Below are 98,077 nucleotides of genomic sequence, written 5' to 3'. Positions count from 1 at the left end.
CCCTCCCCGCACACACCTCCCGGCAACTCCAGACCCACCCCCCCCCCCCCGCCCCCTACCACCTCCCCCCCCCCGCCACTTGCTCCTCCCTTTTCCCCCCTTGCCCCACCCCCCCCCGGAGCCGGGCGTCCGAGAACCACGGGGGTCGGCCGCGGGCGGCGCGGCGTGAGCTCCGTCGTCTTCGAACATGTGTTCGACTCTAGCGAGGATCGACCGACACCACAAGAGGTTCATCGCGCGTCCGACGACCGGCCGGGCAGCAACCACGCCCCCGTCGGTCCGAGGGACGAGCCATGGTCACCCGCCGCCCGCCGCGAGCCTTCGCAGGCCGTCTACTGCCGGCGATCACGGCCGTCGGCCGCCCGCCGGTTCCCGTGCGCGGGGGACGCGCTTCCCCCGCACGGGGGAGGCCACCCGCCACCCCCGGCGCGAGCGTGGGAGCACACCCACCGACCGACCGGAGGCAGCACGATGACCAGCACGTCCGTCCCCAGAGAAGTCCCCCGGCGCGACGCCGGCCCCGGCAGCGCCCCGCACGCCGTCGAGGCACCGCCGCCGGACCGCCGGCTCGCCGCCGCCGCGCTCGTCGCGTCCGCCGCCACGGCGGCCATGCTCGGGTGGTTCGTCGCCCGGCCGGACGTCGACCCCCTGCTCGAGGACGGGCGCATGCTCGCCGCCGGGCTGGTGCCCGCGGCGTCGCTCGTCCTGGTCCTGCTCGCGGCCGCGCTGCTCGGCGTCGTGACCGCCGCGGCCGCGCTCGCCCGCCCCACCGCCCGCGCCGCCGGGCGCCTCGTCGCGCCGGTCGGCGCCGGTGAGGTCGTCCTGTTCGGCCTGCTGGCCCAGGGGTCGGGCACGCTCCCCGCCGCCGGCTACCTCGTGTCGTTCGCGGTCCCCGTCCTCGCCGTCTGGGCGGGCGTCCAGGTGTTCCGCAACCGCCCCGCGTGGCGGTTGCCCCTCGCCGCCGTCGCGGTGCTCGCCGTCGTCGGCGTCGTCGTCGGCCGCGACGCGTTCGCCACCTGGGTCGGCGCGGTCTCGACAGGGCTCGCGCGCGAGCCGTGGGCCCTGCCCGCGGTGCTGCTGCCCCTCGCCACGGCGGCCGCCTGGGGCGGCCTCGTCGCCGTGCGCGCCTGGCGGCGCGGGTCGCTGCGGACCGCCACCGCCTGGGTCACCCGGCACCGGAAGCTGTTCACGATCCTCGCGGCGCTCGGGCCGCTGCCCTACGCGCTCGCCCGCGCCAGCTGGCTGACCCCGTGGCCGCAGCTCGGCAACGGCGAGGAGCTGACGCTGGCGGTGAAGATCCAGGGCCTGTCGCTCTCGTCCGGCGCCTGGCTCGGCATCGTGCTCACGCTCGGCCTGATCCTGCCGTGGGGCGAGCGGCTGCCGCGCTGGTTCGGCCGCCGCGCAGGACGCCCGGTGCCGCCGGCCGCCGCCATCGTGCCCGGCGGGATCGTCGCCGTCATGCTCTGCGGCGCCGCCGTCCCGATGCTCCTCCTGATGGGCGCCACGGGCGCCCTGTACTTCCCCGCGTGGTTCTGGGGGCCCACGCTCGCCCTCGCGGTCTGGGGCTACGCGGGCCACCGGTACGGGGTCGGCGACGCCGTCGAGGGCGCCCCCGGGATCAGCGACCCAGGGACTTCTCGGCCCGCTCCCGCAGCTCGTCGCTGAGGCGCAGCTCGCCGCCGTCGTGGGCCACGACCAGGGCCTTCGCGACGTCGGCGAGCACGGGCGCGCCGTCGAGCCGGTTGAACGCCCCGAACCAGTCCGCGAGCGTCACGCCGTGCGACGGCCGGTGCACCACCTCGACCTCGTCGCCCGCGCCCAGGTCGCCGTTCTCCACGACCCGCAGGTACGCGCCGGTCCGGTTCGCCTGCGTGAACCGGCGCACCCAGCGCGGCGGCGAGTCGAGGCGGCGGGCGAACGTCTGGCACGGGGTGCGCGGCACCGTCGCCTCGAGGAGCGCCGTGCCCACGCGCCACCGCTCGCCGACGACGGCCCCGCTCACCTCGAGCCCGCGGGTGCGCAGGTTCTCCCCGAACAGCCCCGGAGTGACCTCGTAGCCCAGCTGCGCGCCCCACCAGTCGGCGTCCTCCTGGGCGTACGCGTACACCGCCTGGTCCAGGCCGCCGTGGTTGGCGCGGTCCGCCTGCACGTCCGCGTACAGCCCGTACGGGCGGGCCTTGACCCGCCCCTCCACGGGGCGCTTGTCGATGGCGGTGACGCCCACCGTCCCGGCGTCGGGCAGGAGGGCGAACACGCGGCAGACGGCGAGGAGCTCGGGCACGGCAGCATTCTCTCAGGTCACCTACCGTGGTCCCCGTGAGCGAACGCACCGAGAACCTCCCCCATGTCGTGGTCGTCGGCGGAGGGTTCGGCGGTCTCGCGGTGGTGAAGGCGCTCGCGAAGGCGCCGGTGCGGGTCACGCTCGTCGAGCGACGCGTCTACAACACGTTCCAGCCCTTGCTGTACCAGGTCGCCACCGGGGGGCTGAACCCGGGCGACGTCACCTACTGGCTCCGCGGGCTGCGGCTGAAGCAGAAGAACCTGCGGGTGCTGCACGAGCACCTGGTCGGCGTCGACCACGACGCGCGCACCATCCGGCTCGCCAACGACGAGACGATCTCCTTCGACCACCTGGTGCTCGCCAACGGCGTCACCGTGAACTTCTTCGACACCCCGGGTGCCAAGGAGAACGCGTTCGGCATGTACTCGCGCTCGCAGGCCCTGCGGATCCGCGACCAGCTCTTCATCCGGCTGGAGCGCTCCGCGTTCACCCCGGAGTCCGACGACGGCCTGCGCGTCGTCGTGGTGGGCGGCGGCGCCACGGGGGTCGAGGTCGCGGGGGCGCTCGCGGAGCTGCGCACCGCCGGGCTGGCGCCCGCGTACCCGGAGATCCACGGCGACGCGTTCGAGATCACGGTCGTGCAGCGGGGTGGCGAGCTGCTCAAGGCGTTCCACCCGAGCCTGCGCGAGTACGCCGCGCAGGAGCTGGGCCACCGCGGGGTGAAGCTGCACCTGGGGGCGGGCGTCGCGGAGGTGCTGCCCGACGCCGTCGTGCTCACCGACGGCACCCGCATCCGCGCCGACCTCACGGTGTGGTCGGCCGGCGTGGGACCGCACCCCGAGGTGGACGACTGGGACCTGCCCCGCCGGAAGGGCGGGCGCATCGCCGTCGGCCCGGACCTGCAGGTCGAGGGGCGGCCCGGCGTGTTCGCGATCGGCGACATCGCCGAGACGCCCGACTGGCTGCCGCAGCTGGCGCAACCGGCCATCCAGGGCGGGCAGCAGGTGGCGCGCAACATCCTCGCGCTCCTCGAGGGCCGGGCCACCGAGCCGCTGAGCTACCACGACAAGGGCACGATGGCGGTCATCGGCCGCCGCGCCGCGATCGCCGAGATCACCCTGCCCGTCACGTCGAAGATGCTGCGGCTCACGGGCGGTCTCGCGTGGCTGGTCTGGCTGTTCGTGCACATCATGTCGCTCGTCGGCCCGCGCAACCGCGTCACGACGCTCGCCGGCCTGGTCACCCGGTACGGATTCCCGTTCCACCGGCGCCCGATCCCGATCGTCGGCGACGTGCCCACGATCCGGCCGGCGAAGCCGGACGCCGCCCCCGACGGTGCTAGCGAGCGGCGCGCACCCGGCGCGTGACGGCGTAGACCGCGAGGATCACGACGACCAGGCCGCCGGTGGCGACGAGCTGGGCGCGCGCCGCCGGGTCGGAGAGCATGAGCCCGGCGAGCGCGACGAGACCCGCGAGCGTCACCCACGTGAGGTACGGGTAGCCCCACATGCGCAGCCGCATGGGCTCGCCCGACCGCGCGGCGTCGGCCTCGAGGCGCGGACGCAGGCGCAGCTGCGACACGGTGATGAGCAGCCACACCACGAACAGCGCGGAGCCGACGGCGTTGAGCAGGATCGTGAGGATCTGCGCGGGCAGCAGCCAGTTGAGCCCCACGGCGACGACGCCGAAGAACACGGACACGAGCACGGCCACCCACGGCACCTCGCGGCGCGAGATCCGGGTGGTGGCGGGGGGCGCGTCGTCGCGCTGCCCGAGGGAGAAGAGCATCCGCGACGTGCCGTAGACGTTCGCGTTGAACGCGCTGAGCAGCGCCAGCACCACCACGACCTCCATGAGCCGCGCGCCGCCCTCGAACCCGGCCATCTGCAGCACGGAGACGAACGGCGAGGCCAGCCGCGCGGCGTCGTCCCAGGCGATGAGCGCGACGATGATCGCCACCGAGCCCACGTAGAACAGCAGGATGCGCCACACGATGGTGCGGGTGGCGCGGGCCACCGCGGTGCGCGGGTCGCGCGCCTCGGCCGCCGCGATCGCGACGATCTCGATGCCGCCGAACGCGAAGACGACGGTGAGCAGGCCCGCCGCGATGCCCGCCCAACCGGCGGGGGCGAACCCGCCGTGCGCGGCCCAGTCGCCCAGCACGCTGCCGGACACCGGGATGACGCCGACCACGATCAGCACGCCCACCACGAGGAAGGCGAGGATGGCGGCCACCTTGATCGCCGCGAACCAGAACTCCGACTCGCCGAACTGCCGCACGCCCACGAGGTTGATGCCACCCAGCACCAGCACGACCACGGCGGCCACGACCCACTGCGGCACGTCCGGCCACCAGCCGCTGACGATGCCCGCGACGCCCGTCACCTCGACGCCGAGCACCATGATCAGCGTGAACCAGTACAGCCAGCCCAGCAGGAAGCCGGCCCAGCGGCCCAACGCCGCCTCCGCGTAGACGGAGAACGAGCCGGAGGCGGGCAGCGCGGACGCCATCTCCGCGAGCATGCGCATCACGAGGACGACGAGCGCCCCCGCGATGGCGTAGCTGACGAGGACGGCGGGGCCCGCGGTCGCGACGCCGACGCCGGCGCCGAGGAACAGGCCCGCCCCGATCGCGGACCCGAGCCCCATCATCGTCAGGTGGCGGGTGCGCAGGCCGTGCGCGAGCTGGGTGTCGTGGCCGGCGCCGGGCTGCTCGCTCGCCGTCGTGCCGGGATCCGTGGGGGTGCTCACGGCCGACCACGCTAACCCGCCCCCGCGAGTTGTCAGGACCAGCGCCCGGTATACGGCGCGCAGAGCCTGACGACTCGCGGGGCGGGGCGCTACTTCGTGGCGACGTCCCGACGGCGGAAGCCGGCGAACGCCAGCACGAACAGCACGAGCGCGACGGCGCAGAGCCCGGCCACGTGCATCCCGTCGACGTCGCCGGTGAGCGGGTCGGGCACCCACCAGAACGGCGAGATCCGCCGCGCCCAGTCGGGCAGGTGGAGCAGGTCGGCGAACAGGGAGACGACGATCGTGTACTCCAGCAGCAGCCAGACCAGGGACGTCGCCCGGGGGACCCAGGCGAAAAGCGCCGCCGCGAGCCCGACGAAGACGGCGAGCGCCGGCAGGTACAGCAGCCCCGCCTCGGCGACCTGGCCGAACGTCACCTCGTCGGTGCCCGCCACGGCCGCGCCGCCGGCCAGCGCGAGGACGCCCGTCACCAGCACCACCAGGGTGCCGAGGGACGTCACGGCGAGGTTCGCCCCGAGCCACCGGCCCCGGGAGACCGGCGTCGCGAGCGCGTACTCCGCGCGTCCGGCGTCCTCCTCCGACCTGACCCGCAGGGCGGCGACGATGCCGTACGCGGCCGCGCCGAGCGCGGCGTACAGCGTGACGATGCCGACAAAGGCCTGGGTCACCTCGCCGCTGCCGAGGACGCTCGCGTACACCGGGTTGTCGGCGAGCGACTCGGTCATCGACCCGACCTGGTTGACGATCGTGCCGGTGGCGAACCACATGAACGCCAGCCCGAGCGTCGTCCACAGGAGGGCCATGCGCTGCTGCACCCGCACGAGCGCCGACGGCGTCCGCAGGCTCGGCAGGGCGTCGGCGCGGCCGGGGCGGTCGGGCACCAGCCCGGCGCCGAAGTCCCGGCGCGAGGCGAGCGACGCCGCCACGACCAGCAGCAGCACGATGGCGACGGCGCCGAGGGCGGCGGGCCACCAGCGCAGGTCCACGTAGGCGCGCATCTGCTGCGCCCACGCGATCGGGGACAGCCACGAGACCCAGCTGCCGTGCTGCTCCTGCATGTCGCCGATGGTGCGCAGCGTGAACGCCGCGCCGAGCGCCGCCATCGACAGCCCCGTGGCGCCGCGGGAGTGCTCCGTCACCTGCGCCGCGACCAGCGCGATCGCGCCGAACGTCATGGCGCTCATCGCGACGCCGAGCGACATCGCCACCGAGTCCGTGGCCTCCAGCCCGCTGCCGACCAGCACCGCGGACGACAGCGCTGCGACCACCAGGTTGACCAGCAGCACCACGATCAGCGCCGACGCGACCGACGCGTGCCGCCCGACGGCGGCCGCGCGCACCAGCTCCGACCGGCTCGACTCCTCCTCGGCGCGCGTGTGGCGCACCACCTGCATGATGCTCATGACCGCGAGCGCCAGCACCATCCACAGCACGAGCTCGTTCGAGACCGCCGCGCCGACGGTGTAGTCGTCGGTGCCGTACCCCGGCCCGGTCATCGACACCATGGCGGGCGTCTGCACCAGCGCGGCCCGCGCCTGCATGCCGGCCGGGTCGTCCGCCATCGACGTGTACTCGCCGAGGGAGGCGAGGTACAGCGCCGGGATCGCGAGGGACCACACGAGCAGGCGCACGCGGTCGCGGCGCAGGATGAACCGCACCAGGCTCCACGTGCCCGTCAGCGTGGTGCCGCCGGAGCGCGCGGACCCTGCGCGGAGCCGCGGCGCGGCGGTGACGGCACTCATCGTGCGCCCGCCTTGCTGGTGGCGCCCGCGACCTGCACGCCGTCGGCGGCGAGCTCGTCGCCGTAGTGCCGCATGAACAGCTCTTCGAGCGACGGCGGCTGCGCGGTGAAGGAGTGCACGCCGAGGGCGGAGACGGCGGGCAGGACACGCCCCATCTCCGAGTTGTCGACGTCGAACGTCACGCGCGTGCCGACACCGTTCTCGCTGGTGGCGAGGTCGTGCACCCCGGCCATCGCCCCGATCGGGGCCGGGTCGCCGTCGACGACGGCGGTGACGGCCGAGCGCGTGAGGTGGCGCAGGTCGTCGAGGGTGCCGGACTCCACGGAGCGGCCGCCGCGAATGATCGTCACGGTGTCGCAGACCTTCTCGACCTCGCTGAGGATGTGGCTCGACAGCAGCACGGAGGTGCCGGCGGCCTTGGCCTCGCGGACGTGCTCGGTGAACACGGCCTCCATGAGCGGGTCGAGGCCGGAGGTGGGCTCGTCGAGCACGAGCAGGTCGACCTGGGAGACGAACGCCGCGACGAGCGCGACCTTCTGCCGGTTGCCCTTGGAGTAGGTGCGGGCCTTCTTGGTGGGGTCGAGCTCGAACCGCTCCAGCAGCTCGGCCTTGCGCTTCTTGTCGGGCTTCCCGCGCAGGCGGGCGAGGTAGTCGATGGCCTCGCCTCCGGTGAGGTTCGGCCACAGCGACACGTCGCCCGGCACGTACGCCAGACGGCGGTGCAGCGCGACGGCGTCGCGCCAGGGGTCGCCGCCGAGCAGCCGGGCGCTGCCGGAGTCGGCGCGCAGCAGGCCGAGCAGCACGCGGATGGTGGTGGACTTCCCGGCGCCGTTCGGGCCGAGGAAGCCGGCCACCTGGCCGGCCTCGACGGTCAGGTCCAGCCCGTCGAGGGCCTGGACGGAGCCGAAGGACTTGCGCAGGTCGTGGATCTCGACCGCGCTCGCGGCCCGCGGGCCGGTGGTGGTTGCAGCCGTGGTGGTCATGGTTCCTCTTCGTCGTGGTGGGGGGTTCCGTCGGTGGGGGCCTGCGCCCCGGGCGGCGGGTCCGGCACGTACAGGAGGTAGTCGTCGAGCATGCGACGGGTGGTGAGGAAGCCCTCGGTGAAGAGCTCGAGCATCGGCAGGTACAGCTCGTCCATGAAGCGGCGCATGGCCGCGGTGACGTCGGAGGCGTCCTGCGGCGGGTCGAGCGTGACGGACAGCAGCATCGCGCCGAGGGAGGAGTAGACGAGGTAGCGCACCCGCGCCGCCTCGTCCCGGCTGGGCCGCACGACGCCGTCGCGCACCGCCTCGGACGTGTACACCTCGGCGTCGGCGATCATGTGCTCGGTGAACTCGCGGCCCACCGCGCCGCCCACCTGCAGCGAGCGCAGCACGTAGCCCACGAGCGGCGCGTACTGGTCCGCCGCGGCGAGCACCTGCAGCAGGCTGCCGCCCGCGGCACGGCCGATCGAGTCGCGCTTGACGTCGCGGATCCACGCGAGCACGTACTCGTCGCACGCGGCGTGCAGCTTGTCCTTGGAGCCGAAGTGGTGGATGACGAGCGCCGCGCTGACCCCGGCGTCGGACGCGATGGTCCGGACGGACGCGCCGAACCCGGACCGGGCGAAGCGGCGCATCGCGACGTCGAGGATCCGGCCGCGCGTGCTGCCGTCGGGTTCCGGCACGAGCGGCCCGCGGTCCTCGGCAGGGACCTCGGGCGCGACATCGACTGAACGCATGTTCAACAGACTAAACACGTGTTCAGCCACCCCGCAAGACCCTGATTTCCGTCGCCCCCGTGACGGGCGGGCGGCTAGCGTGGCCGGATCCGCCCTCCCGTCCCGCAGGAGCCCCGTGCCCGACCTGTTCGGCCAGCTGTCGGCCGTCACCACCCGCCCCGCCCTCTACGCGACGCTCACGACCCCCGACCTGTGGACCGACCCCCACATCTCCGCGCGCATGCTCGCCGCGCACCTCGACCCCGACGTCGACCTCTCGACCTACCGGACCGAGCTCCGGGAGCGCGTGCTGGCGTGGCTGGTCGACCGCTTCGACGTCGGCGAGGGCACGTCGGTGGCCGACCTCGGCTGCGGCCCCGGCCTCTACACGACGCCGCTCGCCCGCACCGGCGCGGCGGTCACGGGCCTCGACCTGTCGACGCGGTCGCTCGACCACGCCCGCGCGCTCGCCCGCGCCGAGGGGCTCCCGGTCCGCTACCTACACCAGGACTACCTCGCCTACCGGGAGGACGTCCGCTACGACCTCGTCCTGCTGATCATGCGCGACTACGGCGCCCTGCCGCCGGAACAGCGGCGGGCGCTGCTGGGCACGGTGCGCGACCACCTCGCCCCCGGCGGGTCCTTCGTGCTCGACGTCGACCACCTGCCGGCGTTCGCCGCGGTCCGGGAGGAGACGGTCTTCGCGCCCGACCTCATGGACGGCTTCTGGTCGGCGGACCCGTACTTCGGGTTCCGCACCACGCACCGGTACGACGAGGAGCGCGTCTCCCTGGACCGGTACGACGTCGTCGAGGCCGAGCGGACGCGCACCTTCTGCAACTGGGTCCGGTACTTCGACCCCGAGGAGCTGACCAGCGAGCTGGACGCTGCCGGGCTCCGCACCGTCGACGTGCTGGGCGACCTGTCCGGCGCCCCGTTCGACCCCGACGGCCCGCAGTTCGCCGTCGTCGCGACCGCCGGCTGACCGGCGGGGCGACGGAGGCGCCGGGTGCTCGGCGTCGGGCTGCTCGTGCGGTGGGTGCGCGTGTCACGATGACCCGGTGCGCCTCTGGTCCCTCGCCCCCGACTACCTCGACCGGCAGGGGCTGACGGCCTGCTGGCGCGAGGCCCTGCTCGCCCAGGCGGTGCTCGCCGGGCGCACGAAGGGCTACCGCGACCATCCGCAGCTCGCCCGGTTCCGCGCCACCCCCGACCCGCTCGCCGCCGTCGGGGACTACCTCGAGGGGATCGCGGCCGAGGCGTCCGCCCGCACGTACTCCTTCGACCGCGGCCGGATCCTCGACGCACCCCACGCCGGTCGCCCGCCGGTGCCGCGGATCCCGGTGACGGACGGGCAGCTGGAGTTCGAACGCGCGCACCTGGCCGCCAAGCTCCGCGTCCGCACCCCCGGCCTCGCGCCGGCGCTCGAGGAGGCCGAGCGCGTCCGTGCGCACCCGCTCTTCACCGTCGTCCCCGGCGCACGCGAGGACTGGGAGCGGGGCTGACCCCGAGCCCGATCCCGAGCCCCGACAGCCTCCGGGCCGGGGTCAGAGCCAGCCCAGGCTGACGGCGATGAGCAGCTGCGTCACCAGGAACCCGGTGACGAGGTTGAGCCACAGGAACCGCCGCCACCCGGCGTGCGCCTCCTCGCAGCGGTCGTCGGGCAGGTTCCGGTACGGCGCGACGCTCACCACGTAGGGCACGACGAGGACGGCGGCGAGCGCCGCGGGCCAGCCCGCCAGGACCAGCACGACGCCGGCCGCGGCGTAAGCCACCATCGCCCCGCGCACGGTGCGCGCCGCGCCGAGCCACGTGGCCACCGAGCCGATCCCGGCGGCGCGGTCCGCCTCGACGTCCTGCACCGCGCCGAACGCCTGGGACGCCATGCCCCACAGGAAGAACGCCGCGAGCACCCCGACCACCGGCCCGGTGAGGGTGCCGCCCGCCAGCGCCAGGCCGAAGACGGCGGGGCTGACGAAATGGGTGCTCGACGTCGCCGAGTCCAGCACCGGCCGTTCCTTGAACCGCAGCCCCGGCGCGGAGTACGCGACCACGGCGAAGACGCTCACGGCGAGCACCGCGGTGGAGGCGGCCGACCCGACCACGACCAGGTAGACGAGGAACGGGACGTTGCTCAGGACGGCGGAGCGCACCGTGAGGCGGTGCCACCGCCGCGACAGCACGACGCCCTCGATCCCGCCCTTGCGCGGGTTGCGCAGGTCCGACTCGTAGTCCCAGACGTCGTTGAGCCCGTACATCAGCAGGTTGTACGGGACGAGGAAGTAGAGCGTGCCGACGACGAGCTCCGCGACGCCCACCCGGCCGGCCCCGCCCGCCAGCAGGTACGCCGCGGCGAACGGGTACGCCGTGTTGATCCAGCTCACGGGGCGGGACGACCCGACGACCTGGCGCAGCGCGGCCGCCGGCCCCGTCGTCTGTCCCCCTCTCGCGGGCGCCGTCATGCGTCGACCTCCCCGCGCCCGTCGTCGCCCACCAGCGCCCACAGGGCGGGCAGCAGCAGCGCGGCCACGACGGGCCACGCGAGGTCCTCCACCGGCGTGAGCCACAGCCGCACGCCCACGAGCGCCGCGTCGTCGTACCGGAACAGGTCGGCGGCGATCATGAGGCTGTCGAAGACGACGGTGAGCGCCACGAGCACGACGGCGGCGAGCGCCGTCGCCGCCCACCACCGGCGCCCGAGGCGGCGCACCCGCGCGACGACCAGCGCGACCACCAGCGCGCCGGCGACGGCACCGACCGCGAGCCCCGCGTACGTCATCGCGCGCCCCGGGCGAGGCGTCCGGCGAGCGTGCGCCGCAGGAGCCCGTGCAGCACCAGCGTGAAATAGCAGAGGAACAGGATGAAGAAGAGCTCCTCGAGCGGCAGGTGCGGCGCGAGCTCGACGCCGGTCATGGCGGCGCCTCCGCGGGAGTAGAAGCCCGCCGCGATCGCCACGAGGTCCCACCCGAGGAACACCAGGGTGCCGACGGCGAGGACGGCGGCGCCGCGGCCGGGGTGCGCGGACCAGAGGACGAGCCGCGCGCGCCGGTCCACGAGGGCCATCGAGGCCAGCGCCCCGAGCAGCAGCGCGAGGTAGACGAAGGAGGTCCAGTGCAGGGCGATCACTCCTGGGACGCGAGGGCCGGGCGGGGCTCGGGGAGCGGGCGGGCGGTCGTGTCGCCGCGCACCCGCTTCACGGCGAGCTCCGCGCTGATGAGGCACATCGGCAGCCCGACGCCGGGGATCGTCGACCCGCCGGCGTGGAGCAGCCCCGCGACCCGCCGCGAGCGGTTGCCCGCCCGGAACATCGCGCTCTGGCGCAGGGTGTGCGCCGGGCCGAGCATGCCGCCGGACCACGACGACAGGTCGGCCGCGAAGTCGCCCGGCCCCACGGTCCGGCGCACCACGACGCGCTCGCGCAGGTCGGGCACGCCCGCCCACGCGGCGACGCGGTCGATCGCGGCGTCCGCGACCGCCTCGACGGCGGCGTCGCCCGCGCCGTCCTCGCCGCCGCGGCCGAGGCCCGGGTCGGCCGGCACGGGCACGAGCAGGAAGAGGTTCTCGTGCCCGGGCGGGGCCACGGTCGGGTCCGTGCGGGACGGCGCGCACACGTACAGCGACGCCGGGTCGGGCACGCGCCCCTCGGTGATGGCGCCGAAGTTCTCCCGCCAGTCCGCGGTGAAGAACAGCGAGTGGTGCGCGAGCTGCGGCACGCGGCCGCGCACGCCCAGCATCACCAGGACGCCGCCCGGCCCCGGGTCGCGCCGGGCCCACCACGACGGCGACCGGTCGCGCAGGTCGGGCGGCAGCAGGTCCTGCTCCACGTGGTGCAGGTCGGCCGCGGTGACGACGACGTCGGCGGGCGCGTGGTGCTCGTCCCCGGCGGCGTCCACCCAGCGCACCCCGGTGACCGCAGCCCGGGGACGGCGGGACCCGGGGACGGGGATCCGGGTCCGTGCCGCCCCCGGGCCGTTCCCGACGGCCGTGGTCGTGATCGCGGTCGCCCGCGCGCGGGTGCGCAAGGTGACCCCCGCGCCCACCGCGAGCCCGGCGACCGCGTCGACCACGCGCGCGAATCCCCCCTGCGGGTATCGCACGCCGCCGTCGAGGTCCAGGGCGCTCATCAGGTGGTACAGGCTCGGCGCCCGGTCGGGCGACGAGCCGAGGAAGACCGCGGGGTACCCCAGCACCTGGCGCAGCCGCACGTCCTGGAACGACGCGGCCACCCGGGAGCCGAGGGATGCGCCCAGCAGCGGGGCGAGCCGGTGCCACCGCTTCGCGACGTCGGGATGGGCGAACGGCCGCCAGGAGGCGAACGTCGTGTACAGGAAGTGCCGCAGCGCCAGGTCGTACGTGTCGTGCGCGGAGTCCAGGTACCGCTCCAGGCGCTCCCCCGCGCCGGGCTCGACCGCCTCGAACGTCGCGGCGTTGGCGGCCCGGTCGGGCGAGACGTCGAGCGCGTCGTCGTGACCCTCGAAGAAGACGCGGTAGGCCGGGTCGAGCCCGACGAGGTCCAGCTCGCGGTCGGCGCTCGAGCCCATGAGCCGGAACCAGTGGTCGAAGACCTCGGGCATGAGGTACCAGGACGGGCCCGTGTCGAAGCGGAAGCCGGCGCGCTCCCAGGAGCCCGCGCGCCCGCCCGGTGCGGCGTGCCGCTCGAGCACCTCGACCTCGTGCCCGTCGCGCGCGAGCAGCCCGGCCGTCGCCAGCCCCGCGATCCCCGCACCGACCACGACCACCCTCACCGGAGCACCTCCCCCGCAAGGGCCCCGGCCACCAGCCGTGCCTTGACCGGACCCGGGACCCTCACCCGCTCCTGCCGGATCGTGGCGGCCGGGGTGGTCGCCAGCCGACGGGAGAGCTCCGCGAACAGGTCGTGCGCCACCCGCACCGCGAGGCGCGAGCCGCGCGGCAGGTCGTCGATCGCGACGCGCGCGGCGGCCAGGTCGGCGTCGATGTCGGCGATGAGCCGGTCGCGGTCGTCGTCGCCGAACGCGTCCACGTCCAGCCCCGGGAAGTAGGCCCGGCCGCGGAGGTCCACGTCCTCGGCCAGGTCGCGCAGGAAGTTGACCTTCTGGAACGCCGCGCCGAGCCGTGCCGCGCCCGGGGCCAGCCGGTCGTAGGCCGCGTCGTCCCCCGCGACGAACACGCGCAGGCACATGAGGCCGACCACCTCGGCCGAACCGTGCACGTACGCGGCGAAGCTGGCCTCGTCGTGCGCGGTCACCGAGAGGTCGGCCCGCATCGACGCGAAGAACGGCGCCACGAGGTCGTCCCCGATGCCGAACCGGCGCGCGGTGCGCGCGAAGGCGTGCACCACGAGGTTGCTGCTGCGCCCGCGTGCCCGCGCCCGCGCGACCTCGTGCTCGAGCTCGGCGAGCAGCTCGCCGCGCTCGGCGGCGGAGAGCCCGGGCCGGGGGTCGTCGACGATCTCGTCGGCCACCCGGACCAGCGCGTAGACCCCGCGCACGTGGTCTCGCACGTCGTCGCCGAGCAGGCGGCACGCCCAGCCGAACGACGTCGAGTAGGCACGGACGACCACCGCGGCGCTGCGCACGGCCGCGGCGTCGTACGTCGGGTCGTCCGCCGCGACGCCGGGGATGCCGGGGACGTCGGGTACGGCCCGGTCCGGCGCGGTCGCGGCGCTCATGCGGCGCTCGTCGCGTGCGGTCCGGTCCCGACGAGACGCTCCACCACCGCGTCCAGGCCGAGGTCGCGGCCCAGCGCCCGGGCGTCGCGCTCGAGGTCCGCCACGAGGGTCTCGACTGCCGCACGGGCCCCGCACGCCGCGAGCAGCTCGCGGGCCCGCGCCAGCTCCGGCTCCCCGGCGTCGGGGTCGCCGAGCACCGCGCTCAGCTCGCCCCAGGCCCACGTGCCGCGGGCGAGCGCCACCAGCGGGGTGCACTTGCCCTCCCTCAGGTCGGAGGCGTTGCTCTTGCCGGTCACCTCCGGGTCCCCGAACACGCCGTCGAGGTCGTCGCGGAGCTGGAACGCGAGGCCCAGGTCACGCCCCAGGCGCAGGACGTCGGGCTCGAGGTCGTCCCGGCCCGCGAGGACCGCCGCGGCCCACAGCGGGAGCTGGAACGAGTACGCGGCCGTCTTGCGCTCGGCCGTGCGGAGCGTCTCGTCGAGGTCGGCGCACGGCCCGAGGCTCAGCCGGACGTCCGCGAGCTCCCCGTCGGCGGTGACGTGCAGGGTCTCGTCGAGTGCGTCGAGCAGTCGCTCGGTGGTCGCCGGGGCGGCCCCGCACAGCGCGACCGCCCGCACCGCGCCTGCGAGCGCCAGGTCACCGGCCAGGATGCCCGCCGCGGCGCCGTAGCCCTCGGCCCGCCGGTCGTCGACGCCCGCCTCCCGCGCCCGGGCCGCGAACGCCCCGGCGACGTTCGGGCGCCCGCGTCGGGTGTCGGCCTCGTCGATGACGTCGTCGTGCACCAGGAAGGCGTGGTGCAGCAGCTCGAGGGCCGCGGCCACGGCGAGCGCGACCTCCCGAGGCTCGGGCGGCGCCGCCGGTGCGAGCGCGTCGTAGGCGGCGAGCAGGAGGCGCGGCCGCAACCGCTTGCCCCCGCGGCTCGTGCCGCGCACGGACTCCCACAGCCGGGCGTCCTCCGGACGGGGGCCGGTGACGAACAGCCGGTCGACGGCGTCCTCGATGTGCTCGGTGTCCGCGGTCGACGGTTCGCCGGCCCACGACGAGCGCTCCATCCGGCCCACCTCCTCGCCAAGCATGTATTTAGCCTAGCAAGATACTAGCCAGATGTGCAGTGGCTAGGATGAGCGCGTGACCCAGGCACCCACGGGGGGCTCCTACTGGTTCGGGGAGTCGGACGCGGAGGCCCGCAGCCTCCTCGAGGCGCTGCGGGCGTTCCGCCGTGCCGACGAGGCGATGCGGCGCCGCGCCGGCCGCGACATGAAGATGAACCTCACCGACCTCCGTGCCCTCCAGCACGTCATCGCGTGCGAGGGCCACGGCGAGCCGGCGACGCCGCGCGGGCTCGCCGCGTACCTGGCGATCTCCACCGCCTCGACCACGAAGCTGCTCGACCGCCTGGTCGCCTCGGGGCACCTGGAGCGGCGCCCGCACCCGTCGGACCGCCGCTCGGTCGTCGTCGTCGCCTCCGACGCCGCGCACGCCGAGGTGCGCGAGCGGCTCGCCCCGGTCCACGCCCGCATGCTCGAGATCGCGCGGGCCGTGCCGGCGCGCTCCCGCCCGGCCGTGCGGGACTTCCTGCTGGCCATGGCGGCCGAGGCCGAGCGGGAGTCCGACCACGCGGCCGGGACCGTGGCCGGCGACGCGCCCGCCTGACCCTCGCGGCGCCCGCTACGCGACGCCTGGCTGCGCGCCGCCCGGCGCGGTCCAGCCCGCCGCGCGCAGCTCGGGCACCTGCTCGACCATCCACGGGCTCACCGCCCAGGGCGCGAGGTCGACGAGCGCCTCGACGTCACCCGGCCGCACCCACCGCCAGTCCATGACCTCGTCCGGGTTCGGCGCGGGGTCGCGGTCCACCGACGCGAGCAGCACCGGGCAGATCTCGTTCTCGACGACGCCGCCCGCGTCCACCGCGCGGTAGCGGAACGACGGCAGCACGGGCTCGCCGTCGGTCGCCACGTCCAGCCCGAGCTCGTGCCGGCCGTGCCGCAGGACGGCCTGCGCCAGCGGCTCGCCCCGGCGCGGGTGCCCGCAGAACGAGTTGGTCCAGACGCCGGGCCACGTCCGCTTCGACAGCGCGCGCCGGGTGACCAGGAGCCGCCCGTCCGGGCGGAACAGGTAGCAGGAGAACCCGAGGTGCAGCGGGGTGTCGCGGGTGTGCACCGTCGCGCGGGGGGCGACCCCCAGCGGCGCGCCCGCGTCGTCGAGCAGGACCACGTGGTCCTCGGCGGCCCCGGGGCCGCCGTCGACCCCGCTCACGACGCACCCGCGACGACGCGGCCGCGAACGGCCCGCAGGCGCAGCACCACCGCCGCCCCGAGCACGACGACGGCCGCGGCGACGGCGCTGGCCGCGGCGGGTGCCGAGGCGGGCTCGCCCCCGGACCGCGCGACGGCCACCCACGCCAGGCCCCAGGCGATCGCCGCCGCCACGGCGATGCGTCCCTGCCCCCGCACCGCGAGCGCGACGCCGACGGCGGCGACCGCCGCGAGGATCCCCACGGCCCACCAGTCCGCCGCCACCGCCCCGCCGTCGAACCCCGCGGCCGCGAGGGCCGCCGCCACGTTGGCGACGGTGGCCACGCAGACCCAGCCCAGGTAGAGGCCGAGCGTCCCGTCCACGAGCACGCGCTCGACCACGCCGCTCGCCGGCGTCCGCACCAGGACCAGGAACGTCCGGGCGAGCACGGCGAGGAGCACCACGATGACGAGCACGCTCCACCACAGCGCGCCGGCCTGGACGACGAGGATCCAGGCCGCGTTGAGCAGCATGGTCGCCGCGACCGGGAGCCGCAGCCGCCGCTGCCGGTCGTCGGCCGCGTGCGCGGGGAGCCACTGGAACACCGTGTAGCCCGCGAGGCCGAGGTAGATGACGGTCCAGATCGAGAACGCGGGGGACGCCGGGGCCACCAGGGTCGCGTCGGCCGCGAGCGCGCCGCCCGCGGCCTCCGACACCCGGGTGCCGCCGAAGACCCCGACGCCGATCATCGACCCCACCACGCACACCAGCAGGCTCGCCGTCACCGCGACCTGCTGCAGCCGCGGAGCGGTCGTCGCGTCCGCCATCGGATCCTCCTCGCACGTCGGACGTCGCCGCGGCGAGGCGCCGCGGCACCTTCCACCCTGCCACCACGCGCACAGTATTGCTAGCCTGGCTAGCAACTTGAGACCCGAGAGGGGTCCGCCGAGAAGGAGGTACGCCCGTGCCGACCGACGCGCCGCTCGTGCTGGTCACCGGCGCCACCGGGTACATCGGCGGGCGGCTCGTGCCCGAGCTGCTCGCCGCCGGGTACCGGGTCCGCGTGCTCGCCCGCCATCCCGAGCGCCTCACCGCGCGCGCCTGGGCCGACGCCGTCGACGTCGTGACGGGCGACGCCGGCTCGCACCAGGACCTGCGCCGCGCCCTGGACGGGGTCGAGGTCGCCTACTACCTCATCCACGCCCTCGGCGCGGGGCACGGGTTCGCCGACACCGACCGCCGCACGGCCCGCGGGTTCGCGGAGGCGGCCGCCGAGGCCGGGCTGCGCCGCGTGGTCTACCTGGGCGGTCTCTACCCCGACACCGCGGACCTGTCGCCGCACCTCCGCTCCCGCCGGGAGGTGGAGAGGATCCTGCTCGCCGGCCGGGTCCCCACCGTCGTCCTGCGGGCCGCGGTCATCCTGGGCTCCGGGAGCGCGTCGTTCGAGATGATGCGCTACCTCACCGAGCGCCTGCCCGTCATGGTCGCCCCGCGGTGGATCGACAACCGCATCCAGCCGATCGCCGTCCGCGACGTGCTGCGCTACCTGGTCGGGGCGGCCGAGGTCCCCGACCACGTCAGCCGCGGCTTCGACATCGGCGGCCCGGACGTGCTGACCTACCGCGGGATGATGCAGCGCTACGCCGCCGTCGCCGGGCTGCGGCCCCGCGTGATCCGCGCCGTGCCCGTGCTGACGCCCCGGCTGGCCAGCCTGTGGGTCGGGCTGGTGACCCCGGTGCCGCCGGCGATCGCCCGCCCCCTGGTGGGCTCGCTGGTGCACGAGGTCGTGGCGCGCGACCACGACATCGCGCGGTACGTCCCCGATCCGCCCGAGGGGCTCGTCGGGTTCGACGACGCGGTCGCCCTGGCGCTGGCCCGGATCCGTGACCTCGACGTGCGGACCAGCTGGAGCTCGGCGTCCACGCGCGGCGCGCCGTCCGACCCGCTGCCCGACGACCCGGACTGGGCCGGAGGCAGCCTGCTCGTCGACGACCGGGCCCGAGCGGTGGACACCACGCCGGAGTCGCTGTGGTCGGTGATCGAGGGCATCGGCGGCGCCCACGGCTGGTACTCCTGGCGCCTCGGCTGGGTCGCCCGCGGCGTGCTCGACCGCCTCTTCGGCGGCCCCGGGCTGCGGCGCGGCCGGCGGCACCCGCACCGGCTGGAGCCCGGGGACGCGCTCGACTGGTGGCGCGTGGAGAAGGTGGTGCCCGGGCGGCTGCTCCGGCTGCGCGCCGAGATGCGCCTGCCGGGGCTCGCGTGGCTGGAGCTGGCGGTCGAGGAGGGTCCCGGCCCGAGCCCGGTGTTCCGGCAGCGCGCGATCTTCTCCCCGCGCGGCCTGCCGGGGCAGCTGTACTGGTGGGCGATCAGCCCGTTCCACGGGATCGTGTTCGGCGGGATGCAGCGCAACATCGCGCGCGCGGCCCACGAGCACGCGGTCGCCGAGGGGCGCGGCTGAACGACGTCAGTGGCGGGCCCGGCGGGCGCCGAGCGGGCCGCCGAAGACCAGCGAGATGCCGAGCACGTACCCGACGTCGTACCAGTTGCCGGTGTTGTGCACCTCGTACACCGACACGGAGTCGGTGAACAGGGAGACGATGAACGTGATCGGCAGGATCATGCCCTGCCACAGGCCCCACCAGAACCCGTAGGGCCCGACGCCGCTGATCGTCGACGTGTCGACGGCCGGGTTCGGGCCCGCGGCGCACGCGCCGAGCACCGCGAGCGCGGCGAGGGCGAGCGCCGCCGCCGTCACGCGGCGGGCCGTCCGGCCGCGGGACGCACCCGCCTGGCCATGCTCCCTCTGCGCACGTTCCATCTGCCCACGATGACACCGGCCGGCCTCCGACGCCCTGCGGACGGCGTCCGGCGCCCGGGTTCACCCCTCCCCGGGCCGCTGGCTCCCGACCGAGACGGGGATCCGGGCGGGCAGCGCCTCGAGCCGGTCCGCGGTCTCGTCCGCGCACGCGGCGAGCTCCCGCGCGATCTCCGTGCTCAGGCCGAGGTAGCCCGCCGGGTCGAGGAGGGTCCGCAGCTCGTCGTCGTCGAACGCCTCGCTGACCACGGGGTCGCCGTGCAGCAGCTCGAGGAACGGGCGCCCGTCGGACGCGGCCGCCTGCGCGACGGTGAACACGACATCGTGCGCCTTCTGCCGCCCGATCTTCTCGCCGAGGGCGAGCATGAGGGACTCCGAGCCGATCATGCCCTCGGACAGGCGGATGTTCGCCCGCATCCGGCCCGGGTCGAGCTCCAGGCCGTCCATCACCACCTCGAGCCGCGCGAGCATGTCGCCCGCCAGCACCGCGGCGGACGCCGAGACGTCCTCGAGCAGGGCCGTCATGGCGCCGTTCGCCTCCTGGTCGTGCAGCATCGACTCCAGCGCCGGGCCGGCGAGGGCGCGCAGCTCCGCCGACATCGTCTGCATGTCGAGGGCGAGCTGGGGGTTGCGCTTGTGCGGCATGGTCGAGCTGCCGACCGTGCCCTCCGGCACCGGCTCGAACGCCTCCGCGAACTCCGGCTGCATCAGCGTGTAGACGTCCCGGCCGATCTTCCCGATCGTGCCCGCGAGCTGCGCCAGCACCAGCACGAGCTCCACGATGCCGTCGTTGACCGACCGGGACGGCACGCGCATCGGGTGCAGCCCGAGCCGCCGCGCCACCCCCGCCTCGATCGCCCGGCCCGAGCCGCCGAACGACGCGAACGTGCCCGCGGCGCCGCCCATGAGCACGCAGAACAGCCGCTCGTCGAGGCGCTCCAACCGGTCGGCGTGCGCGGCGAGCTGGTCGATCCACACCGCCACCTTGAAGCCGAACGTCACCGGCACCGCGTGCTGGCTGTGCGTGCGGCCCGCCATCGGCAGCGCCGCGGACGACTCCGCGAGGCGGCCCGCCGATCGCAGCACGCGGCCCAGCTGGCGCAGCACCGCCCGGTGCGCGTCGCGCAGCACCAGCACGTCCGCCGTCTGGGTGATGTTCTGCGTCGTCGCGCCCCAGTGCACCCAGCCGCCGTGCTTGGAGCCGACGGCGCGCGCGAACTCCTCGATGAGCGGCACCAGCGGGTGGCTCGCCTCGGCGGTCGCGGCGAGCACCCGCCGCACGTCGAGCTTCTCGATGCGCGCCGTGAGCGCGATGGCGCGGGCCGACTCCGCCGGGATGAGCCCGGCGTCGGCCTCCGCGAGCGCGAGCGCCGCCTCGACGTCGAGCCGCGCCTGCCACCGGTTCTCCCGCGTGAACAGCCGAGCGATGCCGGGGTCGGGCACACGGCCCTCGGTGAAGCGTCCGAACGGTGCGACGATCATGCGGCCCCCAGGGCGTCCGACGGCGGTGAGCAGCATGATCGCCCCGCCCGGCGGCGCTGTACAGCCCCGGCGCGCTGCGGGTGTCGGAGGTCCGCGGCACGCTGGGCCCCATGAGCGACGAGACGACGACGTGGGTCGCAGCCCTGGACGCGGTGGTGTTCGACGTCCCCGAACCGCAGGTCGCGGCGGACTTCTGGCAACGGCTGACCGGCGCGGAGGTCGAGCAGCAGGGGTACGGCGAGGACTGGATCACGCTGAACACCCCCGACGGCTGGTCGCTCGCCTTCCAGCCCGCCCCCGACCTGGTGCCGCCGCAGTGGCCCGGGCAGGAGCACCCGCAGCAGCTGCACCTCGACCTGCGCGTGCCCGACGTCGCGGCCGCCGTGCAGCGCGCCGTCGGCCTCGGCGCCACGGTGCTGCGCGAGAACCCGGAGTGGACGACGCTCGCCGACCCCGCCGGGCACCCGTTCGACCTGTGCCACGCGCCCGACAACGACGGCCTGACGATCATGGGCCTCACCTTCGACGTGCCGGACGCCTCGGCCGCCGCCGCGTTCTGGTCCGGCGTCCTCGGCGACCCGGTGGTCTACGACGCCGAGGGGATGGCGATGCTCGGCGGGGAGAGGGCGCTGCTGTTCCAGCAGGTGGAGGGCTACGCCGCCCCGCGCTGGCCCGACCCGGCGTACCCGCAGCAGCTGCATCTCGACCTCCAGATCGGCCCGCAGACGCTGGACGAGGCGGAGGCCGCGGCCCTCGCCGTCGGCGCGCAGCGGCTGCCCGGCGGTGAGGACACCTTCCGCGTCTTCGCCGACCCCGCCGGCCACCCGTTCTGCCTCTGCCGGGGCTGACCCGACAGGCGCGACCGTAGGTCAGCCCGGGAGCACCAGCGCGGGCCGGTCGGGGTGGTCCACCCGCACGACGACATCGGCGCGGCGCTCGGGCTGCGCCTCGCGGCGGTAGCGCCCGTACGCCGCGAGGGTCCACGCGTCGTCGAGCGGCGTGTTCCGCGTCTCCGTCGCGGGCCGCAGCGCCAGGTGGACGGCCAGGTCGACGTCGAGCCCCCGGCCCAGCGCGAGCGACCCGTCCAGCACGACGACGGTGCCCGGCGGCGCGTCCTCGTACCCCGCGCGGGTCGAGCGGCCGGTGTCCGGGTCGCGCAGGCTCGGCAGCCAGCGGCCCCGCGTCACGACCGCGCCCAGCACCTCCCGGTTGAGCCCGTCGACGTCGATCCACTCGTCCAGGAGCGCGTCGGCGTCCCGGCGGCCGCGCTCGAGCCGCAGCGACCGGGCGCGCAGGAAGTCCCGGACCCGCACCCGTGCGACCGGGCGGCCCGCCGCGCGCAGCGGCTCGACCAGCGCGTCCGCGAGCGCCTCCGGGCGCGTGGACGGGTGCCCGTCGACGAGCACGCGCACCGGGACGTCGCCCGCCCCGCGACCCAGGACGCGCGCCACGACGTGATCCACCACGCCGTCCGGGGTCAGGGGTTCCACGCGCACGCCGTCATGCTGCCAGGTCGCGCGCCCTCCGACGCCCGGCCCACGCCTCAGCGCGCGTGCTCGACGCAGCGGGTGGCGGCGGGCCGCGCCTCCAGCCGGGCGGCGGGGATGGGCCGGCCGCACACCTCGCAGACGCCGTACGTCCCGGCGGCGACGCGGTCGAGCGCGGCGAGGAGCTGGTCGCGCTCGCGCTCCGCCTCGGCCGCGAGCGCCGCCGCCTGCTGCCGCTCCCACGCGAGCGTGGCGCCCTCGGGGTCGTGCTCGTCGTCGGCGTTGGAGTCGCGCGCCGACTCGACGATCCCGTCGACGGCGCGGCGCTGCGCCGCGAGACGCTCCTCCACCTCCGCGAGGCGCGCGCGCAGACGGCCCTCGGCGTCCTCCCGGTCGGTCATCCCGGCAGTCTCGCACCCCACCCGAAGTTCGTCCGACCGTCACCGGCGGGTCACCCCGTCGGCCCCGGTCCGGACATCCGCGCTGCCTAGCGTGCCCGCCATATCCGTCCGACGACGCCAGGAGGGTCCACCATGACCGCACGCCGCCGCACCCTGCTCGCCCCGCCCGGGACGCGCACCGTCCCCGCCACGCTCGCGTTCGCCGTCGCCGCGGGGGTGTCCGTCGCCTCGTTCGGCGCGACCCTCGTCGCGCCGCCCGTCGCGACCGCCGCGCCGCTCGCCGCCGAGCCCGGCGACGTCGTCTACGCCCAGGACTTCGACGACGTCGCGGACGGCGCGCTGCCCGACGGCTGGCGGGTCGGGGCGGGCGCGTGGGCCGTGCAGGACGGCCGCCTCGTGGGCGAGCCGTCGACGATCGGGCGCGTCACCTTCGGCCCGCACCTGGAGAACTACCGGCTCGAGGCCACGGTGCGCTTCGACGCCGTGAACAACGCGGCCCGCTGGCTCGCGCCGATCCTCGACATCGACCCCGCCGGCGGCGTGCCGTGGTGGCAGGCCGCCATGCGCTCCACCACGACGGCGGGCAACGGCCTCGAGCTGGCCGAGCGCACGTCGGGCAACGCCTGGAACGTGCCGTCCACGGCGGCCGCGCCGTCGGACGCCGGCGTCGGCAAGGACGTGCCGATCGCGATCGAGGTGCAGGGCAACCACGCCACCTGGGTCTTCGACGGCCAGGAGGTGCTGGAGGGGCGCATCGGCCGCACCGACGACGGCGTGCTCGGCTTCTCCGCCGACGGCGCGCGCGTGAGCATCGACGACGTCGTCGTCACGGAGCTCGAGCCGAAGCCCGTCGTGAACGAGCCAGGCGACCTTCCCGTCACCGCGGCGCACCGCGGCTACTCGTCGGTCACGCCGGAGAACACGCTCGCCGCGTACGCCGCGGCGATGAAGACCGGCGCCGAGTACGTCGAGATCGACGTGCACACCACCGCGGACGGCGTGCCGGTCGTCCTGCACGACCAGACCGTCGACCGCACCACGGACGGGACGGGCGACGTCGCGTTCCTGCGGTCGCCGTACCTCGGCTCCCTCGACGCGGGATCGTGGTTCAGTCCCGCGTTCACCGGGGAGAAGGTGCCCACGTTCGCGCAGGTGCTCGACCTCATGGACACCGGCAGCTCCGACCTGCTGCTCGAGATCAAGGGGCCGGAGACCCGCGCGGAGGTGGACCGGACGGTCGACATGATCCTCGAGGCCGGGCTGGAGGACCGCGTGGTGCTGCAGTCGTTCGACGAGAAGGCCCTGGAGTACGCGTACGACCGCGCTCCGCAGATCCCGCTCGGCCTGCTGCGCGGCGCCCTCGACGCGGACCCGGTCGCCACGGCGGAGCGCCTGCACGCCACGTACTACAACCCGTCCGGCTCGGCGCTGGCCACGCGGCCGTCCGTCGTCGAGGACCTCAACGCCGCCGGCGTCGGCGTCTTCGTGTGGACGGTCGACTCCGCCGCCGACTGGACCCGGTTCACCGACCTCGGTGTCGAGGGCATGATCACCAACCGGCCCGGCGCGTTCGTCGGGTGGAAGGCCGCGCAGGAGCAGGCCGACCCGGAGCCCGAGCCCGGCCCCGGCCTGCTCGCCCGGCTCGCCGACCTCGACCTCTCGACCGGGCAGGCGCAGCAGCTGTTCTCCGCCCTCGCCCGCGAGGACTGGGACCGGCTGGAGCGCGTGGTGACGAAGCACGTCGACGACGCCGAGCAGCGCGACGCCCTCCTCGCGGAGATCGCCGAGCTCCGCGCCTGACAGCCACCGTCGAGCACGGGATCCGTACCGCTACGGGCGCCGACGGCGGTACGGATCCCGTGCTCGAAGGACGCGCTGGTGGGCGTCAGAGGGCGTGGTGCGTCCACCGGCCCGCGACGAGCGTGCCGGCGACGGCGGTGCCGCGCAGCGCGTCGGCGAGCGCCACGGGGTCGTCGTGCGCCAGGGAGCCGCGGGCCGCGGGCAGCGCGAGCGGGTCGACGTCGAGCACGGCGAGGTCGGCGGGGCTGCCGACGGCGAGGTCGAGCGGGCGGCCGTCGACGGACGCCTCGAGCGCGGCGCGCACGTCGATCCGCTGCTCGGGGTGCCAGGGCGCGCGGCCGTCGCGGGAGCGGGTGACGGCGGCGGCGAGCGCCGTCCACGGGTCGAGGGGCGCGACGGGGGCGTCCGACCCGAGGGCCAGCGGCACCCCGGCGGCGCGCAGCTCCGCCAGCGGGAACGCGCGGGCCGTGCGGCCCGGCCACAGCTCCTCGGCGACGTCGCGGTCGTCCATCGCGTGCTCGGGCTGCACGCTCGCGGTGACGCCCAGCGCCGCGAACCGCGCCACGTCGTCGGCGCGCAGCAGCTGGGCGTGCTCCACGGATCCCCGCGCCCCGGAGGCCTCGAACGCGTCGAGGGCGAGCGAGTTCGCGCGGTCGCCGATGGCGTGGATCGCGCACCGCAGTCCCGCGGCGTGCGCGCGGGCCATGAGGGGCGCGAGCTGGTCGGTCGCGATGTTGAGGATGCCGTGCGCGTCCGGCCCGGCGACGCCCGCGTACTCCTCGAAGCAGAATGCCGTGAGCGTGTTGAGCGACCCGTCGCTGATCACCTTGAGCGGACCCTGCGTCACCAGGTCGGACCCCTGCGGGTGGCCGAGCGGGTCCCCGTGCCGCAGCCCGGCGTCGAGCACGGCGTCCAGGTGCTGCTCCCACACCCCCGCGCGCACGCGCAGGCCGTCCCAGCCGCCGGCCACCCGGCGTCGCCACGCGGTGAGGTTGTCCGCCACCTCGAAGTCGACGACGCCGACGACGCCGCGGGCGGCGGCCGCGCGGGCCGCGTCCACCACCAGGGCGTCCGCCACGGCGTCGTCCACCGTGACGATGCGCGGGCTGGCGGGCATCCACTCCTCCTCGCGCAGCAGCCCGGTGGGGTGCTCCGCGATGCCGAGGAAGCGCAGGCCCGCCGTCGACGCCCAGGCGCTGTGCAGGTCGCCGGACAGGAGGACGACGGGCACGTCCCCGGCGACGGCGTCGAGCACCGCGGCGGTCGGGTCGTCCGGCCACGTGGCCCACCGGAAGCCGTAGCCGACGAGCGGCGTGCCGCCGGTGGGCGGCGCGGCCAGGTCCAGCCGGTCGCGCACCAGGGCGGCGGCGTGCGCGGCGCTCGTCGCCGCGGACACGTCGAGGCGCTGGCGCACCATCGCCCACTGCGTGAGGTGCGTGTGCGCGTCCCACAGGCCGGGCACCACCGTGCGGCCGTCGACGTCGACCCGCTCGGGGAGGGTCGAGACGGGCACCGGGGCCGGGGAGCCCGCGGGCGTCACCGCGGCGACCCGGCCGTCGTCGAGCAGGACGTCGACGGGCCGGCCGGGCCGGCCGGCGAGGCGGGCGTTCGTCAGGAGCAGCGCGGGCACGGGGCCACCGTAGACGGCGGGCGTCGCGCCGTGCGCCGGTCAGGCGCCGCCGGCGGCCTGCACGCGCAGCGCCTCGACGACCAGCGCGTGGTCGTCGGCCTGCGCCAGCCCGGACACGGTGACGACGCCGACGATCCCCACGCCCTCGACCCGCACGGGGAACGCGCCGCCGTGCGCCGCGTACTCCTGCAGCGGCAGCTGGTGCTTGGCGTTGAAGTCCTCGCCCTTCGCCCGCGCGCGCAGGCCGGTGAGGTACGACGACGCGCCGAACCGCTCCACGACGCGCACCTTGCGCTGCACCCACGAGTCGTTGTCCGGCGTCGTGCCCTCGCGCGCCGCGTGGAACACCTGCTGGGGCCCCTTGCGGACGTCGACCGTCACGGCCAGGCCGCGCTCGGTGGCGAGCTCGACCAGCAGGCAGCCGAGCTGCCACGCGTCGTCGTGCGCGAACCGGGAGAGCACGAGCTCGCGCTCCTGCTGCTCGACCTCGGCGACCAGGGCTGCGACGTCCTCCGTGTTCCCCATGGGCCCAGCGTCCCACGCCCGCCGCCCCGCGCGCGGCGCGTCCGCGAGGGCCGGCCGACGCGGGTGGGTACCGTCGCCCGCGTGACCCGACTGGTGCTCGTCCACGGCCGTGACCTCGACGGACGCGACCCGGAGGTGCTGGAGACGCAGTGGCTCGGCGCGCTCGGCGCGGGGCTCGCCGCGGCGGGGTCGCCGCTGCGGCCCGCGGACGACGACGCGTCGTTCGTCTACTACGGCGACACCCTGGAGCGGCTGGTCGACGGCCGCACGCCGCCGCCCGTGACCGTGCACGCGCTGGCCGCGGACCCGGCGGCCCTCCCCTGGCTCGTGGGAAGGCTGCCGGACGGCGAGCTGCGGTTCCTGCTCGACGTCGCACGCGAGGTCCTGGCCGGCGCCGGCCACGGCCCCGGGGCCGCGCCGCCCGCCGTCGTGGAGGGCGCGCTCGGGGACGCGCTGGTCGAGGCCGTCGTCGCGGCGCTGGCGCTCGTGGACCGCGTCGTGCCAGGCGTCAGCGCCGCCGTCCTGCTCACGCTCACGCGCGACGTGTACGCCTATCTGCACGACGACGCCGTCCGGCGGGCCATCGACGCGGGCCTCGCCGACGCCTTGGCCGACGCGACGGCCGGCGACGAGCCCGCCGTCGTCGTCGCGCACTCCCTCGGCAGCGTGGTGGCGTACTCGGTGCTCGCCGCGCGGGCCGCGGTGCCGGAGGTGCCGCTGCTGCTCACCCCCGGCTCGCCGCTCGGCATCCGGGCGGTCCGGGAGGCGCTGGAGTCGCGCGCGCCGCTGGTGTTCCCCGCAGGGGTGGGGCGCTGGATGAGTCCGCGCGACCCGCGCGACCTGCTCGCGCTGCACGACCTCACGCCCGACGTCTTCCCGCTGCCGGGGATCGAGGCCCTGCGCGTCACCAACCGCGCGCCCGGGCATCACGCCGCCGCGTACCGGCTCGACGACGGCGTGTGGGCGGGGTACCTCGCCCTCCCGGAGGTCGCCGGGCCGGTCGGCGAGGCGCTGACGTAGCGCTCGGTCGCCGTCCCGGCACAGGACGACGACGAATCGCTACGTCGCGGCGTCCCGCCAGCCGGGCAGCACCCGCTCCAGCGCGTCGACGAGCTCGATCGAGCTGCCGTCCTTGCCGCCCGCACCGAGGATCATCGGCGGGCGCTGCGGCTCGACGCGCGCCCCGCGCACCCGGTCGACCAGCGTCAGCGGGGCGGTGAGCACGTAGAACGCGCCGTCGGCCGTGACGGCCGCCGTGCGGTCGTGCCGCAGGTACCAGCCGCGCAGCGACGTGCGCGCCGTCCCGCGTCCGCCGTAGCCCTTGACCTGCAGCGGCTCGGGCTCCAGCCCGGCGGCCGCCGCGGCCCGGACGAAGTCGCGCAGCAGCGCCTCCGCCTCCGTGTGCTCGGCGTCCTGCCGCGCGCGCAGCCGATCCGCCTGCACGCGGGCCGCCTCCGTGCGCTGCGCCGCCCAGTCGTCGCTCACCCGGGCATCCTCCCACCCGCCGGGTCGTCAGGGTGCGCGCGGGTATGGCGCGCACCCTGACAACGTCCGGGGCAGGTCAGAGCTCGCGCTCCGCGTACGCGACGAGGGCGTCGCGCACGAACGTCGCGCCCTCGGTGCCGCCGTAGTTCTTCGCGAACCGGGGGTCGGCCACGTACATCTCGGCCAGGCCGACGACGTAATCCTTCGTGGGCCGACCCCGCTCGGAGCCCGGCGTGCCGGGGATGCCGCCGAGCCAGGCCGCGTGCCGGGCGGCGAGGGCCTGCGCCTCGTCGGACGTCGGGGCGACGCCGCGGCGGGCGGCGTCGCCCCAGGCGTCGCCGAGCTCCTTCGTCCGCGCCTGCCACTCCTTCTGGCCGGCGGGACCCAGGCCGCGCCACCACGCGTCGCTCCTCGCGTACGCGTCGGCGCCCCAGCGCTCGGCCACCTCCTCCTGGTACTGCGTGTGGTCGAAGCCGTCGAGCATGTCCTCGGCCATGAGCTGTTCTCCCTTCTCGATCGCGGTCACGGTCCGTTCCACCGACGCGATCTGCCGCGTCAGCCGGTCCTGCTCGGCACGCAGCTGGCCGAGGTGGCGGCGCAGCGCGCCGGCCTCGTCCGCCTGCTCGTCGAGGACCCTGCCGACGTCGCTCAGCGGCAGCCCCAGGTCGCGCAGCAGCAGGATGCGCTGCAGACGGCGGACCGCCGCGTCGTCGTACCGGCGCAGCCCGCCGGAACCGGTGCCCGACGGCGGCAGCAGACCGATCTGGTCGTAGTGCCGCAGCGTGCGGCTGCTGACGCCGGCGAGCCGGGCGACGTCCTGGATGGAACGGGTCATGACACCGACGGTAGGGGTTGACGCAGCGTCAACCGCAAGGCAGCAGATGAGGGTCTTCTCCTCCGCATCTCATGCGGGGGCCACCGACCGCCCGGAGGATCGTCGTCATGAGCAACCGCACCGCACGCCGTCTCGCCGTCCCCGCCGCGCTCGCCCTGACGCTCGGCCTCACCCTCACCGCCTGCGCCGACGGCTCCGGTGACGACGGCGCGCCCGCCGGGGACGCCACGACGTCCGCCGGCGCGACCGACGACACCACGACCGACGACACCACGCCGGACGACGGCGGCGCGGCAGAGGACACGTCGCCGAGCGCGTCCGCGGAGCCGGAGCACCGCACGGCCGCCGGCCTGCTGGCGATCGCCACCGCGGAGAAGAAGGCGGGCGGCACCGCGTTCGCCATCGACGACCCGGACCGCGACAACACGTGGGAGGTCGACGTCGCGACCGGCACCATCAGCATCGAGGTGGAGGTCAGCGCCGACGGGACCGAGGTGGTCCGCACGCAGGAGGACGACCTCGACGCCGACGACCGCCGCGCGCTGGCCGACGCGACGCTCTCCCTGACCCAGGCGATCGAGCGGACCGTGGCGTCGTCCGGGGGCGACCTCGACGACGCCGAGCTCGACGAGGACGACGGCCGGTACCACTGGTCGGTCACGGTGCTGGTGGACGGCGCCGAGACCGACTACCGCGTCGGTACCCAGGACGGGAAGGTCGTCCAGGAGCGCGACGACGACTGACCGCCGCCGGTGTCGCCCGGGGCACGCTCAATCACCCCCGGCGCCCGTTGACCGACCCGTGAGGCCGGTGGGTCACTGGAGTCATGACCCGCTCGGTCGACACCGACTACCTGGTCGTCGGCGCCGGGGCGGCCGGGATGGCGTTCGTCGACGCGCTGGTCGACCACGACCCGACCGCGCACGCGACGCTCGTCGACCGGCGTGCCGCGCCGGGCGGGCACTGGCTGGACGCGTACCCGTTCGTCCGCCTGCACCAGGCGTCGCAGTTCTACGGGGTCGCGTCGACCCGCCTCGGCTCCGGGCGCGTCCAGGAGTCGGGCCCGGAGCAGGGGATGCACGAGCGCGCCGCCGGCCCCGAGATCTGCGCGTACTTCGCCCGGGTGCTCGCCGACCGGCTCCTGCCGACCGGGCGCGTGGAGCTGCTCGGCGGGCACGAGTACCGCGACGGTCTGCTCGTCGACCTCGCGTCGGGGGACGTCGTCGAGCCCCACGTCCGCCGGCGGGTGGTCGACGCCCGCTACCTCGCCCCGTCCATCCCCGCCGTGGGCCCGCCGCCGTTCGACGTGGACGACGGCGCCGACGTCGTCCCCGCGGGCGCGCTGCCCGACGTCGGGGAGGCCGCCGCCTACGTCGTCGTCGGGTCGGGGAAGACGGCCACCGACGCCGTGGTGTGGTTGCTCGGGCGCGGGGTGGACCCGGACGCGATCCTGTGGGTGCGGCCGCGGGACCCGTGGATGCTCGACCGTGCCGTCGTCCAGCCGGACCCGGCGGTCTTCCTGGGCATGGCGGGGACGCTGATGGCCTCGGCCTACGACGCCTCGTCGGCGGACGATCTCTTCCTGCGCCTCGAGGACGCGGGCGTCATGACGCGCATCGACCCGGCGGTCGTGCCGACCATGGCCCGCACGCCGACGCTCGGCCGGTGGGAGCTCGAGCTGTTGCGGTCGGTGACCCGCGTCGTCCGCGACGGGCACCTGCGCCGGGTCGAGCCCGGACGGCTCGTGCTCGACGACGGCGAGGTCGCGCTCCCGCACGGCGCCGTCGTCGTGCACTGCGCGTCGTACGGCCTGCACGTGCGCCCGGGGCTGCCGATCTGGGACGAGCGGATCACGCTCCAGTCGGTGCGGGCGGGGTTCCCGCCGTTCTGCGCCGCCCTGGTCGGCTACGTGGAGGGCACCCGCCACGACCGGCCCGACGCCGAGAAGAACGCCCTCTGCCCGCCGACGCCCTACTGGAGCACGCCCGCCGACTGGGCGGCCATGCAGGGCCGCGGCGCGCGGGCCGCCGCGACGTTCATGGCCGACCCGGACCTCGCCGCCTGGTCGCACTCCGTGCTGCTCAACCCCGCCCGTGTCCCGCCCGAGGAGACCGCGCGGCCCGAGGTGCGCGCCGCCGTCGAGCGGTACCTCGAGTACGCCCCCGCGGGCATCGCCGGGCTGGAACGGATCGGCCGGGACGCCGGGGTGCGGATCTGAGGGCAACTCGCCGTCAGCCGGCGAGCACCTCCCGCAGCCGGGCCGCGAACGCCGCCGGGTCGTTGCCCGGGGACCACTCGTTGGACGCGAAGCCGCCGTGGTCGCCGGGGAAGACGACGGTGTCGAGGCCGAGCGCCGCGGCCAGCGCCTCTCCCCCGCGGCGGGGCATCGAGCCCGGCGCCTTCTCGCCGACGGCGGGCACCAGCCGCACGGTGGTGCGGCGCAGCGCGTCGAGGTCGGGCTCGAACCAGGGCAGGGCCTTCATGTTCCCGTTCAGCAGCAGGTCGTCCCGGGAGCCGTCGTCCTCGGTGGGCAGGCCGAACGCGGCCGGGTCGGGCGCGGGCTGCGTCAGGTAGTCCTCGGTGAGCGGCGCGTCCTGCATGGAGACCTGGATGAACTTCGCCATCGCGGGGCCGAAACCGTCCCGCTCGTACGTCTCGACGATGTCGCGGGTGACCTGGCGCTGCACGTCGCGGTCCTCCAGGAGCGCCCACAGCGGGGGCTCGTGCGCCACGACGGTGCCCAGCTCGTCGGGGTGGTCCACGATCCACGGCAGCACGTTGACGGCGCCGCCGCTGGACGCGAACACGTCGACGGGACCGTCCCCGATCACCGGCCGAGCGGCGGCCACCACGCGGTGGAAGTCGTCGGCGTGGAGCTCGACCGACACCGCGCCGCCGGCGGCGAGCGTGCTCCGTTCCGTGCCGCGCGGGTCGTACGTGACGACGGCGCGGTCGTCGACGTGCCCGAGCAGCTGGGTGAAGCCCGACGCCGCCATCGGCGACCCGAGCAGGAACAGCGGCGGGTGCCCGCCGGGGGCGGCCGGGATGCGGACGTCGTAGGTGAGGACGGCGCCGGGCACGTCCACGGTGAAGGTCTGCTGGGTGCTCATGGGGTGCCTCCGTCGGCCTGATGGGGTTCTCATCCTGTGGTGGGGGAAAGACGGCGCGCCACCCCCGAACTCATCGGTCGTGACCAGGCACGACGTCGCCGCGGCGCTCCGGGAGTGGGAGCCTGCCCCCAGGTTCCGCGTGTCCACAGGCCGCGGGCCCGGGCGCCTCGACGACGGCCGCCGCCCGCGAGGCTCGGCCACGGACGCCCGCCCCGGACGCCCCGAACCCGAGGAGCCACCCATGCCCGTCGCGACGCCGCCCCCGCCCACCTCGCCGGCCCCCGGTCCCGCCCGCTTCGTCCCGCCCGACCTCGTCGACCTGCGCACCGCGTGGACCCGGGAGCGCGAGCTCGCGGCCGCCGCGGGCGGACCGCACCACGGCGGCCGGGGCGGCGGCTGCCCGGGCCGGCACGGCTGGTTGCTCGACGACGGGCTCGACGTCCTGCTGGAGCCCGTGCTCGCCGGCTCGACCACGCCCGGCTTCTACCCGTTCGCCGCCCTGGACGAACGGACCGCCGCCGGGCTGCTGGAGCGGCTGGACGAGGAGGAGCTGGCGACCGAGCGGCAGAACCTCGGCCCCACGCTCGGCACGGTGCTGCGGGCCGTCGTGCGGTACCCCGACCGCGTCCGCGCGCAGGGGTACGTCGTCGGGCCGCTGCGGTGCGACGAACGGATCACCGTGACCGGGGTGCTGCTCCGGCCGGGCCGGGGCGTGCGCCTCGAGGGACCGCACGAGCCCGGCGGTGAGAGGGCCGACGTCGTGCGCGCCCTCGCCGCGCTGGGTGTCGACGACATGCACGCGCCCCCGGACGAGGTCGCGCCCTGGCGGGGGCGACGGCTCGACGGCGGCACGGACGACGAGCCGTGGTTCCGCGTCTGGTGGGACTGACCTGATGGGCCTGACCTGATGGGACTCACCCACCCGACCGACCCTGTGGATAACCGCGACCCGCCCGGTCCCACCGTCGTTAGCGTCGTGCCCGCGCCCCGGCGCAGCCTCCGACGGACCCACGACGAACAGGGACGGGATGACCCAGCTCGACCTCGACACCACGACCCTCGCGGCGGTGGGCGCGGACCTGCGCGCGGGCGCCACCACGCTCGCCGGCGCCCGCGCCGGAGCGCTCACCGCGGCCGCGGCGCCGGGCGCGAGCGGCGACGTCGCCCTGTCGGCCGCGGTGGAGGACCTCGCCGCGGCCTGGCGGTCGGCCCACGAGTCGCTCGTCGGCGCACTCGAGTCGCTCGGCGCGGGGCTCTCGGAGGCTGCGGAGGTCTTCGCCGGTGCGGAGCGCGGGACCGTGCGCGACCTGGCCGCGCTGCTCGGCGCTGCCGGGACGGCGGACGGCGCATGAGGCCCGAGGTGCGGCACGGCGGGCAGCGCGGCGGCGGACAGGGCACCCTCGACGGCGAGCTCGACGCGCTGACGGGCAGCCCGCCCGCGCTGGTCGACGCCGCCGACGCCGCGGCACGCGCCGCGGCACGGCTCGCGGACGTGCACGCACAGCTGCTGCGGGTGCACGCGTCGCTCGACGGTCAGCGCAGCACCGCCGTCGAGCGGGCGCGCGGGCGGGTCGCCACCGTGGCCGACGACGCCCGCGCGAGCGCCGGCCTGCTCGAGGCGGCGGCCGGCGCCCTGCACCGGTACGCGGTCACGCTCGGCGACGCCCGGTCCGCCGCGGGACGGGCGCTCGCCGACCGGGCGGAGGCCCTGGGGCGGGAGGCGCGGTGGCGGTCCGAGGCCGACGAGGCCCGGCGTTCCACGTGGAACATCGCCGGGGCGGGCCTCCTCCCCGCGGCCCCCGACGTCGGCGTGCCGGGAGCGACGACGCCGCTCGGCGGCCCGGGGCAGGCGCACCAGCGGCTCGTCGTCGCGGAACGAGAGGTCGCCGCGGCGCGCGAGGACGTCGCGGCGGCGGAGGCGCGCTGGCGGTCCGCCCGCGACGCCAAGGCCGAAGCGTCGCGCCGCGCCGCCGCCACCCTGGCCGCGCTCGCCGACGTCCGTGCGGTCCGAGCCGTCACCGCCGTGGGGGCCGACCCGGCGGGTCTCGTGGCCTCCGGGGACGCCGCGCGGCGGGTCGTCGCGCTGCTGCCGCGCGCCGCGTCGGGCGGCGACGACACCGCACGCCGCGAGCTCCGGGACGACGTCCGTCGCGTGCTGACCGGCTACGCGGACGACCCCGCGTTCTGGGCCGTCTTCTGGGACACCACGACGCCGCAGGACCTCTACCTGGCGCTCGGACCGACCTCCCTCGACCCGACCCGGCCGGTCCCGACCGAGCTGCGCACCGCCCTGGCCCAGGGCGCGACCGCCTGGGCCGGCACGGCGTCGGACGCGGAGCTGCGCGAGTTCGGGCGGGACGTCGTCACCGGCGTCGGCGACTGGCCGCTCGGCCTGGGCGAGCGGTCCCGGATCGCCGCGACGCTCCTGCCCGCCGAGCTCCCCGCGGCGGCGCACTCCGCCGCCGGCGACGCGCTCGACGCGAGGTGGCAGGCCCGCGCGGACGAGCAGGCGGCCGCCACCGGTGCCCGCGGCGGCCTCGGCGGTGAGGCCCTCGTCGACGCCACGATCACCGCGCCGCTCGCCGCGGCCGTGCTGGCGGGCTACGCCCGGCACCCCCGGCTCGCGCTCGACCGCCTCGCCCCGGCGCAGGACGCCCAGGTCGCCGGCAGCGTGCGGCGCTGGTTCGGGTGGGTCCCGGACGGGGGCTGGCCCGACGGCGGCCGGGCCGTCGCGGGCGCGTTCGCCGCCGCGGTGGAGGAGGGGACGACGTCGCACCATCAGGCCGACCAGCGGAGGGCCGCCGTCCTCGTCTCGCACGCCACGCCGGTCCTGCCGTCCGGGCTGCTCGCGGGCCCCACGCTGGACGACCGCGCCGGCGCCGACGTCGCGCGCGCGTACGAGCCGTACCTGCCGTCGGTGGGCGACGCGACCCTGGACCAGACGCTCCACCGCGGATCCGAGGGCGGGCCTCCGGAGCCCGCCCCGGCACCCGGGATCGACGCGGACGACGGTCTCGCCGCGGGCACGGGACGGCGCGCCGACGTCCTCCAGCCGGAGCTCGACGCGTTCGCCCTGCGCGACGTCGTCGCCGCGACGTCGCGCAGCCCCGAGGCCGCGCAGGCCTGGCTGGGGGCCACCGAGCGCTATGCGGCGGCGATGGTCGAGGTCGCGACGTCCGGCGCCTACGACGTCGACACCGCGCCGCGCTACCACCTCGCGGAGCAGGTGCTCGGCGGGGTGGGTGCGGTCACGGGCGCCATGCAGGCCGAGACGCTCGCCACCGCCTACGACGAGGTCGAGACCCGCAAGGCGCTCATCTCGCTGGCCGGCGACACGCTGGGGCTCGGCACCCTCGGCCGCAGCAGCGCGGAGGCCCTGGCCGCCACGGCGACGACCAAGGGCCTGGAGTTCCTCGACACGAGCGGCCCGGTCGCCGAGGCACGGGCCGAGGTCGGCGACGTCGGCCACCAGACGTACACCCGGTACGCGACGACGATCCACGACCTCTACCTCGCCCACGACCTCGACCTCGGCATCCCGCTCGACGAGGCGATGCGGCGCGCCGAGAGCACGGACGTCGCCGCCGCCGACCACGAGAAGCTCTCCGTCGCCCGCCAGTTCTGGGGCGCGTTCAAGGACATGTCCCAGCCCGCCGGAGGAGGTCGATGAGCACCGTGCTGAAGCGTGTCTTCGCCAACCCGCAGGTCACGCCGGCGGTGGTGCTCGTGCTCCTCCTGGTGGCGCTCGTCACCGTCCCCCGGGCGCTCGACGCGGCGACGGACCGCCAGCGGCAGCGCGAGCTCGAGCAGGCGCAGACCTGGATCGCGGACCGCTGGGTGTTCACCACCGCCGACTTCCCCGCGCACGACACGGCCGAGCTCCCGGTGGAGCGGTGGTGGCTGGACCGGGGCCTCGCGGGGGCGGGCTGGCTCGTCGAGCCCGTCCGGGCCACGGGCATCGCCCCGCTGTTCCACGCCCCGTTCGCACTGACCGGTGGGTGGTCGCCGGAGTCGACGTCCGGAATCTCCGGCGTGCGGGTCGACGGCGTCGACGTGTACAGCTATGTCGCCACTCCCCCGGGCGCCGGTTTCGACACCGCACGAGGATCCGATGGTGTCTGGCGGCTGCAGGAGGAGGCGTCGAGGGTCGCGGACTATCTCCTGGACCCCGGCTCCGCGTGGGAGGAGTACCGCGGCACGGAGCTCCTGTCCGTCGCGTACGTCGGGACGCCCGCAGGCCCCCGGTGGTACGAGGATCACCTCGGCGAGCCGTTCGACGCCGGCGGGCCGGGCTATTTCGGCGTGGAGGTCCACGAGCGTGCCGAGGACGACCTGGCGTTCCGGACCACGACGATCGGCACGGTGGTCGAGGGCTCGCTCGCCGTGGTGGGCGTCGTCGTCCCCGACGGCGTGGTGCCGCCGGCCGAGCTGGAGCCGGCGCTGCTGCTCGAGCGCCTCTCCCAGGAGCTTCGCTCCCACCCGCCGGCACCGACGGACACGGTCGGCGGCGCCGTCAGCGGCACGGACCGCGGCGCTCAGGCCGACTCGCGCACCACCAGGGAGGTGGGCAGCGTGATGGCCGCGGGCTCCTGACCGTCGACGACCTCGAGCAGCAGCCGCACCATCTCGGCGCTGATGCGCTCGTAGGGCTGGCGCATCGTGGTCAGCGGCGGGTGGAGCTGCGCAGCGACGCCGGAGTCGTCGAAGCCGCCGACGGCGACGTCGCCGGGCACGCTGCGGCCGGCGGCCTGCAGCGCGACCAGGGCGCCGGCGGCCATGAGGTCGGAGTGCACGAACACGGCGTCGACGTCGGGCCGCCGCTCCAGCAGCTCGGCCATCGCGAGGCGGCCGCTCTCGCGGGAGTAGTCGCCGTGCGCGACCAGCTCCGGGTCGTAGGCGTCGCCCAGCACCTCGCGGTAGCCCTCGAGACGCAGCACGCCGCCCGGGGTGTCCATCGGGCCGGTGATGGTGGCGATGCGCCGCCGGCCGGAGTCCCACAGGTGCTGCGTCATGGTGCGCCCGCCGGACCGGTCGTCGGCGGCGACGTACCCGACCTTGCCTTCGTACCCGAGCGGGACGCCGCACGCGACGGTGGGGATCTCGTGCCGCAGCAGCTCCCTCATCATCGGGTTGCCGCGGTGGGAGCTGATGAGCAGCACCCCGTCCACGTGCCCGGCCTCGAGGTACTGCGCCACCCGGCGACGCTCCTGGTCCGTGCCCGCGACGAGCAGCACCATCGGCATCTCCCGCTCGGCGGCGGCGTGCGTGGCGCCCCGCAGGAGCAGGGAGAAGTTGGGGTCCTCGAACAGCAGGTGCTGCTCCTCCGTGAGGAGGAAGGCGACGGAGTTGGCGCGCCCCGTCACCAGGGAGCGGGCGTGCGGGTTCGCGCGGTACCCGGTGGTGCGGATGGCCTCCTCGACCGCGGTGCGCGCGTCGGGGGACACCCAGTGCCCGCCGTTGATGACCCGCGAGACGGTGCCCCGCGACACCCCCGCGACCGCCGCGACGTCGCGGATCGTGGGCCGCTTCGCCCGGCCGTCGTCGGCCCCGTGCCCACCCGTTCCTTCCACGCCCGCGAGTCTAGGGACCCGAGCGGCCCCGGCCTGACCGGCGCGAGGAGGCGTCACGACTTCACCGCGCCCGCGGCGAGGTCCACCTGCCAGAACCGCTGGAGCGCGAAGAACAGTGCGACGAGCGGCACGATCGACAGCAGCGCACCGGTGATCACGAGCGTGTACATGGCGGGCTGGCTGGCGCCCTGGTTGAGGAGGCCGGACAGGCCCACCGTGATCGGGAACAGCTTGTCGTCGCCGAGCATGATGTACGGCAGCATGAAGTTGTTCCAGATCGCGACGAACTGGAAGAGGAACACCGTCACGAGGCCGGGCACCAGCATCGGCACGGCCACCTGGAAGAAGGTGCGGGTCTCGCTCGCGCCGTCGGTCCGGGCGGCCTCGACCACCTCGTCGGGCACGGCGGCGGCCGCGTAGATGCGCGCCAGGTAGATGCCGTACGGGCTGATGATGCTGGGCAGCAGCACCGACCAGTACGTGTTGGTGAGGTCGAGCTCCGCCAGCAGCAGGTACTGCGGGATCGCGAGCACGATGGCGGGGACGAGCACGCCGGCGAGCAGCACGTTGAACACCGCGTTCTTGCCGGCGAACGTGTACTTCGCCAGGCCGTAGCCGGCCATCGCGGACACCAGCGTGGACGCCGCCGCGCCGACACCGGCGTACAGGGCCGTGTTGAGCATCCACCGCCAGAACAGACCGTCGCGGTAGGCCGAGAGGTCGGCGACGTTGTCGGCCAGGTGGGTGGAGGGCGCGAACGTGAAGCTCGAGAACAGCTCGGCGCCGGACTTGGTCGAGGCCATCACCACCCACACCACCGGCAGCAGGCAGTACAGGGCCCCCAGGAGGAGCACGGCCGTGGCCACCGGGGACGGCCGTTCGCCGGCGCCGCGCCAGTGGCGGCGTCCCTTCGCGGCCGGGCGGCGGACGTCGGAGCGCGCGGCCGGGGCGTCGGCGGGCAGCGGGCTGGTCAGCGTCGTCATGGTCACTTCTCCTGGCCGAAGGCGCGGCCCTGCACGAGGCGCAGGAAGCCGAACGAGAGCACGAACGTCGCCGCGGCGATGATCACCGAGGTCGCGGCGGCCGAGTAGAGGTCGCCGCGCGTGAACGCGTCGCGGTACACCTTCATCAGCGGGGTCCAGGTGGTCGAGATGGCGTTGCTCAGCGGGCGCAGCGTGGTGGGCTCGGCGAACACCTGGAGCGTCGCGATCATCGAGAACACCGCCGTCATGATGATCGACGGCGTGACGATCGGGATCTTGATCCGCAGGGCGACCGCCACCTGCGACGCGCCGTCCAGCTCGGCCGCCTCGTAGAGCTCCGACGGCACCGCCTTGAGCGCCGTGTAGATGACGATCATGTTGAACCCCGTGCCGCCCCAGACGGCGATGTTCGCGACCGCGAACATCACGAGGTCGCCCTCGAACAGCGACGGCACGTCCCAGCCGAACCGCTCGAACAGGTCGTAGAAGGGGCTGACCCCGGGCAGGTAGAGGAAGCCCCACAGCAGGGACGAGATCACGGCCGGCACCGCGTAGGGCAGGAAGATCGCCGTCCGCGAGAACGTGCGCGTCCGCGCCCGGCGCGAGTCGAGGAGCAGCGCGAACAGCAGCGCCAGGCCGAGCATCGTCGGCACGACGATCAGCCCGTACAGGGCCACGCGCCCCACGGACGCGAGGAACTCCGGGTCGCCCAGCGCGGCCGCATAGTTGGACAGCCCCGCCCACACCTCGGTGCGCGAGCCCGAACCGAGGCCCAGACCGCTCACCTTCTCCGTGCGGAAGGACAGGTAGACCGCGTACGCGATCGGCAGCGCCAGGAAGAGGACGAACAGCACGATCGCCGGCGCGAGGAAGCCCCACGGGGCGAGGCGGCGCCGGCCGGACGTGCTGGGCCCGGTCGCGCGGGCCGGCGGCGCGGCGGTGGTCGTGGTCATCTCAGGCTTCCCTCTCGGATCTTCGCCGATCGTGCTCGACGGCGATCGTGGTCGACGCGGGTCGGGCCGCCCGGGGGGATCTCCCCGCCCCGGGCGGCCCGCGTCGTCACTCGCTGACGCTGAACCCCTGGTTCTTCAGGTCGTCGAGCGTGATCTGCTGCATCGCGCCGACGGCGTCGAGGAACGCGCTCGCCGTCTTGGCCTTGGTGGCCTTGGCGAACTCGTCGTTGTACGCGGAGTAGGCGACGTTGATGTTCGGCCCGTAGGTGAACGGCTGCACGGTCTGCGCGGTCTGCGCCGCGACCTCGTAGAAGTCGGGCTGGTTGGAGAAGAACTCCGGCGGGTCGCTCAGCGCCTCCGTGCTCGCGGGGACGTCGGCCGGGTAGATGCCGGTCTCGTCCACGAGCGCCTGCACGGCCTCCGGGTCGGTGTTGAGCCAGGTGACGAACTCGGCGGCCTGCTCCGGGTGCTCCGACTGCGACGTCACCGCGGTGGCCGAGCCGCCCCACGCGCCGGTGGCGGGCGCGTCGGTGTCCCACTGCGGCATGGGCGCCATCTCCCACTTGCCCGCGGTGTCGGCGGCGTTGCCCGACAGGACGCCGGGCGCCCAGATCGCCGACAGCCAGCCCACCTGGGTGCCGTCGTTGAGGCCGGCGTTCCACTCGGGGGTGTACATCGGCCTGTTGTCGATGACGCCCTCCTCCACGAGGCCGCCCCAGTACTCGGCGACCTTCGTCGTGGCGTCGGAGTCGATGTCCACCGACCAGGCGTCGCCGTCGATCCCGTACCAGGACGCGCCGGCCTGCTGCGTGATGCCGGCGAACCAGCCCGCGTCGTTGGCGGAGAACGTGCCGAGGTACGCCTTCGGGTCTGCCTCGTGCACCTTCCGCGCCGCCTCCGCGTACTCGTCCCACGTGGTGGGGACGTCGATGCCGAGCTTCTCGAAGATGTCGGCCCGGTAGTAGAACTGCATCGGCCCGGAGTCCTGCGGCACCGCGTAGACGGCGTCCGACCCGAGGGTGACGGCGTCCCACACGCCGTCGGCGAAGTGCCCGGCGACGTCGTCGCCCAGCGAGCCCGAGAGGTCCGCGAGCGCGTCCGAGGACACCAGCTGCGGGATCTTCTGGTACTCGGCCTGCATGATGTCGGGCGCGCCCGAGCCGGCCTTGATCGCGGTGAGCAGCTTGGTGACGGCGGGGTCGCCGCCGTCCTGCTTGTTCACCGTGACCGTGATGTCGGGGTGCTCGGAGTTCCAGAGGTCGACGACCTTCTCCATGTTCGGCGTCCACGTCCAGAAGGTGAGCTCGACGGGGCCCGCGGCCGACCCGCCGTCGTCCGTGCCGGCGACGTCGCCACCGCCGGAGCAGGCGGACGCGAGCAGCGCGGTGGCGGCGGCGAGGGCCGCGATCCGGGTGCCTGTGGTCAGGCGCATGACTCCTCCTCGTCAAGGACCATCGCACCGCCGCGTCAGGCAGGGAGCGCTGGGCGACTCACGACAGTGTGGCTGTGCACGGTCACAGTAGCGACACGGCTCCCGGGATTGTCAACTTCAGGTTTCGTGGTGTTACCTAGTCGTTGCCCGACCACGACGACTGTGACCGAGCACAGACAGCCGAGCACAGCACCGACGCGAGGAGCCTCTCCCATGCCCGACGCCACGCCCCTCGAACTGCCGGGCGGCGCCCCCACCCGGACCGCGCCTCTCCGCCCCGGCCCGGACTTCGACGGCTGGCTGCCGGGCATCGACGAGATCTCCTACGGCGGCGACTACAACCCGGAGCAGTGGCCGGAGGAGGTGTGGGCGCAGGACGTCGCCCTCATGCAGGAGGCCGGCGTCACCCTGGTGAGCGTCGGGATCTGGAGCTGGGCGCTGCTGGAGCCGCGCGAGGGCGAGTACGACTTCGGCTGGCTCGACCGGCTGCTCGACCTGCTGCACTCCGGCGGCATCCGCGTCGACCTCGGCACCCCCACCGCGTCGCCGCCGGCATGGTTCTTCCGCACCTACCCGGACTCGCGGGTCGTGACGCGCGACGGCACCGTGCTGGAGTTCGGCTCGCGCGGCGCCGCCGCGCCGTCGTCGCCCGCCTACCGTCGCGCCGCCACCCGGATCGCCGGCGCGCTGGCGGAGCGCTACGCCTCCCACCCCGCCGTCGTGCTGTGGCACGTGCACAACGAGTACGGCGCACCCGTCTCCGACGACTACTCCGACCACGCGCAGCGCGCCTGGCGCCTGTGGCTGCGTGCCCGGTACGGCACGCTGGACGCGCTCAACACCGCCTGGGGCACGCGCTTCTGGGGTCAGGTGTACGGCGAGTGGGAGCACGTCGTCGCGCCGTCGGCCACGCCGACCGTCGCGAACCCGGCGATGCGCCTCGACTACGCACGGTTCACCGACGCGATGCTGCGCGAGTGCTTCGTGGCCGAGCGCGACGCGATCCGCGCGCACTCCGACGTCCCGATCACCACCAACTTCATGGCGACGGCGTGCCCCTCGACCGACCTGTGGGCCTGGGGCCGCGAGGTCGACGTCGTCTCCGACGACCACTACCTCACCGCCGCCGACCCGCGCGGCCACGTCGGCCTGGCGATGGCCGCCGACCTCACCCGGTCGGTCGCGGGCGGCAAGCCCTGGCTGCTCCTGGAGCACTCCAGCTCGGCCGTGAACTGGCAGCCCCGCAACGTGGCCAAGCGGCCCGGCGAGGAGCGGCGCAACGCCCTGTCGCACCTGGGCCGCGGCGCCGACGGCATCCTGTTCTTCCAGTGGCGGGCCTCGCGCAGCGGCGCGGAGAAGTTCCACTCGGCGATGCTCCCCCACGCCGGCACGGGCAGCCGCGTGTTCCGCGAGGTGTGCGCGCTCGGCGCCGAGCTCGGCCGCCTCGGCGAGGTGCGCGGGTCGCGCGTGCGCGCCGACGTCGCGCTGCTGTGGGACTACGAGTCGCACTGGGCGCAGGACCTCGAGTGGCGGCCCAGCGTCGACGCGTCGCACCGCGAGCGCACCGAGGCGTTCTACGACCGGCTGTGGCGCGACGGGCTCACCGTCGACATGGCGCACCCGGAGCAGGACCTGTCCGGCTACCGCCTCGTCGTCGCACCGGCGTCGTACCTGCTCACGGCGGCCGCGGCCGACAACCTCACCCGGTACGTCGAGGGCGGCGGCACGCTGCTGGTCAGCTACTTCAGCGCCGTCGTGGACGAGCACGACCGCGTGCACGAGGGTGGCTACGGCGCGCCGCTGCGCCGCGCGCTCGGCCTCACCGTCGAGGAGTTCCTGCCGCTGCGGGAGGGCGAGACGCTCGGCGTCGTCGGCCTGTCCGACGGCGCGCTGACCGGCGACGTGTGGGCCGACGACCTCGCGCTCGACGGCGCGGACGTCGTCGCCACGTACGACGGCGGCCCTCGGCCCGGCGCCGCGGCGGTCACGCGGAACTCCCTCGGCGCGGGAACCGGCTGGTACGTCTCGACGCGGTTGGACGTCGACGCCCTCGCGCCCCTCATGGCGCGGGTGTACGACGACGCGGGGCTCGCGCCCGCCGGCCTGCCCGCGGAGCTCGAGGTCGTGCGCAGGCACGGGGACGGCGCCGTGTTCACCGTCGCGCTCAACCACGCCGACGCCGACGCCAAGCTGCCCGACGTCGCGCCGGGCTCCACCGACCTGCTCACCGGGGAGGGCGTCGCAGGCTTCGTCGTCGTCCCCGCCGGCGGGGCGCGCGTGCTGCGCACGCCCGTCCCGCACTGACCCGCGAGCTGTCAGGACGAGCGCGGGGCATACCCCGCGCTCGTCCTGACGGATCGGGGCCCACAGGAGCTGTCAGGGCACGCGCCCGGCACACCGGGCGCTGACCCTGACGGCTCGCCCGACGCGAAAGGACGATGATGTCGCACCGCACCCGCACGATCGCCACGAGCCTGCTCGCCGCCGCCCTCTCCGCCACCCTCGCGGCCGCGCTCGCCGCGCCCGCGGGCGCCGCCCCCGGCGGCCGGTCCGCCGTCGAGCCCACGAACGCAGGGTTCTCCGGCCTGGACGGCTGGACCGTCACCGGCGACGCCTCCGCCGCGACGACGGAGGCCGGGGGCCGCACCGGCGACCGGCTGACGCACTGGTCGGACACGCCCTACGAGGTCACGACGTCCCAGCGCCTCGGCCGCCTGGGGACGGGCTGGTGGACGGCGAGCGCCTGGGTGAAGTCCGGCGGGCTGGACACCTCGACGCTGTCCCTGACCTGCGCGGGCGGCACGTCCGGCACGGTCACCCTGCCGCAGTCGCTGCAGGACGACGCGTGGGTGCGCGTCGCCGTCTCCGCGAAGAGCCGCGGCGGCGACTGCACGCTCGCCGTCGCGACGTCGGACGACGCGGGCGGCGCGTGGGCGGGCGTCGACGACGTCGCCGTCGAGCGCGGCCGGGTGACGCGCGACGTGCGCGGCGGCGACCTCTCCGGCCTGGCGAAGAACGAGGACCACGGCGCCGCGTACGCCGACGTCGACGGCACGCCCGGCGACCCGGTCGAGATCCTCGCCGACCACGGCATGAACCTCGGCCGCCTCAAGGTGTGGGTCGACCCGGCCGACGGCTACAACGAGGTGACGCACGTCGTCGAGACGGCGCGACGGATCCAGGCCGCCGGCATGGACGTCATGGTCGACTTCCACTACTCCGACCGGTGGACCGACCCGGGGGCGCAGGGCGTGCCGGCCGCGTGGGCGGGGTCGAGCGTCGCCGCGATGACCGACCGGCTCGCCGCGCACACCCGCGAGGTGATGGCCGCCCTCGTGGACGCGGGCGTCGACGTCGCGTACGCGCAGGTGGGCAACGAGATCAACCCCGGCATGCTGTGGCCGTACGGCCAGACGTGGGACGTCGACCCCGACGACGGCGTCGCCGACGCGCAGTGGGACGCCCTCGCCGGCTTCCTCACCGCCGGCCACGACGCGGTGAAGGCCGTCTCGTCGTCGACGCGGACGATCCTGCACCTGACGAACATCAACAACGGCGTCGACTCGCTCACCTGGTGGTTCGACGAGGTCACCGCGCGCGACGTGCCGTTCGACGTCGTCGGGCTGAGCTACTACGGCTACTGGCACGGGTCGCTCGCCGACCTGCAGGGGGCTGTCAGCACCCTGTCCGCGCGCTACGACCGCGACGTCATGGTGGTCGAGACGGCGTACCCGTTCACGCTCGAGGACGACGACCCGGCCTGGGAGAACGTCATCGCGTCCGAGGACCAGCTCGTCGACGGCTACCCCGCCACGCCCGAGGGCCAGGCGGCGGCGTTCCGCGCCGTGCAGGACACGGTCGCCGCCGCCCCCGGCGGTCGCGGCCTCGGCGCCGTCTACTGGGAGCCGGCCTGGACGGCCGTCGAGGGCAACGGCTGGGACCCGGAGGACCCGGCGTCCGGCAACGCGTGGGAGAACCAGGCGATGTTCGACCACGACGGGCGCCTGCTCGGGCCCGTCGCGGCCGAGCTCGCCGCCGACTGACCGACGTCGTACGGCGGGTCAGCAGGTCGCGAGCAGCGCGGGCACCAGGGCGGTGCCGAGGTCGGACTCCAGCGACGTCAGGTCGCGGCCGGTCAGGGCCACGGTGACCTGGCGCTCGGCGTCCGGCGAGGTCAGCGTGATGCTGAGCGTGCCGAACGACGCGCCGTCGTGCCCGTACAGCCATGCGCCCTCCTCGCACGGGTCGGGCAGGCGGTACACGCCGAGGCCGTAGTCCGGCAGCGTCTGGCTGTCGACGGTGCGCGGCGTGAGGACGTCCGTCACGGTCTCCGGCTCGAGCAGGTCGCCCGTCACCAGCGCCTCGGTGAACCGCTGCAGGTCCTCCGTGGTGCTGGTGACGGCGCCGGCCGAGCCGAACAGGCTGGGATCGAAGCCGTCGAGGCCGTACCAGCCGGCGCCGAGGTCGCCCGTGTACGCGGCCTCGCGCAGGAACGGGCCCCGGTAGCCCGGGTCGTCGGGGTACGCGGAGTGCCGCATCCCGGCGGGCTTGAAGACGCGCTTCTCGAGGAGCCGCTCGACGCTCTGCCCCGTCGCGTGCTCCAGGGCGAGGCCCAGCAGCACGTAGCCGGCGTTGGAGTACGAGGCGTCGGTGCCGGGCTCGAACAGCCACGGCTGGTCGTCCATCGCGGCGAGGTGGTCCGCCGTCGTGTACTCCTCGCCGAGGACGTCGAAGAACTCGTCGTAGTCCTCCGGGTCGGTCATCCGGCTCGCAGTGAGTGCGGCGAGGTGGTCGGGCAGACCCGAGCGGTGCGTGAGCAGCAGCTCCAGCGTCACGTCGTCCTCGTACGCGTCGGGGACGACGGCGGCCGCCTCGGGCACGACGTCGACCACCGGGGTGTCGAGCGACCACGTGCCCTGCTCGACCTCCTGGAGCACGAGCGTCGAGACCATCATCTTGGTGTTGCTCGCCGCGCGGAACCGGTCCTGCGACCGCGCCGGCCCGTGCCCGTCCAGGCGGCGCGTGCCGTCCGCGCCGCTCCAGTGCAGGCCCGGGGCGTCGACCCGGCCGACGACGCCGATCGGGACGCCCGCCGTCGTGTCCGCGAGCGCCTGGTCGAGAGCGTCGGTCACGGCGTCGGCCCGTCCCGACGCCTCGCTCGGCGCGCTGAACGTCCTCGCGCGAGCCTGGCGCTCCGCCTGCGCGACGGCGTCGGCCACCGCCTGCGCGACGGACGAGCGGTCCTCGTCGAGAGCCGCCGACGGCGAAGGGCCCGGCGGCTCGTCCGCCCCCGCGGGCAGCGCGCCGAGGCCCAGTGCGAGCGCGGCGACGGTCGTGACGGTCAGGGGCGTGCGCATGCGGCGGCGCATGGTGTCTCCTTCGTCCTCGGTGTCGGTGCACCCACCCTCGCAGGGCGGGCCGCCCGGGCGGATCCGTCGGGCGACGGAGATCCGCCGTCGTCGCCTCCGCCGTCCGCCGGACGCCGAGGTCGTACTACCTCGGCAGGGTCCGAACTACCTCGGCAGGGTCGGTACTACCTCGGCAGGTTCGGTCCTACCTCGGCGTCTGCGGGACTACCTCGGCGAGGCGGGCGGCGGCCTCGTCGCGGCGGCGGGTGGCATCGGCCAGGGTGCGCTCGGCGCGCTGGCGGGCGACGACGGCGCCGCGCAGCTCGGCGTCGACGGCCGCGGCCTCGTCGTCCAGCTCGGCGAGGCGACGGCGGGCGGCGTCGCGCTCGGCGTCGGTGCGGTGCGCGACACCCTCGATGCGGCCCACCTCCGCGGCCGCCGCGCTGCCGGCGTCGCGCGCGGCGGCGACGTCGTCCTCCGCGTCGGCGAGCTCCTGCTCCGCCTCCTGCCGGGCCGCCTCCTGCGCGGCCTGCTCCGCGGCCGCCGCGTCGTCGCCCTTCCTCGACGGGCCCCGTCGCCGGCGGCCGCCGCGCCCCCCGCCCGGCAGGTCGGGCACCGCGTGCAGGTGCCGCGACGGCGCGCCGTCGTCGTCGACGGGCGCGATGCCGAGCGCGTCGGGGACGGCGACGGCGGACGCGACGTCGGCCCGCCCGATGCCGGTGGCCTGCAGCGGCCCGACCAGCAGCCCGCCGCGGACGGCGCGGCCGGCGTCGGCGTCGATCATCGCGGCGGTGAGCGTGGCCTCCACCTGCGCCAGGACCGCGCCCGAGACGGTCGCGCCGGTCTCGACGGCGAGCGATCGCGCCCGCGCGGCGACCGCGGCGACGAGCAGCCGCCGCTGGCGCGTGAGCTCGCGCAGGCGCTTGCCGTCGAGGTCGTCCTGCGCCTCGCGGAACGCGGCGCCGAGCTCGACCACCTGCTCCACCTGCGCGGCGTCGGCGCGCGCGAGGAGGTTGACCACCCAGGCCGCCGTCGACGGCTTGCGCAGCCGCTTCACCCGGTCGGCCGCCTCGTCCTCGCCGTCGGCGCGCAGGGCGGCGGCGCGCGCGTCGCGCGCGGGGACGAACGCCGCCGGCTCGAGGGCGTAGAGCTCCCCGGCGACGTCGGTCAGCAGCTCCGCCAGCGTGGGCACCCTCCGAGAATCCGGAACGCCGCCGCCCACCGCAACCCCACCCGCGCGAGCTGTCAGGACCAGGTCACGGTATTCATGCTCCTGGTCCTGACGACTCGCGCCTACGATCGTCTCGATCCCCATGACCGAGAACCTTCCCCACGCGCCGGCGTCCGCCATCACGCCCCCTGTCGACGAGCGTCGCGCCACGATCATCCTGGTCGCGATGGCGCTGTCGACGTTCCTGTTCGTCACCGTCGAGTCGCTGCCGTCCGGACTGCTCACGCTCATGGCCCCCGACCTGGGCCGGTCGACGTCCGAGATCGGCCTGCTCGTCACGGCGTACGCGCTGGTGGTGCTGGTCACGACGGTGCCGCTGGCGCACTGGGCACGACGCGTGCCGCGCCGGTGGGTGCTGTCCGCGTGCGCGGGCGTGGCCGCCGTCGCGACGCTGTGGGCCGCGCTCGCCCCCAGCTACGAGCAGCTGCTGGCCGCCCGCCTCGTGACGGCGACGGCGCAGGCCCTGTTCTGGGCGGCCGTGGTGCCCGCGACGACCGGGCTGTTCCGGCCCGTGGTGCGCGGCAGGGTGATGACGCGCCTCGCCCTCGGCAACTCGCTCGCTCCCGTGCTCGGCGTGCCGGCGGGGACGTGGCTCGGCGAGCACACCTCATGGCGGTGGACGTTCGCCGCCGTCGCGGTCCTGTCGCTCGTGGTGACGTTCGTCGTGCTGGCGCTGTTCCCCACGATGGGGCCGTCCGAGGGCGGCGCCAGCCGGGCGCCGCACCCCAGCCGGCGCCGATTCGGGTTCCAGATGGTCACGACCGGCCTGGTGCTGACCGGCGCGTTCGGCGTCATCACGTTCGTCACGCAGTACTTCATCGAGGTCACCGGCTTCGCGCAGTCGGACATGGCCCGGCTGCTGCTCCTGCAGGGCGCGGCCGGCGTGATCGGCACGATCGTCGTGGGCCGGTTCATCGACGCCCGACCCGTGGCGGTGCTGCTGGTGGCGCTCGCCGTGCTCACCGCGGCCCTGCTGGGCCTGTGGGCGTTCGGCGAGCAGCCGGTCGCCGCCGTCGCGTCCCTGGCGCTCTTCGGTTTCTCGTTCTCCTGCGTGCCACCCGCCCTGTCGCACCGCGTGATGCTCGTGGCCCCTGGTTCGACCAACATGGGGGTGGCCATCTCCTCGTCCATGTTCAACGTGGGCATCGCGGCCGGTTCCGGGCTGGGTGCGGCGCTGGTCGCCGCCGTCGACGTGCGCGTCGTGCCGCTGGCGAGCGCCGTCGTCGTGCTGCTGGCGCTGCTCGTCGCCCTCGGCGAGGAGCGGTTCAACCCGCGCCTGCCCGGCGCGCACTGACCCGACGCACCGACCCCCAGGAGGACCCGTGCTCGACGACGACCGCTGCCCCTGCGGCTCCGGCGACACCTACGGCGCGTGCTGCGGGCCGCTGCTGCGCGGCGACCGGCCCGCCCCCACCGCGGAGGCGCTGATGCGCTCGCGCTACACCGCGTTCGCCGTCGGCGACGCCGCCTACCTGCGCGCCACGTGGCACCCGCGTACGCGCCCGCCGTCGCTGGAGCTCGACGACGACCAGCGGTGGCGGCGCCTCGTCGTGCTCGCCACCCACGCCGGGGGCCCGTTCGACGACGGCGGCGAGGTGGAGTTCGTGGCGCAGTACGTGCAGGCGGCCACGGGTGAGCGTGGCCGCCTGCACGAGGTGAGCCGGTTCGTCCGCGAGGGCGGCCGCTGGTTCTACGTGGACGGCGACGTCGGGGCCTGAGCCGCGGCCGGCTCCAGCTCGGCGTCGGGCGCCATGTCGGAGGCCGGCTCGGACGCCGGCTCCGGCGACCGCCGGAGCTGGTCGCCGTTGAGCAGCAGGTTGAGCAGGATGGCGCTGATCGCGCCGGCGCTGATGCCGGAGTCGAAGATCAGCTGGAACCACGTGGGGAACTCGGCGTAGATCTCGGGCCGCACGGTCGGGAGCATCGCGACGCCGAGGGACACGGCGACCACGAGGATGTTCTTGCTGGTGAACGTCACCTTGGTGAGCGACCGGATGCCGGACGCCGCGACCATGCCGAACAGCGCGATCCCCGCGCCGCCGAGCACGGCGCTGGGCACGCCCTCGACCACCGCGCCGACCTTGGGCACCAGGCCCAGGACGACGAGGATGCCGCCGGCCATCGTCGCGACGTAGCGCGACGCGACCCCGGTGAGGCTGACGAGGCCCACGTTCTGCGCGAACGCGGTGTACGGGAAGGTGTTGAACAGGCCGCCGATCATGGTGGACAGCCCGTCGGCGCGCAGCCCGTCGCCGAGGCGCTGCTTGGTCACCGGGCGCCCGGTGATCTCGCCGACGGCGATCATGTCGCCCGTCGTCTCCGTCATGATCACGAGGCCCACGACCAGCATGGACACCACGGCCGCGAGCGGAAACGTCGGGAGGCCGAAGTGGAACGGCGTCACGACGGCGAACCAGCCGGCCTCGCCCACGCCTGACCAGTCGACCTTGCCCATCGGCAGCGCGGCGAGCGTGCCGAGGGCGAGGCCCAGCAGCACCGAGAGGCGCGCGAGCGCGGGTGGCGCGAACCGCTCGACCAGCACGATGAACAGCAGCGTCCCGGCCGCGAGCGCCAGGTCGGACGGCGCGGCCGTCTCGCCGTTGTTCGTGATCCAGCCGGCGGCGACGTCCATGAGCGAGACGCCGATGATGAGGATGACCGTGCCCGTGACGATCGGCGGGAAGAACCGCAGCAGCGCCGAGAAGAACGGTGCGACGAGGATCATGAAGAGGCCGCACGCGATGGTGGCACCGAAGACGGCGGTGATGTCGTAGGTGGTGCCGATGGTGATCATCGGGCCGACGGCGGCGAACGTCACGCCCTGCATGAGCGGCAGCCGCACCCCGAACCGCCAGAACCCGAGGGACTGGATGATCGACGCGATCCCCGCGACGAACAGGTCGGCGCTGATGAGGAACGCCAGGTCCTGGGCGGAGTAGCCGAGCGCGCCGCCCACGATGAGCGGCACCGCCACCGCCCCGGCGTACATCGCGAGCACGTGCTGCAGCCCGAGCGGGAACAGCCGCGCGAACCGTGGCACCTGGTCGACCGGGTGCCTCTCGGTGGTGCTGGGTGATGCGTCGGACATCGGTCGTCCCCTTCCGTCACCGGGCGCCTGGACGGCGCGTCGGGACGACGGTAGGGAGCGACGGTTTCCGTGGGATCAAACAGCGTTTCCGGGAGGTGACATCTTCTCGGATGAACCTTTCACGGCCGGCCGGTGGCGAGGACGACGACGTCGTACGGCGCGAGCGGGAGGGTCGCGGAGCCGTCGTGCCGCGCGCCGGTGAGCAGGTCGGTGAGCACGGCGGTGGGCACGGCGGCGGGGCCCACCGCCCGGGCCGCGGCGAGATCGAGCGTCGTCGACCGGTCGGCGTGGTTGATCGCGACGAGGACGCCGCCGCGCCACACGGTCTCGACGCCGGGTCCCTGCCCGCCGAGGAGCACCCCCGCGTCGTCCAGCGCGGCGCGCAGCACGTCACCGAGGCCGCCGGCGGGCCCGGCGAGCGCGGTCCCGACGTACCAGGTGCGGCCCGACCCGTGGGCGTGCCGGGCGACGGCGACGCAGCCGGCCAAGGGTCCGTCGTCGTAGGTGGCGAGCACGTCCGCGCCGTCGGACCGCGTGCGCTCGCCGAGGGTCGCCGCCGTGCCGCGGAGGCCCTCCACCCCCGCCCCGGACCACGCGACCGCGCTGCCGCCGTCGGGCAGCGGCACCCACTCCTCCGCGGAGACGCCGAGCACGTGCCGCAGCGGCGCGGGCGAGCGCCCGGCGTGCAGGTGCGACAGCCCGTCCGCGACCCCGCCGAACGGGCCCCACACGAGGTGGCCGCCGCCCGCGACGTACGCGTCGAGGCGGGCCGCGGAGTCGTCGTCGAGCACGTACTGGGCGGGGGCGAGCACGAGGTCGTAGTCGTGCAGCGCGACGTCCGCGCGGTCCGCGGGCACGACGTCGGCCACGACGCCCAGCCGCCACAGCTCGCGGTGCCAGGCCTGCAGGGTGGCGAGGGGGTCGAGGCGCGCCGTCGGGAGCGCGACCTGGGTGGCGGCCCACCAGGACGTCCAGTCCCACAGGAGCGCGACGCGGCGGTGGACGGGCTCGCCGACGAGGCCCCGCAGGGCGCGCAGCTCGGCTCCCAGGCTCCGGACCCCCTGGTGCACGGCCGTGTCGGCACCCGCGACCGGCAGCATGGCGGAGTGGAAGCGCTCGGGGCCGGAGCGCGCCTGGCGCCACTGGAAGAACAGGGCGCCGTCGCAGCCGTGCGCGAGCGCCTGGAGCACCTCGGTGCGCAGCCGCTCGGGCGACTTGGTGAGGTTGTGCTCGCGCCAGCTCACCGCGCTCGCCGCCTGCTCCATGCGCAGCCACGACCCGCCGCCCGCCAGCCCGCGGGCCAGGTGGTTGACGAGCGCCGCGTCCGCGGCGGCGTCGGGCGAGGCCGGGTCCGGGTAGGCGTCGTCGGCGACGACGTCGAGGTCGGCGCGCCAGTCGTGCGGGTCGATGCCGCCGAAGAACCCCATGAGGTTGGTGGTGACGGGGCGGTCGCGGTCGTGCCGCCGCACGACCGCCTTCTGCTCGCGGTAGAGGTCGAGCAGCAGGTCGGAGCCGAAGCGGCGGAAGTCGAGCTCCTGCGCCGGGTTGCGGTGGTACGGCGCGACGCGCGGCGGCAAGATCTCGGCCCAGTCGCCGTACTCCTGCGACCAGACGGCGGTGGCCCACGCGGCGTTGAGGTCGTCGAGCGTGCCGTACCGGGCGCGCAGCCAGTCGCGGAACCGCTCGGCGCAGCGGTCGCAGAAGCAGACCTGGCCGTACTCGTTGCCCGCGTGCCACATCCGGACGGCCGGGTGGCGGGCGTACCGGGCGGCGACCTGCTCGGCGATCGCCACCGCGGCGGTCCGGTAGGCGTCCGAGGACGGGCAGAACTGGTTGCGCGACCCGTAGCTCAGCACCGTGCCGTCGGCCGTCGTGGGCAGCGACTCCGGGTGCCGGTGGCCCAGCCACGGCGGCGGGGAGGCGACGGGGGTGGCGAGGTCGACGGCGATGCCGGCGTCGTGCAGCAGGTCGAGCACCTCGTCCAGCCAGGCGAACCGGTACTCCCCCGGGCGTGGCTCGAGGTGCGACCAGCTGAAGACGCCGACCGTGACGAGGTTGACCCCCGCCTCCCGCATGAGCGCGACGTCCTCCCGCCACACCTCGCGGTCCCACTGCTCGGGGTTGTAGTCCCCGCCGTACAGGATGCCCAGCTCGTCCGTGAGCCGTGCCAGACCACCCGCCATGCCGCGATACCCCCGTGGACCGTCGAAGCGCTTCGATGCGCGCGCCAGCCTACCCACCCACGAGTTGTCAGGACCAGCGCCACGTATACGCGGCGCTCGCCCTGACAACTCGTGATCAACCGACGCGGCCGGCCAGCCACCCCGCGAGGCGGTCGGGGCGGTCGGTGATGATCTCGTCCACGCCGAGCGCGACGGCGGCGGCCCAGTGCTCGGGCTCGTTCAGCGTCCAGACGGCGGTGGCGAGGCCGGCGTCGTGCAGCCGTGCGACGACGCCCGGGTCGTCGCGCAGCACGGTGCCCTGCGGGTTGCACATGACGACGTCGAGCTCGCGGCAGCGCTCGACCAGGTCGTCGCGGGCGGCGGTGACGAGCAGGCCGCGACGCAGACCCGGGTCGGCGTCCCGCAGCGCGGCCACCGTCTCGGGCCAGAAGCTCTGCGCCACGGTGCGGGCGGCGAGGCCCGCCTCGCGCAGCGGCCCGGTGACCCGGCGCACCTCCTGCGCCGACCAGGCGCCCTTGACCTCGAGCACCAGGTCCAGGCGCGGACGGACGCGCAGCAGGTCGATCACCTCGGCGAACGTCGGCACCCGCTGCCCCGCGTACGCGGGCGAGAACCACGACCCGGCGTCGAGCAGCCGCACCTCGCGCAGCTCGAGGTCCGTCAGCTTGCCGCTGCCGTTGGTCGTCGCGTCGACGGTGTCGTCGTGCAGGACGACGACCTCGCCGTCCGCGGTGAGACGGACGTCGATCTCGAGCGAGTCCGCCCCCGCGCGCGCGGCGGCCTCGAACGCCGCGAGCGTGTTCTGCGGCGCGACGGCGCTGTTGCCGCGGTGCGCGACGACGCGCGGCCGGAGCGTGCCGTCGGCCTCGCTCAGCCCTGCCGTGCCCGTCACAGGTACGGCTCCACGTTCTCGGTGTACGCCGTCTCGATGCGCGGCGCGATGGCCTCGAACGCCGCCTTCGGGTCGGCGTCCTCGATGACGATCTGCTCCAGCGCCTCGTTGAGCAGCGCGTCGGCGCCCGGCACGAAGACGCGGACGTCGTCCTGCACGCGGGCCTTGTCGGCGAGCTGGTCGACGGCGGTGCGGAACTGCGGCGTCTGCTCGTAGGTCTGCTTCATCGCGTCGCTCTCGACGGCGGACGTGCGCACCGGCATGTAGCCCGTGGCCTGGGAGAACGTCGCCGTGTTCTCGGTGTTCGTGAGGAACTCGAGGAACATCGCCGCCGCGAGCTGCTGCTCCGGCGTCTTCGACGACGGGATGGCGAGGCCGGTGCCGCCGGTCGGGGTGCCGCCACCCTTCGGGCCGTCCGGCAGGTAGGCCGTGCCGACCTCGAACGACGCGGCGTCGAGCGCGCCCTTGAGCGAGCCGGTCGAGCCGATCGTCGAGGCGATCAGGCCGGACGAGAAGTCCGCCATCGCGTCGTCGGCGGAGAGCGTCGCGACGCCCGAGCCGTGGAACAGGTCGCGCACGAACTCGCCGCCCGCGACCGCCTCCGGGGTGTCGAGCGTGAGGTCGAAGCCGTCGGAGTAGGCGCCGTCCTGCCCCCAGATCATGTTCTCGAACCACCACGCGCCCCAGGACGGGCCGGTCGAGAGGCCGAAGGTCGAGCCGCCCTTCGGCACCTCGTCCTTCAGCTTCGCGTCCCACCCGACGAGCTCGTCCCAGGTCTCGGGGCCGCGGTCGGGCAGGCCGGCCTTCGTCCACAGGTCCTTGTTGTAGTAGAAGAGCGGGGTGCTGCGGGCGTACGGCACGGCCCAGTGCTGGTCGTCGTACTCGTAGTCCGCGTAGAGGGCGGGCTGGAAGTCCTCCGCGTCGGCGTCGAGGAACTCCATGACGTCGTCCACGGGCATGATCTGGTCGTTCAGGTGGTACCGGAACCACCACACGTCGGACGCGATGACGAGGTCGGGCAGCTCGTCCGTCTGCGAGGCGGCCTGGAAGCGCTGGGCGACCTCGTCGTAGTCGGCGCCGGCGGTCACGAGGTCGACCTCGATGCCGGACTCCGCGGTGAAGTCGTCGATGAGCTGTTGCTCGAGCTCCTGCGACTGGCCCGGATGGTTGCTCCACCAGGTGATCTCCTTCGCGGGCTCGACCTGCGACCAGTCGACGGCCTCGGCCGACGCGTCGTCGGTCGCGGTGGCGCCGACGCTCGGGCCGCCGCAGGCGGTGAGGGTGAGGGCCGAGACCGCGGCGAGCGCCGCGACGGCGGTGCGGGTGCGGCGGGCGGGACGGTGGGACACACGTGCTCCTTGGTTCGGGGTGGTGCGGGGGTGGAGGTCGCGGGCGCTCAGCCCGTGACGGCGCCCGCGGTCAGTCCGGCGACGAGCCGTCGCTGGAGGATCAGGAAGACGAGCAGGATGGGCAGCGTCACGACGACCGTCGCGGCCAGCAGGACGCCCCAGTTCGACATGCCGTCGGTGTTCTGCAGCAGCGTGAGGCCGACGGGGAGCGTCATCTTGTCGGCGTGGTCGACGACGAGGAACGGCCAGAGGTAGTCGTTCCACTCGGTCACGACGGAGACCAGCGCGACCGCCGCGAGGGTCGGCGTGCTCATCGGCACGACGAACTTCCACAGCTTGCGCCAGTGCCCGGCGCCGTCGAGCTCGGCCGCCTCGAGGATGGACGCCGGCAGCGTGAGGAAGTGCTGCCGGAACAGGAACGTGCCGAACGCGCTGGCCAGGCCGGGCACGAGGATGCCCTGGTAGGTGTTGAGCCAGCCCAGGCTCGCCACCAGCGTGTAGTTGGGGATGATCGTGATCTGCGGCGGGATCATCAGCGTCGCGATGACCAGCCCGAACACGAGCTTCTTGAACGGGAAGTCGAGGAAGACCAGCGCGTACGCGCAGGCCAGGCCGAGCGCGACCTTGAGGCCCGCGCCGACGACGGTCAGGCCGATGCTGTTCGCCAGCAGCCGGCCGAGCGGGATCGCGCCCGCCGCCTGCGCGTAGTTGTCGAGGCTCGGCGACCCGGGCAGCCACTGCAGCGGCACCTGGTAGAGCGCTTCGGGCGTCTTGAGGCTCGCGAGGAGCAGCCAGACCAGCGGCAGGCCGAGCACGACGGTCGCGAAGAGCATCGTCACGTAGCCGCCGACCTGCGGCGACCGTCGTCGTGCCGGGCGTCCGGGGATCCGCCGGTCGAGCGTGACCGCGCTCATGCGTAGTGCACCTTCCGCTGGACGTACCGCATCTGCACCGCGGTGACGGCGAGCAGCACGAGGAACAGGACGGTGGCGACGGCGGACGCGTACCCGGCGCGGCCGTTCACGAAGCTCTCCTCGTAGATCGAGTACATGAGCGTCGTCGTGGAGCCGAGGGGGCCGCCCTGGGTCATCGCCTTGATGATGTCGAACGACTGCAGCGACGCGAGCATCATCGTCACCAGCAGGAAGAACGTGGTCGGCGTGAGCAGCGGCAGCACGATCGAGCGCAGCGTGCGGGCGGGGGACGCGCCGTCGAGCGCGGCGGCGTCGCGCAGGTCCTGCGGCACGGCCTGGAGGCCGGCCAGGTAGATGAGGGCGACGTACCCGAGGTTCTTCCACAGGTAGACGACGATCACCATGACCAGCGGCCACGGGCGCGCCGTGTACCAGGCGGGCGAGTCGAGGCCGACCCAGCCGAGCAGCTCCTGGACCAGGCCGTAGCGCGGGTCGAACATGAACAGCCACAGGATGCCGACGGCGAAGCCGCTCAGCACGTAGGGGGCGAACGCGACCGTGCGCGCGACGCCGCGGCCCCGCAGCCGCCGGTTCAGCAGCAGCGCGAGGCCCAGGCCCAGCACCATCGCGCCGCCGACGGTCGTGACGGTGAAGACGAGCGTCGTGGTGACGATCCGGCCCGTGGTCGGCGCGGTGAACCACTCGACGTAGTTCCCGAGGCCGACGAAGCGGGCGGCGGGAGAGCCGAGGTTCCACTGCAGCGTCGAGAGGTACAGGCTCTCCAGCAGCGGACGGTAGACGAAGACGAGGATGAGGGCGACGTTCGGGCCCGCGAGCAGCAGCGCCCACAGCAGGGCGTTCCGACGACGGCGGGCGCCGAGCCGGCTGCGCGTGCGGGTGGCGGCGGGTGGTGGGCCTGCGGGCGGGGTGCCCGCCCGGGCCGACGGGGCGTCCGGGAGGCCGGACGGCCGTGGGGTCACGACGGTGGTCACAGCCGCGACTCTAGGAACCGCCCTGTCCGAGATGTCCGGATGAGTCGGGGCGCCGACGAAGCGTTCGGGCAACGTTCATCGGCGCTGTCCCCGCAGGTCACCAGCGCTCCCGGCCCGTCACGCGGGCGTCGGCCGGACGTCAGCCGGGCGACAGGCAGGCGTCAGCCGGGCGTCGCCGCGGGGACACCTGCGCGCGGGTAGGCCCGGGTCTTCTCCGAGGTGCCCATCCCCCACCGCACGGCGCGGGTGGCGAGCGCGCCCGCCGGGCCGCCGAGGGAGCGACGGAACCAGGTGTCGACGTCGAGCTCGTCCCGCGCCCACGCGGGGAGGGTCGAGACCGCGCCGGCGACGAGCAGCGCGTACGGCGGGCGGGCCGCGCGCGGCAGCGGCGGTTCGCGCAGCAGGAAGCGGACCGTGTCGAGCGCGGCCGGCGACGCCTCCAGCTCCGGTCGGTACGCCTCGATCGTCTCGCGCAGCTCGGCCACCGTCCCGGGTACGACGACGGCGCCCAGCGCCCGCGCGACGCGCGCGACCTGCCCCACGTACTCGTCCGCCTCGACCGCCGTGAGCGGCCGCTCCCCGAACCGCTGGTGCGCGGTGAGGAACGAGTCCGCCTCCGCGGCGTGCACCCAGGTCAGCAGGTGCGGGTCGCCCGCCCGGTAGGGCCGCCCGTCCGGCGCCTTGCCGCGCACGCGGTCGTGCACCGACCGGACCCGGTCGATCGCGGCCTGCGCGTCGTCGGCGGTGCCGAACGTCGTCGTCGCGAGGAACGTCGCCGTCCGCTCCAGCCGGCCCCACGGGTCGCCGCGGTAGCCCGAGTGTCCCGCCACGCCCGCCATCGCCAGCGGGTGCAGCGACTGCAGCAGCAGGGCCCGCAGCCCGCCGACGAACATGGACGCGTCCGCGTGCACCCGCCCGACCGGGCCGTCCGGCGGGAACCATCGCGGACCCGGGGTCAGGTGGATCCGGTCGCGCGAGGCCTCCGCCTCCGGGCCCGCGACCTTCTCGAACAGCGCGTCACCCAGCCGCAGCCGCAGCCGCTCCACCGGGTTCGTCGCCGTCGTCATGCCGTCAGTATGGCGCTCAGGTGGTGTAGTCGGCGTTGATCCGGACGTACCCGGCGGTGAGGTCGCAGCCGAACACCGTGAAGTCCCCGGACGCGATGCCGAGGTCGACCTCGATGAGGACGTCGTCGCCCCCGAGGTACTCCTCCACGGCCCGGCGGCGCTCCGGCGTGGGCAGGTCGGGGAAGGTCTCGATGCCACCGAACGCGATCCGCACCCGCTCCTCGAGGATGTCGGGCTCGTCGCACTTGCCCACCGCCATCGCCACGCGACCCCAGTTCGGGTCGGCGCCGTGCACGGCGGTCTTCACGAGCGGCGAGTTGACCACCGACTTGCCCACCCGCTTGGCCTGCGCGTCGTCGCGGGCACCGGTCACGCGCACCCGGATCAGCGTGGAGGACCCCTCGCCGTCGGACGCGATCGCGGTCACCAGGTCGGTGCAGACCTCCAGGAGCGCCGCGTGGAAGGCGTCGAGGTCGACAGCGCCCGCCAGCCCCGACGCGAAGACTGCCGCCGTGTCCGACGTGGACGTGTCGGTGTCGATGCTCACGGCGTTGTAGGTGCGCTCCACCACGGCCCGGAAGACGCGGTCGAGGTCGTCGGCGGGCACCTCGGCGTCGGTGTAGACGAACGACAGCATGGTCGCCATGTCGGGCTCGATCATGCCGACGCCCTTGGCGATCCCGACGATGCGGGCCTCCCCGACGCGACGCTCGGACACCTTGGGGAGGGTGTCGGTCGTCATGATCGCGCGGGCGACGGCGTCGAGGTCCACCGGACCGGCCGCGGGCAGGGCGGCCAGGCCGTCGCGCATGCCCGCCATCGGGTACGGCACGCCGATGACGCCCGTCGAGGCGACGAGCACCTGCTCCGGGCGGCACCCGGCGGTCCGGGCCGCCCACTCCTGGAGCTCCCGCGCGTCGTCGGCGCCGCGCGCGCCGGTGGCGACGTTCGCGTTGCCGGACACGACGACGACGGCGCGCAGCGCGCGGGTCTCGGCCTCCCGGCTCACGCGCACGCTGGGCCCGGCGAACCGCGACCGCGTGAACACGGCGGACGAGGTGGTGGCTCCGGGGGCGTACACGAGGCTGGCGTCCGGGACGCCGTCCTTGACGCCGACGTTGCCGGTCGTGCCGTGGAATCCGGCGACGGTGGTGGTCATCGTGTGCTCTTCTCGCGGGTCGGGACGGGTTCGTTGTCGATCGGGGCGAGCACGGCGCCGTCAGCGCCCTCGCGGAGGGTGAGCACGCGGTCGCACAGCGACCGCAGGGTACCGAGGTCGTGGCTCACGAGGAGCACGCCCGTCCCCGCCCGCGCGGCGCGGTCGACGACGGCGAGCAGGTCGGCGGCGGTGCCCGCGTCCAGCATGGACGTCGCCTCGTCGAGGACGAGGTACTCCGGCCGCAGGGCCAGGGCCCGCGCGACGCACGCGCGCTGCAGCTCGCCGCCGGACACCTGGTGGGGGCGGCGCGCGAGCAGCCCGGGGCCCAGCCCGACGTCGCGCGCCAGCGCGACCGCGTCGACCGGCAGCCCGGCCAGGCGCGCCGGCAGCTCGATCGCCTGGCGCAGGGTCAGGCGGTCGTCCACCGCGGTGCGGGGGTGCTGGGACACCCAGCCGACCCGCCGGCGCTGCGCGGGCGGCAGGTCGAGGCCCGCGCCGTCGACGCGCACCCCCGCCACCGCGACGTGCCCGGCGCCGGGCACCTCGAGCTGGGCCAGCACCGACGCGAGGGTCGACTTGCCCACACCGGACGGGCCGGTGAGCCCGACGACCTCGCCCCGTCGGACGGCGAGGTCCGTGGGGCCGAGGACGGCGGCGCCGCCCCGCCGCACGGCCACGGCGTGCGCGGCCAGCGCAGGGGCGTCCGGGTCGAGGGCGGCCGCCTCGCGCGGCGCGGGCGCCACGCCGGCGACGACCTCGTCCGCCCTCCCCCGGGCGACGACCCGCCCGGCGGCCAGGCGCGTGACGGTGCTGCCGCTGCGCCGGGCCAGCGCGAGGTCGTGCGTCACGACCAGCACGCTGTGCCCGGCCCCCGCGTAGGCGGACAGCAGCAGCCCGACCGTCTGCGCCGCGTCGTCGTCGAGCCCGGACGTGGGCTCGTCCACGAGGAGCACGGGCGGGTGGTTGACCATGGCCGCGACGAGGTTCAGCCGCGCGAGCTGGCCACCCGAGAGCTGGTGCGGGTAGCGGCGCAGCCACGCCGGGTCGACGCCGGCGGTGTGGGCGAGATCGACGAGCTGCTGCCCGCCGCCGGTCACGCGGTGCGGGTGCGCGGCGCCGAGTCGTGCCCGGCCCGGCGCCGCCACCCCCTGCGCCTCACGGAGCTGGGCGGCGATCGTCGACGTCGGGGTGAACGCGGCGCCCGCCCCCTGGGGCGCGATCCCGACCAGCCGCCCGCGCACGGCCCGACGGTGGGTGCGGGCCGACGCGGCCAGCAGGTCGACCTGTCGGCGGCCCGCCGTCAGGACGGCGGTGCCGGTGGCGCGCGACCGCCGCGGGAGCGCCCCGGTCAGCGCCGACAGCACGGTGGTCTTGCCGGCGCCCGAGGGTCCGAGCAGCACGTGCACCTCGCCGGGGACGAGGTCCAGGTCGACGCCGTCGAGCACCGGCACGTCCCCGTGGGTGACCGTCAGACCCCGCACGGAGACCGAGGCGGGGTCGTGCGCGACGTCGAGGTGCGGGGCGTCAGTCATGGTGCTCCTTCGTCCGGCCTGCCAGGCAGCCGGAGAGACAGACGGTGACGGCGACGAGCAGCCCCGCGGGGGCCGCGAGCGTCCACCACGCCCCGGAGAGCAGCGCCTGCTGCCCCAGGTCGAGGAGCACACCCAGCGACGGCTCGTGCGGCGGCAGCCCCAGGCCCAGGAACGTCAGCGTGGACTCGTGCCAGACGGCGTGCGGGACCAGCAGGCCCAGCGCCACGGCGAGCTGCGCGGCGACCCGCGGCACCGCGTGGTGGCGCAGCAGCTGGCGCCGGGTGAACCCCTGCGCGACCGCCGCGCGGTAGAAGTCCGACGTCCCGACCGCCAGGAGCTCGGCGCGCACGAGGCGGGCCGTCTGGGTCCAGTGCGTGGCGGCGACCACCAGCACGATGGTGAGGAACGACCCGCGCAGCACGGACGCGACCACGATCCCGAGCAGCAGGTGCGGCACGGCGTTGACGCCGTCCACGATCCGCATCCCCCAGCGGTCCAGGCGCCCGCCCGCCAGCGCGCAGCCGGCGCCCACCAGGGCGCCCACGACCACGGCGCTGGTCGCGCCGGCGAGCGCCGCGAGCAGGGAGATGCGCAGCCCGTGCGCGGAGCGCACGAACAGGTCGCGCCCGGTGAGGTCGGTGCCGAACGGGTGCGCCCACGACGGGCCGGTGGCGCCGGTGGCGTAGTCGACGTGGTCGATGTCGACGGGCAGCAGCGGGACGACCACCGCGTAGGCCACCAGCAGGGCCAGGCCCCCGGCGGCGAGCGCGTGCCACGGCACCGGGCGGAGCAGCCGGGACGGACGGACGGGGCGGGCGGGGAGCGTGTCAGAGCGCATCGGCGTCCGTCCTCGGGTCGATCCGCACGAGGCAGAGGTCGGCCAGCAGCCCGCCGACCACGGCCACCACGACGAGCAGCACCGTCGAGGCCGCGAGCAGCGTGAAGTCCTGGGCGAGCGCGGCGTCGACCAGCGCGCTGCCCAGCCCGGGCCAGGAGAAGATCTCCTCGACGAGCACCGACCCGGCCACGACCTCCGGCAGCCGCGCGCCCGCGATCGCGAGCGTCGGGACGGCCGCCGTCGGCAGCACGTGGCGGAGCAGCACCCGCCACTCCGCGACCCCGCGCAGCCGGGCGGCCTCGGTGGACGGGGTCCGCAGGTGCTCGGCCATGCCCCGGTGCAGGTGGAGCGCCATCCAGGGCAGCTGCGACGCCGCGACGGCGAGCACCGGCAGCACCAGGTGCGTGCCCACCTGCGCGGCCGTCACCGGGGCGCCCGGGTCGGTCAGCCCTCCGGCCGGGAACCAGCTGAGCCCGAGCGACAGCACGCTCATCAGCACCATCGCGACGAGGAACGCCGGCACGGCCGAGAGCGCCCACAGGCCGCCGGTGAGGAGCCGGGCGAGCACCCCGTGCGGGCGCAGCGCGGCCAGCAACGCCACCGGCACGGCGAGGAGGACGGCGACGACCAGCCCGGAGACCATGAGCAGCAACGTCCAGGGCAGCCGCGCCGCCACCACCGCTGCGACGGGCGCCCGGCCGGTCGTGGAGGTGCCGAGGTCGCCGCCGAGGGCCCCGGTGACCCACCGCCACCAGGCGTCGAGCCACGGTGTCCCCGCCACGAGCCCCTCCACGCCGCCGCGCGCCGCACCGCCCGTGAACTCGTCGCGGGCACCCAGGAACGCCGACGCCGCGTCGGTGGGCGAGGCCGCGGCGAGCGCGAACACGGCCAGGCTCACGAGCACGACGAGCGGCACGGCCCACCCGAGCCGCCGGCCGGTCAGGCGCAGCGCGGCGACGGTCCGCGTCACCGGCGCGTCCAGTGCTGCACGTCGAACCATGGGCCCCACGCCACGCCGTGCTCGTGCGGCTCCAGCACGTGCCCCACGCCGTCCCACGCGTCGAGGCCGCGGGCGACGTACGTGTGCTCGAGCGCGAAGACGGTGACCAGGGGCGGGTTCTCCACGAGCCGCTCCTGCAGCAGCCGGTACGTCGCGGCGCGGGCGTCCGCGTCGGGCTCGCGGCGCGCCTCCTCCAGCAGGCGGTCCACCTCGTCGTCGGCGTAGCCGGACGGGTTGGAGTAGGCGTCGTCGGTGTCGAAGACGGCGTAGTCCGAGTGCAGCTGCCGGTAGACCTGGGCGTCCGGGTCGTACGGCATGTCGCCCCCGCCGAGCACGAAGGCCTTCTGGTCCATCGCGGTGACGGCGTAGGGGCGGTCGACGCCCTCCAGGGAGACGTCGATGCCGAGGCCGGCCAGGTCGGAGGCGAACGCCTGCGCCACGTCGCGGCGCAGCGTGTCCTCGGCGAAGTACATGACCGTGAACGCGAACGGGACCCCGTCCTTGACGCGGGTGCCGTCCGCCCCGAGCGTCCACCCGGCCTCGTCCAGCAGCGCCGCGGCCGCGTCGGGGTCGTGCTCGAACGTGGCCGTCTGCTCGTAGGCGTCGCCCTGCGCGGGGGTGAACGGCGTCGCGATCGCCTCGCCGTGCCCGGCGAGGATCCCGTCGACCATCGCCTGCCGGTCGGTGGCGAGATTGAGGGCGGTCCGCACGTCCGGGTCGGCGAAGAAGGGCAGCGTCTGCGGCAGCGAGATCGCGCGGAAGTCGCCCGACGGGTTGGTCACGAGCTCCAGACCCGCGACGCCGTCGAGCTCCGTCGCCGTCCTCGGCGAGAGCTGGGCCCCGTCGACGTCGCCGGAGCGGACCCGCTGCGCGCGGGCGTTCTCGTCGGCGACGAACGCCAGGTGGATGGTCGTGACCTCGGGGGCGCCGCCCCACCAGTCCTCGCGCGCCTCCAGCGTCAGGGACTCGCCGCGACGCCACTCGGCGAGCACGTACGGGCCGGTGCCCACCGGCTCGTCCGCGAGGGGCGAGTCGACCACGGTGGCGCCGAGCGCCTCGGAGGCAGGGATGCCCAGCGTGAGCCGCGCCGGCAGGCCCGCGTACGGGTAGGCCAGCTCGAACCGGACGGTGGCGGGGCCGGTGGCCACGACCTCCTCGATCATCGCGTAGTCCGCGCTCATCCAGGAGCCCCGGGCCGGGTCGCGCACGGCGTCGTACGCCGCGACCACGTCGTCGGCGTCGAACGCCGAGCCGTCGCTGAAGGTGACGCCCTCGCGGAGGGTGACCGTCCACGTCGTGAGGTCGTCGCCCGGCACCGGCAACTCGGTGGCCAGCCCGGGCTCGAGCTCCCCGTCCTGCCCCACCGCGACGAGCCCGTCGTACAGCTTCGACGTGATGCCCAGGGGGTACTCGAGGGGGTTGAGGGTGTCGTACTCGCCGGTCTCGGCGAGCCGGAGGGTGGTCGGGTCGTCGGTCGTCGTGCCGGCCGGGGCGTCGAGCGCGCAGCCGGACAGCGCGAGGAGGACGACGGTGGTGGTGGCCGCCGGGCCACGGCGGCGCGGGCCGGCGGTGCGGGCGGGCAGGGCTGGCTGGGCAGGCTGGGCGGGCTGGGCAGGCGCTGGGGTGCTCAAGAGACGGAGATCCTCGGGTCGGCGACGGACTGCAGGACATCGGCGGCCGTGTTGACGGCAACGTACAGGCCGCCGAGGACGAACGTGACGCCGGCCACGGCGGGGAAGTCGGACACGGGCAGGCTGGCCGACAGGTACGAGCCGAGGCCGCCCCAGGTGAAGACGCCCTCGACGAGCAGCACCCCGCCGAACATGAACCCGAGCTGCAGGGCCCCCATCGACAGGGACGCGCCGAGGGAGTTGCGCAGCACGTGCCCGCGCAGCACCTGCGACTCGGTGAGGCCCTTCGCCGTGGCGGTCCGGACGTGGTCGGAGCGCAGGGTCTCGGTGAGGCTGGAGCGCAGCACGCGGCCGACCGCCAGCGCCGGGCCGACGGCGAGGGCGAGGGCCGGCATGACGACGTGCGCGAGCGCGTCGCCCGTGGCCGCGGGGTCGCCGGCGAGGACGCTGTCCAGCACGCTCATGCCCGTGGGGCCGTCGGTGACACCGCCCCGCCCGGACGCCGGCAACCATCCCGCCAGCTTGTAGAACACGATGATGCCGACGATGCCGAGCATGAAGGTCGGCGCCGCCGAGCCGACGAACAGCAGACCCCGGAAGAGCCCCGACAGCGGCCAGCGCAGCATGCTCGACACCGCGAAGAGCACGCCGAGCAGGAGCGCGAGGAGGAAGGCGACCAGCACGAGCTCCAGCGTCGCGGGCAGGTAGGCCATGATGTCCTCGGCCACCGGGCGGCGGGTGCGGAACGAGGTGCCCAGGTCGCCCGTGAGCAGGCCGCCGAGGAACGCGAGGTAGCGCTGGGGGGCGGGGTCGTCGAGGCCGAGGCGCTCGCGCGCGGCGGCGACGGCGTCCGGGGAGGCGTTGCCGCCGATCGTGGCCGCGACCGGGTCGGCCCCGGAGACCTCCTGCAGCAGGAAGAGCACCAGGGACAGCACCCCCAGCAGACCCAGCAGCGACGCGAGACGGACGCCGACGAAGCGCAGACGGGACATGGACATCACCTCCGGTGGGCGAGCCGGTGGCGCAGCGCGTCCCCGGCGAGGTTCGACAGCAGGCCGAGCAGCATCACGGCGACGCCGGGGACGAGCGGGATCCACCAGGCGTCGAGGATCTCCACCAGCGCCCGCGAGGTGTCCGCGCCGAGCTCCGGCGCGGGCGCCGGCTGACCCAGCCCCAGGAACGAGAGGGACGCCAGCACCATCACGACGTTGCCGATGTCGAGGCTGGCGGTGACGATCGCGGTGGGCACCACGCCCGGCAGCACGTGCCGCCGGACGAGCCGCGCCCGGCCGACGCCGGCCATGCGGGCGGCCTCCACGTGCGGCCGGGCCATGATGCCGCGCACCTCGCCGCGCACGATCCGGGCGTAGTACGGCCACCAGACGATGCTCACCGCGAGGAACGTGTTGAACAGGCCCGGCCCCAGGGCGGCCGCGACGGCCACGGCCACCAGCATGGACGGCAGCGCGAGGAAGACCTCCGTGGTGCGCATCAGCAGCGCGTCGAGCCACCCGCCGGCCACCCCCGCGACCACGCCGACGAGCGACCCCACGGCCAGCCCGACCGCCGTGACCGCGATGGACAGCAGCCACGACGTCCGGAGCCCGACGAGGACCCGGGAGAACGTGTCCCGGCCGATCTGGTCGGTGCCGAGCAGGAACCCCTCGGAGAGCGGCGGGAGCTTGGGCGGGCCGACCGGCTGGACGGGGTCGTGCGGCGCGACGAGCGGGGCGACGACGGCCAGGACGGTGAGGGCCACGAGCAGGCCGATGAGCGTCCAGTCCAGCGCCCGGCGGGCGCGGGTGTTCGTGCCGCCGGACGCCCGGCGGGCGGTCAGGCGCCATCGCGGCGCCGGGTGCGGCGCGGCGGCGGGCGGGCCGGACGCAGCCCCGGGGGGTGGACGGTCGTCGGTGCGGGTCAGGACGTCGGCCATCAGATCTCTCCTCGGCGGAGGCAGGCCACCTCGTGGCGGCGGGCGACGTCGGCGGACGGGCGCCCGTCGACGGCGGTGAGCTGGATCCCGACCAGGGTGCTCGAGCACTCGGGGACGGCGACGGGGCACCGGGGGTGGAACGCGCAGCCGGTGGGCGGGTCGAGCGCGCTGGCGGGCTCGCCCGGCAACGGCTCCACCGTGACGCCCGGCTGCGGCACGGCGGCCACGAGGTTGCGCGTGTACGGGTGCTGCGGGCGGGCGATGACGTCGTCCGCCCGGCCCACCTCGACGATGCGGCCGAGGTACATCACGGCGATCCGGTCGCCGACGATGCGCGCGACGGCGAGGTCGTGCGTGACGAACATGACCGCGATCCCCAGCTCGCGCCGCATCTCGTTGACGAGGTTGAGCACGTTCGCCGCGACCGACACGTCCAGGGCGCTCGTCGGCTCGTCGCACAGCAGCACCCGGGGCGGCACGATGGTGGCGCGGGCCAGCACCACCCGCTGGCGCTGCCCGCCCGAGAGCTCGCCGGGACGGGCGTCGAGCACCGCCGGCGGCAGCCCGACACGGTCGAGGATCGCGAGGGCCCTCCGCTCCTTCTCCGCCCGGTCCGTGCGGCGCGGCAGGCGCTCGTGCAGCACCTCCCGGATCGTCATCCACGGCGTGAGCGACGAGCCCGCGTCCTGGAACACCATCTGCACGTCGGTGCCGCTCGGGCCGCGCACCGAGCCCGTGAACCGCTTCTCGAGGTGCCCTGCCACCCGCAGCAGCGTCGACTTGCCCGACCCCGACTCGCCCACCACGGCCACCGACTCGCCGGGCTGGAGGTCGAACGTGACGCCGCGCAGCGCGCCGAGCCGCGCCTTGCGGCCGCGCTCGTCGCGGACCTGGAAGGTGCACGTCAGCTCCGCCGCCTGGATCAGGGGCGCGCCGCGGTCGGGCTCCGGCAGCGGCGGCAGCGGGTCGAGCAGGGTGCGCGTGACGCCCTGGTCGCCGAGCCGGGCGGACTCGAAGCACGCGACGCGGTGCCCCGCGGCGCCGTGCTCGCCGGCCGCGTCCAGGGGCGGGGCGCCGGCCCCGCACGACTCGACGGCGAACCGGCAGCGCGCCCTGAACGCGCACCCGCCCCCGCCCCCGGCTGCCCCCGTGGCCGAGGTGGCCCCGGTGATCTCGGTGGGGAGGCTCCACAGCGGCCGCGTCCGGTCCGAGTCCAGCGACAGCCGGGACCCGAGCAGCCCCAGGGTGTAGGGGTGCCGAGGGTGCTCCAGCACCTGCTCCGTGGACCCGATCTCCACGATCCGCCCCCGGTACATGACGGCGATGCGGTCGGCGACCTGCGCGGCGACGCCCAGGTCGTGCGTGATCATCACGACGGAGCAGCCGACGTCGTCCCGCAGCCCCGCGAGCAGCCGGAGGATCTGCGCCTGGACGGTGACGTCGAGGGCGGTGGTCGGCTCGTCCGCCACGACCAGCTCGGGCCGGCCCGCCAGGGCCATGGCGATCATGACGCGCTGCCGCAGCCCGCCGGAGAGCTCGTGCGGGTAGGAGCGGTACCGGCGCTCGGGCTGCGGGATCCCGACCTCGCGCATGAGCCGGACGGCCTCGTCCGGCGACCCGGCCTTCTCGGCGACCTGCCGTCCGACGGTCATCGTCGGGTTGAGCGACGTCATCGGGTCCTGGAAGACCACGCCCAGGCGGCTGCGCCGGGCCTCGCGCAGCCGACCGGGCGACGCCGTCCGCAGGTCCAGCCCGGCCACCTCGAGGGTGCCGTCGATCCGGGGGCGGGACGACTCGGGCAGGAGCCCGAGCATCGCCATGCTCATCACGCTCTTGCCGGAGCCGGACTCCCCGACGACGCCGACGATCTCGCCGCGCCCGATCTCGAGGTCGACGCCGTGCAGGATCTGCGAACGGACCCCGTGGCGCTCGAGACTCACGTCCAGCCCGCGCAGCCGGGCGACGGGATCGGCGGTGCTGACGGTGCTGACGGTGCTGACGGGGCCCGGGTCGGGCAGCGTGCCCGTGGAGGGCGGTGCGGCGACATCCATGGGACCGGCTCCTTCGTTGCTGGTGCGGCGGGGACGAGCGGGCGGGACGAGCGGGAGGACGGGCGTGACGGGGGCGGGCCGGGCGAGGCCTAGGGGTGGCCGGCCTCCGCGGGCGCTCGCGGGCGCAGCGCGGCGCGGCGGGCGGCGTCGAGGGCCGTGACCTCGGCGACGCGGCGCTGCCGTGACCGGGCGGTGATCGCGAGCAGGGCCGCGACGACGAGCGCCAGCCCGGACGCGCCGAGCCACAGCACCTGCGACCCGTAGGCGTCCAGCACGAACCCGCCGGCGACCGGCCCGACCGCCGTCGCCAGCGAGTGGGTGAGCCCGTAGACGCCCTGGTAGCGCCCGCGCCGGAGCGGGTCGGCGAGGTCCGCCGTCATCGACGTCGCCTGGGGGTGGGAGCCCATCTCGCCGAGGGTCCAGATCGCGACGGTCACGAAGTACATCGGCAGGGTGGCGGCCAACGACTGCAGGCCGACGCCCACCGCCGTGAGGGTGATCGCGAGGACGATCACCAGGTCGCGCGACCAGCGGTTGAACAGCCGCGCGGTGGGCAGCTGCAGCAGGCACAGCAGCACGCCGTTGAGGGTGAGCAGGATGCCGAAGTGGCTGGACGGGTGCCCCTGCTCGGTCATGACCAGCGGCAGCGTGGTGGTGGACTGCACGTAGACGATCGAGTACACGAACATCACCGCGGCGAAGGTCATGAAGGTGCGGTCGCGGAGCACGGACAGCAGGCCGCCGCGCCCGGCCCGGCCGGGCTCGCGCGCGGCACCGTCCGTCGTCGGCGCCTCCTCGGGCAGCTGGACGCGGGTCTCGGGGACCTTGGCGGCGATGACGCCCACGGAGACGAGCACGAGCCCGGCCTGGCACCAGAACAGCAGGGAGAAGGACACCTCGGCCATGAACCCCGCGGCGAGCGGGCCGATGGCGTACCCGAGGTTGACAGCCCAGTAGTTGTAGTTGAACGCGGTGCGCCGGTGCTGCGGCTCGACGAGGTCGCCCACCATGGTCTGGATGACGGGACCGCAGGTGCCGTTGAACAGGCCGTACGCGGTGAGCAGGACGGCGATCAGGCCGGCGCTGTCGGCCATCGGGATGGCCACGAGGGCCACCACGCTCAGCAGCTCGCCGGCGAGGAGCACCCGCCGGCGCCCGACCTTGTCGGCGAGCACCCCGCCCGCGAGGGACGAGACCACGACCCCGACCCCGTACGCGGCGACCACGAGCCCCGCCTCGCCGGCGGACATGCCGACCGAGGAGGTGAGGAAGATCGTCATGTAGGGGACGACGAACCGTCCGATCCACACCACGAGCTGCGCCGTCCACAGCCACCAGAAGGCCGAGGGAAGGTCGCGCAGCCGGGTGTGTCCGGCGGTCACGGGCGGGGGCATGGCGTCTGTCTCCTTCGGTGCCGGGCGGGGAGCCCGCGTCACTCGGCGGCCGCGGGCTCGTCGATGCGGAGGGTCGCGAAGTCGAGCGTGGCGGGGGCCGCGATGGAGTGGGACGACTCGACGCCCTCCAGCCAGCCCTGGGCCACCATGAAGTCCGTGGACCAGGCGAAGACGGGCGCGCACCCGGCCTCGTAGGCGGCGGCGCCGGCCTCGACGTACGTCTCGGCGGACCCGGTGGTGAGGGCCTCGTCGAGCAACCCGGTCGTCGTCTCGTCGGAGCACTGCAGGTGGTTGAGCCCGCCGTCCGCGTCCCAGAAGACGTGGCCGTGCATGTAGGCGTTGTTGGAGTCCGGCCATGTGGCAGGCGCGATGAGCACGTCGGGGGCGTCCTCCGGGTGCTCGGGGAAGTCGCCGAAGACCTCGGAGGACTGGTGGCTGGTGACCGTCGCGGTCATCCCCAGCGCCTGCAGCTGGGCGGCGACGATGTTGGCCATCTGCTCGGCGTCCGAACCGCCGGCGTTGTAGCCGATCTGGATCGCGGTGCCCGGGGCCAGCGACCCCACCCACTCCTCGAGCGCCGCCGGGTCGTGCACGAGCTCGCGGGTGTCGACGTCGGCGGGCAGGGCGCCCTTCGGGTAGTAGCCCTGGGCCACCTCGGAGCTGACCCCGGTGACCTGGTCGATGAGCGCCGCCCAGTCGATCCCCTCGAAGAGGGTCCGGCGGGCGTCGGCGTCGGCGAGGAGGTCGCGGTTCGGGTTCATGTACATGACGCCCACCTGGAAGGACGGCAGCGCGAACGCCTCCAGCGCCTCCGAGTCGAGGTACTTCTGGCGCGACGCCGTCGGCACCCCCGACAGCAGGGCGTGCAGGTCGCCGTTCTCCAGCTCGAGCTGCATCGCGGAGATCTCGGTGTAGACCGGCAGCTCCACGGTGGTGAACGTGGGGTCGAGGTCGCCCCAGTACTCGTCGAACCAGGTGAGCTCGTAGCCCTCCCCCACGACCGCCTCGGACAGGACGTACGGGCCGGTGCCCGCCGAGTGCGTCGACAGCCAGGTCTGCGCGAAGTCGTCGCCCGCGTGCTCCTTCAGCGCCGTCGGGCTGATCATCCGCGGCCCGTACGGGGAGGCCAGGTAGTCGAGGAACGCCGAGTTGGGCTGCTCCAGCGTGACCGTGACGGTGTGGTCGTCCACCTCCTCGACGTCCGCGACGCCCTGCACCATGTAGGCGGGGCCGGCGTCCACGTCGAGGCGGCGCTGGAACGACGCCTCGACCGCGGACGCGTCGAACGTGGTGCCGTCGTGGAACGTCACGCCCTCGCGCAGCACGAAGGTGTACTCGGTGAAGTCGTCGCTGACCTCCCACGACTCCGCGAGCGACGGCACCACGGTGGCGGCGTCGTGGTTGCCCGCCTCGTAGCGCACGAGACCCTCGTAGGCGTTGGTGGTGATGGCCAGGCCGTTGCCCGAGTAGTACACGTCCGGGTCCGGCGGCTGGCCGATGTCGTTGAGCACCCCCAGCCGCAGCACGCCGTCGGTGGGGGCGGCCGCGGTGGCGGAGGCGTCGCCGGACTCCCCTCCGGCGCAGCCGGAGAGCAGGACGGTGCCGACGGCGAGGAGCGCCAGGGTGCGCCTCGCCACGACGGGCACACGGCGCGTGCGTGAGGTCATGGTGGTCTTCTCTCTCTGAGCTGGCTCGGCAGGGCGGTGCGGGGACGGTGCAGGGACGGTGCGGTCGGCGGTGCGTCAGTCGGCGGTGCGGAAGACCTGGTTGCGGCGGTTGCCGTCGGCGTCCAGGCCGATCGCGTAGGGGTGCAGGTAGTCGGGCTCGGTGAGGCCCTGGCGGTGCATCGCGATGCCGGTCATGGCCTCGCGGACGGCGCGGTTGGCCAGCAGGGCGGTGATCTCGCCGCGGTCGTCGTAGGGCGGGGAGACCTCGACGACGTCCATCGCGACGATCCCGACCTCGGCGGCGAGGCGCCGCACGGCCCGGAGGATGTCGTTCGAGGTGATGCCGCCGGGCTCGGGGGTCCCCGTGCCCGGGGCGTAGGCCGGGTCGCAGACGTCGATGTCGAGCGAGATGTACAGGTGGTCGGCCTGGTCGAGGGCCTCGTCGACGGCGCGCTCCAGGACCTTGTCGAAGCCGTCGCGGACGATCTCGGCCATGAAGTGGGTGCGCATGCGCTGGTCGTCCATCCAGTCGAGCGTCTGCTGGTCGGGCCAGTAGCCGCGCAGCCCCACCTGGACGAAGTTCTTGCCCGGCACGGCGCCCGAGTCGATGAGGTGGCGCATGGGCGTGCCGTGCGACGCGAGCGACCCCGGCATGTCCGACCCGGTGTCCGCGTGCGCGTCGAAGTGGACGATGCCGACCTTGCCGTGCCCGTAATGGTCCGCGACCGCCGTCGCCGACGGCCACGTGATCGCGTGGTCGCCGCCCAGGACGATCGGGACGGCCCCGGCGTCGACGACCGTGCCGATGAACTTGCGCACCTCCTCGAACGTCTTCGCGGTGTTTCCCACGAAGACGGGGGCGTCGCCGTAGTCGGCCATCACCAGCTCGTCGAACGCGTCGACGTGGGTGTCGAGGGAGAAGTGCGGGCGCCCGTAGCCGCCCTTGTAGTCGCACGCCCGGATGGCGAGCGGCCCGTGGTTGGTGCCGGTCCGGCCGGTGGCGGTCGAGTCCCACGGGACGCCCAGGACGGCGACGTCGACCTGGGCGGCCCGCAGGTCCTCGGGCGTGAGCGCCACCGGCAGCTTGGCGAACGTCTGGATCCCCGCGAACCCGCCCTCGGCCTTGCGGTTCGCGAACAGCAGCCCCGGGGGACGTCCCTCGTTGAAGTCGTCGGTGGCGCCGTGGCCCTCCAGCCCCTGGCCCAGGCGGCGAGGCTGCTCCCAGAAGCCGTCGGGCCACCGGTCGTGAGAGTGGTCGTGGTCGTGTGACATGCGTGTCCTCGGGTCGTCGGGGTGGGGGTCGTCGGGGTGGGGCGTCGGGTGGTGCTCAGGCCGGGGCGTCGCGGAAGACCTGCGTGCGCTGCCGGCCGTCGGCGGTGCGGTTGAGCGCGTGGGGGTCGGCGTGGTCGGGGCCCGTGAGGCCGAGCCGGCGCATCGCGGTGCCGGTCATGGCCTCCCCGATCGCGCGGTTGGCCAGCAGCACGGTGATCTCGCCGTCGTTGTCGTAGGGCGGCGCCACCTCGACGACGTCCATCGCGACGATCCCGACCTCGGCCGAGAGCCGCCGCACGGCCCGCAGCACGTCGATGGAGGTGATGCCGCCCGCGACCGGGGTGCCCGTGCCGGGCGCGAACGCCGGGTCGCAGACGTCGATGTCGAGCGAGATGTACAGGTGGTCGGCCTGGTCCAGGGCCTCGTCGACGGCGCGCTCGAGGACCTTGTCGAAGCCGTCGCGGACGATCTCCGCCATGAAGTGGGTGCGCATCTGGCGCTCGTCCATCCAGTCGAGCGTCTCCTGGTCCGGCCAGTACCCGCGCAGCCCCACCTGGACGAAGTTCTTGCCGGGCACCGCGCCGGAGTCGATGAGCTTGCGCATGGGGGTGCCGTGGGAGGCCAGGGCGCCGTTCATGTCGGTGCCGACGTCGGCGTGCGCGTCGAAGTGGACGATGCCGACCTTGCCGTAGCCGTAGTGGTCCGCGACGGCCGTCGCGCACGGCCACGTGATCGCGTGGTCGCCGCCCATGATGATCGGGATCGCGCCCGACGTGACCACGGTCCCCACGAACTTCCGGACCGACTCGAACGTGCCCGCCGTGTTCCCGACGTGGATCGGCGAGTCGCCGTAGTCGCACATCGTGAGGACCTCGAACGGGTCGACCCGCACGTCGAGGTGCTTGCTCGGGAAGCCGTAACCGGCGAACGACGGGACCTGCCGGAGCGCGAGCGGACCGTGGTTCGTGCCGGACCGGCCGCCCGCCGTCGAGTCCCACGGCACCCCCAGCACCGCGACGTCGACGCCCGCGGCGACGAGGTCCTCCGGCGTGAGTGCCATCGGGAGCCGGGCGAACGTGCGGATGCCCGAGTGGCTGCCCGAGTGGCGACGGTTGACGTGGAACAACCCGGGCGTGCGGCCCTCGTTGTAGTCGTCCGTGGCGCCGTGCCCGTCCAGTCCTTCGCCCAGCCGGCGCGGCTGCTCCCAGAAGCCCTCGGGCCACCGGTCGTGACTGTGCTCGTCGCCGCCGTGCGCGTGGTCCTGACCGTCGTGGTCGTCGTGCGCGCCGGCCGTCGTGTCCTGGTCGGCGCCGTCCGTGGTGTCGTGCTCGGAGGTCATGGCGGCGACGCTAGGGCGCTGCCTAATCGTTTATCCAGGCTTCGAGGGGAGCCGAAACGCACGTTTTACCCCAGGCACCACGGCTCGAGACCGCGACACGTGCCCGCACCTCGGACGTAACCGTGGTGAAACGATTTGTCAGACGCCGTCGCGAGCGGGCGTCCCCGCGGTGGACTCCCGCAGGTGCACCGGCGCCGGCACCGTGCGCACCGACCCGACCGCCTCCGACGGATCCTCCTCGCCCTCGATCAGCGCGACGAGCCGCTGGACGCAGGCGACCCCCAGTGCGTGGGCCGGGAGCTCGATCGCCGAGACCGGCGGGTCCTCGCTGAGCAGAGCCGGCTCGTCGGCGCAGGCGGCGACGAGCACGTCGCGGCCGGGTTCCCGGCCCGCCGCCCGGAGGACCTCCATCGCACCGCGGACCACGAACGACGACGCCCCCAGCACGAGGTCGACGTCGGGATGAGCGGCCAGCACCGGACGCAGCAGCTCACGGTGGAGCGCCACGGAGCGCTCCCCGAACGTGGTCTCGACCAGCACCGGCGTCACGCCTCGCTCATCGCACCAGCGGGTCACGACGTCGCGCAGCAGGATGCCCCACCCGCTGTGCGCGTCGGGGGCGGCGAGCAGCGGCCGGCGGGCGCCGCGCGCCGCCGCGGCGTCGAGCAGGGTGCGGACGGCCTTCTCGTGGTTGGCCGCGACCACCGCGCACCGCGACAGCTGCGGCGGCACGTGCTCGCCGGCGACCACCGGGACCGACATCGACATCAGCTCGCGGGCCCGCCGGTCGTCACCGATCGGGTCCACGACCACGATGCCGTCGACCCGCGGGGTCGTCGCGCGAGGCTGGGAGGCGTCGGAGGAGAGGACCACGACGTCGAGATCGTGCTGGTGCGCCGTCTCGATGGCGCCCGCGAGGAACTCGCGGAAGTACGGCTTCGCCAGGGCCGCCGCGGCGTGCTGGTGGTGGATCCCGATCGCCTGGGCGCGACCGGTCCGCAGCCCGCGCGCCAGGGAGTTCGCCACGTAGCCCAGCTCGTCCGCCGTCTGCTGCACCCGGGTGCGGGTCGCGTCGGTCATCCGGCCGCGACCGGTCAGTGCGTGCGACGCCGTCGCGACCGAGACCCCGGCGGCGGCGGCGACCTCCTTCAGCGTGACCGGGCCCGCGGCACGCCACCTGCTCGTCATGCGCAGACCCTACCCGCGAGCGCCGGCCAGGGACGGGCGTGCCGACCTCCCGCCCCGCGTCACGCGTCCATCGGCGTGAGCACGGCGATGCGCCACCCGTCGTCCGTGCGCACGAGCTGGTACACGAACCGTTCGGTGCCCTCGCCGGGCCCGTCGTGGTGCCACGTCACGTCGGCCCACACGCTGTGCGTCGTGGCGGCCGCGACCCGCACGTCCGACGTCATGTCCGTGACGCCCTCGTACTGGCTCCACGACGACCCGAAGAACTGCTCCGTCTGCGCGCGGCTCGTCACCGGCAGCGACTGCCCCGGGAACAGGATCAGGGCCGGTACCGCGTACAGGTCCGCGACCGCCGCCTCGTCACGGTCCAGCAGCGCCTGCCGGTAGCGGTCGAAGAACTCCGCGGCCACGGCGTCCGGTGCGTCCGTGCGGTCGGTGGTCATGGCGTCGCCTCCTTGCGGGTCGTACGTCGACAGATCGACCGTACGCGCGCCCGCGGACACGAGCCTCTGCCCGTCGGCCGTCGGGGAGGGACGGACGGCGGGCAGAGACGGTCATCGCGTCACGGGCGTCACTTCACCGCGACCTCGACACCGCCGGAGAACATCGAGTCGTGCAGCTCGAGCGTCGCCGGGGTGGCGTTCTGAGGGATGTCGAAGACCACGACCCCGTCGACCTTGTTGCCGGGGTTGATCTCGTTGAGGAACGAGTTGGACTCGTCGAGGTAGATCCCGGCCTCGGAGTCCGCCGAGTGCGTCCGCCCCTTCGTGTCGACGAGGCTCTGGCTGCTCCCGTCGAAGTACTGGGCCTCGTCGCCGATGTTCTCCACCGTCATGTGGACCAGCACGAACTGACCCTGCGCCGTCTCGCCCAGGAACTCGTCGCCGACCTCCTGCACGCCGTCCTCGAGCTTGGTCACGGTGAACTCGAACTTGCCGTCGCGGACCTTGTCGCCGACGGCGGGCAGCTCGTTCGACGTCTCGTCCTTCGCGGGCTTCTCGGCCTTCGCGTCCTCGGCGGGCTTGTCCGCGGTCTCGTCCGTCGCCGCCTCCGCCTGCTGCGCCGTGGCGGTGTCGACGTCGGCGACGGCGGGGCTGTCGTCGTCGCCCCCGCCGCCCGCGCTCGCGATGATGACGACGAGGGCCACGACAGCGCCGAGCCCGGTGAGCACCTTGTGGCGGGCGAACCAGTTCTTGCGCTTCTGCGGCGCCGGCGGCATCTGCGGCTGCGGCGACCAGCCCTGCGGCGCCTGCTGACCGGGCTGCGGCTGTCCGTACGGCTGCTGCGCGTACTGCTGCGGCTGCTGGGACGGGTCGGGGTGAGGCGTGGACATGTTGACTCCTGAGGGGTGCGGTGCCACGAGGGCCGGGGCGTCGATCGGAACGGGACGATCGTCCGGCGCGGGGGCACCCCGGCGGATCCTCTTCGCGGCTCGACCGGCCGAGCCGAAAGGTGGACAGGTTTCCCCCACCGTCGAGCCGATCGGGGGACGGCGCCCGGCCCATGGCCGCCGTACGCTGCCCGCATGTACCCGCCTCCACCGAACCCCGCCGACCCGTACGGCCGCCCGCCGTCGGGCGCGCCCGGTGGTCAGGGGGCCGGCACGCCACCCCCGCCGATGTCGCCGTACGCCCAGCCGTACGCCCAGCCCCCGCACGGGGCCTCCCCCTACGCGGCGCCGCCGCCCTACGGACCGCCGCCGCCCGCCGGCCCGGCCGTGCAGCCCGGCGTCCGGCAGCCCTACCGCCCGTACCGTCCCGTCCCCGTCGCGCCCGCGTCACGCATCTCGCCCGGCCGGCGGTTCTGGAGCGTCGCGGGCACGATCGGCGCGATGGTCGTGGCGTGGTCCTGCGCGATGGTCGGGATCGCGTTCGCCACCCCCGTGGATGACCTGGGCGGCGGTGACGTCGCCCTGTCGCTTCTGTGGTTCGTCGTCGCGGTCGGCGTCGGGGCCGCGATGTGGTGGCGGACGTCGCGCCCGGTACTGGTCTGCCTCGCGACCGCGGCGGTCGGCGTCGTCGGTCCGCTCGGCGCCGTCGCGCCGCTCATCGCGCTCCCCTGGGTGATCGCGCGGACGGACCTGAGGCGCAGCCTGCTGTGCGGCGGCGCGACTGCACTCACCCTGCTCGTCACCTTCTGGCGCGACGCCACGACCGCGCCGCAGGTGATCTTCTCGGTGGCGCTCGAGAACGGCTCCACCTCGTACATGTCGCCCGTGGGGTACATCGTGCTGGGCGTGCTCGGGCTCGCCGTCTCCGTCGGCGCCGGGCTCCTGCGAAGGCTCGTCACCGCAAACGCCGACGCCGACGCCGCGCGCCAGGTGGCGCACCGAGCCGACGCCGCGGCCCAGGAGGCACGGCAGCAGGCGACCGTCGAGGCGAGGCGCGCCGACGACCTCCGGGCCGAGTCCGAGGCGCTGCGCACCGAGCTCACGCGGCAGGAGGAGCGCGACCTCATCGCCCGCGAGATGCACGACACGGTCGCGCACCAGCTCTCCCTCGTGTCCCTCGAGGCGGCCTCGCTCGAGGTGTCGTCCGACGACCCGGAGGTCGGGGAGGCGGCGCGGTCCATGCGCTCGTCGGCGCACCGGGCGCTCGAGGAGATGCGCACCCTCATCAGGTCGCTGCGTGACGGCGCCGAGGAGTACTCGGGTACCGCGCCCTCCCTCGGCGACCTGGCCGAACTGCTCGACGGCGCCCGTGAGCGCGGCGTCGACGTCACCGCCACCGTGTTCGTCACCGACGCCGACGCCGCGCCGCCCGTCCTGACCCGCGCCGTCTACCGCGTGGTGCAGGAGTCGCTGACGAACGCTGCGAAGCACGCTCCCGGGGCGCGGGTGGACGTCAGCGTGCGCGCACGCCCCGGTGCCGGGATCGACGTCGTCGTGCGCAATGGTCCCGGTGCCGCGGGCGGCGGCGTCCCCGGCGGTGGCGTCGGCATCCCCGGGATGCGAGAGCGGTGCGGTGCCCTCGGCGGTTCGTTCGACGCCGCCCCGGCCGACGACGGCGGGTTCCGGGTGCGGGCCCACCTCCCGTGGGTGGTCACCGCGGACGACTGAGGTCACCAGCAGTGGCTAGGGTCGGCGTGTGGTCAGGGTGATGATCGTCGACGACGACGCGATGGTGCGCGGATTCTTGCGGACCATCCTCACAAAGAGCGGTCTCGACGTCGTCGCGGAGGCCACCGACGGGGACGAGGTGGTCACCGCCGTGCAGGCCCACCACCCCGACGTCGTCCTCATGGATCTCCGGATGGAGCGCATGGACGGCATCCGCGCCACCGCCGCCACCGCCGCGCTGCCCTCGGCGCCCGGCGTCATCGCCATGACGTCGTTCGACACCGAGTCGGCCATCCTCGACGCCGTCCACGCAGGCGCCGCCGGATTCCTCGCGAAGGACTCCGGCCCGGACGAGCTCGTCGCCGCCGTCCGCTCCGTGGCTGCGGGCGAGGGCGCGCTCTCGCCGCGGGCCGCACGCGTCGTCATGGAGCAGGTGGGCTCCCGGCCGGCCGCACGGGGCCGCCGCGAGGCGCGCGAGCTGCTCGCGCAGCTCACCGAGCGGGAGCTGGAGATCGCCGGGGGCGTCGCCGAAGGCCTGTCGAACGCGCAGATCGCGGAGCGGTTGTTCCTCGGCGAGGCGACCGTCAAGACGCACCTGGCCCGAGCCACCACCCGGCTCGGTGTGAACCGCGTGCAGCTCGCCCTGTTGGTGGACCGGGCGGGGTGACGCCGCTCCGTCCCGGGACATCACTGCTACGCGTACCGCAAGGGCGACGCGGCGGGTCCGCAGATCACGGCGTGACGTCCGTCGTCGAGCATGGATCGCCGCCGGGGCCATGCCCACAGTTCCCGGGACGGCCGGCGTGGTGCTGGCTACGCTCACGCCATGAGGAGAATCCCGACCGCCCGGACTCGGAGCCAGAACGTCTGGAAGTTCCTGGCCACGATCGTGGTGATCCTCGCGGCGGCAGGCGCCGTCGTCGTCGCACTGCCCCTCCTGCTGTCCCTCGGCGCCGACCTCTGACGACTCGGGTCGGCCCGTCGGAGGTCGGCCCTCGGACACCGCACAGAGTCTGCGGTGCAGCAATGAGTTTCGCCCCGTCCGTCGGTCACCACCGACACGCGGGACGTCCGGCCGGCCGTCGCCGCGGCAACCACGGGCCGTCGCCGCGGCAACCGGACAGGAGACCGACCATGGCCACCACGATCCTGGACACCGTGCCGTCGGTCGACGGCCCTGGGCTGACGCCGTGCTGACGCGGGTCGCGGACGGTGTGTGGGCGCACCAGAGCGGGCTGCTCCAGAACAACGCGGTGGTGGTGCGAGGCCCGAGCGGCGTGCTCCTCGTCGATCCCGGGCTCACCCACGACGAGATGGCGTGCCTCGCGCACGACCTCCGCGACCTGGGCGAGCCGGTGGTGGCGGGGTTCGCCACACATCCCGACTGGGACCACGTGCTCTGGCACCCCGGGCTCGGCGACGCGCCCCGCTACGGCACGGCCCGCTGCGCGGCCGAGCTGCGACGCCTGCTGTCGGACCCGGGCTGGGAGGCACGCGTCGTCGAGGGTCTGCCGCCCGAGATCGCGGACGACGTGCCGCTGGACGGGTACGGCCTCGTCACCGGCCTGCCGGACGGGGCGACGCGGATCCCGTGGGACGGCCCGCACGTCCGGGTCATCGAGCACCCGGCGCACTCCCCCGGCCATGCGGCACTGCTGATCGAGGAGCGCCGCGTCCTCGTGGCCGGCGACATGCTCTCGGACGTCTTCGTCCCGATGCTCGACGTCTTCGACGACACCAACGACCCGATCACCGACTACCTCCGCGGGCTGGAGCTCCTGGAACGGGTGGCCGGCGACGTCGACGCCGTGGTCCCGGGGCACGGGTCCGTCGGCGGGGCCGACCAGCTGCGTGCGCGGATCGCGCAGGACCGCGCGTACCTGCACGACTTGCGGGACGGCCGCGCTCCCGACGACCCGCGGATCGGCCCGAGGGCCAAGCCCGGCTGGGAGTGGGTGAGCGACATCCACGAAGGGCAGGCCCGGAGCGTCGCCCACCGACGCGAGGCCGGCGGGTCGCGCGGCTAGCGCGCGGCGGCGTCGGACGCCGTGGCGTCGAGGTAGCGCACGATCCGGTTGACGGCGTCCCGGCCGGCGCGGTTGGCGCCGATGGTGGAGGCGGACGGCCCGTAGCCGATGAGATGGACGCGCGGTTCGCCGTCGACCTGCGTGCCGTCCATGCGGATGCCTCCGCCCGCGGTGCGCAGGTGCAGCGGCCGCAGGTGGTCGAGGGCGGCGCGGAAGCCGGTGTTCCAGAAGATGACGTCGACGGGGACCAGCTCGCCGTCGGGCGTGACGACGCCGTCGGGCTCGATCCGGGTGAACATGGGCCGCCGGTGGAGCACGCCCCGCGCCTCGGCGGCCCGCAGCGACGGTGTCTTGATCAGGCCGGTGACGGACACGACGCTCAGCGGCGGCAGGCCCTCGCGGACCCGGTCGGCGACCATCGCCACCGCGCGCGAGCCGTCCTGGGGGTCGAACGAGTCGCGCCACACGGGCTCCCGGCGCGTGAACCAGTACGTCTCCGCCACGTGCGAGACCTCCTCCAGCAGCTGCACCGCGGAGATCCCGCCGCCGACGACGGCGACGCGCTGCCCGGCGAAGTCCTCCGCCCGCACGTAGTCGGCGGTGTGCAGCTGGCGGCCGCGGAACGTCTCCTGGCCCGGGTAGGCGGGCCAGAACGGCTTCGACCACGTGCCCGTCGCGTTGACGATCGCCCGCGCGGCGACGACGCCGGACCGGCCGCCACCCTCCCAGCGGACGAGCAGCCCGCCGTCGTCCCCCTCCTCGACGCGGCGCACGCGCACCGGGCGGACGACGTCGAGGCCGAGCTCGTGCTCGTAGTCGCCGAAGTAGGCGGGCAGCACGTCGACGCTCGCCGCCTCCGGCTCCACGTCGGGCTGCTCGATGCCGGGCAGGTCGTGGATGCCGTTCACCGTGCTCATCCGCAGCGAGCGCCAGCGGTGCCGCCACGCTCCGCCGGGCCCGTCCTCGGCGTCGAGCACGAGGGAGGTGCGCTCGCCGGTCTCCGCGCCGACCGCGGGCACGAACCCTCGCCGCCGCAGGTGGTACGCCGCGGACAGACCGGCCTGCCCCGCGCCGATCACGACGACGTCCGCAGCCTGCGGCATGTCCTCGGTCGTCGTCACGTGTCCCAGAACGCGCCGCACGCGACCAGGATTCCGGGTGGCTGGGGTCGCCCGTGTCTCGCCATGCGGGAGGGCGCCGGGGCGGGCGTGACCGGCGCCGACGCGGGCGCTAGACAACCCCCGGCCACGCTCCCGACACGGATGGACTCCCCATGACCGTCGTTCCCCCGCCCGTCGTCACCGCCGACGAGCTCCGCACCGCGATCGGGGACGGGTCCACCGTCGTCGTCGAGGTGAGCCGCGGCGGCACGGCCCCGACGCCCGGCGATGGCGCTCGCATTCCCGGCGCGCACGCCGTCGACCTCGCCGAGCTCACCGGCGTGGTGCGGCCCGGCACGGGCGCGACCCCGCTGCCCGACGCCGTGCAGGTCCGCGCCCTCGTCGAGCGGTGGGGCGTGCACGACGCCAGCACGGTGGTCGTCGCCACCGCCGACCACCCGTCCACGGCCACGCGCGCGTGGTGGGTGCTCCGCTGGGCCGGCCTGGCGGACGTCCGCTTCCTCGACGGCGGACGCGCCGCCTGGGTCGCGGCCGGGGGCGCGCTCACCACGGAGCGCCCCGCGGAGGGTGGCGGCACCGCGACCGTCACGCTCGGTGCGCTGCCGACGGTCGGCTCCGACACCGCCGCCGACGCCGCGCGCCGGGGCCGGCTCGTCGACGCGCGGGGCGCGGAGGCCCACGCCGGCACGCCCGACGACGGCGACGGGGCGCGCACCGGCCACGTCCCGGGGGCGGTGAGCCTGCCGGCGGCCGGGGCGCTGCGCGGCGGCGGGCTCGCCGACGAGCCGACGCTCCGCGCCCGGTACGCGCCCTACCTGGACACGGCACCGGCGGGCGAGGCGCCGCTCGTCGCGTCGTGCGGCAGCGGCGTGGCGGCGACGGTCGACGTGCTCGCCCTCGCGGTGCTGGGCGTGACCGTGCCGCTGTACCCGGGGTCGTTCACCGGCTGGGTCTCCGAGGGGCGTCCGGTCGCGAAGGGCGCCTGAGGTCGGGCTGTCAGCCCACCCGACCCGGGCCGCCGGACAGCGTGCCGGGGAACAGCTCCCGCAGCTCCCGGTCGTCCTCGGCGGTCGGCCGCCACCGCGTCGCGAGCAGGTTCTCGTCGAGCTGCTCGGGCACCGTGACGCCCGCGATCACCGAGGCGACGGTGGGCTGCGCGAGCAGCCACCCGATCGCGACGGCGCTGGGCGTCACGCCGCGCTCGGCGGCGAACTTGGCGAACCGGTCGAGCGCGTCCCAGGGGGCCTCGCCGAGCAGGTACGTCTTGAGGTTCGTGATCTTGGCGTCCGCGGGCGCGTGGTCCCTCGTGTACTTGCCGGTGAGCAGCCCGTTCTGGAGCGGGAAGTACGGCAGCAGCCCGAGCCCGTAGTGCTCCAGCGCGGGGATCAGCTCCTCCTCCGGCTTCCGCCACAGCAGGCTGTACTCGTCCGTCGTCGAGACGAACCGCGAGTACCCTCGCGCCGCCGCGACGTGCTCGGCGTCGGCCACCTGCCAGGCCTTGAAGTTCGACGCGCCCACGTACCGGACCTTGCCGTCGCGCACCAGCACGTCGAGCGCCGACAGCGTCTCGTCGATCGGCGTCCGGGAGTCCGGGAAGTGGATCTGGTAGAGGTCGATATAGTCCGTGCGGAGGCGCCGCAGGCTGTCCTCCACGGACGCGACGACGTACTTGCGCGCCCCGGTGAGGCTGTACGACGGCCCGCGGTCGGCGGCCAGCGAGCGCCCGAACTTGGTGCCGACGACCACCTGCTCGCGGCGGCCGCGCAGGGCGTTGCCGAACAGCTCCTCGGACAGGCCGGTGCGGTCGCCGTAGCCCTCGGCGAGGTCGAAGTACGTGACCCCGAGGTCGATGGCGCGGTCGACGATGCGGTTCACCTGGTCCTGCCCGACGGCGCGCATGCCGGTGCGGCCGAAGGTGCTGGCGCCGACGGCGAGCTCCGACAGGACGAGGCCCGAGCGGCCGAGCGTGCGGTAGCCGTCGGGAAGGGTGGCGGAAGCGGGCACAGCGGTCTCCTCGAACTGGTGGGTGGGTCAGCCGTTGTCGGTGTCGAGGAGCCCCTGGAAGGTGGACGCCTCGTACTCGGTGCGGAAGAGGCCGCGCCGCTGGAGCTCGGGGACGACGAGGTCGACGAACGCGTCCGCGGGGCCGCGGTGGTACGGCGGGAACACCTGGACGCCGTCGAGCACCCGCTCGGCGAAGTTCTCCTCGATCCAGTCGGCCACGTCGCGCGCGTCGCCGACGACGGCGGGCTGCTGGTCCTCGCGGGAGCGCAGCACGTACTGGTACAGCTCGCGGAAGGTGGCCTCCTCGCCGAGCTGCGTCGCGACGATCTGCCGCAGGAGCAGGCGGTCGTCGCGCACGTCGCCGGCGCCGCGCTGCACGCGGCCGCGGTACAGGCCCTCGAGCGCGTCGGGCTCGAGACCGTCGATGTCGACGACGTCGAGCACCCGCTCGGAGTCCCGCACGCGGGACAGGTCGACGCCGAGCGCCTTGGAGAACACCTCGGGGATCTCCTCGGCGGCCTGCAGCGCCACGACCTCCCGGAACTTGGCCCGCGCCTCCCGGCCCGTCCCTGCCACGTAGACCGTGACGCCGGGGACGATCTTGAACTTCTCCGGGTCGCGACCGGCCGACGCCACGCGGGCCTTCTGCGCCGCGTACTCGGCCCTGCCCCGGTCGAGCCCGAAGTACGGCGAGAACCGGATCTGCGCCAGGTCGGCGCCGTAGGCGAGCGACTCCTCGGACAGCCCGACGTGGACGTTCGGGACCCGCTGCTGCACGGGCCGCGGCACGTTGAGCGGCCCGCGCACCTCGAAGAACTCGCCGCTGTGCTCGATGCGGTGCCAGCTCCCGGGCCGGACGAGGGTGTCGTCCGCCTTGTCGTCGAGCAGGAAGTCCTCGTCCCAGCTCTCGTAGAGCAGCCGGTTGACGACCTCGGTGAATTCGCGGGCCCGCGCGTACTTGGTGCCCTCCGTCGGGACGGGGTTGCGGCCGAAGTTGCGCGCCGGGTCGCCCTCGCGGTCGATGCCGAAGACGACGTTGAGCGCCGTCCGCCCGCGCGAGAAGTGGTCGAGCGTCGCGAGCTGCCGGGCGGTCGCGTACGGGTGCTCGAAGGAGCTGTTGACCGACATGAGGAACCCGAGGTGCTGCGTGACGGCGGCCGCGTACCCGGCGTAGACGAAGTTGTCCCACCGGTAGATGCGGTTGAGCCGGTCCGGCTCGCTGCCGAGCGCGCTGCCGGAGAAGACGTAGTCGAGCTTCCCCCGCTCGGCGGTGCGGGCGACGTCGACGATCACGCTCGGGTCCACGAGGCCGCGGTTGTCGGCCTCCGGCAGGCGCCACCCGTTGAGGTCCCAGCCGGTGCCGTACGCGGCCAGGCCGATGCGGAGCTTCCGGTCAGCCACGGGCGGCCTCCTCGGCGGGCGCGGCGAACTGGTTCGGCGGCACCGGCAGCCCGAAGTGCCCGCGGAACGTGTCGGACTCGTACTCGGTGCGGAACACGCCCTTGTCCTGCAGGATCGGCACGACCTGCGACGTGAACCGCTCCAGCTGGTCGAGCATGAACGGCGACTGGATGTTGAACCCGTCCGCGGCGCCGGCGTCGAACCACTCCAGCAGCGTCGTGGCGACGTCGTTCGCCGTGCCGATCGCGAGCGGGAAGCCGCCCCCGAGGGAGCTGTGCAGCAGGTCGCGTCCGCGCACGGTGCCGGCCTCGACGGTGCGGTCGGTGCGCTCCGCGACCAGCGCGAGCAGCCGGCGTCCGGCCTCGTTGAACGACGCCGCCACCGCGGGCGTCACGACGCCGTCGAGCCCCAGCGGGCGCAGGTCGGCGCCGACGCGCTCCCCCACCGCGCGCAGGCTGCGCGTCCCGAGCGGCAGGCCGCCGCGCTGCGTGGCGAGCGCACGGAAGCGGTCGCTCGCGTAGTACTCCTCCGGCTGGTCCCCGGCGACGGGGTCGGAGTCGATCGGCAGGCCGGCGTTGAGGCGGTCGAAGAGGTCGATCGCCTCCTCGCGGGTGTCCCCGATGACGGGCGTGATGCCCGGCATGAAGAAGATCGGCTCGTCGCGGCCGCGCAGGCGCCGCGCGCGCTCGCGGATGTCGGCGTTGAACGCCGCGGACGTCGCGAGGTCCGGCGGGCCGGTGAAGTTGACGTCGCAGTACTGGGCGGTGAGCTCGCGGGACAGCTCGGACGCCCCGGCGTAGAGCAGGGGGACGTGCCCCTGCGGCGGGCGCAGCATCGGCAGCGTCCCGGCCACGGAGAAGAACTCGCCCTGGTGCTCCAGGCGGTGGATCTTGGTCGGGTCCAGGTACTCGCCGGACTCCTTGTCCTGCAGGTACGCGCCGTCCTCGATGCTGTCCCACAGGCGGCGGATCACCTCGATGAACTCGGCCGCGCGCCGGTAGCGGCTCTCGCCGCCGAGGTCCGGGAGGCTGAAGTTCTTGGCCGCGAGGTCGTTCGCCCCCAGCACGACGTTCCAGGCCAGGCGGCCGTGGCTCAGGTGGTCGAGCGAGGCGGTGAGCCGCGCCAGGGTGAACGGCTCGTAGAACGTCGGGTGCGCCGTGACGGCCAGCCCGATCTTCGACGACTGCAGCGCCAGCTGCGACGCGAGCGTGAACGGCTCCAGCCGGCCGCCGTTGTGCGTCGTCCCGTAGTGCTCCTTGTAGACGTCGCCGGGCAGCGTGTCGCCGAGGAAGAAGAAGTCGAACTTCGCGTCCTCGACCAGTTGCAGCACCCGGCTCGGGTACTCGAGGTCGAAGGCGTCCGGCGTCGCCGCCTCGGGCAGCCGCCAGCCGCCCCAGTGGGTGCCGTTGAGCCAGTACATGTACCCGAGGTGCAGCTGGCGTCGGGCCGGCTCTGCCATGTCGTGTTCCTTTCGAGGTGGTGCGTGACGGTGTGGTGCGCGGCGACCCGGGGCGGCGCTCACGACCGGCCGGGGACGGCGTCGGCCGCCCCCGGGATGGCGGCGAGGAGCTCGCGGACGTAGTCCGTCGCGGGGTCCGTGATGACGTCGAGGGCGGGCCCGCGCTCGACGATGTCGCCGTGGCGGAGCACGAGGATCTCGTCCGAGATCTCCGCGATGACCCCGAGGTCGTGCGAGATGAAGAGGTAGGTCAGGGCGAGCTCGTCCTGCAGAGAGGTCAGCAGGTCGAGGATCTGCCGCTGCACGGTGACGTCGAGGGCGGAGACGGGCTCGTCGAGCACCAGCACCTCGGGCCCGGGGGCGAGCGCGCGGGCGATCGCGACGCGCTGGCGCTGCCCGCCGGACAGCTCGGCGGTGTACCGGTCGGCGAGCGCCGCCGGCAGGCCCGTGACGTCGAGCAGCTCGTCGACGCGCCGCGCGCGGTCCTCCTTGCCGCCGATGCGGTGGCCCGCGAGCGGCTCCTCGAGGATCGACCGCACGGTGGTGCGGGGGTTGAGGGACGCGAACGGATCCTGGTAGACCATCTGGACCGTGCGGTAGAGCGGCGCCTGGCCGCGCCCGCGCCGATGGTGCACGACGGGCCGGCCGTCCACCGTGATCGTCCCCGCGTCCGGGGCGCCGAGGCCGGCCAGCAGCCGCACCAGCGTCGTCTTGCCGGAGCCGGACTCCCCGACGATGCCGAGCGTCGTGCCGCGCCGCACCTCGAAGCTCGCGTCCCTGACGGCGGTGACGGCGGCACGCCCGCGGTGCGCGCGGAACGTCTTCGACACGTCCCTCGCCTCGACCACGACGGGCGCGTCCGCGGGGACCCGCTCCTGGCGCCGCTCGCTCCGGACCCGCGCGGCGTCGGCCCCGGAGAACCCGAGCGACGACGACCGCAGCAGCTGCTCCGTGTACGGGTCGCCGGGGTGCGCGACGACCTCGTGCGTGCGGCCGGAGCGCACCAGGCGACCGTCCTTGAGGACGGCGATCTCGTCCGCCCGCTCGGCCGCCACGCCCAGGTCGTGGGTGACGAGCAGGACGGCGAGGTCGTTCTCCTCCACCAGGCCGTCCAGCAGGTCGAGGATGGTCCGCTGCACGGTGACGTCGAGCGCCGTCGTGGGCTCGTCGGCGATGAGCAGGCGCGGCTGCGTGGACATGGCGGCGGCGATGAGGACGCGCTGGCACATGCCGCCGGACAGCTCGTGCGGGTAGGCGTGGAAGATCTTGTCGGGCTCGCGCAGCCCGACCTGCTCGAAGAGGTGGATCACCCGCTCGCGCCGCTCCTGCTTGGTCGCGAGGCCGTGGGCGCGCAGCGGCTCCCCCGCCTGGACGCCGACGGGCAGCAGCGGGTTGAGGCCGAGCAGCGCGTCCTGCGGGATGTAGCCGATCTCCTTGCCGCGCACCGCGCGGCGCTCCCGCTCCGGCAGGCCGGTGAGCTCGCGCCCGCCGAGGGTCACGGTGCCGCCGACGACGCGTCCGTTCCCGGCGAGCGTGCCGGTGACCGTGCGGCCGAGGGTCGACTTGCCCGACCCCGACTCCCCCACCAGCGCCAGCACGCGGCCCGGCTGCAGGGAGAGGCTGACGTCGTCGACGACGCGCGTGGCCGGGCGGCCGCGCACGGCGAACTCGACGCTCACGCCGTCGAGCGTGAGCAGCGGCTCGCGCTCGGTGCTGGTGTCAGGCGACGACACTGGTCCTCCCTCGGTTGAGCGACCGCCCGATGCGGTAGACCGCCAGGACGGAGACGACGACCACGAGCCCGGGCAGCAGGCTGAGCCACCACTGGGTCGCGATGAAGGTGCGCCCCTCGGCCACCAGCAGCCCCCACTCCGGCGTCGGGGGCGGCGCACCCAGGCCGAGGAAGCTCAGCGACGCGACGGTGAGGATGGCGCTGCCGATCTCCATCGTGGCGAAGGCGAGCACCGACCGGGACGCGTTGGGCAGCACGTGCCGGGCCAGCCGGTAGGCGTAGCCGTGGCCGGCGAAGACGGAGGCCTCGACGTACCGGGCGTTGCTCACCTTGAGCACCTCAGAGCGCATGAGGCGCGCGAACGTCGCGGTGCTGTTGATGCCGATGGCGATCGCGATGTTGATGGTGCCGTGGCCGAGCGCCGAGATGATCGCGAGCGAGACGATGAGGCTCGGCACCGACAGCATGATGTCGATGAAGCGCATGAGGACGCTGTCGAGCCACCCGCGGACGGCGCCCGCGACGAGCCCGACGACGGACCCGCCCACCAGCCCGATGAGCACCGCGACCACGGCGGCCTGGATGGACAGACCGGTGCCGTGCACGGTGCGCGTGAACTGGTCGCGCCCGAGGTCGTCGGTGCCGAACAGGTGGGTGGCGCTGGGCGCGAGCAGCATGGCGTCGCCGTCCTGCGCGAGCGGGTCGCCGGGCGCGAACACCGACGGCGCGACGGCCGCGACCAGCACCACGACCAGCCACAGGTACGAGACGACGAGGCTCGGGGTGCGCAGGACGTCGAGCAACCACAGCCGGGCCCGGGTGCCCCGGCCGACGCGCGCGGGCCCCGCCGGCGCCGCGCCCCCGGGCGCCCGACCGAGCGCGCTCGTGCGTTCGATGACGCTCATCAGCCGTCCAATCGGATCCGCTTGTCGATGACCGGGTAGACCAGGTCGACGAGGAAGTTGACAGTGACGAAGATCAGCGCGCTCACGGTCACGGCGATGAGGACGACGGGCATGTCCCGGCCGTTGACGGAGTCGACGATGAGGCGCCCGACGCCGAGGCGGGCGAAGACCGTCTCAGTCAGCACGGTGCCACCGACCATCACCCCGACGAGGGTGCCGAGCGCGGTGACGACGGGCAGCGCCGCGTTGCGCAGCGCGTGCCGCACCACGACGTCGAACCGGCTGAGGCCCCAGCTGCGCGCCGTCTCGATGTACGGCGAGGACAGCGCGCCGCGCAGGTTCGCCGTGAGGAGCTGCGCGATGGTGCCGCCGCCCGCCACCGCGATCGACAGGGAGGCGACCAGGAGGCCGAGGAACGAGTCGTCGCCGAACGCGTCGATCCAGCCGAGCCGGAAGGCCACGACCTGCACGAGCACCAGGGCGACCATGAACGGCGGCAGCGACACCGCGACGGGCGGCAGCGAGATCAGCAGCTCCCGCATCCACCGCCAGCTCGTGAGCTCGATGACCACGGCGAGCGACACCCCGAGGAGCACCGCCAGCGCCAGCCCGACGAACGCGAGCTGCAGCGTCGCCGGGAACGACTCGAAGAAGACGTCGACCGCGGGTCGCCGCTGGTAGAGGCTCTGCCCGAAGTCGCCCGTCACGGCCCCGGACAGCGCGTCCCAGTACTGCACGAGGACGGGCCGGTCCAGGCCGAGCAGCTCGCGCTGCTCGGCCAGGAGCGTCTCGATGTCGCCGCCGGAGGCGCCCATGGTGAGGCCGCCCGCGGCGTCGCCCGGGACGACGTAGAGCAGGAAGAACGCGCCGGTGAACGCGCCCCACACCACCACGACCGCGTACGCCAGCCGCCGCAGGCTGTACCTCACCATGTCGGGTCCTACTTCTCGGAGAGCCAGGCGTTGTACAGGTACTGGTCGAGGCCGACCGGCTGGATGTCGTGCACCGTGGGCTGGAACGCCCAGATGTCCGTGTCGTTGACGATCGGCAGCACGTAGGCGTCCTCGACGAGGAGCTGGCTCGCCTCGTCGACCACGGCCTGGCGCTCCGCCTTGTCGGTGAGCGTGTTCTGCTCCTGCAGCAGCGCGTCGAGCTGCTGGCCGGCCTTGTCGTCCTCCGCGATGAACGAGCGGTCCGAGCCGGTCGCGACGCCGTAGTTGGCCCGCAGGACGTCGGGGTCGGGGGTCGAGTGGTACCAGTACGCGATGTCGTACTCGCCGGACAGCAGCTTCTCGTTGGCCTCCGCGTCGAGCGGCGGGTCGAGCACGAGCTCGATGCCGAGCTCCTTCCACTGCGCCTGCACGACCTGCTCCGCGGCGCCGTCGCGCGGGAAGCGCAGCGACAGCCGCTCCCCGTCGGCGTTCACCCGGATGCCGTCGCCGCCGACCTCGCTCCACCCGGCCTCGTCGAGCAGCTTCTTCGACAGCTCCGGGTCGTAGGCGAGGTACTCCGACTGGTCGGAGAAGTACGGGTTCGCCTCGCTGAGCGGCCCCTTCGCGACCTTGTCGTAGCCGCCGGAGACCAGCTTGGTGAACTCCTCGCGGTCGATCCCGTGCTGGAGCGCCTGGCGCACCCGGACGTCCTGGAGGAACGGCGACGACGTGTTGACGGGCCACTCCGTGCCGGTCGCCGGGTTCACCGTCTCGGTGATCGTCAGGCCGGCGCCCTCGAGCTGGGACACGTACTTCGCGTTGACCCAGTAGATGAACTGCAGCTCGTCCCCGGCGATGACGGCGCCGTTGCGCACCGAGTCCTCGGGGATGATCTTGTAGACCACCTCGTCGAGATAGGCCGGCCCGGTGCGGCCGAAGTACTCCGGGGCCCAGTCGTAGTCGGCGCGCTTCTTGAGCACGATCCTCTGGTTGGGCGTGTACTCCTCGAGGGAGAACGGGCCGCTGCCGTCGATCGACTTCTGGCGCTCCTCGACGGGCAGCTCCGCCGTCTTGGCCGACACGATCCCGGCGTGCGCCCGCGACAGGCTCACGAGGAACGCCGCGTTGGGCTTCTCGAACTCCACCTCCACGACGTTCTCCGCCGGCGTGCGGATCTCCTTGATGCCCTCGACGATCGTCTTCGCGCTGGAGTGGATGCCGGGGCGGGCGAGGCTCTCGAAGTTCTTCTTCACCACCTCGGACGTGAGCTTCGTGCCGTCGTGGAACGTGACGTCGTCGCGCAGGGTGAACGTGTAGACCCGCGCGTCCTCGACCGTCCAGTCCGTGGCCAGCCACGGCTCGATCTCCTGGGTCTCCGGGTTGAAGAACACCAGCGAGTCGGTGAGGGCGCGCGCGACCGTGCGCCACACCTGGTTGACGACGGCGGCGTCGACGCCGTTGGGGTCGGCGCTGAGCCCGATGCTCAGCGTGCCGCCCGGCCGTTCGCTCTCGGGCACCGTCTCCTCGGCGGCGTCACCGCCGCCGGCGCAGGCCGCGGCCAGCAGGGTCACCAGTGCGGCGACGGCGGCGAGGCGCCACCGTCGGGGTCCGTGGGTCGTCGACACGGTCGTCCTCCTGCGGTTCGGGCGTGCGCACGCCAGCACCTGGCGCGACGGAGCAGGAGGCTGGGCCCGCGGGGCGGAGGAGTCAATCGTCGGCCGCGATTGCTCACGATCTGAGACGCGCGTCCCACGTTCCGCGCCGGGGCGGACCCGGCTACCGTCGGTGTCCATGGCTCCCACGACGGACGGTGGTCGCACGGCGACGGTGATCGGGGGCGGCGTCGGCGGTCTGGCCTCGGGCCTCGCGCTGGCGCGGCACGGCTGGGACGTCACCGTCGTCGAGCGCGCGACGTCGCTGGACCCGGTGGGCGCGGGGATCGTCGTCGCCCCGAACGCGGTGCGGTCGCTGGACGCGCTGGGCGTCGGCGACGCGACGCGCGGCCTGGCCGCGCTGCAGGGCGAGCTCGGGCTGCGTCGTCCCGACGGGCGGTGGCTGGTGCGCGGCCGCGCGGAGGGCGCGACGTCGCTGTTCGGCGACCGCACGCTCATGCTCCACCGCGCGCAGCTGGTGGCGCTGCTCGCGGGCGCTCTTCCGGCCGGGGCGCTGCGGCTCCGTACGACGGCGACCGTCACGGATCCGGGCACGACGTCCCGCCCGGCACGCGTGACGACGACCGACGACGCGGGCACGACGACGGAGGCCGACGCGGACCTCGTCGTCGCGGCCGACGGCATCGCGTCCGCCACGCGCACCCGCTGGTGGCCGAGCGCTCCCGACCCGGTGTCCGGCGGGTCGACGGCGTGGCGGTTCGTGACCCCGCGCGTCCCGGGCGTCGTCGGCTCCGAGATCTGGGGCCGCGGGATCGTCGCAGGGGTCATGCCGCTGGCCGACGGGCGGGTCTACGTGTACGTCTCGGTGGCCGACGCCGCCGGCGTCCCGCGCGACCTCGGCGAGCTGCGCGCCCGCCTCGCCGACTGGCACGACCCGGTCCCCGCGCTGCTCGCCTCCGTCGACGACGCCACCGCGCTGCGGCACGAGCTGCGGCACCTGCCCGCTCCCCCGGCGTCGCTCGCGACCGGCCGGGTCGCGCTCGTGGGCGACGCCGCGCACGCGATGCTGCCGAACCTCGGGCAGGGCGGGTGCCAGGCGCTCGAGGACGGCGTGGTGCTCGGCGCGCGCGTCCGCCCGGACGACGACGTCGCGGGCGCGCTGCTGCGCTGGTCGGCCGAGCGACGGCCGCGCGTCGCGCGGGTCATGCGGATGTCGGCCCGGGTCGCCGGCCCGACCCTGTGGACCTCACCCGTCGCCACCGCCGCCCGCGACGCCGGGATGCGCGCCGTCGGCCCGTCGACGGCGGCGCTGGGCCCGCGGGCCCTCCGCCCGGTCATGGCCTGGCGGCCGCCGGAGGACTGACCGCCGAGGTCGGTCCGTCACGCCGGCGCGAACAGCTCGGGCCGCTCCTCCTGGATGTGCGTGATGTCCTGCAGCACCACGCGCAGGTGCTCCCGCAGCCGGGCGACGGCCGCCGGGACGTCCCCGGCGGCGAGCGCGTCGACGACGGCGGCGTGCTGCGCGACGAGGTCGGTCATCTTGCCGCCCTCGGGCAGGGAGAGCCGCCGCGCACGATCCATCTGGGCCTTGGCCGACGCGACGATGCGCCACGCGGACTCGTGCCCGCACGCGCGAAGCAGCAGCTGGTGGAACTCCTCGTCGAGGTCGAAGAAGCGTGACGCGTCCCCGTCGCGGTCGGCCTCGCCCTGGCGCACGATGTGCGCCCGCAGCTCGGCCACGTCACCCGCGCCGACGTTCGTCCCGCCGACCTCCAGGGACGTGCACTCGATCGCCTCGCGCACGAACTGAGCGGCGACGACGTCCTCGTACCGGATCGGCCCCACGAAGCTGCCGCGCTGCGGGAAGACCTCCACGAGCCCCTCCTCGGCCAGCAGGATGAGGCTCTCGCGCACGGGGGTGCGACTGACGCCGAGCCGCGAGCCGATCTCCGCCTCGGACAGGGGCGCGCCGGGCGCGAGCTCGAGGTCGATGATCTGCCGGCGCAGCCAGGTGTGGACGAGTCGGCGGGTGTTCTCCCCACGGACCCGCGCGGTCAGGAGCGGCGACGACGACGGCATGGCCCGATTGTGCCGTAGTTCCAGCCGTCGTGTTCTAGCGCACTAGTATGCTAGCGTGCCGCCGGTCCACTGCGAGGAGGCAGCAGCATGAGCAGCACCCCGACCCGCGCCGTCGATCCGAAGACGTTGCGCAAGACCGTCGGCGCCTCCGTGATCGGGACGATCGCGGAGTACTACGACTTCTTCATCTACGGCACGGCCTCCGCGCTCGTGTTCAACAAGATCTTCTTCCCCGAGACGGACCCGCTCGTCGGTACCCTCGCCGCGTTCTCGACCTATGCCGTCGGGTTCTTCGCCCGCCCCCTGGGCGGGCTCGTGTGGGGACACATCGGCGACCGCCTCGGCCGGAAGAAGGCCCTGGTCTTCACCCTCCTGCTCACCGGGCTCGGCACGTTCGCCGTCGGCCTCATGCCGACGTACGAGCAGATCGGCCTCTGGGCGGCGGCCATCCTCGTGGTGGTCCGGCTGATCCAGGGCTTCGGCGTGGGCGGCGAGCAGGGCGGCGCCGTCCTGCTCACGGCCGAGGCCTCGCCGCGGGACCGCCGCGGCTTCTACGCGAGCTTCGTCCAGCTCGGCTCACCGGTCGCGTACCTCATCCCGACGGCGCTGTTCGCGAGCCTGCAGCAGTGGATGGACCCGGACGCCTTCCTCGCCTGGGGCTGGCGCGTGCCGTTCCTGCTCTCGATCGTCGTCGTGGCCGTCGGCCTGTTCATCCGCTCCCGGGTCGACGAGTCCGAGACGTTCAAGGCCGCCCGGGACCGCAAGGCCGCGTCCCACGCGCCGCTGCGCCAGCTCTTCGCGCACCGTCGCCGCGAGGTGGTCGGCGGCTTCTTCGCCAAGTTCGTCGAGGCCGCGATGTTCCCCTTCTACACGATCTTCCTGGTCGCGTACGCCGACAACAACGGCTACGACTCGGGCCTCGTGCTCGAGGCGGTGATCATCGCGATCCTCGTGGAGATCGTCATGATCCCGGTGTGGGGGCGCCTCACCGACCGGATCGGGCGTCGCCCCCTCTTCCTCGGGTTCGCGGTGCTGAACCTGGCCCTCATCGTCCCGGCGTTCCTCGCCGTGCAGTCGGAGAACCTGGCTCTGATCGTCGCGCTGCTCGTCGCCGGCCTCGGCCTCGGCCACTCCGGGACGTACGCCCCGCAGGCCTCGTTCTTCCCCGAGCTGTTCGACTCGTCGGTCCGCTACTCGGGCGTCTCGGTGGTGTGGCAGTTCGGCTCGATGGTCGCCTCCGGGCCGTTCACGGTGGTCGCGACGGCGCTCCTCGTCGCCGCGGACGGAGGCTTCTGGCTCGTCGCGGTCTACACGGCGGTGCTGGTCGTCTGCTCGATCGTCGCCCTGCTGCTCCTGCCCGAGACGGCGCCCGCCCGCCGCGGGGGCCAGGAGTACGCCGACTGGCCGCTCTTCGACGAGTCCCCGGCCGAGCCCGTGGCCCGACAGCAGTAGTCCGCGCAGGGTTCCCCGGTCGCTGTCGTCCTACGCTGACACAGTCCCCACGCCAGCCGCCGAGGAGCTGAGTCCCGCGTCGTCCGACCCCCGCCCCACGAAGGACGTTCCCAGCGCTGCCGCGCCCGAGGGACAGCTCCACCGGAGCCTGTCCCTGCGGCACCTCGTCGTCTACGGCCTGCTGTTCATCGGGCCGACCGCGCCCATGGGCACGTTCGGCGTGCTGGACGCGCGCAGCAACGGCGCGGTCGCCCTCGTGTTCGTGGTCGCGACCGTGGCGATGGCGTTCACCGCCTGGTCGTACGCCCGCATGTCCGTCGCGGTCCCGAAGGCGGGGTCGGTCTCGGCCTACGCGACCGCGGGGCTGGGGCGGCGACCGGGCTTCATGGCCGGGTGGATGATCGGCCTGGACTACCTGTTCATCCCGAGCCTGGCCGCGCTCTTCTGCGGGATCGCCAGCCACGCCCTGTTCCCCGCGGTGCCCGTCTGGGCCTTCACCGGCGTCGCCGTGCTCCTCATTACGGGCCTGAACCTCGGCGGGGTCCGGCTCGCCGCCACGGTGGGGTTCGTCGCCCTGGTCGTGGAGATCGTGGTGCTCGCCGCCTTCTGCGTCGGCGCGGTCGTCGTGCTGGTGCACGAGGGCCCGGCCAGGCCGTGGCTGTCTCCCCTGACCGGGCTCGACGGGTTCACGCTCGCCGGCACGCTCGGGGCGGTCTCGGTGGCGGCGCTCGCCTTCCTGGGTTTCGACGCGATCGCCACGTTCGCCGAGGAGAGCACCGGCTCCCCGCGGCAGATCGGGCGGGCCCTGATCTTCTGCCTCGTCCTCGCCGGGGCCCTCTTCGTGCTCCAGACCTACCTGGGCGCGCTCCTGACGACGGCGACTCCCCAGGAGCTGGCCGCGAAACCCGAGCAGCAGGGCACGATCTTCTACACGACGATCAGCGAGGAGATGGGGGCGTGGCTCGGCACCACCGTCACGACGGCGCGCGCCATCGGTCCCGTGCTCTCCGCGCTCGTCGCACAGGCCGCGGTGAGCCGCCTCATGTACGGGATGGCGCGCGACGGACAGCTGCCGGCACGGCTCGGGTCCGTGAGCCGCCGGACCGGCGTGCCCCGCCTGGCGACCCTCGTGTCGGCGGTCGCGACGCTCCTCATCGCCGTGGCGGCGGCGGTCCGGCCCGACGGCCTCGACCTGCTGTCCTCGATGGTCACGGTCGGCGCCCTGACCGCCTTCGTCTTCCTGCACGTCGCCGTGGTCGGCTACTACGTCGTCGGCGGGCGCACCGACCGTCGCGTCCTCCACACGGTCGTCCCCGCCGTCGGCCTGGCGATCGTCGTCACCGTGCTCGTCCTGGCGAGCCACCTCGCCCTGGAGGTCGCGGCCGGCTGGCTCGTCCTGGGCCTGGTCATCATGGTCGTGCGCGGCAGGCGGCGTGGCGCGTCCGCCGTCGGCGAACCTGGAAATTGAGTCGGGGTGGCTCAAGTTGAACCGGTCAGCAGCAACTCACCTGGAGGAGGACAGCATGACCACCACCCTGACCCGCACCCCGTTCGCCGACGCCTGGCTCCGCGACCTGTGGACCCCGCGCCTCGCGGACCTGTCCCGGACGGAAGGCCCCGTGCCCGCCGCGGACGTGTACCGCGACGGCGAGGACCTCGTCGCCCGCCTCGACCTGCCGGGCGTGAACCCGGCCGACGACGTCACCGTCGAGGTCGAGGGACGCAAGCTCGTCGTGCGCGGCGAGCGCAAGGACCAGCGCTCGGAGGAGTCCGAGGGCCGACGCATCTCGGAGGTCCGCTTCGGCGCCTTCCGCCGCGTCGTCACCCTGCCGAAGGCCGTGGACGGCGACGCCGTGACCGCGTCCTACGACTCGGGCGTCCTGACGGTCACCGTCGCCGGCGTCTTCGCCGGCACGACGCCGCAGCGCATCGAGGTCACCAGCGCCTGATCCCAGGCTGATCTCAGGCACCGCCCGACGGCGCCCGGTCGCACCCGCGACCGGGCGCCGTCGTCGTCCCCGGACAGGACGCCGTCACGCCCGCGCCCCGCGTCTCGTCGTCACCGTGAGCACCCGATGAGAAGACGGACGAAGACGGACCGAGGAGACGAGATGTCGCACAGGACGCAGGTCGTGGTGGTGGGCGGCGGGTACGCCGGGGTGACGGCGGCGAACCGTCTGACGAAGCGGGACGACGTGGCCGTGACGCTGGTGAACGCGCGCCCCACGTTCGTGGAGCGGATCCGGCTGCACCAGCGGATCGCCGGGTCGCACGACGCGGTGGTGGACTACCGGCGGGTGCTGGCGGACGCGGTACGGCTCGAGGTCGCGACCGTGGAGCGGATCGACGCGGCGGGGCGGCGGCTGGTGCTCGCGGACGGCGGCACGCTCGGCTACGACTACCTGGTGTACGCCGTGGGCAGCACCAGCGCAGCCCCGGCGGTCCCGGGCGCGGCAGAGCACGCGTACCCGCTGGCGAGCCTGGAAGAGGCCGACCGGCTGGCTCCCGAGCTGGCCGCCGCGGGCCGGGACGCGCACGTGACGGTGGTGGGCGCGGGACCGTCCGGCATCGAGACGGCGTCGGAGCTGGCGGAGCAGGGGCGCACCGTGACGCTCGTCGCGGGCGAGCTGGCCGGCCCGTACCTGCACCCGAAGGGCCGGCAGGCGGTGCTCGCGCAGCTGGTGCGCCTCGGCGTGACGGTCGTGGACGGCCCCGCCGCCGTGGTGACGGCCGTGACGGCCGACGCCGTGCAGCTCGCCGACGGCCGCGACCTCCCCAGCGACGTGACGATCTGGACGGCCGGCTTCGGCGTCCCCGACCTCGCCGCCCGCAGCGGCCTGAGCACGGACGCCGAGGGCCGCCTGCGCGCCGACGAGACCCTGACCAGCGTCGACGACGAGCGGATCGTCGCCGCCGGCGACGCGGCCGCGCCGTCGGACCTGCCGTTCCGGATGAGCTGCCAGGCCGCCGGGCAGCTGGGCGGCGCCGCGGCGGACACCGTGCTCGCGCGGCTCGCGGGGACGGAGCCCGCGCCGGCCGTGGTCGGCTTCGTCGGGCAGTGCCTCAGCCTCGGCCGGGGCGCCGGGCTGTTCCAGTTCGCCCGGCGCGGCGACGTTCCCGTGCGGGCGTTCCTCGGCGGGCGGCTGGGCGCGCGCGCCGGGGCCTGGCTCAAGGAGCTCGTGTGCAGGAGCACGGTCCAGGGCCTCGTCTGGGAGGCGCGCCGGCCCGGCAGCGTCCGGTACCCGGCGTTCATCGGCGACCCGCGCCGGCAGGAGGTGCTGCGCGCGCGGCGCGAGACCGCGCCGCACGACGTCGTCCCGGTCGCCTGACGCGCGACCCGACCAGAGACGCCGACAC

88 protein-coding genes are annotated in these 98,077 nt (G+C 74.7%); 29 read left to right on the top strand and 59 right to left on the bottom strand.

From position 1 onward, the window contains the following. Positions 1 to 471 precede the first annotated feature (471 nt). A complete protein-coding gene (locus tag ACFVS0_RS13220; RefSeq protein WP_430588236.1) occupies positions 472 to 1,665 on the top strand; it encodes a hypothetical protein in 1,194 nt (397 codons plus the stop codon). Here ACFVS0_RS13220 and ACFVS0_RS13215 read toward each other — a convergent pair. Beyond that, positions 1,619 to 2,281: an MOSC domain-containing protein gene (locus tag ACFVS0_RS13215; RefSeq protein ID WP_430563042.1), complete on the bottom strand. Its 663-nt coding sequence runs from the start codon at positions 2,279 to 2,281 to the stop codon at positions 1,619 to 1,621. The two genes, ACFVS0_RS13220 and ACFVS0_RS13215, sit on opposite strands and share 47 nt — an antisense overlap. A 35-nt stretch (positions 2,282 to 2,316) precedes the next feature. On the opposite strand from ACFVS0_RS13215, the gene ACFVS0_RS13210 reads away from it, so the two are divergent. After that, positions 2,317 to 3,648, top strand: a complete 1,332-nt coding sequence (locus ACFVS0_RS13210; protein ID WP_430588235.1) for an NAD(P)/FAD-dependent oxidoreductase — start codon at positions 2,317 to 2,319, stop codon at positions 3,646 to 3,648. Here the strand turns inward: ACFVS0_RS13210 and ACFVS0_RS13205 are convergent. From ACFVS0_RS13205 to ACFVS0_RS13190, 4 genes are all read right to left on the bottom strand, one after another. Then, complete coding sequence (locus ACFVS0_RS13205) at positions 3,620 to 5,032, bottom strand: amino acid permease (protein WP_430588234.1); 1,413 nt, start codon at positions 5,030 to 5,032, stop codon at positions 3,620 to 3,622. The two genes, ACFVS0_RS13210 and ACFVS0_RS13205, sit on opposite strands and share 29 nt — an antisense overlap. A gap of 89 nt (positions 5,033 to 5,121) precedes the next feature. After that, on the bottom strand, positions 5,122 to 6,777 hold the full coding sequence (locus ACFVS0_RS13200) for an ABC transporter permease (protein WP_430588233.1): 1,656 nt from the start codon (positions 6,775 to 6,777) through the stop codon (positions 5,122 to 5,124). Continuing rightward, on the bottom strand, positions 6,774 to 7,760 hold the full coding sequence (locus ACFVS0_RS13195) for an ATP-binding cassette domain-containing protein (protein ID WP_430588232.1): 987 nt from the start codon (positions 7,758 to 7,760) through the stop codon (positions 6,774 to 6,776). The genes ACFVS0_RS13200 and ACFVS0_RS13195 overlap by 4 nt, the downstream gene beginning before the upstream one ends. Next, entirely contained in the window at positions 7,757 to 8,497 is a 741-nt protein-coding gene (locus tag ACFVS0_RS13190; RefSeq protein ID WP_430551030.1) for a TetR family transcriptional regulator, read from the bottom strand. The genes ACFVS0_RS13195 and ACFVS0_RS13190 overlap by 4 nt, the downstream gene beginning before the upstream one ends. A gap of 115 nt (positions 8,498 to 8,612) precedes the next feature. Here ACFVS0_RS13190 and ACFVS0_RS13185 point away from each other — a divergent pair, with 115 nt between their 5' ends. Further along, entirely contained in the window at positions 8,613 to 9,461 is an 849-nt protein-coding gene (locus ACFVS0_RS13185; RefSeq protein WP_430588231.1) for an SAM-dependent methyltransferase, read from the top strand. 76 nt (positions 9,462 to 9,537) lie between these two features. Next, positions 9,538 to 9,981: a pyrimidine dimer DNA glycosylase/endonuclease V gene (locus ACFVS0_RS13180; protein WP_430588230.1), complete on the top strand. Its 444-nt coding sequence runs from the start codon at positions 9,538 to 9,540 to the stop codon at positions 9,979 to 9,981. A 42-nt stretch (positions 9,982 to 10,023) separates the two neighbouring features. Here ACFVS0_RS13180 and ACFVS0_RS13175 read toward each other — a convergent pair whose 3' ends face one another. From ACFVS0_RS13175 to ACFVS0_RS13150, 6 genes are read right to left on the bottom strand one after another with little or no spacing between them, the layout of a single operon-like run. Further along, positions 10,024 to 10,938 carry a prenyltransferase gene (locus ACFVS0_RS13175; RefSeq protein WP_430584807.1) on the bottom strand — a complete coding sequence of 305 codons (915 nt, stop codon included), beginning with the start codon at positions 10,936 to 10,938 and terminating at the stop codon, positions 10,024 to 10,026. Further along, the gene (locus ACFVS0_RS13170; protein ID WP_430563049.1) at positions 10,935 to 11,255 is read right to left on the bottom strand and encodes a lycopene cyclase domain-containing protein; all 321 of its coding nucleotides are present in this window, start codon (positions 11,253 to 11,255) and stop codon (positions 10,935 to 10,937) included. The genes ACFVS0_RS13175 and ACFVS0_RS13170 overlap by 4 nt, the downstream gene beginning before the upstream one ends. Then, a complete protein-coding gene (locus ACFVS0_RS13165; protein ID WP_430551025.1) occupies positions 11,252 to 11,602 on the bottom strand; it encodes a lycopene cyclase domain-containing protein in 351 nt (116 codons plus the stop codon). The genes ACFVS0_RS13170 and ACFVS0_RS13165 overlap by 4 nt, the downstream gene beginning before the upstream one ends. Then, entirely contained in the window at positions 11,599 to 13,221 is a 1,623-nt protein-coding gene (gene crtI / locus ACFVS0_RS13160; protein ID WP_430588229.1) for a phytoene desaturase family protein, read from the bottom strand. Before crtI ends, ACFVS0_RS13165 begins: the two co-directional genes overlap by 4 nt. After that, positions 13,218 to 14,126 (bottom strand): phytoene/squalene synthase family protein, encoded by a 909-nt coding sequence (locus ACFVS0_RS13155; RefSeq protein ID WP_430588228.1) that lies wholly within the window; start codon positions 14,124 to 14,126, stop codon positions 13,218 to 13,220. The genes crtI and ACFVS0_RS13155 overlap by 4 nt, the downstream gene beginning before the upstream one ends. After that, the gene (locus tag ACFVS0_RS13150; RefSeq protein WP_430588227.1) at positions 14,123 to 15,202 is read right to left on the bottom strand and encodes a polyprenyl synthetase family protein; all 1,080 of its coding nucleotides are present in this window, start codon (positions 15,200 to 15,202) and stop codon (positions 14,123 to 14,125) included. Before ACFVS0_RS13150 ends, ACFVS0_RS13155 begins: the two co-directional genes overlap by 4 nt. Before the next feature lie 52 nt (positions 15,203 to 15,254). Here ACFVS0_RS13150 and ACFVS0_RS13145 point away from each other — a divergent pair, with 52 nt between their 5' ends. Beyond that, entirely contained in the window at positions 15,255 to 15,779 is a 525-nt protein-coding gene (locus ACFVS0_RS13145) for a MarR family winged helix-turn-helix transcriptional regulator (RefSeq protein ID WP_430551021.1), read from the top strand. Between the two features lie 15 nt (positions 15,780 to 15,794). Here the strand turns inward: ACFVS0_RS13145 and idi are convergent, their stop codons facing one another. Then, positions 15,795 to 16,382 (bottom strand): isopentenyl-diphosphate Delta-isomerase, encoded by a 588-nt coding sequence (gene idi / locus ACFVS0_RS13140; RefSeq protein WP_430588226.1) that lies wholly within the window; start codon positions 16,380 to 16,382, stop codon positions 15,795 to 15,797. Then, complete coding sequence (locus ACFVS0_RS13135) at positions 16,379 to 17,188, bottom strand: tryptophan-rich sensory protein (protein WP_430588225.1); 810 nt, start codon at positions 17,186 to 17,188, stop codon at positions 16,379 to 16,381. The genes idi and ACFVS0_RS13135 overlap by 4 nt, the downstream gene beginning before the upstream one ends. Positions 17,189 to 17,325: 137 nt before the next feature. Here ACFVS0_RS13135 and ACFVS0_RS13130 point away from each other — a divergent pair, with 137 nt between their 5' ends. After that, positions 17,326 to 18,819: an SDR family oxidoreductase gene (locus ACFVS0_RS13130; RefSeq protein WP_430588224.1), complete on the top strand. Its 1,494-nt coding sequence runs from the start codon at positions 17,326 to 17,328 to the stop codon at positions 18,817 to 18,819. Positions 18,820 to 18,825: 6 nt separating this feature from the next. On the opposite strand, the gene ACFVS0_RS13125 is transcribed toward ACFVS0_RS13130, so the two are convergent. Together ACFVS0_RS13125 and ACFVS0_RS13120 are read right to left on the bottom strand one after the other, a co-directional pair. Continuing rightward, a complete protein-coding gene (locus ACFVS0_RS13125) occupies positions 18,826 to 19,179 on the bottom strand; it encodes a hypothetical protein (RefSeq protein WP_430551017.1) in 354 nt (117 codons plus the stop codon). A 60-nt stretch (positions 19,180 to 19,239) separates the two neighbouring features. Then, positions 19,240 to 20,658: an adenylosuccinate lyase family protein gene (locus tag ACFVS0_RS13120; protein WP_430551016.1), complete on the bottom strand. Its 1,419-nt coding sequence runs from the start codon at positions 20,656 to 20,658 to the stop codon at positions 19,240 to 19,242. 110 nt (positions 20,659 to 20,768) lie between these two features. Between ACFVS0_RS13120 and ACFVS0_RS13115 the strand changes: the two genes are divergently transcribed. Then, positions 20,769 to 21,506 (top strand): VOC family protein, encoded by a 738-nt coding sequence (locus ACFVS0_RS13115; protein WP_430588223.1) that lies wholly within the window; start codon positions 20,769 to 20,771, stop codon positions 21,504 to 21,506. Between the two features lie 21 nt (positions 21,507 to 21,527). Here the strand turns inward: ACFVS0_RS13115 and ACFVS0_RS13110 are convergent, their stop codons facing one another. Together ACFVS0_RS13110 and ACFVS0_RS13105 are read right to left on the bottom strand one after the other, a co-directional pair. Next, positions 21,528 to 22,154, bottom strand: coding sequence for a uridine kinase (locus ACFVS0_RS13110; protein WP_430563055.1), 627 nt, complete (start codon positions 22,152 to 22,154; stop codon positions 21,528 to 21,530). A gap of 47 nt (positions 22,155 to 22,201) precedes the next feature. After that, positions 22,202 to 22,546 carry a TraR/DksA family transcriptional regulator gene (locus ACFVS0_RS13105; RefSeq protein ID WP_430551013.1) on the bottom strand — a complete coding sequence of 115 codons (345 nt, stop codon included), beginning with the start codon at positions 22,544 to 22,546 and terminating at the stop codon, positions 22,202 to 22,204. Between the two features lie 132 nt (positions 22,547 to 22,678). Between ACFVS0_RS13105 and ACFVS0_RS13100 the strand changes: the two genes are divergently transcribed. Further along, positions 22,679 to 24,346: a glycerophosphodiester phosphodiesterase gene (locus tag ACFVS0_RS13100; protein ID WP_430563056.1), complete on the top strand. Its 1,668-nt coding sequence runs from the start codon at positions 22,679 to 22,681 to the stop codon at positions 24,344 to 24,346. A gap of 85 nt (positions 24,347 to 24,431) precedes the next feature. Here ACFVS0_RS13100 and ACFVS0_RS13095 read toward each other — a convergent pair whose 3' ends face one another. Both ACFVS0_RS13095 and ACFVS0_RS13090 read right to left on the bottom strand, forming a co-directional pair. Further along, complete coding sequence (locus ACFVS0_RS13095) at positions 24,432 to 25,976, bottom strand: amidohydrolase (protein WP_430584818.1); 1,545 nt, start codon at positions 25,974 to 25,976, stop codon at positions 24,432 to 24,434. Positions 25,977 to 26,015: 39 nt separating this feature from the next. After that, positions 26,016 to 26,501 (bottom strand): heme-degrading domain-containing protein, encoded by a 486-nt coding sequence (locus ACFVS0_RS13090; protein ID WP_430588222.1) that lies wholly within the window; start codon positions 26,499 to 26,501, stop codon positions 26,016 to 26,018. Positions 26,502 to 26,582: 81 nt separating this feature from the next. Here ACFVS0_RS13090 and ACFVS0_RS13085 point away from each other — a divergent pair, with 81 nt between their 5' ends. After that, positions 26,583 to 27,521 (top strand): hypothetical protein, encoded by a 939-nt coding sequence (locus tag ACFVS0_RS13085; protein ID WP_430588221.1) that lies wholly within the window; start codon positions 26,583 to 26,585, stop codon positions 27,519 to 27,521. 39 nt (positions 27,522 to 27,560) lie between these two features. Here ACFVS0_RS13085 and ACFVS0_RS13080 read toward each other — a convergent pair whose 3' ends face one another. Then, entirely contained in the window at positions 27,561 to 27,986 is a 426-nt protein-coding gene (locus ACFVS0_RS13080; RefSeq protein WP_430551008.1) for a hypothetical protein, read from the bottom strand. Positions 27,987 to 28,062: 76 nt separating this feature from the next. Beyond that, entirely contained in the window at positions 28,063 to 28,821 is a 759-nt protein-coding gene (locus ACFVS0_RS13075; RefSeq protein WP_430588220.1) for a TipAS antibiotic-recognition domain-containing protein, read from the bottom strand. 107 nt (positions 28,822 to 28,928) lie between these two features. Between ACFVS0_RS13075 and ACFVS0_RS13070 the strand changes: the two genes are divergently transcribed. Together ACFVS0_RS13070 and ACFVS0_RS13065 are read left to right on the top strand one after the other, a co-directional pair. Continuing rightward, complete coding sequence (locus tag ACFVS0_RS13070; RefSeq protein WP_430588219.1) at positions 28,929 to 29,564, top strand: hypothetical protein; 636 nt, start codon at positions 28,929 to 28,931, stop codon at positions 29,562 to 29,564. An 83-nt stretch (positions 29,565 to 29,647) separates the two neighbouring features. Next, positions 29,648 to 31,039: a pyridine nucleotide-disulfide oxidoreductase gene (locus tag ACFVS0_RS13065; protein ID WP_430588218.1), complete on the top strand. Its 1,392-nt coding sequence runs from the start codon at positions 29,648 to 29,650 to the stop codon at positions 31,037 to 31,039. A 13-nt stretch (positions 31,040 to 31,052) separates the two neighbouring features. Here the strand turns inward: ACFVS0_RS13065 and ACFVS0_RS13060 are convergent, their stop codons facing one another. Beyond that, on the bottom strand, positions 31,053 to 31,931 hold the full coding sequence (locus ACFVS0_RS13060; RefSeq protein ID WP_430563065.1) for an alpha/beta fold hydrolase: 879 nt from the start codon (positions 31,929 to 31,931) through the stop codon (positions 31,053 to 31,055). 241 nt (positions 31,932 to 32,172) lie between these two features. Here ACFVS0_RS13060 and ACFVS0_RS13055 point away from each other — a divergent pair, with 241 nt between their 5' ends. From ACFVS0_RS13055 to ACFVS0_RS13040, 4 genes are all read left to right on the top strand, one after another. Further along, positions 32,173 to 32,820 carry a hypothetical protein gene (locus ACFVS0_RS13055; RefSeq protein WP_430588217.1) on the top strand — a complete coding sequence of 216 codons (648 nt, stop codon included), beginning with the start codon at positions 32,173 to 32,175 and terminating at the stop codon, positions 32,818 to 32,820. A 139-nt stretch (positions 32,821 to 32,959) separates the two neighbouring features. Further along, on the top strand, positions 32,960 to 33,283 hold the full coding sequence (locus tag ACFVS0_RS13050; protein WP_430563067.1) for a hypothetical protein: 324 nt from the start codon (positions 32,960 to 32,962) through the stop codon (positions 33,281 to 33,283). Further along, entirely contained in the window at positions 33,280 to 35,601 is a 2,322-nt protein-coding gene (locus tag ACFVS0_RS13045) for a hypothetical protein (protein WP_430588216.1), read from the top strand. The genes ACFVS0_RS13050 and ACFVS0_RS13045 overlap by 4 nt, the downstream gene beginning before the upstream one ends. Further along, a complete protein-coding gene (locus tag ACFVS0_RS13040) occupies positions 35,598 to 36,524 on the top strand; it encodes a hypothetical protein (protein WP_430588215.1) in 927 nt (308 codons plus the stop codon). The genes ACFVS0_RS13045 and ACFVS0_RS13040 overlap by 4 nt, the downstream gene beginning before the upstream one ends. Here ACFVS0_RS13040 and ACFVS0_RS13035 read toward each other — a convergent pair. From ACFVS0_RS13035 to ACFVS0_RS13020, 4 genes are all read right to left on the bottom strand, one after another. Beyond that, on the bottom strand, positions 36,467 to 37,501 hold the full coding sequence (locus ACFVS0_RS13035; protein WP_430588214.1) for a LacI family DNA-binding transcriptional regulator: 1,035 nt from the start codon (positions 37,499 to 37,501) through the stop codon (positions 36,467 to 36,469). The genes ACFVS0_RS13040 and ACFVS0_RS13035 overlap by 58 nt on opposite strands. 53 nt (positions 37,502 to 37,554) lie before the next feature. Next, positions 37,555 to 38,484, bottom strand: a complete 930-nt coding sequence (locus ACFVS0_RS13030) for a carbohydrate ABC transporter permease (RefSeq protein WP_430550998.1) — start codon at positions 38,482 to 38,484, stop codon at positions 37,555 to 37,557. A gap of 2 nt (positions 38,485 to 38,486) precedes the next feature. Next, the gene (locus tag ACFVS0_RS13025) at positions 38,487 to 39,437 is read right to left on the bottom strand and encodes a carbohydrate ABC transporter permease (RefSeq protein WP_430563070.1); all 951 of its coding nucleotides are present in this window, start codon (positions 39,435 to 39,437) and stop codon (positions 38,487 to 38,489) included. Between the two features lie 106 nt (positions 39,438 to 39,543). Next, positions 39,544 to 40,869 (bottom strand): ABC transporter substrate-binding protein, encoded by a 1,326-nt coding sequence (locus tag ACFVS0_RS13020; RefSeq protein ID WP_430588213.1) that lies wholly within the window; start codon positions 40,867 to 40,869, stop codon positions 39,544 to 39,546. A 213-nt stretch (positions 40,870 to 41,082) separates the two neighbouring features. Here ACFVS0_RS13020 and ACFVS0_RS13015 point away from each other — a divergent pair, with 213 nt between their 5' ends. After that, on the top strand, positions 41,083 to 43,173 hold the full coding sequence (locus tag ACFVS0_RS13015; RefSeq protein ID WP_430588212.1) for a beta-galactosidase: 2,091 nt from the start codon (positions 41,083 to 41,085) through the stop codon (positions 43,171 to 43,173). Between the two features lie 137 nt (positions 43,174 to 43,310). Further along, a complete protein-coding gene (locus ACFVS0_RS13010) occupies positions 43,311 to 44,912 on the top strand; it encodes an arabinogalactan endo-beta-1,4-galactanase (protein WP_430588211.1) in 1,602 nt (533 codons plus the stop codon). A gap of 18 nt (positions 44,913 to 44,930) precedes the next feature. On the opposite strand, the gene ACFVS0_RS13005 is transcribed toward ACFVS0_RS13010, so the two are convergent. Next, complete coding sequence (locus ACFVS0_RS13005) at positions 44,931 to 46,238, bottom strand: serine hydrolase domain-containing protein (protein ID WP_430588210.1); 1,308 nt, start codon at positions 46,236 to 46,238, stop codon at positions 44,931 to 44,933. A 184-nt stretch (positions 46,239 to 46,422) separates the two neighbouring features. Further along, complete coding sequence (locus ACFVS0_RS13000) at positions 46,423 to 47,409, bottom strand: hypothetical protein (protein ID WP_430588209.1); 987 nt, start codon at positions 47,407 to 47,409, stop codon at positions 46,423 to 46,425. Positions 47,410 to 47,530: 121 nt separating this feature from the next. On the opposite strand from ACFVS0_RS13000, the gene ACFVS0_RS12995 reads away from it, so the two are divergent. Beyond that, a complete protein-coding gene (locus tag ACFVS0_RS12995) occupies positions 47,531 to 48,742 on the top strand; it encodes an MFS transporter (protein WP_430588208.1) in 1,212 nt (403 codons plus the stop codon). A 28-nt stretch (positions 48,743 to 48,770) separates the two neighbouring features. Next, positions 48,771 to 49,166, top strand: coding sequence for a YchJ family protein (locus ACFVS0_RS12990; protein ID WP_430588207.1), 396 nt, complete (start codon positions 48,771 to 48,773; stop codon positions 49,164 to 49,166). Here ACFVS0_RS12990 and ACFVS0_RS12985 read toward each other — a convergent pair. The 22 genes from ACFVS0_RS12985 to ACFVS0_RS12880 form a co-directional block, all read right to left on the bottom strand. Further along, on the bottom strand, positions 49,139 to 50,536 hold the full coding sequence (locus tag ACFVS0_RS12985; protein ID WP_430588206.1) for a nucleobase:cation symporter-2 family protein: 1,398 nt from the start codon (positions 50,534 to 50,536) through the stop codon (positions 49,139 to 49,141). The genes ACFVS0_RS12990 and ACFVS0_RS12985 overlap by 28 nt on opposite strands. Before the next feature lie 119 nt (positions 50,537 to 50,655). Continuing rightward, the gene (locus ACFVS0_RS12980; protein WP_430588205.1) at positions 50,656 to 52,719 is read right to left on the bottom strand and encodes a beta-galactosidase; all 2,064 of its coding nucleotides are present in this window, start codon (positions 52,717 to 52,719) and stop codon (positions 50,656 to 50,658) included. Positions 52,720 to 52,834: 115 nt separating this feature from the next. Beyond that, on the bottom strand, positions 52,835 to 53,611 hold the full coding sequence (locus ACFVS0_RS12975; RefSeq protein ID WP_430588204.1) for a glycerophosphodiester phosphodiesterase: 777 nt from the start codon (positions 53,609 to 53,611) through the stop codon (positions 52,835 to 52,837). Continuing rightward, positions 53,608 to 54,960 (bottom strand): ABC transporter substrate-binding protein, encoded by a 1,353-nt coding sequence (locus ACFVS0_RS12970; RefSeq protein ID WP_430588203.1) that lies wholly within the window; start codon positions 54,958 to 54,960, stop codon positions 53,608 to 53,610. The genes ACFVS0_RS12975 and ACFVS0_RS12970 overlap by 4 nt, the downstream gene beginning before the upstream one ends. 47 nt (positions 54,961 to 55,007) lie before the next feature. Next, the gene (locus ACFVS0_RS12965; protein WP_430588202.1) at positions 55,008 to 55,874 is read right to left on the bottom strand and encodes a carbohydrate ABC transporter permease; all 867 of its coding nucleotides are present in this window, start codon (positions 55,872 to 55,874) and stop codon (positions 55,008 to 55,010) included. Next, a complete protein-coding gene (locus ACFVS0_RS12960; RefSeq protein WP_430588201.1) occupies positions 55,871 to 56,866 on the bottom strand; it encodes a carbohydrate ABC transporter permease in 996 nt (331 codons plus the stop codon). The genes ACFVS0_RS12965 and ACFVS0_RS12960 overlap by 4 nt, the downstream gene beginning before the upstream one ends. Before the next feature lie 161 nt (positions 56,867 to 57,027). Then, complete coding sequence (locus ACFVS0_RS12955) at positions 57,028 to 57,933, bottom strand: oxygenase MpaB family protein (protein ID WP_430563083.1); 906 nt, start codon at positions 57,931 to 57,933, stop codon at positions 57,028 to 57,030. 16 nt (positions 57,934 to 57,949) lie between these two features. Continuing rightward, positions 57,950 to 59,092: a bifunctional glutamate N-acetyltransferase/amino-acid acetyltransferase ArgJ gene (argJ, locus tag ACFVS0_RS12950; RefSeq protein WP_430550982.1), complete on the bottom strand. Its 1,143-nt coding sequence runs from the start codon at positions 59,090 to 59,092 to the stop codon at positions 57,950 to 57,952. Beyond that, positions 59,089 to 60,624, bottom strand: coding sequence for an ABC transporter ATP-binding protein (locus ACFVS0_RS12945; protein WP_430588200.1), 1,536 nt, complete (start codon positions 60,622 to 60,624; stop codon positions 59,089 to 59,091). Before ACFVS0_RS12945 ends, argJ begins: the two co-directional genes overlap by 4 nt. After that, on the bottom strand, positions 60,617 to 61,462 hold the full coding sequence (locus tag ACFVS0_RS12940) for an ABC transporter permease (protein ID WP_430588199.1): 846 nt from the start codon (positions 61,460 to 61,462) through the stop codon (positions 60,617 to 60,619). The genes ACFVS0_RS12945 and ACFVS0_RS12940 overlap by 8 nt, the downstream gene beginning before the upstream one ends. After that, positions 61,452 to 62,432 carry an ABC transporter permease gene (locus tag ACFVS0_RS12935; protein ID WP_430588198.1) on the bottom strand — a complete coding sequence of 327 codons (981 nt, stop codon included), beginning with the start codon at positions 62,430 to 62,432 and terminating at the stop codon, positions 61,452 to 61,454. The genes ACFVS0_RS12940 and ACFVS0_RS12935 overlap by 11 nt, the downstream gene beginning before the upstream one ends. Then, a complete protein-coding gene (locus tag ACFVS0_RS12930) occupies positions 62,429 to 64,093 on the bottom strand; it encodes an ABC transporter substrate-binding protein (RefSeq protein WP_430588197.1) in 1,665 nt (554 codons plus the stop codon). The genes ACFVS0_RS12935 and ACFVS0_RS12930 overlap by 4 nt, the downstream gene beginning before the upstream one ends. Further along, complete coding sequence (locus tag ACFVS0_RS12925) at positions 64,090 to 65,085, bottom strand: ABC transporter permease (protein WP_430550977.1); 996 nt, start codon at positions 65,083 to 65,085, stop codon at positions 64,090 to 64,092. The genes ACFVS0_RS12930 and ACFVS0_RS12925 overlap by 4 nt, the downstream gene beginning before the upstream one ends. Positions 65,086 to 65,090: 5 nt before the next feature. Beyond that, on the bottom strand, positions 65,091 to 66,026 hold the full coding sequence (locus ACFVS0_RS12920; protein WP_430550976.1) for an ABC transporter permease: 936 nt from the start codon (positions 66,024 to 66,026) through the stop codon (positions 65,091 to 65,093). Continuing rightward, positions 66,026 to 68,077, bottom strand: coding sequence for a dipeptide ABC transporter ATP-binding protein (locus ACFVS0_RS12915; protein WP_430588196.1), 2,052 nt, complete (start codon positions 68,075 to 68,077; stop codon positions 66,026 to 66,028). The genes ACFVS0_RS12920 and ACFVS0_RS12915 overlap by 1 nt, the downstream gene beginning before the upstream one ends. A gap of 89 nt (positions 68,078 to 68,166) precedes the next feature. Beyond that, a complete protein-coding gene (locus ACFVS0_RS12910) occupies positions 68,167 to 69,471 on the bottom strand; it encodes an MDR family MFS transporter (RefSeq protein ID WP_430550974.1) in 1,305 nt (434 codons plus the stop codon). Positions 69,472 to 69,509: 38 nt separating this feature from the next. Then, positions 69,510 to 71,138: an ABC transporter substrate-binding protein gene (locus ACFVS0_RS12905; RefSeq protein ID WP_430588195.1), complete on the bottom strand. Its 1,629-nt coding sequence runs from the start codon at positions 71,136 to 71,138 to the stop codon at positions 69,510 to 69,512. A 75-nt stretch (positions 71,139 to 71,213) separates the two neighbouring features. Beyond that, positions 71,214 to 72,410: an agmatinase gene (gene speB, locus ACFVS0_RS12900; protein ID WP_430563093.1), complete on the bottom strand. Its 1,197-nt coding sequence runs from the start codon at positions 72,408 to 72,410 to the stop codon at positions 71,214 to 71,216. Positions 72,411 to 72,465: 55 nt separating this feature from the next. After that, positions 72,466 to 73,749: an agmatinase gene (gene speB, locus ACFVS0_RS12895; protein ID WP_430550971.1), complete on the bottom strand. Its 1,284-nt coding sequence runs from the start codon at positions 73,747 to 73,749 to the stop codon at positions 72,466 to 72,468. Between the two features lie 138 nt (positions 73,750 to 73,887). Beyond that, positions 73,888 to 74,937 carry a LacI family DNA-binding transcriptional regulator gene (locus ACFVS0_RS12890; protein WP_430588194.1) on the bottom strand — a complete coding sequence of 350 codons (1,050 nt, stop codon included), beginning with the start codon at positions 74,935 to 74,937 and terminating at the stop codon, positions 73,888 to 73,890. 59 nt (positions 74,938 to 74,996) lie between these two features. Further along, a complete protein-coding gene (locus ACFVS0_RS12885) occupies positions 74,997 to 75,380 on the bottom strand; it encodes a DUF4440 domain-containing protein (protein ID WP_430588193.1) in 384 nt (127 codons plus the stop codon). A gap of 128 nt (positions 75,381 to 75,508) precedes the next feature. After that, positions 75,509 to 76,270: a DUF4352 domain-containing protein gene (locus ACFVS0_RS12880; protein ID WP_430588192.1), complete on the bottom strand. Its 762-nt coding sequence runs from the start codon at positions 76,268 to 76,270 to the stop codon at positions 75,509 to 75,511. Positions 76,271 to 76,462: 192 nt separating this feature from the next. Between ACFVS0_RS12880 and ACFVS0_RS12875 the strand changes: the two genes are divergently transcribed. The 4 genes from ACFVS0_RS12875 (at position 76,463) to ACFVS0_RS12860 (ending at position 80,022) form a co-directional block, all read left to right on the top strand. Next, complete coding sequence (locus ACFVS0_RS12875) at positions 76,463 to 77,995, top strand: histidine kinase (RefSeq protein ID WP_430588191.1); 1,533 nt, start codon at positions 76,463 to 76,465, stop codon at positions 77,993 to 77,995. A 28-nt stretch (positions 77,996 to 78,023) separates the two neighbouring features. Continuing rightward, positions 78,024 to 78,662 (top strand): response regulator, encoded by a 639-nt coding sequence (locus ACFVS0_RS12870; RefSeq protein ID WP_430588190.1) that lies wholly within the window; start codon positions 78,024 to 78,026, stop codon positions 78,660 to 78,662. Positions 78,663 to 78,821: 159 nt separating this feature from the next. Continuing rightward, complete coding sequence (locus ACFVS0_RS12865) at positions 78,822 to 78,959, top strand: hypothetical protein (protein ID WP_430588189.1); 138 nt, start codon at positions 78,822 to 78,824, stop codon at positions 78,957 to 78,959. 226 nt (positions 78,960 to 79,185) lie between these two features. Beyond that, on the top strand, positions 79,186 to 80,022 hold the full coding sequence (locus ACFVS0_RS12860; protein ID WP_430588188.1) for an MBL fold metallo-hydrolase: 837 nt from the start codon (positions 79,186 to 79,188) through the stop codon (positions 80,020 to 80,022). On the opposite strand, the gene ACFVS0_RS12855 is transcribed toward ACFVS0_RS12860, so the two are convergent. Continuing rightward, positions 80,019 to 81,125, bottom strand: coding sequence for an FAD-dependent oxidoreductase (locus ACFVS0_RS12855; protein WP_430588238.1), 1,107 nt, complete (start codon positions 81,123 to 81,125; stop codon positions 80,019 to 80,021). The two genes, ACFVS0_RS12860 and ACFVS0_RS12855, sit on opposite strands and share 4 nt — an antisense overlap. Before the next feature lie 170 nt (positions 81,126 to 81,295). On the opposite strand from ACFVS0_RS12855, the gene ACFVS0_RS12850 reads away from it, so the two are divergent. Continuing rightward, a complete protein-coding gene (locus ACFVS0_RS12850; protein WP_430588187.1) occupies positions 81,296 to 82,129 on the top strand; it encodes a sulfurtransferase in 834 nt (277 codons plus the stop codon). Between the two features lie 10 nt (positions 82,130 to 82,139). Here ACFVS0_RS12850 and ACFVS0_RS12845 read toward each other — a convergent pair whose 3' ends face one another. The 7 genes from ACFVS0_RS12845 to ACFVS0_RS12815 are packed head-to-tail and all read right to left on the bottom strand — an operon-like array spanning position 82,140 to position 91,201. Further along, positions 82,140 to 83,147, bottom strand: coding sequence for an aldo/keto reductase (locus ACFVS0_RS12845; protein WP_430588186.1), 1,008 nt, complete (start codon positions 83,145 to 83,147; stop codon positions 82,140 to 82,142). 27 nt (positions 83,148 to 83,174) lie between these two features. Next, complete coding sequence (locus ACFVS0_RS12840; RefSeq protein ID WP_430588185.1) at positions 83,175 to 84,548, bottom strand: NtaA/DmoA family FMN-dependent monooxygenase; 1,374 nt, start codon at positions 84,546 to 84,548, stop codon at positions 83,175 to 83,177. Further along, positions 84,541 to 86,007, bottom strand: a complete 1,467-nt coding sequence (locus tag ACFVS0_RS12835; RefSeq protein WP_430584845.1) for an LLM class flavin-dependent oxidoreductase — start codon at positions 86,005 to 86,007, stop codon at positions 84,541 to 84,543. Before ACFVS0_RS12835 ends, ACFVS0_RS12840 begins: the two co-directional genes overlap by 8 nt. Positions 86,008 to 86,066: 59 nt before the next feature. Further along, the gene (locus ACFVS0_RS12830; RefSeq protein WP_430588184.1) at positions 86,067 to 87,740 is read right to left on the bottom strand and encodes a dipeptide ABC transporter ATP-binding protein; all 1,674 of its coding nucleotides are present in this window, start codon (positions 87,738 to 87,740) and stop codon (positions 86,067 to 86,069) included. Beyond that, entirely contained in the window at positions 87,727 to 88,644 is a 918-nt protein-coding gene (locus ACFVS0_RS12825) for an ABC transporter permease (protein ID WP_430563103.1), read from the bottom strand. The genes ACFVS0_RS12830 and ACFVS0_RS12825 overlap by 14 nt, the downstream gene beginning before the upstream one ends. After that, positions 88,644 to 89,576, bottom strand: coding sequence for an ABC transporter permease (locus ACFVS0_RS12820; RefSeq protein WP_430550956.1), 933 nt, complete (start codon positions 89,574 to 89,576; stop codon positions 88,644 to 88,646). The genes ACFVS0_RS12825 and ACFVS0_RS12820 overlap by 1 nt, the downstream gene beginning before the upstream one ends. A gap of 8 nt (positions 89,577 to 89,584) precedes the next feature. Beyond that, positions 89,585 to 91,201, bottom strand: a complete 1,617-nt coding sequence (locus tag ACFVS0_RS12815; protein ID WP_430588183.1) for an ABC transporter substrate-binding protein — start codon at positions 91,199 to 91,201, stop codon at positions 89,585 to 89,587. A 166-nt stretch (positions 91,202 to 91,367) separates the two neighbouring features. Between ACFVS0_RS12815 and ACFVS0_RS12810 the strand changes: the two genes are divergently transcribed. After that, a complete protein-coding gene (locus ACFVS0_RS12810; RefSeq protein ID WP_430588182.1) occupies positions 91,368 to 92,552 on the top strand; it encodes an FAD-dependent oxidoreductase in 1,185 nt (394 codons plus the stop codon). Between the two features lie 17 nt (positions 92,553 to 92,569). On the opposite strand, the gene ACFVS0_RS12805 is transcribed toward ACFVS0_RS12810, so the two are convergent. Further along, positions 92,570 to 93,268, bottom strand: coding sequence for a GntR family transcriptional regulator (locus tag ACFVS0_RS12805; RefSeq protein WP_430550953.1), 699 nt, complete (start codon positions 93,266 to 93,268; stop codon positions 92,570 to 92,572). An 87-nt stretch (positions 93,269 to 93,355) separates the two neighbouring features. On the opposite strand from ACFVS0_RS12805, the gene ACFVS0_RS12800 reads away from it, so the two are divergent. The 4 genes from ACFVS0_RS12800 (at position 93,356) to ACFVS0_RS12785 (ending at position 98,049) form a co-directional block, all read left to right on the top strand. Beyond that, positions 93,356 to 94,720 (top strand): MFS transporter, encoded by a 1,365-nt coding sequence (locus ACFVS0_RS12800; protein WP_430550952.1) that lies wholly within the window; start codon positions 93,356 to 93,358, stop codon positions 94,718 to 94,720. Positions 94,721 to 94,787: 67 nt separating this feature from the next. Continuing rightward, positions 94,788 to 96,188 carry an APC family permease gene (locus ACFVS0_RS12795; RefSeq protein WP_430551039.1) on the top strand — a complete coding sequence of 467 codons (1,401 nt, stop codon included), beginning with the start codon at positions 94,788 to 94,790 and terminating at the stop codon, positions 96,186 to 96,188. A 55-nt stretch (positions 96,189 to 96,243) separates the two neighbouring features. After that, positions 96,244 to 96,669 (top strand): Hsp20/alpha crystallin family protein, encoded by a 426-nt coding sequence (locus tag ACFVS0_RS12790; protein ID WP_430588181.1) that lies wholly within the window; start codon positions 96,244 to 96,246, stop codon positions 96,667 to 96,669. A 162-nt stretch (positions 96,670 to 96,831) separates the two neighbouring features. Then, complete coding sequence (locus ACFVS0_RS12785; RefSeq protein ID WP_430588180.1) at positions 96,832 to 98,049, top strand: NAD(P)/FAD-dependent oxidoreductase; 1,218 nt, start codon at positions 96,832 to 96,834, stop codon at positions 98,047 to 98,049. The last annotated feature ends 28 nt before the right edge of the window (positions 98,050 to 98,077 follow it).

The organism is Isoptericola sp. NPDC058082 (genome assembly GCF_042885055.1).
Lineage (GTDB): Bacteria > Actinomycetota > Actinomycetes > Actinomycetales > Cellulomonadaceae > Isoptericola.
This window is presented reverse-complemented; position numbering and strand designations above follow the sequence as displayed.

Coding starts and splice junctions, on each gene's coding strand:
- ACFVS0_RS13200 (WP_430588233.1), bottom strand. CDS start 6,777: ATGAGTGCCGTCACCGCCGCGCCGCGGCTCCGCGCAGGGTCCGCGCGC.
- ACFVS0_RS13045 (WP_430588216.1), top strand. CDS start 33,280: ATGAGGCCCGAGGTGCGGCACGGCGGGCAGCGCGGCGGCGGACAGGGC.
- ACFVS0_RS13020 (WP_430588213.1), bottom strand. CDS start 40,869: ATGCGCCTGACCACAGGCACCCGGATCGCGGCCCTCGCCGCCGCCACC.
- ACFVS0_RS13060 (WP_430563065.1), bottom strand. CDS start 31,931: ATGAGCACCCAGCAGACCTTCACCGTGGACGTGCCCGGCGCCGTCCTC.
- ACFVS0_RS13010 (WP_430588211.1), top strand. CDS start 43,311: ATGTCGCACCGCACCCGCACGATCGCCACGAGCCTGCTCGCCGCCGCC.
- ACFVS0_RS12995 (WP_430588208.1), top strand. CDS start 47,531: ATGACCGAGAACCTTCCCCACGCGCCGGCGTCCGCCATCACGCCCCCT.
- ACFVS0_RS12875 (WP_430588191.1), top strand. CDS start 76,463: ATGTACCCGCCTCCACCGAACCCCGCCGACCCGTACGGCCGCCCGCCG.
- ACFVS0_RS12925 (WP_430550977.1), bottom strand. CDS start 65,085: ATGTCCCGTCTGCGCTTCGTCGGCGTCCGTCTCGCGTCGCTGCTGGGT.
- speB (WP_430550971.1), bottom strand. CDS start 73,749: ATGACCTCCGAGCACGACACCACGGACGGCGCCGACCAGGACACGACG.
- ACFVS0_RS12955 (WP_430563083.1), bottom strand. CDS start 57,933: ATGACGACGGCGACGAACCCGGTGGAGCGGCTGCGGCTGCGGCTGGGT.
- ACFVS0_RS13005 (WP_430588210.1), bottom strand. CDS start 46,238: ATGCGCCGCCGCATGCGCACGCCCCTGACCGTCACGACCGTCGCCGCG.
- ACFVS0_RS13055 (WP_430588217.1), top strand. CDS start 32,173: ATGCCCGTCGCGACGCCGCCCCCGCCCACCTCGCCGGCCCCCGGTCCC.
- ACFVS0_RS13150 (WP_430588227.1), bottom strand. CDS start 15,202: ATGCTTGGCGAGGAGGTGGGCCGGATGGAGCGCTCGTCGTGGGCCGGC.
- ACFVS0_RS12825 (WP_430563103.1), bottom strand. CDS start 88,644: ATGAGCGTCATCGAACGCACGAGCGCGCTCGGTCGGGCGCCCGGGGGC.
- ACFVS0_RS13125 (WP_430551017.1), bottom strand. CDS start 19,179: ATGGAACGTGCGCAGAGGGAGCATGGCCAGGCGGGTGCGTCCCGCGGC.
- ACFVS0_RS13075 (WP_430588220.1), bottom strand. CDS start 28,821: ATGACCCGTTCCATCCAGGACGTCGCCCGGCTCGCCGGCGTCAGCAGC.
- ACFVS0_RS13115 (WP_430588223.1), top strand. CDS start 20,769: ATGAGCGACGAGACGACGACGTGGGTCGCAGCCCTGGACGCGGTGGTG.
- ACFVS0_RS12940 (WP_430588199.1), bottom strand. CDS start 61,462: ATGCGCTCTGACACGCTCCCCGCCCGCCCCGTCCGTCCGTCCCGGCTG.
- ACFVS0_RS12945 (WP_430588200.1), bottom strand. CDS start 60,624: ATGACTGACGCCCCGCACCTCGACGTCGCGCACGACCCCGCCTCGGTC.
- ACFVS0_RS12880 (WP_430588192.1), bottom strand. CDS start 76,270: ATGTCCACGCCTCACCCCGACCCGTCCCAGCAGCCGCAGCAGTACGCG.
- ACFVS0_RS13220 (WP_430588236.1), top strand. CDS start 472: ATGACCAGCACGTCCGTCCCCAGAGAAGTCCCCCGGCGCGACGCCGGC.
- ACFVS0_RS12915 (WP_430588196.1), bottom strand. CDS start 68,077: ATGGATGTCGCCGCACCGCCCTCCACGGGCACGCTGCCCGACCCGGGC.
- ACFVS0_RS12800 (WP_430550952.1), top strand. CDS start 93,356: ATGAGCAGCACCCCGACCCGCGCCGTCGATCCGAAGACGTTGCGCAAG.
- ACFVS0_RS13030 (WP_430550998.1), bottom strand. CDS start 38,484: ATGACGACGCTGACCAGCCCGCTGCCCGCCGACGCCCCGGCCGCGCGC.
- ACFVS0_RS13070 (WP_430588219.1), top strand. CDS start 28,929: ATGAGCAACCGCACCGCACGCCGTCTCGCCGTCCCCGCCGCGCTCGCC.
- ACFVS0_RS12910 (WP_430550974.1), bottom strand. CDS start 69,471: ATGCCCCCGCCCGTGACCGCCGGACACACCCGGCTGCGCGACCTTCCC.
- ACFVS0_RS12905 (WP_430588195.1), bottom strand. CDS start 71,138: ATGACCTCACGCACGCGCCGTGTGCCCGTCGTGGCGAGGCGCACCCTG.
- ACFVS0_RS13170 (WP_430563049.1), bottom strand. CDS start 11,255: ATGACGTACGCGGGGCTCGCGGTCGGTGCCGTCGCCGGCGCGCTGGTG.
- ACFVS0_RS13050 (WP_430563067.1), top strand. CDS start 32,960: ATGACCCAGCTCGACCTCGACACCACGACCCTCGCGGCGGTGGGCGCG.
- ACFVS0_RS12920 (WP_430550976.1), bottom strand. CDS start 66,026: ATGGCCGACGTCCTGACCCGCACCGACGACCGTCCACCCCCCGGGGCT.
- ACFVS0_RS12855 (WP_430588238.1), bottom strand. CDS start 81,125: ATGCCGCAGGCTGCGGACGTCGTCGTGATCGGCGCGGGGCAGGCCGGT.
- ACFVS0_RS13120 (WP_430551016.1), bottom strand. CDS start 20,658: ATGATCGTCGCACCGTTCGGACGCTTCACCGAGGGCCGTGTGCCCGAC.
- argJ (WP_430550982.1), bottom strand. CDS start 59,092: ATGACCACCACCGTCGCCGGATTCCACGGCACGACCGGCAACGTCGGC.
- ACFVS0_RS13100 (WP_430563056.1), top strand. CDS start 22,679: ATGACCGCACGCCGCCGCACCCTGCTCGCCCCGCCCGGGACGCGCACC.
- ACFVS0_RS12965 (WP_430588202.1), bottom strand. CDS start 55,874: ATGAGCGCGGTCACGCTCGACCGGCGGATCCCCGGACGCCCGGCACGA.
- ACFVS0_RS12980 (WP_430588205.1), bottom strand. CDS start 52,719: ATGGCGGGTGGTCTGGCACGGCTCACGGACGAGCTGGGCATCCTGTAC.
- ACFVS0_RS13155 (WP_430588228.1), bottom strand. CDS start 14,126: ATGAGCGCCGCGACCGCGCCGGACCGGGCCGTACCCGACGTCCCCGGC.
- ACFVS0_RS13195 (WP_430588232.1), bottom strand. CDS start 7,760: ATGACCACCACGGCTGCAACCACCACCGGCCCGCGGGCCGCGAGCGCG.
- ACFVS0_RS12890 (WP_430588194.1), bottom strand. CDS start 74,937: ATGACGAGCAGGTGGCGTGCCGCGGGCCCGGTCACGCTGAAGGAGGTC.
- ACFVS0_RS12810 (WP_430588182.1), top strand. CDS start 91,368: ATGGCTCCCACGACGGACGGTGGTCGCACGGCGACGGTGATCGGGGGC.
- ACFVS0_RS13025 (WP_430563070.1), bottom strand. CDS start 39,437: ATGACCACGACCACCGCCGCGCCGCCGGCCCGCGCGACCGGGCCCAGC.
- ACFVS0_RS13065 (WP_430588218.1), top strand. CDS start 29,648: ATGACCCGCTCGGTCGACACCGACTACCTGGTCGTCGGCGCCGGGGCG.
- ACFVS0_RS13135 (WP_430588225.1), bottom strand. CDS start 17,188: ATGGCGGACGCGACGACCGCTCCGCGGCTGCAGCAGGTCGCGGTGACG.
- ACFVS0_RS12885 (WP_430588193.1), bottom strand. CDS start 75,380: ATGACCACCGACCGCACGGACGCACCGGACGCCGTGGCCGCGGAGTTC.
- ACFVS0_RS12835 (WP_430584845.1), bottom strand. CDS start 86,007: ATGGCAGAGCCGGCCCGACGCCAGCTGCACCTCGGGTACATGTACTGG.
- ACFVS0_RS13105 (WP_430551013.1), bottom strand. CDS start 22,546: ATGACCGACCGGGAGGACGCCGAGGGCCGTCTGCGCGCGCGCCTCGCG.
- ACFVS0_RS12820 (WP_430550956.1), bottom strand. CDS start 89,576: ATGGTGAGGTACAGCCTGCGGCGGCTGGCGTACGCGGTCGTGGTGGTG.
- ACFVS0_RS12785 (WP_430588180.1), top strand. CDS start 96,832: ATGTCGCACAGGACGCAGGTCGTGGTGGTGGGCGGCGGGTACGCCGGG.
- ACFVS0_RS13015 (WP_430588212.1), top strand. CDS start 41,083: ATGCCCGACGCCACGCCCCTCGAACTGCCGGGCGGCGCCCCCACCCGG.
- ACFVS0_RS13190 (WP_430551030.1), bottom strand. CDS start 8,497: ATGCGTTCAGTCGATGTCGCGCCCGAGGTCCCTGCCGAGGACCGCGGG.
- ACFVS0_RS12850 (WP_430588187.1), top strand. CDS start 81,296: ATGACCGTCGTTCCCCCGCCCGTCGTCACCGCCGACGAGCTCCGCACC.
- ACFVS0_RS12865 (WP_430588189.1), top strand. CDS start 78,822: ATGAGGAGAATCCCGACCGCCCGGACTCGGAGCCAGAACGTCTGGAAG.
- ACFVS0_RS13040 (WP_430588215.1), top strand. CDS start 35,598: ATGAGCACCGTGCTGAAGCGTGTCTTCGCCAACCCGCAGGTCACGCCG.
- ACFVS0_RS12985 (WP_430588206.1), bottom strand. CDS start 50,536: ATGTCCGACGCATCACCCAGCACCACCGAGAGGCACCCGGTCGACCAG.
- ACFVS0_RS13175 (WP_430584807.1), bottom strand. CDS start 10,938: ATGACGGCGCCCGCGAGAGGGGGACAGACGACGGGGCCGGCGGCCGCG.
- ACFVS0_RS13090 (WP_430588222.1), bottom strand. CDS start 26,501: ATGGGGAACACGGAGGACGTCGCAGCCCTGGTCGCCGAGGTCGAGCAG.
- speB (WP_430563093.1), bottom strand. CDS start 72,410: ATGTCACACGACCACGACCACTCTCACGACCGGTGGCCCGACGGCTTC.
- ACFVS0_RS12805 (WP_430550953.1), bottom strand. CDS start 93,268: ATGCCGTCGTCGTCGCCGCTCCTGACCGCGCGGGTCCGTGGGGAGAAC.
- ACFVS0_RS12790 (WP_430588181.1), top strand. CDS start 96,244: ATGACCACCACCCTGACCCGCACCCCGTTCGCCGACGCCTGGCTCCGC.